This window comes from Corynebacterium sp. 51B, assembly GCF_008930785.1.
Taxonomy (GTDB): domain Bacteria; phylum Actinomycetota; class Actinomycetes; order Mycobacteriales; family Mycobacteriaceae; genus Corynebacterium; species Corynebacterium megadyptis.
The window spans coordinates 55,406-170,748 of sequence record NZ_PQMK01000003.1 but is presented as its reverse complement, the minus strand read 5'-3'; the positions used below and the strand labels follow the sequence as shown (position 1 = coordinate 170,748).

Genomic DNA, 115,343 nt, shown 5'->3' with positions numbered 1-115,343 from the left:
TGTTGATTAACAGCGCACTTAACCCAATCGCGCAAGCGGTGTAGGCAGCTCCCCAGCGGGTGCAGAGTCGGGAGAGACGGTACTGCTTCGCAGAGGTGTGCACGCGCAGGGCTGGGGCGAAACACAACGCTCCGACACCGAGGGCGAAAGCGGGAAGCACTAGGGCTAGGTAGATGAATAGCGGCCAAATGCCTGCGGTATGCAGCACATACTGCACCGTATTGGGGATGCTCATCATCACCACGAACATCGGCAGAGCCACCAGTGTTGCGCAAGTAACCATGGAGAGCGCAGCGGGGGTGCGAATCAGCGAGTTCATAGGCGTCTCATTCTACTGCCGGTTGGTGTAGGAACCTGGGCACGGCTAGCAATTTAGCGGCGGTCCCAGCGCATTACTCTCGGTACAAGTAGCACGAGCAACACACACCACGCCACGAGTTTCAGTGCGACCATGCTGCCGGAGTTGAAGGTTTCGCTCATGCTTAGGGTGGTGGCGTGTGTGGCCAGTGGGTCGCTTTGACCCGTCCATCCTAGGTGGATGAGGTCCAGCAATACGCCGAAGGGGTTGCGAGCCGCGATGGCGGCGAGAGTATCAGGCAGCAGATCACGCAGCGCGGGAAGCGAGATCATGCTTAGGGCAATTAGAGGTAAAGAGGTCACCTGCGCGGCCTCGGCGTTGAAAGTATAGGCGGAGGTGATCAGTGCGAGGGAGGCGGCAACTACCGTTCCTCCGACAATCGCCAGTAGGTAGAACACAATATTGATCGGTAGTGCGGAGCCCAGTGCCACGCTCAGAATTGCGCCGAGCATACTACCCAGCAATGCGAATAGCGAGGACGGGATGCAGATCGCCAAAAGAATCTCGCGGTCGCTGGCTTCCCCCGTGCGCAGTCGGGTGAGTACGCCCTCGTCTCTGCGGGTGGTGGCCATAGACAGCACAGAGTAGTAGACCACAAACGTCTCTGCCATGAGCACCAGCATCTGCAGCGCCATGGAGGCGGCCGTACGGGAGGCCTCTGGTGATTCGGCGCCTGAGATGTCGCGCAGGAATAGCACAGGGATGAGGAGCAGAACGAAGACGGACATAAAGAGAATTACTTTGTTGCGGCGAAATTGTATCCACTCAGCGCGGGCGAGTGAGAGCACACGGCGAGGGGAACGAGATCTGGATGAGATTGTGGTCACTGAGTTTCTTCCTTCTTGGTGATCTGCTGCAAGGGGGCTGTGTCATCCGTGAGCTGTGTAAATACTTGGTTCAGGCTGGCAGGTTTAGCGCTGAACTCTTGCACGGGGATCTGTTGCTGATGGGCATGAGAAAGCACTGTGTAGGCGTCGTATTGGAGATAGCTGGTGTTGATGTGTACTTGTGGGCCGTGTGCGTTGACGGTGCCGCGGATTCCGTCAACAAGCGCGGGCGTGTACTGGGGTTCACAGGTGAAACTGATGGTGGCGGGCAATGTGGAGATCAGCTCGTGGAGGGTGCCGTGGAGGTGAATCTTGCCGTGATGCATGATGGCGATGCGATCACACAGGGCCTCGGCTTCGTCGAGATAGTGGGTGGTGAGCACTATGGATATGCCGCGGGCGGTGAGTTCCCGCAGTAACTGCCAGGTAGCCTGCCGCGATTCGGGGTCTAGCCCAGTGGTAGGTTCATCGAGAAAAAGCAGCAGCGGGTCGCCGATGAGGGCGCAGGCGAGATCAAGACGGCGCTGCTCGCCGCCGGAGAGCGATGCGACGCGGGTTTCGGCGCGGTGTTGTAGATCGACATCAGTGAGTACCTGAGTTGCAGGGCGGGGTGTAGAGCAGGTGCCGCGCCACATGTGCAGCGTCTCTGCGACAGTGAGCTCGCGCGGCAGCCCACCGGATTGCAGCATGATACCCACACGAGGGCGCACCTGAGCTCGATCAGTATGAGGATCGAGTCCGAACACTCGGACGGTGCCAGCCGTGGGGCTACTCAGCCCCTCCAGCATGGAGAGGGTGGTCGTTTTTCCTGCGCCATTAGTGCCGAGAAGCCCAAAAATCTGCCCACTGTGCACATCGAAGCTCACATCACGCACCGCCTCAAAGCTCGAGTGTCGTGTTAGCAGTGTGCGAGAACCGGTGCGATAGCTGTGCCGCAGGCCGCGGGCGCGAACTATCGGATCAACAGTGGGGGCGTGGTGCGTAGTCATGACATCCACTATGGGTGGCAGAGTAGGGGTGGATGTAGTGTGTTTTGCCACCGGTGTACATGACATCTGTCATGAGCAGGCTTATCGACGCCGCCCAGCAGCCGCCCTGGGTGCAGTGATCCGCTAGCCTTAGAAGCCATGACATGGTTGATGGCCCTGCACCCGGGCGTGACAGATGAGCAGATCCGCGCCCGCGTAGAGCAGGCAGTGCAGGAGGGCGCTGCTGCGGTGGTGATTCCCCCGCACAAGCTGCACGTGGCACAGCACGCGAGTGTGCCGGTGCTCTCCACGGCTGGCTGGCCGAGCGGCAACCACGCGCCGTTGATCAAAGCCTCCGAGGCGCGCCTCGCCGTACAGACCGGGGCGGAGGGAGTGCTGGCGATGCTCGACCAAGCCGGCGAAGAATCCCATTTCTTCTCCGAAGTCGCCCTGCTCACGGAGGCAGTTCCCGAGCCCGCTGGGCTGTGGATCGTGCTCGGCCCAGACTCTGACCCGGCACAGCACGAAGCCCGTGCCGAGCAGGCACGGGCCATGGGGGTGCGGGGAGTCATCAGCGCCGTCGCAGCGCGCGGCTGCGGGCGACTCTACCCGGACAGGGTCGAGATTTAGAGCTGCTCCTGTAGGCTGTTGAGATCCACATTATCGCCCACCGCGACCACGCGCAGGCCAGTATCGACGACCTCCACCTCGGTGATCGTCAGATCCACCGTGGCTTCGGCGACCGCTACCTGAAGGGCGCGGCTAATTTCCTCGGAGAAGGCGTCGGGAAGCCGCACGGTGCCCACCTCGACGCTATCCACCTGAAATTCCAGCTGATTGGAGCCGACACGTGGGGTGAGAGTGAGGGTGGCGAGGCCGTCATTGATGAGCACCCGCACCTTCTGGCCGGCGGTGTCGATATCGGTGACCTCGATGAGGCTGGCGAAGAAGTTGCCATCGCTGCGCTCCGCCTTGGTGCGCTGCGCCATGGCCAAGAGATACTCATCGGGCAGGATGGCGTCGGCGGCGAAGTGACCGGCCATGAGGCGCTTGCCGCGAATATCGAGGTTCTCGATGTCCACGGTGGCCTTCGGAGTGCCGGTGACGGTCGGTTCCGTGGGATGCGCCTCGGTGGAGACAATCTCCAGGGTGTTCTCCGTGTCGACGGTGAGGTGATTGACGGTGCCCGTGGCGGCACCCAGCAGCAGCGGGGAGGCGCCGAAGCTCACCGAGGAGCCGGGCACTTCCTCAGTGATGCGCTTACCCACATAGAAGCGGGTACCTACCTCGGCCACCACCGCGATCACCAGCAGGGCGAGGAGCAGGCCAATAAGAATTTTCATAGGGGACTTCGAGGACCCGTGAGAAGCAGACATCTCTAACAGTGTGCTCGAAAACGGGGGAGTGGGCAACTATGGCCGGCGGCGGGCGCTAGCGCGGCGCCACGGCGGCGAAGTCCACGGTCACCACATTATCCCGCACCCCGCGGCGCCAGCCGTGCAGCGGATACTGGGTGGCGAGGGTCTCCAGTGCGTGCCGCCAGCGGATGCGCGGGCCAAAACTCGACCAGCCGGCCGCCTGATCCCAGGCGGCGTCGGCGGCGCGCAGAAAATCATAGATTCGCTCCCCGGCCACATTGCGGTGGATGAGGATCTTCGGCAGCCGCTCGGCCACCAGCGAAGGGCGCGGCGTATGGTGCGGGTCCCAGGCTAGGGTGAGAGTGCGCGGACCGTGGTGATCCAGTAGTACCCACGAGCTACGCCGCCCCAGCTCATCGCAGGTGCCGTCGATAAACATGCCGCCGTCGGCGAGGCGTTCGCCCACCGCCTGCCATACCTCGGGCACATGGGCAGCGTCGTATTGGCGCAGCACATTAAAGGCCCGCAGCAGATGCGGGTGATAGCCGGCGAGTTCGAAACCGCCCAGCTCAAAGCGCACCCCATCCCGCGGCGGCAGCACCCTGCTGGGCTCGATTTCGAGACCGACCACCGCAATATCGGGGCGGGTGCGGCGCAGCCAGTAGGCCCACTCGCAGGTGGTACGAAACGAGGCCCCGTAGCCGAGGTCGATGGCGAGGGGCGCGTCCACGGAACGCAGCAGCCTGCGCACCTCGGGCTGGTAGTGCAACCAGCGATCGAGTTTGCGCAGGCGGTGTGCTCCGGTGGTTCCTCGCGTCACCACGCCCACAGGTCCACTCGTCGGGCGGCTGAGGGCGTGGGAAGAAAAGGCGAGGTTATGCGCGTGATCGGCCATGATATTACAGCGCCTCGACGCGCAGCGAGAGTCGCGACACGAGCGGCCTAGGAGTGAGAGGAAATCCACTCTTCGGTGAGCTTCGCCTCGTTAGCGAGCAGCTCACCCACTGCATCGGCCACCTTGGGCTCGATGGCCGGGCCCATGAAGGGGATGTCCACGGTAATGACGTTGTTGTAGGTGAGGGTGGTGGAGGAGTCATCGCCACTCAGGGCGATCTCGCCCTCGAAGTCCACCGGGGCGCCCTTCACATCGGCGGTATAAGAGCCCTCGGTGGAGGTGCCCTCGAGAGCCGTGTAGTTAACCACGCGCTTGATCTTGAGTGCCTGGCTGATCATGGCGCTCACGGCTTCGGGCAGCATGTCGGTGGGCATGACCTCGAAGAGCACAGCCTTGGCGCCGTTATCGTCGGCAGTGAACTCGTGCACCTCGCCCGGCTCGGGGGAGAGGGTGGCGGTGTTGTGATCCCAATACGCCTTGTTTGCAAACGCAGCGTAGACGTCTGCGGGCGGGAAATTAATGGTCACGGTGGTAGTTGTACGAGTAGCCATGGCAATAAGACTACCGTTAGAAGGGTGGACGACTCGACTTTCACCCCTAATTACTCCCAGTTGGCATCGAAACTTGCTGCGTGTGAGGGCCTTTCGCTCCAAGACATAGCGTTGGCGGATCTCACTACGCTCCGACTCGGCGGGCAGCCGCGCCTCACCGCCGTGGCGGATACTCCCACGGCCGCGATAGAAGCACTGCGGCTCTGCGACGCCGCCAGCGCGCCCGTGCTGCCCATCGGCGGCGGCTCTAACCTCGTGGTGGCAGACGGCCCCCTCGAGTTGGTGTCCCTGGTGCTGAATTTCCGCGCGATCACGGTGGACGCCGACAGCGGCCTGCTCCGGGCCGAGGCCGGCGCGGTATGGGACGATGTGGTCGCCGCCAGCGTCGAGGCCGGCCTGGGCGGCATCGAGTGCCTGTCCGGCATTCCCGGCTCGGCAGGTGCCACGCCGGTGCAAAATGTGGGCGCCTATGGCGTGGAGATCGCCGATGTGCTCACCCGCGTGCACCTCTACGACCGCAGCACCGACACCGAGCAGTGGGTAGACGCCAGTGCCCTCGAGATGTCCTATCGCTACTCCAACCTGAAGTTCACCCAGCGCGGCCTCGTGCTGGCCGTAGAATTCCAGCTCCGCACCGATGGTCTGTCGGCGCCGCTGCGCTTCGGGCAGCTGGCCCGCGAGCTCGGGGTATCCGCGGAGGAAGACACCCCGCGTCGCGCCGCCGCCACCGTGCGTCAGACCGTGCTCGCGCTGCGACGCGGCAAGGGCATGGTGCTTGACGACGCCGACCCCGACACCTACTCCGCCGGATCCTTCTTCACCAACCCCATCATCGACGCTGCCGATGTGGACACGGTACGCGCCAATGTGGCGGCGCTCGTGGGTGAGGAGGAGGCCGCCGCGATGCCGGTATTCCCCAGCGGCGAGGGGCGGGCCAAGCTTTCCGCGGCTTGGCTGATTGAGCGTGCCGGCTTCCACCGCGGCCACCCCGGCCCAGACGCGCCCGCGCGGCTGTCGACGAAGCACACCCTGGCGCTGACCAATCGTGGTGCGGCCACCTCGGCGGACCTAGTGGCACTGGCCCGCGAGGTGCGTGACGGGGTGAGCGAGCGCCTCGGGGTGACCCTCGAACCGGAACCGATCTGGGTGGGCGTGAGCCTCGATTAAGGCGGAACCACCCCTATTGTCTGGGTGGAACCTTAGAATGGCGAACAAGCCCCGACAATCTACGCCGCGGCGTGTACGGCCGTGACACAAGAAGTGAGTGAGCAACGATGACGAACACTGGCAACCCTGGCAACCAGTCCGGCCCTTTCCGCGACCCCAATGAGCCTCAGTGGCAAGCGAGGCAGGGGCAGACGGATCCGCCCACTCAGAACATGCAGCCTATTCAGCAGCCTTACTCGCCTGATGCGGATTTCGCCGCCCCCGCCGGCGCGGCCGCTGGCTATGGTCAGCCGCAGAATTATGGCCCGCCACCGCAGCAGCAGCCGAAGAAATCCGGGGGAAAGACCGCCGCCATTATCGCGGGCGTGATCGTGCTCTGCCTGTGTGTCGTCGGCGCTGCCATGGTGCTCGCCCGGGTGCTGAGCGGCGGTGGCGGGGACGATACCCCCACTCAAGCGGTCGGGAGCAGCTCTGAGGAGGAATCCGTGGTGGAAACCGTGGTGGAGACGGTGACCGAGGAGGAAAGCACCCCTGCGGAGACCAGCAGCTCGAGTCCGTCCTCCTCCACCTCATCGTCTGAGAGCTCATCTCCCTCCACTCCCTCCACCACGACTGAGCCGCGGGATCATTTCCGCCCCAATGGCACCTATGCGGGCTCGACGAACACCTTCGAGTACTACACCGGTAGCTCCGTGACCACGAAGCCCTTTGCGAAGGCTGTGGCCAAGGAGATGGTGCCCCACGCCAATGCCACCGATGTGTTCACGATTCACGCCACCTCGCCGGTGACGAATAAGGAATACGAGATGAAGTGCGTGCCGCAGAAGGCTGATGGTTTCACCTGCAGCGGCGGCGATAATGCGGTGGTTCACCTCGTGCGGAAGTAGACCGGATCGCTCAGCCGCGCGAGCCGCCCAGCGGCCTCGCGTGAGGTCCGAAAAGAAGAGCCCGCCCCATACTATGGGGCGGGCTCTAGTTGTGTGTCCGGGTGGGGACTAATACTCGTTTTCGCTGCCGTAGCGCTCGACGAGGAGCTGTTGCACGTCGCGGCGGCGGATCTTGCCCAGCTGGTCGCGGGGGAGTTCTTCGAAGTGGTAGAACACGCGGGGCACCTTGTAGCGGGTGAGGTTCTCGCGGCAGAAGCTCTTGAGGGACTCCGGATCCAGGGTTGCTCCCGCAGAGAGAGTGATGGCGGCGGTGACCGTCTCAGAACCGTCGCCGCGGGGCATGCCCACCACGGTGCAGTCGGTGATATCCGGGTGCTTCTGGAGTACGTCCTCGACTTCCGCCGGGTAGACGTTGAACCCGCCGGTGATGATCATTTCCTTCAAACGAGAAACGAGCTTGACGAAGCCGTCTTCTTCCATGAGCCCCACGTCGCCGGTGCGGAGCCAGCCATTGTGGAAGGAGGCGTCGGTGGCCTCTTGGTTTTTCAGATAGCCGGGGAAGATTTGGGGGCCGCGCGCCAGCACCTCGCCCTCGACACCATAGGGCTGCGTCTCATCCAAGTTATCGGGGTTGGCGATGCGAATCTCGGTGTCGGGGAAGGGGATGCCCACATAGCCGGGACGGCGGTCGCTGGTCATCGGATTACCGATGAGAATCGGCGAGCACTCGGTCAGCCCATAGCCCTCGACGAGACGGCCATTGGTGTGTTCCTCCCAGCCCTGCACCACAGACACGGGCAGGGTGGAGGCGCCAGAGAAGGCGTTGCGGAAGCAGCTGATATCGATACCGGTTTCCTGCGAGGCCTCCACGATCCGCTCATAGAGGGTGGGAACACCCGGCAGCCAGGTGGGCTTCTTCTTCTTCACTACCTCCATGATCAGCTTGAGATCCGGGGAGGGCAGCAGCAGCACCTGGGCGCCCACGAAGAAGGCGAGGGTGGCGACCATCGTCATGCCATAGGCGTGGAACATCGGCAGGGCGGCGAGCATGCGCTCCTCGCGATCGCCGAGGCCCTCCACCCAGTGCTTGCCCATCAGCAGGTTAGAGAAGAGATTGCCGTGGGTGAGCTGCGCCCCCTTGGGGCGGCCCGTGGTGCCCGAGGTGTAGAGAATCAAGGCCACGGTGTCGCGGGTGACGTCTGGGCAGGATGTGATGTCGGTGCCATCGCCGCCGATCACAGGATCCAGCAGGGTCTCCCACGGAATCGAGTTGCGTGCCGGCTCGGAGAGCTTCTTGCGGGTCTTGATGAGCGAGGGCAGCGGGACGCGCAACGCCACGCGCTTGACCATCGGCATGGCGTTTATCATGTTCACCGAGACGATCGTCTCCAGCGACGTGGAGGCCCGCAGCGATTCCAGCACATGGGCCGACTTATCCCAGCAGATTGCCACCCGGGCGCCATGATCAGCGAAGGGCGGCTCCAGCTCGTGCGAGGTGTAGAGCGGATTGTGCTCCACCACGGTGGCGCCGAGCTTGAGTACCGCGTAGAAGGCGATGAGATGCTGCGGACAGTTCGGCAGCATGATGCCGACGCAGTCACCCTGACGCACGCCGAGGGCGCGCAGACCAGCGGCGCAGGCCCGAACCTGGGTGTCGAACTCGCTGAAGGTCAGTGACTTACCAAAGAAGTAGGTGGCGGGGCGGCCACCATTGATCTGGAGGTTATTGTCGTAGACATCCAGCAGGGTGGTCTCGCCATAGTCCAAGGCGTGGGGAGTCCACTCGGCGTAATACTGCAGCCACGGCTTTGAACCGGGTTCCGGTGTGGTGGTGTTTTCAGGATTGTCGGTCATGGTGGAGATGAACTCGCCTTTCGATCAGCGTGGCGTCGAAGCGTATGAGGATCCGGACGTCTTTTCTGGGGCGTGTAAGGGTCAGTTTGCCAACAGTATAACGATGAATTCCTCATGTTTTTGCGCCGAGGCTCATCGTCCGTTCTTATCCAAACCTTAACTGTGGGGTTATGTGCGACGCACATGAGGACCTACTGCTGCACTAGGTGCCGCAGTGTCAAGGTAATAGTCGCTGGTGGGCGCCGCAGGCGAGAAATTGTGTCATGAGCAGCATGTCCGCAGCGCCGCTGAATGCTGTTCAGTCACTGTCCTGCCCGCCCACGGCGGCCAGACACGAACAGCGCTGCGATTCTGGCTGCTGAGCACGCCGTTGCCGCAGAGTAGGGAGTTGTGGCTCGGGGACGTGAAAAAGAGCACATGTGGCCTGGCCGACTGGCGGCGACTGAGGCCCGCCCGCTCTGGGCAGGAGCGCTCTAGAATAAACAGCTATGCGTATCGCGATGATTTCTATGCATACCTCTCCGTTGCAGCAGCCTGGGCAGGGCGATGCCGGCGGCATGAACGTCTACGTGCTGGCCACGGCCCAAGCGCTCGCGGATCAAGGCATGGAAGTTGATATCTTCACCCGTGCCCACCGTCCGAGTCAGGGCGAGATCGTCCAGGTTGGCCCGCGGATTCGAGTAATCAACATCGTCGCCGGCCCCTATGAGGGCCTTGCTAAAGAGCAGTTGCCGATGCAGCTCGCGGCCTTTGCCGGCGGGATGTTGGCTTTTGTGCGCTGCCACAAGCTCTCCTATGACCTCATTCATTCGCACTATTGGCTCTCGGGGCAGGTGGGCTGGCTGCTTCGGGATCTCTGGGAGGTGCCGCTGGTCCACACGGCGCACACCCTCGCCGCGGTGAAGAATGCGCACCGCACCGCCGATGACACCGAGGAATCCGAGGCGCGGCGCATCTGCGAGCAGCAGATCGTGGATAACGCCGATAAGCTGGTGGTCAATACCCTCGAGGAGGAGGACAACCTCGTCTCCTACTATGACGCGGAGCGGGACAAAATTGAGATCGTGTATCCGGGGGCGGACACGCAGCTATTTACACCGGGCAATGATCGAGCTACCGAGCGGGCGCGCCGGGAACTGGGATTGCCTTTTAATGCCAAGGTGATTGCCTTTGTGGGCAGGCTGCAACGCTTCAAGGGCCCGCACATTCTGCTGCAGGCTGTGGCCCAGATGCTCGAGCGCGATCCGGAGCTGAATGTGCGCGTGGTGGTGTGTGGTGGGGCCTCGGGGCCGAATGCCACCGGCGAGGAGTACTACCGCCTGGCCGATAGCCTAGGGATTGGTCGGGTGGTGCGTTTTCTCGAGCCACGCCCGCCCTCCGAGCTGGTCGCGGTGTTTCAGGCCGCGGATGTGGTGGCTGTGCCAAGCTATAACGAGTCCTTCGGGCTGGTGGCGATGGAGGCCCAGGCCACGGGCACCCCAGTGGTGGCGGCCCGCGTAGGTGGTCTACCGATTGCGGTGCGGCACGGGGAGACGGGGCTGCTCACCGATAGTCACGAAGTAGCGGAATGGGCAGCGGCCCTCACCGCGATGGTTAGCGACGATGTCACCCGCATCCAGATGGGAGAGAATGCGCGTGAGCACGCCCTGAACTTCTCCTGGGCGGCCTCGGCGGAGCGGCTACTGACCGTGTATTCCGAGGCGTTGAACTCCCCAGTGGATCAGTGCGCGCCGCGCAAGGCGCATGGCTAGCCGGTGGTCCCGCTCCTTGCGGAGTCCACAGCGAGATGTGTGAATGTGGGGCACTCAATAGCCTGAGGGCGAGACGATGATGCCTGAGCGTGGCACAATGGTGGTTATGACTGGAAAGCTAATTCTTCTCCGCCATGGCCAGAGTGAATGGAACGCATCCAACCAGTTCACCGGCTGGATGGATGTCAATCTCACCGATAAGGGCCGCGAAGAGGCGCAGCGCGGTGGACAGCTGCTCAAGGAGCAGGGTGTTCTGCCGGATCTGCTCTACACCTCGCTGCTGCGTCGCGCGATCAACACCGCCAATATCGCCCTCAATGTCGCTGACCGCCACTGGATCCCGGTAGTCCGCGATTGGCGTCTCAACGAGCGCCACTACGGTGCGCTGCAGGGCCTGAACAAGGCTGAGACCAAGGACAAGTACGGTGACGAGCAGTTCATGGCATGGCGTCGTTCTTATGACACGCCGCCGCCGGAGCTGGACGATGATTCCGAGTTCTCGCAGGCTGGGGATCCGCGCTACGCTGATCTGCCCGCCGTGCCGAAGACGGAGTGCCTGAAGGACGTCGTCGAGCGCTTCGTGCCCTACTTCGAGGAAGAGATCCTGCCGAAGGCTAAGGAAGGCAAGACCGTCATGCTCGCCGCGCACGGTAACTCCCTGCGCGCCCTGGTCAAGCACCTGGACAAGATCTCCGATGAGGAGATCGCTGGGCTGAATATCCCCACCGGTATCCCGCTGGTCTACGAGCTCGATGCCGATGGCACGGTGCTCAACCCAGGTGGCACCTACTTGGATCCGGAGGCCGCTGCTGCCGGTGCCGCCGCCGTGGCTGCCCAGGGTGGCAAATAACCTTTTATGCTCACAGTGAGCTCACTGTGCTGTATGCCTATAACGCGGTGAGTGAAGAGGCCCGCAGTGCGTCCCGTGCGCACTGCGGGCTTTTCCGTGTGCTGAGCAGGGATAGGCGGTGCGTGTGACACCCACGGGTGTGCTCGCGTAGCGGCATCGCCCAAACTGTGCTTGGGTGGGACACAGAACTATCACATTATTCGCAGTGATACCGTGGCCGGCCCCGTTACTTCGGTCGGTGTCAGTGAGTTATCCATGCCGCCGGCTTGGTCGGCGGCATCGGCGAGAGAAGGCCAGAGACATGTTCTTAGTCGGAATCATCGTGGGAGCCATGGGGGCTCTCGTGATGATGCCGCTTGCGCGTTTTCTGCGGCGCTGGGCGCAGCGACGTCGCGAGGCCGAAACGATCACGGATAACCGCATTACCACGATCTCCCAGGTACTGCACCTGACGGTGCAGGGATCGCCGACGGGTGTGGCGGTGATTGATCGAAGTGGCTCGGTTGTGCTCTCTAATATGCCCGCACACGATATGGGCATTGTGCACGAGCACAGCGTGAACAAGCAGATCTGGGCCTCCGCGCTGGAGGTATTCGCCGATCAAGACTCCCGGGTAGTCTCGCTAGAGTTGCCCCGCCGGCTCGCCAGCCGCGTCTCCGCGGTAGATGCTACGGTGGCGCCGCTGACTCTCACGGATGAGCGCTTCGTCGTGGTTTATTCCACCGATGAGTCAGAGCATGTGCGCATGGAATCGGCGCGCCGCGATTTCGTGGCCAATGTCTCTCATGAGCTCAAAACCCCGGTGGGGGGTATGGCCCTGTTGGCGGAGGTGCTGCTGAACTCGGCGGATGATCCCGAGTCCGTGATGCACTTCGGCGAGCGGCTGCTCAACGAGGCGCACCGCATGTCCTCGTTGATTAATGAGCTGATCGCTTTGTCGAAGCTGCAGGGCGCAGAGAAGCTGCCCGCGATGAAGCCAGTCTCGGTGGATGAGGTGATTGACGAGGCGGTCAGTCGCAATAAGTTGACGGCCGAGACCGCCGGCATCGAGATCATTCGCGATACGCCCTCTGGGGTGCAGGTGCGCGGCGATAGCACGCTGTTGATCACCGCTATTACCAATCTGATTATCAACGCCATCAACTATTCGCCGGAGTCCACTCCCGTGACCATCTCCCAAAAGTTGGTGTATTCCCCCAGTGGAGAGAAGACCGTGCAGGTGCGGGTGACTGATCGCGGCATTGGTATTTCGGAGGAAGATCAGCAACGCGTGTTCGAGCGTTTCTTCCGCGTGGATAAGGCGCGGTCGCGCCAGACGGGAGGTACCGGTTTGGGACTAGCGATTGTTAAACATGTCACCGCAAACCACGGTGGATCGATTAAACTGTGGTCACAGCCCAATATTGGCTCGACGTTCACCCTTGAGCTTCCCGTTTTCGATGTTCAAGAAGCGAATGAGGCTCAGCCGCTGACGTCTGAGGCCCCAGAACTTCCCGCCGATACCTCGGTCGCGGCGCCGAAGCGCGCCAGACGTGCCCTCCGCCCCCTCGGCGGGGGACGTGGGCACCGCAATGCCGAGAAGCATCCGGCTGTGCGGCAGGAAAGCTTGATGGATCGTGTGGGAATTACGAGCGCATCCCCGCGTGTGGGTATGCGCAATGAAGCCAGCAGGCGGAAGGATGGCACAGACTAACCATGACGCGAATTCTGATTGTTGAGGACGAGGAATCCCTCGCGGAACCGCTGGCATTTCTGCTGGCGAAGGAGGGCTTCGAGGTAAGTACCGCCGTCGATGGTCCCTCGGCGCTGGTGGAGTTTCATAAGAAAGACATCGATATCGTCCTGCTGGACCTCATGCTTCCTGGAATGTCCGGCACCGATGTGTGTAAGCAGATTCGCCAAAGCTCCCAGGTGCCGGTGATCATGGTCACCGCCCGGGACTCGGAAATCGATAAGGTTGTGGGCCTCGAGCTCGGCGCCGATGACTATGTGACCAAGCCTTATTCTTCTCGGGAGCTCATCGCCCGAATTCGCGCGGTGCTGCGCCGCAGCAAGGAACGCGCGGTGGAGGAGGAGTTCGACGAGCAGGTGCTCAAGGGCGGCCGGGTGCGTATGGACGTGGAATCCCATACCGTCACCGTCGACGGCGAAGAGATCGCCCTGCCCTTGAAGGAATTCGATCTGCTTGAGTACCTGCTGCGCAATTCGGGCCGCGTGCTCACCCGCTCCCAGCTCATCGACCGAGTGTGGGGCGCGGACTATGTGGGCGATACCAAAACCCTTGACGTGCATGTCAAGCGTTTGCGCTCCAAGATCGAGGAGCAGCCCTCCCGGCCCCAATATCTCGTGACCGTCCGCGGCCTCGGGTATAAGTTCGAGGCCTGAGGCGCTTATCGACGCTCACTCGCCGCCACCGTGGCTGGGTGCTGCAGCGACGATCCTGCTACCTGGGTGATCAGCTCCACGAGACGCTCATAGGCGGCATCGCCCATCACCTTCCGCAGCTCCGTCTCATAGCTTTGCCACATGGGTATCTCGCTGGTGTGGCAAGAGGAGGCGGAGGTGCACCACCAATCGAAGTCCTCGCCACCATTTCCCCATGCTCGCCGCTCATACTCGGAAATGGTGGTTTTCAAAATATCGGCGCCATCGGCGCGCACGGTCCATTCCTCTTCGCGGCGCAAAGGCACCAGCCAACACACCTCCGGCTTGATCTCGGTGATGTCCTGGCCGCTGGCCACCGCATATTGGTGAAGAGCACAACCGGGGCCCGTGCCGTGTCCGTTGCGGTTGGCAAAGATGCAGGCGCCGTCGACAAGCTTCGTCTTCAGCGCCGGCTCCATCTCCCCGTCCTCGTTTTCTAGCTCATCCCATTCCAGCCAGGGTTCGGTCTCGGTGGCATCGGCGGCGGCGATGTAGTCATCGACCTCCATGGGGCGTAGCTGCCAAAAATGCGCGGGCATCTCGGCCACGGAATTGTAGAGCAGATCCTGATCGGACTCGTCTGTGAGAAAAGCCCCATGATTGCAACAGCCCACTACTCGGTTGTTTTCGTCAATCCCGAGGCATTCGGGTTGACCGAAATGGCAGCGCCAGCGGGAAGTCAGCCACGTGATGTCCACGCTGAACAGGTGATTCGGGTCCTCAGGATTGTGAAATTCCAGCCATTGCCGCGGAAAGTCAGGGGGCAATTCGCGGCCCGCGCGAATGGATCGGCCGGCGGGGGATGTCGCGGGAAAGCCAAGAAATGTCGACGTCTCATGCGGGGTGTTCACACTTTTCCAACTTAGACCCGCTACCCTAAAGTTGTGCGATTAGGTGTATTGGACGTTGGCAGCAACACTGTCCATTTGGTGGCAGTCGATGCGCGCTCGGGTGGGCATCCCACCCCCATGAGCGATTGGAAGACCACGATGAAACTCGTGGAATTCCTGGACGCAGACGGCGCCCTCAATGACAAGGGACAGTCGAAGCTGATCAAGAATGTGGCAGAGGCGAGAGATCTCGCCGACACACTACGGTGTGATGAGGTGATGGCTTTCGCCACCTCTGCGGTGCGTTCCGCCACGAACCAAAAGAAGGTTCTGGATCGCGTTGAGAAAGAATCGGGCATCAAGCTCGAGGTTCTCACCGGCGAAGAGGAAGCAGTATTGACCTTCCTTGCGGTACGACGCTGGTACGGTTGGTCTGCCGGCCGCATCATCAATCTTGATATTGGCGGTGGCTCCCTCGAGCTCTCCACCGGTACCGACGAGCATCCGGAGAAAGCATTTTCGCTTGATCTCGGTGCGGGCCGGCTCACTCATAAGTGGTTCGACACGGATCCGCCCTCGCGAAAGAAGATCAATATTCTTCGCGATTACATCGACGCCGAACTTGCGGAACCCGCTCAGCAGTTGAAGAACTGCGGCCACGCCGACTTGGCTGTGGGCACGAGCAAAACGTTCCGCACCTTGGCTCGTCTCACCGGTGCTGCACCCTCCTCGGCGGGGCCGCGCGTCAAGCGCACCCTCACCGCGCCGGGCTTGCGCCAGCTGATCGCATTTATTTCCCGCATGACAGCTAGTGACCGAGCGGAGCTCGAAGGAGTAAGCTCGGACCGTTCCCATCAAATCGTCGCCGGTGCCCTCGTTGCAGAGGCAAGCATGCGCGCCCTGGGACTCGAAAAAATCGAGATTTGCCCATGGGCGCTGCGTGAAGGGGTTATCCTTAGACGAATTGATAAGGGATTGGACTAGGAAAGGAAGCGAGTATGAGCGACCAACAGCTGACAGTCGCAGAGCTCTTAGCCCGCGCATCCAAGGAGAACGGCGATCAGGCTCCGCGTAAGCGTCGCCGGCGCCGCCGCAGCCTCGAAGAGGGCGGTGTGTCCGTTGCCGAGCTCACCGGTTCGATCCCGAAGGTAGATAAAACCCCCGAGCAGCCCAAACACACCTCTCAGCCGATCGACGCGGAAAACACCGCCCGCATGGCCGAGCCCGCCCCCGAGGCAGCGCCGGCTGCTCCGGAGCAGCCGGCTGCGCAGCAGCAGGAGAGCGTCGATAAGCCTGCGAGCACCCCGGTTGAGGAGCAGAAACCCGAGGGCTTTAGTCCGAAGCTCAACCGCGTGCCGCGTGGCGCTGCGGCGAAGGACAAGGACGAGACCATGGTGCTCGACGTGGTCCACGAGGGCGAAGAGCCGCGTCTGACCACCGACACCTTCAAGGCCGTGAGTCCCGAGCAGGCGCAGCAGGCCGCTGTACCGCAGCCCGAGACCGCTCCGAAGCCGGTGGAATCCATCGAGCGTTCGCCGGAATCCGAGGGCCGCAACCCCGATGAGCCGCCGACCGCTACCCTCGACGCGGTACGCGATGAGCACACCGGCGAGCAGAAGCAGCGCGTGGCCCCCTATATGGCTGGTCCGGAGCAGCCGGCCGCGCACCCCGACGCGGAAGCCGCAGAGGCCCCCGAGGCGGCTGCGGAGGAAGAATCCGAGCGCTCCGTGTCCATCCCCGCCACCATCGGTATGACCGTGGTGGCTGTGGTGATTGGTATCGCCATCTTCAAGGGCTTCGAATTGCTGTGGGCCAACTTCAGCAGCCTCATCACCGGCGTGCTGGCGCTGGCCGTCACCGGCGGCATCGTCGGTATCGTGCACGCGATGCGCACTGATCGCGACAAGCTCACCATGCTGCTTGCCGCGGTGGTCGGACTGGTCCTCACCTTCGGCCCCTCGCTCATCGCTGGGCTCTAAGCGCCACCGGCTAGGAAACACCCCCGCTATGGAGATGATCCGGCGGGGGTTCTTTCTTGCGCTGCCAGCTACATCTGGCACAGTGGTGATATGACCAAGATTGCAGTGATTGGTGGCGGAAACATCGGTGAGGCCCTCATTTCTGGGCTTATTGCCGGTGGTATCCGCCCGCAGGATATCAACGTGTCCAACCGCCGTGAGGAGCGCGGACGCGAACTTGCGGAGCGCTTCGAGATCAACGACTACGTCGATAACTACCAGGCCGTTGAGGGCGTGGACGTGGTGTTCTTGGCGGTCAAGCCCTACATGATCGTGGATGTGCTCGAGGAAATCTCCGATTCTCTCAATGAGAACACCGAGGACGCGATCGTGGTGTCCATGGCCGCAGGCATCTCCCTGGCGGCCATGGAAGAGGTGGTCTCCGCCGGCACGCCGCTGGTGCGCGTGATGCCCAATACGCCCATGTTCGTGGGCAAGGGCGTCTCTGCCATGGCGGCGGGGCGTTTCGCCGGTGATGCCGAGATGGACACCGTCGCCGAGCTCCTGTCCGCCGTGGGCGAGGTGGTGCGGGTGCGCGAGTCCGATATCGACGTCGTCACGGCGATGTCTGGATCCTCGCCGGCCTATGTGTTCCTCATGGCCGAGGCCATGACCGACGCCGGGGTGCAGCTGGGCCTGAAACGGGAGCTTGCGGAGCAGCTGGCCGTGAACGCCATCGATGGCGCCGCCGCCATGCTCAAGGAAGGCAGCAAATCTCCTGTGGAGCTGCGTGCCTCCGTCTCCTCCCCGGCCGGCACCACTGCCGCTGCCATCCGTTCCCTCGAGGAATCCGGATTCCGGGGCGCGTTTTATCGGGCGATGGAAGCCTGCGCGAAGCGCTCCGCAGAGCTGTCCTAAACCGGCTCGCAACAAACCCTTAAGTAGCACTTCACCCCGCCGATGGGTGGGGTGCTTCTTTTCTGTAGGCCCGGCTCACGTGCCACTGATAGTGGCGGCGAACAATGGTGGGAGAGCTGCCGCGAGCCGCACCAAAGACCGGAACACGGGGTTTCAACTGGGCAAATGAGAAATCCAGTGGGGAGGGGGTGGAGCGATGTAACTCACGTGCATGTATTTTCCCACCTGACTCATGTGACAGCTGAGATAAACTCCATCCCACCAGCTCGCATTCGTAACAACATTAACGCTAAGCTGTTCTCGAACACGATCGTGTCTCCATCTGCAGGAGGGGAAGCCTGCAGCGCGTTCGCGTTATGAAGGGTTTAACACTATGGCACACGAGGACAATGGCACCTTCTTGACCGTCGCAGAGGTCGCTGACATCATGCGCGTATCCAAGATGACGGTGTATCGACTCATTCACTCCAGCGAACTGCCCGCCGTGCGGGTTGGACGCTCCTTTCGAGTTCATGAGAAGGCCGTGAATGAGTACCTCGAGGCGTCGTTCTACGACGCCGGCTAAAATATGCTCCCGCGCCGCAGTCGATAGACTAGGGCGCACATGTGCGGGCTGGTTATCGCGCTAGGGTGCTCTGCAGGGTGTAGCGAGGGGGAATTTTATCCTCGCTCACCCTCTAGGTATGATTGCTAGCATTCGTGTGGCATCACACCCACTCCCATTACGGGGTGGCGGCACTCTCTTGCCGGGCGGTGCGTCCGACGATGTCCGTCCGCCTCGGCAGCGGCCTGCTGCTGCACGGCCGTCGCAGATGCGCACACTATGTATATATACGCACAACGATCTTAAGTAAGTGAGGATGCCCTATGGGTTCTGTTATTAAGAAGCGCCGCAAGCGCATGTCCAAGAAGAAGCACCGCAAGATGCTGCGCCGTACCCGCGTTCAGCGTCGTAAGCTCGGCAAGTAAGCCGCATGCGCGCGGCCCTTTGCATCACTCTAGGGCCTGCTCGCACACCGCCGCAGTAGAGAAGATCTACCGCTCGGCGGTGTGTTTTTTATTCTCTGGGCGCTGCCTAGCTCTTTTTCTTGGACTTGCCCAAGTAGCGCCAGGCACCGGTGGAGAACGCGGCGGTGATGATGGCGGGCAGGCCAAACTTGCGCACGGCCTTGCGCACATTGCGATAGTCGCGCACTTCCCAGCCGCGCTGGAGGGCAGTCTTGCGGAGTTTGGCGTCGGGGTTCACGGCCACTGCAGTGCCCACCATGGACAGCATGGGCAGATCATTAATGGAATCGGAATAGGCCGTGCAGCGCTGCAAGTCGAGCTGCTCCACGGCGGCCAGCGCGGCCACCGCGTGGCGCTTGCCAGAGCCGTGCAAGATATCACCCACGAGGCGGCCAGTGAACTTGCCGTCCTTGACCTCGGCCACGGTGCCTAAGGCTCCCGTGAAGCCGAATTGGCGCGCCAAGATCTGCGCCAGCTGCACGGGAGTGGCGGAGACCAGCCACACCTGCTGGCCGGCGTTGAGGTGCATCTCAGCGAGCTCCTTGGTGCCGGGCCAGATCTTCTCCGACATGTGGGTCTCTACGATGTCCTCGCAGAGCTCTACGAGCTCATTGACATCGCGGCCCTTAATAAACTCCAATGCCTGCTGGCGACCCTCGGCCACATCATTGGCGTTCTCGGAGCCGCTGAGGCGGAACTTCAACTGCTTATAGGCCACCGGTGCGATCTCGGAGAATTTAAAATACTTCTTCCTCGCCAGTCCCATGGCGAGCACGATGATGGAGGCGCCCTGGATCAGGGTGTTGTCCACGTCGAAAAAGGCGGCCGCCGTATGGTCCTGCGGGATCTCCGGATCCGGGGTTGTGACCGACCGAGCGGATGCTGCCTCAAAGGCGCCGGAGACGCTGGTCATGCCCGAGTCAAAGTCGGCGGGGTCGAGGCCAAAGACCTCGGCCACCGCAGCCTCGCCGGCGGCACGCTGGGACTGCTCATCAATCGGCGGGAGGGCGCGATCTTCAAAGAAGTGGCGCAGGTTCCCGCGCGAGGTGGACCACGCCGCCAGAAATTCCGAGGGCGAGCTAGGCCCATCGAAGGGACCAAGGGGAACGTTATTGGAGTTCACGGCGATTGTTCAGTGGCTTTCCGGGTAGGGGCTAGAGCTGATAGGCACGCCCGAAAGTGGGACCCTTGCCATCGTATAAGGTTAGGGCGCAGCTCGCCGTCTTAATAATCACTCCGAGGATTGGAGGCACTGATTCTCTATGTCCACCCACAGCGTTGAACTTATGGTCCGTGCCGGTTGTGGATCCTGTGTGCGCGTCGCCAAGCAAATCGAGCCCATTGTGCGCGCCGCCGGAGCGACATGGCAGGTGCGAGATGTGGACGAGGACCCCGAGCTCGCCATGGAGTTTGGCGACCGTGTGCCGGTGGTTGTGGTAGACGATGAGGAGTTCGCGTGCTGGGAAGTAGACAGCTCCGAGTTAGCCAACACTTTGTTGGCTTGAAGGTGAAAGCAGACTAGCGTTCTTATCAGCCTTTAATGTGACTGATGAGGAAGCGGTGAGCTATTTCAATGAGCGTGCTAGTTGTGGGAATGTCCCACCGGTCGGCACCTGTGTCGTTGCTTGAACAGCTCAGCATGGATGATGACGCAGCGATTCGCGTTGCGTCTACTCTGATTACCCGCCCCTCGCTCACCGAGGCCCTCATTGTCTCTACCTGTAACCGGGTAGAGGTGTACTGTGTCACCTCCTCCTTCCACGCCGGCGTCCACGAAGTGGTGGATGTCCTGCACGAATACAGCGGGGTAGACATCGATACGCTGCGCGCCAAGCTCTATGTGCGCTATGCCGACGCCGCCGCCGAGCACATGCTCATGGTCACCGCCGGACTGGATTCCATGGTGGTGGGAGAGCAGCAGATCATCGGCCAGGTGCGTCACGCCTACCAGCTCGCCTCGAAGTCAGCCACTGCCGGCCCGGCGCTGCACTCTCTCACCCAGACAGCCCTGCACACTGGCAAGCGAGTTCACACCGAGACCGCCATTGATGAGGCGGGGGCATCCATGGTCTCCTTCGCCCTGCAGCAGGCCATCTCCGAGATGGGCCGCGAAGGCGAGGACCTCCCCCTGAAGGGGGTTAGTGTTCTTGTGCTCGGCGCGGGGGCAATGGCCTCCCTGGCCTCCACTCATGTGGGCCGTATGGGGGTAGAGCGCCTCATCGTGAGCAACCGCACCTACGAGCGGGCGCAGAATCTCGTGGCGCACGCCCTCGAGGCAGGGGTGAACGCCCAGGCGATCCAGTACGAGGATCGCACCTCAGTGCTCAACGAGGTGTCCATGGTGGTCTCTGCCACCGGCGCCGATGGCTTCACCATCAACGCCAGCGACATCCCCGCCGATCATCCTGGTCTAGTGGCCGTGGATCTCTCCCTGCCACGCGACCTTGACGATGCGATCGAGGAGCGCACCGGCTGCCACCTGATCAATATCGAGAAGCTGCACGAGCACGCCGATGGCGAGACCTCGCAGGTGCACGCCGAGTCGCTGCGCATTGTGCGCGATGCCCTCGAGCAGTTCACCTCCCAGCAGCGCGTGCGCGAGGTAGCACCCGCGGTCTCGGCGCTGCGCAAGCACGCTGCCGAACTGGTGGAGGCCGAGATGGGGCAGCTCATGCGGCGCACCCCGGGCATGGAGGATGCTGACCGCAATGAGGTCAACCGCACCGTGCGACGCATCGTCGATAAGCTGCTGCATCAGCCCACCGTGCGGGTGAAGCAGCTGGCAGCCCGCTCGGGCACCGTCACCTATGAAACCGTGATTCAGGAGCTCTTCGGGCTGCAGGATCCGGTGCCGGGGCGCTCCATTGCTGTGGCGATGGATGAGCTGCCCGGAAATATGGGGCATATGCCGGTGCGGGCCGAGTCCGTAGCGGAGACCTACCCCTCCTCGCTGAGCGTCAGCGAGTAGTCTTAATGGGCATGTTTCGGATTGGTACTCGCGGATCTCAACTTGCCACTACACAAACCGGCCATGTGCGCGATGCACTGGCCGAGCTCGGCCACGACGCCGAATTAACGATCATCACCACCCCAGGTGATAAGAACATGTCGCCGGTGGAGCGCATCGGCGTCGGTGTGTTCACCCAGGCGCTGCGCGAGGCCATGGCCCGCGGCGAATGTGATCTGGCGGTGCACTCCTTCAAGGATCTGCCCACCGCCCCCGATGATCGTTTCGTGCTCGTCACCCCAGCCCGTGAGGATCGCCGTGAGGCCCTCATCGCCCGCGATGGGCTCACTCTCGATGAACTCCCCGAGAACGCCACCGTGGGCACCTCCGCGCCGCGTCGTATTGCCCAGCTGCGGGCGCTGCGCCCCGATCTGGATATCCGGCCCCTGCGCGGCAATATCGACACCCGTATGGGCAAGGTGCTGCACGGCGAGCTCGACGCCGTGGTGCTGGCGGCAGCGGGGCTGACTCGCGTCGGGCAGCTCGATCGCGCCACGGAGCTTTTCGACGCCACCCGCCTGATGCCCGCCCCCGCCCAAGGCGCCCTCGCTATCGAATGCCGAGCCGAGGACACCCACGCCGTCGAGGCGATCCGGGCCCTGGCGGATACCTCGGCCGAGCTCTGTGCCGCCGCCGAGCGTGCCGTATTGGCTACCCTAGAAGCCGGCTGTACCGCGCCGGTGGCCGCCCATGCGGAGTTTAGCGAGGGGCAGCTGAGCCTCACCGCCGGCGCCTTTGCGCTCGACGGCAGCGCCCAGCTGGTGCACAGCGCCAGCGGTGCGGCCGAGAACAAGGAGCAGGCCCGCGCGCTGGGTGCTGCGGTGGCCCGCGAGTTGCTCTCGCAGGGCGCCTCCGCACTGGTGGCCGTCTCCTAAACTCACGCGCTTTATCGTCGTTGTGCGCGTCCTAGCGGCGCCCCGGAGAGCACGCTGTTGCTCTCTGCGGGCGCCGCTTCTGTCTCTTCCTAGCCTGTGTGAGCTGGGAAAATAAAAAAGTTGAGCGAATCGGGAACAACTTTGCGGGATGTGCCGTTGTATGAGGTGAAAAGTTGAGTTAGCTTCACTCAAGAAGGTTGGCGATTATGACGAGAGTTTGTTAGCGTGGTCGCAGACGTTGAGTGAGCATTACTCAACTCGATGAATTCAAACGAGCCCCGTCCGAGTGGGCGGGCACAAACGTACAAACGTACACAGGAGGACAACACAACTATGGGACGTGCAGTAGGCATTGACTTGGGTACCACCAACTCGGTCGTATCCGTGCTTGAGGGTGGCGAGGCAACCGTTATCGCCAACTCCGAAGGCTCCCGGACCACCCCTTCGGTGGTCGCATTCGCAAAGAACGGCGAGGTTCTGGTCGGTCAGTCCGCGAAGAACCAGGCCGTCACCAACGTCGATCGCACCGTGCGCTCCGTCAAGCGCCACATGGGCAGCGACTGGACCGTTGAGGTCGACGATAAGAAGTACACCCCGCAGGAGATCTCCGCTCGCACGCTGATGAAGCTCAAGCGCGACGCTGAGTCTTACCTGGGCGATGATGTCACCGACGCCGTGATCACTGTTCCCGCTTACTTCGAGGATGCACAGCGCCAAGCCACCAAGGAAGCCGGTCAGATCGCAGGCCTGAACGTGCTGCGTATCGTGAACGAGCCCACCGCAGCTGCTCTGGCCTATGGCCTGGAGAAGGGCGACAAGGAGCAGACCATTCTGGTCTTCGACCTCGGTGGCGGCACCTTCGACGTCTCCCTGCTGGAGATCGGCGATGGCGTGGTCGAGGTTATGGCCACCGCTGGCGACAACGAGCTGGGCGGCGATGACTGGGATCAGCGCATCGTGGATTGGTTGGCTGAGAAGTTCAAGAGCTCCCACGGTATCGACCTGACCAAGGACAAGATGGCTCTGCAGCGTCTGCGTGAGGCTGCCGAGAAGGCCAAGATTGAGCTGTCTTCTTCGCAGCAGGCATCCATCAACCTGCCCTACATCACCGTGGACTCCGAGAAGAACCCGCTCTTCCTGGACGAGACCCTCACCCGCACCGAGTTCCAGCGCATCACCCAGGATCTGCTGGATCGCACCAAGGCTCCCTTCAACCAGGTAGTCAAGGACGCAGAGATCTCCGTCTCCGAGATCGACCACGTGGTGCTCGTCGGTGGCTCCACCCGTATGCCGGCCGTCTCCGAGATGGTCAAGGAGCTCTCCGGCAAGGAGCCGAACAAGGGCGTGAACCCGGACGAGGTTGTGGCCATGGGTGCTGCTCTGCAGGCCGGTGTGCTGCGCGGCGAGGTCAAGGACGTGCTGCTGCTCGACGTCACCCCGCTCTCCCTCGGTATTGAGACCAAGGGTGGCGTGATGACCAAGCTCATCGAGCGCAACACCACCATTCCGACCAAGAAGTCCGAGACCTTCACCACCGCAGAGGACAACCAACCCTCCGTGCAGATCCAGGTATTCCAGGGTGAGCGCGAGATGGCCTCCGCCAATAAGCTGCTCGGCTCCTTCGAGCTCGGTGGCATTGCCCCGGCGCCGCGTGGCGTGCCGCAGATCGAGGTCACCTTCGACATCGACGCCAACGGCATCGTGCACGTGACCGCGAAGGACAAGGGCACCGGCAAGGAAAACACCATCAAGATCCAGGACGGCTCCAGCCTGTCTCAGGAAGACATCGACCGCATGGTCAAGGATGCTGAGACCCACGCCGAAGAGGACAAGAAGCGCCGCGAGGAGCAGGAGGTGCGCAACTCTGCAGAGTCCATGGCGTACCAGACCCGCAAGTTCCTCGAGGAGAACTCCGAGAAGGTCTCCGAGGACATCAAGAAGAAGGTCGAAGACGCCGCCAACGGTGTGGACGAGGCCCTGAAGGGCGATGACCTCGATGCCATCAAGGACGCCGTGGACACCCTGTCCAAGGAGTCCCAGGAGATGGGCAAGGCCCTCTACGAGGCCGAGGCAGCCCAGGGCGCTACCCAGGCTGAGGGCGCCGACCAGGCCGCTGATGACAATGTTGTCGACGCTGAGGTTGTCGACGAGGAGGATGAGAAGAAGTGACCCACCCAGGCGAGATGCCCGATAACCCGGGCGATCCCGACGCCACGGATGAGGCCAACTACTCTCCGAACGAGGCCGAAGCCGCCGCTGCCGAAGCGGCGGCCGACGCCGAGGCCAATGCAACAGGCGGCGAGGAGGTAGTGGATCCCCTCGACGAGGAGATCAACGAACTGCTCGACGAAGAGGCCGCGCTCGCCGACGCCGAAGCCACCGAGGCTGAGGAAGAGGCAGCGGCCGAGGCTGAGGCCGAGGATCCGGCCGCGGCACAGATCGCGGAGCTCACCGAGGATCTCAAGCGCGTGTCCGCCGAGTACGCCAACTATCGTCGGCGCACCGAGCGGGAACGCGAGGGCGTGATCTCCACCGCCACGGTGAAGGTGCTCAAGGAACTGCTCCCTATCCTCGATGATCTCGACATGGCTGAACAGCATGGCGATCTCGAGCAGGGCCCCTTGAAGCCCTTCGCGGAGAAGCTCCGCAGCACCGTGAGCGGTGTGGGGCTCAAGCGCTTCGGCGAGACCGGCGACGAGTTCAACCCGGAGATCCACGAGGCCATCCAAGATGCCTCGACCGGAGAAGACAAGGCCCTCGGCACCGTGGTGCGCCCCGGCTACCAGTACAAGGACACAGTCGTGCGCGCCGCCATGGTGATCATCGACGACCCAGTAGAGGATCAAGAATAAAAAGCCCACGATATCGTGTAGCGGAAGGAGGGGACTGTACGTCTCATGGCACAGCGTGAATGGGCAGAAAAAGACTATTACGCGGACCTCGGGGTCTCCTCGTCCGCTTCCCAGGCCGACATCAAGCGCGCCTACCGGAAACTGGCACGAGACAACCACCCCGACACCCATCCAGGTGACACCCAGGCGGAAACCCGCTTCAAAAAAGTCGCCGAGGCGTATGACGTCATCGGCGATGAGCAGAAGCGCAAAGAATATGACGAGATGAAGGCCATGCTCTCCTCGGGCATGGGCGGATTCGGTCGAGGTTTCGGCCAGAGAGGAGGCGCCGGATTTCCCGGCGGGTTTCGCTCGACGTCGACGGAGGACTTCGACATCTCGGACCTCTTCGGCCAAACGGGCGGAGGACCCAGTGGAGGCTTTTCTAGTGAAGGCGGTCTGGGGGATATCTTCGGTGGCATTTTCAACCGCGGCGGTGGTGCTCGCCACGCAACTCGGCCGACGCGGGGATCGGACGTAGAAACCCAGATCACTCTGGATTTCCGCGAAGCCACCAAGGGCACCACTATCCCGCTCCGGCTCACCGGCGATGCCCCTTGCAATAAGTGTCATGGCTCGGGCTCCGCCTCGGCGAAGCCCGCCACCTGCGGGGTGTGCAATGGCACCGGCTATGAGTCGGAGAGCAAGGGCACCTTCGGGTTCTCTAAGCCCTGCAGCAACTGCAATGGCTCCGGCACGAAGATCACCGATCCCTGCTCGGCCTGCAGCGGCACCGGCACCGTCAACCGCACCCGCTCGATCACCGTGAAGGTGCCTGCGGGCGTGATCGACGGTCAGCGGGTACGCCTGGCCGGCCAGGGCGAGGCCGGGCCGAATGGATTGCCCTCGGGCGATCTCTTCGTCACCGTCCACGTCCGCCCAGATCCGGTATTCACCCGTTCCGGCGACGATCTCGAGCTGACCGTACCGATCTCCTTCGCGGAGGCGGTCTTGGACAGCACGGTGACAGTGCCCACCCTCGACGGCCCCGTCACGGTGCGTTTGCGGGAAAACACCCCCAATGGCCGCACCCTGCGGGTGCGCGGCAGGGGAGTGCCGAAGCGTGATGGCACCAAGGGCGATCTGCTGGTCACCGTCGAGGTGGTGGTTCCGGATCATCTCGATGCCGGCGCTACCTCGGCGTTGCGCAGCTACGCCCAGGCCGAGAAAGACTCCGGCTTCGACCCGCGGAAGGACTGGGCCGGACAGGACTAAACCCGTTACGCCCACCCGGCCAGCGCTGGGTGGGCCTTCACCCCAGGGGCGCCATCGCAAACGCGCGGCGGCGTGCCAACGACCACCGGATGTAAGTGAGGAGGTGTCTACCTAGCGTCATGACTCAACAGAACGACCACTCTGAGCACACGGAAGTCTATGTGATCTCCGTGGCAGCGGAACTGGCGGGCATGCACGCCCAGACGCTTCGCACGTACGACCGCATCGGGTTGGTGACGCCGCAACGCACCCGCGGCGGTGGGCGACGCTATTCGCCCAGCGACGTCGAATTGCTCCGAAAGATTCAGAAGCTCAGCCAAGAAGACGGCGTGAATCTCGCCGGAATCAAGGCGATCATCGAACTCAGCCATGAGAACGATCGCCTGCGCCAGGCTAATGAGGAGCTCAACGAGGATCTCACGGCGCTCGAGCGAGAGGTGCACGAATTGCGCCGCAGCGCCGGGCGCAAGCGCGGCGAGATCGTGCATGTGCCCCGCTCCACCGCGGTGGTGGCGTGGGAGCCGCGCCGCTCCCGCAGCCGCCCCCAGCACTAACAACCTCCAGCCACCCACGACGCCCCGACCGGGCTCGTGGGTGGTGGTGTATCTACGGCCATAACGCCGGTGATGCGTCGGCATAGGCGGTGCGCAGCAGGAATGCGAGTGCGCTAGTGAAAAACGTTATCGGCAATGATTGAAAATCTGGGTACACTGAAGGGTTGGACAATGACCCCTCTATAACCCTGAAGGAGTGGCACGTTAATGACAGCCACCGTTACTGGAATCATCGCCCGTGAAAAGGGTGCACCCGTAGAAAAAGCGCAGATAATTATCCCCGATCCTGGTCCCACCGATGTGGTGGTGGATATCAAGGCCTGCGGGGTGTGCCATACCGATCTGGCTTATCGCGATGGCGATATCGAGGACGCCTACCCCTTCTTGCTCGGCCACGAGGCGGCCGGCGTGGTCTCCCAGGTGGGCGAGGATGTCACCTTCGTTGCCGAGGGCGACTTCGTGGTGCTCAACTGGCGTGCCGTGTGTGGCGAGTGCCGTGCCTGTAAGCGCGGCGAGCCCAAGTACTGCTTTAGCACCCACAATGCCTCGCAGCCCATGACTCTCGAGGACGGCACCGCGCTCAGTCCCGCACTGGGCATCGGCGCCTTCGCGGAGAAAACTCTGGTGCACGAAAAGCAGTGCACCAAGGTGAATCCGGCGGAGGATCCGGCTGCGGCCGGGTTGCTCGGCTGCGGCGTGATGGCTGGGCTGGGCGCGGCGGTCAATACCGCCGATATCGCCCGCGGCGAGTCCGTGGCCGTGTTTGGCTGCGGCGGCGTCGGCATGGCGGCCATCGCTGGGGCGGTGGTGAACCAGGCCCGCACCGTGATCGCCGTGGATGTGGACCAGCGCAAGCTGGATGCCGCCACCGACTTCGGTGCTACCCACACCATTAATTCCTCCGAGCTATCGGAGGAGCAGGTGATCGAGCGCGTCCGCGAGATCACCGATGGCTTCGGCGCAGATGTGACCATCGACGCCGTGGGGATCATGCCCACCTGGCGCCAAGCCTTCTATTCCCGCGATCATGCAGGCCGCATGGTGATGGTGGGTGTACCGAACCTGAGCGATCATATCGACATCCCAGCCATCGACTTCTACTCCCGCGGCGGCAGCCTGAAGCCGGCGTGGTACGGCGATTGCCTGCCGGAGCGCGATTTCCCCGCCTTCGTGGACCTGCACCTCCAGGGGCGTTTCCCGCTGGACAAGTTCGTCTCCGAGCGCATCGAGCTGGGAGCGGTGGAAGAGGCCTTCGCCACCATGAAGGCCGGAGACGTTCTGCGTAGCGTGGTGGTGATCTAATTATGTTCCGAGTTGATCATGTAGAAACCAGTGGCACCTTCGCCCTTGATGGGGGCGAATGGGATGTGGACAACAATATTTGGATCGTCGGAGACGACTCCGAGGTTTACATCATCGATGCTGCCCACCAGGCCCAGCCGATTATCGACGCCGTCGCAGGTCGTCGTGTCCGCGGCATCCTGTGCACCCACGCCCACAATGACCACATCACCGTGGCCCCAGAGCTGTCCACCCGCCTCGATGCACCGATCTATGTGCACCCCGGTGATGAGATGCTGTGGCAGCAGACCCACCCCGATATCGCCCACGAGGCGCTGCGCGAGGACATGCTTTTCGACGTCGGCGGCGCGGAGATGCGCGTGCTGAACACCCCCGGCCACTCGCCGGGATCGTGCTGCTTCTACGTGCCGGAGGCCGCAGAGCTCTTCAGTGGCGACACCCTCTTCCAAGGCGGGCCGGGCGCCACGGGCCGGAGCTATAGCAGCTTCGACACCATCATTCACTCGCTGCGCACCTCCGTGCTGGAGCTGCCTGCCGAGACGATCGTGCGCACCGGACACGGCGATCACACCACCATTGGTAGCGAGGCGCCCCACTTGGAGGAGTGGATTAAGCGCGGCTACTAGGGCTGATATGGCTGCAGACAGAGCGCGGACGGTTTCAGTGACATGCTGGCACCGTCCGCACAGGTGTGTCGTGGGTCATATGCGCCACGGCGGGAATGTGCGTAGGCTGTGTGGCACGTCACTACCCGCTGGGTGGTGGTGCAGAAAGTCCCCACACACTGCGGTGCCATGGATATGGTCCGACGAGAGATACGGAGAACACAGCATGACTGTCTACGCACATCCCAATTCCGAGGGCTCGATTGTGTCCTTCCGCGAACGCTATGACAACTTCATCAACGGCGAGTGGACCCCACCGGCCAGCGGCGAGTACCTAGACAACATCACGCCGGTCACCGGCGAGGTGTTCTGTCAGTTCGCTCGCGGCAAGGAAGAAGACATCAACCTGGCCCTCGACGCGGCGCACGCCGCCAAGGATGAGTGGGGCCACACCGCCCCGGCAGAGCGCGCGATGGTGCTGAACAAGATCGCTGAGCGCATCGAAGAAAATGTGGAAAAGCTCGCAGTAGCTGAGACCTGGGAGAATGGTAAGCCGGTGCGCGAGGCCCTGGCTGCCGACATCCCGCTGGCTGCCGACCATTTCCGCTACTTTGCTGGTGTCACCCGCACTCTCGAAGGCCATACCTCCCAGATCGATCGCAACACCGTGGCCTATCACTTCAAGGAGCCACTCGGTGTGGTCGGGCAGATCATTCCGTGGAACTTCCCCATCCTCATGGCTGCGTGGAAGCTCGCCCCAGCCCTGGCCGCTGGCAACTGTGTGGTGCTCAAGCCCGCAGAGCAGACCCCGGTATCGGTGCTCTATCTCATGGAGCTCATCGCTGATCTGCTGCCCAAGGGTGTGGTGAACATCGTCAATGGCCTCGGCAAAGAGGCCGGCGCGGCGCTGACCTCCTCCCGTCGTATCGCCAAGGTGGCCTTCACTGGTTCCACCGAGGTGGGCAAGATGATCAACAAGGCAGTGGCCGATCAGGTGATCCCGGTGACCTTGGAGCTCGGCGGCAAGTCTCCCTCGGTGTTCTTCAGCGACATCATGAGCAAGGACGATGAGTTCCTGGACAAGTGCGTCGAGGGCGTGGTCATGTTCGCCCTGAACTCCGGCGAGGTGTGCACCTGTCCCTCGCGCGCCCTCATCCAAGAGGACATCGCCGATGAGTTCATCGCCCGCGTGGTGGAGCGCACCAAGAAGATCAAGGTGGGCAACCCCCTCGATTCCGAGGTGATGCTGGGCGCCCAGGCCTCGCAGGAGCAGCTGGACAAGATTTCCGGCTACCTTACCTCCGGCCCGGCCGAGGGCGCCGAGGTGCTCACCGGCGGCAACGTGGCCAAGCTCGAGGGCAGCCTCGACGGCGGCTTCTATGTGGAGCCCACCATCATGCGGGGCGAAAACTCGATGCAGATCTTCCGCGAGGAGGTCTTCGGCCCCGTGCTGGTGGTCACCACCTTCAAGGACTTTGATGAGGCCATCGAGATCGCCAATGACACCAACTACGGCCTCGGTGCCGGTGTGTGGACCCGCGATCAAAACACCGCCTACCGTGCCTCCCGCGCCATTCACGCTGGTCGCGTGTGGGTGAACCACTACCACAGCTACCCGGCCGGTGCTGCCTTCGGTGGTTTCAAGGAGTCCGGTATTGGCCGCGAGAACCACGCCATGATGCTCGATCACTACACCGAGACCAAGTGCGTGCTCACCTCCTATGACCCCAAGCCCACTGGGCTGTTCTAAACACCCTCCCGCGTGACGATTACGGCGCCGTGGCCCCCAGTACTGGGAGCGCGGCGCCGGTGGCGTTTAGCGGTGGGCGAGCCTGCCCAGGCGGGCAAGGAGCTCGGGATCATCCCAGTAGCTGGTGTGGGTGTGCCTACCGTGCCAGACCTCCGCGCCGAAGCTGGAGGAACTGGGATCCGGACCGTGCACCCCGAAGTGAGGATCGGGGGCGAGAGTGATGACATCCGCGCTGCCGGTCAGAGCTACTACATCCGTCTCCTCGTTATCAAAGACCAGCTCCTCGCGGTGGTGTGCGCCCACCCCGGGCGAGCCGAGCAGCACCAACGCATCGGTGGCCAGCCCCTCCTCGCGGGCGGCCATGCCCGCCACAGTGGAGCCATAGGAATGGCCGAGGGTAAGCAGCCGCGGCTCTGCCACCCGCTCCTCGCCGGGGCTGTCGCCGGCGGTGATGGCGCGGCGGCGCTCGCGTAGCGATTGCTGGAATGTGCGCAATTCCTCGCTGCCGCGCTGGGCACTGTCACGGGAGAGCGCTTGGCCGAGGTTGCTGGGGGCGCTATAGCCCATCCACATCACCGCGGCCCCGCCGGTGGCGCTGGCTATCGAGCGGGTGCGCTCAAGATAGGTGCCCCAGCCGGAAATATCGGAGGATCCCACCCCGGCGACCACGGTGGTGATCGACTCGGCCGCATCAATATCGCCCACCGCCACCACGAGCCGTCCATCCGAGGCCTCCAGCACGGTGACATCGGCGTTGTCCGCCAGCAGCGGCTGAATCTCCTGTGGCGCCTGGGCGCGCTGCAGCACATCGATATCGCGAGCCGGAAGCTCGGCATAGTCCGCCAATCGTGAGGTCGGGGGCGGCAGTTCCGCGCTGCAGACACGGGCAATCTCGGCGCCACAGAGCGCGTCGAGCCCGCGGCCGGTGGCGAGGAGAAACATCCGCATCCGCTGGTGCAGCTGCAACACCGGTGCCCCAGCGGCCGCGGCGAAGGGCGCGGTGGCGCGCAGCCCCTCCCAGAGGGTCTCAAGCTGCCGTTGGAAGGGGAGTGCGGCCTCTAACACCGAGGCAATCTGCTGCATCTGTGCAGCCGAGCGCGCCGCAGGGACCTGCATCTGCTCCTCATGCTGGGCGGCAGCATTGAATGCCGCGCCGCGTACACCTTCGCTCACAGCCTGCTGCCAGCGGCGAATATTGCTGTCGATCTGTCGCGATACCTCCACCGCGAGGGCCACATAGCGTTCGGCGATCGCCGCCATCTCCCCGGAATCAAGGGGAAGCTGCTTGGCGGGAGTGATCAGGCGCGTCATCGCAGCGCTCCTCCGATCCGCTGGGCGAGGTTGTTTGCGAGATGCTCATTGCAGCTGAGACAGCGGTGGACGAACTCCTCGACGCTGCGGGTGTGCTGGGTGAGGGCGGCGTCGACAAGCGACAGCCGGTGGGTGAGACGGCCACTGGCGGCACGCAGGGCGAGGCTGGTGAAGGCCGGCATGGCTGGCTCGGGTGGGCGCACGCTCACCGTGGCGGCGCGAAAGAGTGGGGAGACACTGTGGGGGCTAAAGCTGAGTTCATTCATGGCGCTCACTATGCGCCAGCCGCAGCGCCTGGGCGAGGGCGCGGCGCCGTGGCGTGTGGATAACCCAGGGTTATGCACATACGCTGGTGTTATGAAAGCAGCAGTAGTGCAAATTCTGAGTAGCGATGATAAAGAGGCCAATCTCGAGCAGGTGCTTGGCAAGGCCCGGGAGGCGGCCACCCAGGGCGCGGAGCTGATCGTGTTCCCCGAGGCCAGCTCGCAGGCCTTTGGTACAGGTCGGCTGGATCAGCAGGCGGAGCCGCTCGATGGCCCCTTCGCCACCGCCGTCGCCGAGCTAGCCACCGAGCTCGACGTGGTGCTCGTGGTGGGCATGTTCTGCACCGCCGACACCATTGAGCGCGAGGGGAAAGAAGTCCATCGCGTCGATAATGTGGCGCTGGTGACAGGGCGCGGGCTGCACGCCGGCTATACCAAGATTCACTGCTATGACGCCTTCGGATTCCGCGAATCAGACACCGTTCGCGCCGGGAATGAGCTGCTGGTAGTGGATGTGCCGGGCAGTAGCGGTGAGTCGTGGAGGCTGGGCTGTGCCATCTGCTTCGATGTGCGTTTCCCCGAGCAATTCAAAGATCTCGCGCGACAGAAGGGGGCTGAGGTGATCGCGGTGCCCACCTCTTGGCAGGACGGCGAGGGCAAGCGGGAACAGTGGCGCGCCCTCACTACCGCCCGCGCCCTGGACTCCACCTGCTACATTCTGGCCGCGGCCCAGGCGCGCCCCGGCGGAGTAACGAAAGCCGGGGAGGACGATGGCCCCACCGGCATTGGGCATTCCCGCGTGGTGGGCCCGGCGGGGCAGGTGCTCGCCGAGGCCGGCTATGAGCCGGAGATCCTCTACGTGGAGCTCGAGCGCGAGCAGCTGGATGCGGCACGACGCTCTATTCCTGTCCTGCTCAACGAGGCGGAATACAGCTAGCGCCGCCCGCCTGCTCTCCGTGCTACCCGAGCGGGATGGTGTGAATCCGCGCCGGATCGATTCCGGTATCGAGCAGCCGCGTGCGCGCCGGGAGGATGAAGTTGCCGCCGCCGTGGATGAAGATGTCGTGGTTGCGCCACGCGCGCAGCGCCGAGTGTGACCCAGCGTGCACGGGCGGGGTGGTGCGCATGGCCACCTCGGTGGGGGAGCCGATATTGAGATTCAGCCCTGTCGGCAGCTGGGAGTAGGTGGTGTCGTGGGCCCAGTAGGGGTTGTCGGGGGAGTCCACGCAAGGGTAGACCCGCAGCCATGGCTGGGTGGCGGAGAGCTGCATGAGCGTGGAGAGGTCGTAGAGCTCGGCGGGGAACTCGGCGCCATAGAACAGCGTCACATTAGGTGGGGTGTGCACGGTGGTGGCGGCGGTGCTATCGCCTGCTCTGAGTACAGAGTTGGCGTGCATGCGCATCTGTTTCTCGGCCAGATCGAAGATCATCGAGCGCAGCAGCGCGAGGCCGTGAGTGTGGGCGAGCATGAGCACGTCACGGTCGCCGGGGATGGCGAGGGTGCCGAGGGGGTTGCCGATCCACCACACATCGCCGGGCCGGGCAAGGCCGAACATTGGCGAGCATCGTCCTCGCTGGTTGATGCGTACGTGGAATTCGATGAAGCCTTGGGCGTTGCTGGGGTTGGCGGGGGAGAGGAAGCGCCATTCGCCGGGGATGAGATTGGCATTGCAGGGCACAAACTGCCCGGCGCGGTAGGGGATGGGCCGGTCGGTGACCACGCGCACCACGCTGACGCGCTTGGTGCGGCGCTCCACCTCCACTACTTCCGCCCGATACAGTGCGGGGATGCCGCGATGTTCCTCGGTGATCATCGCCGAGGCCATGATGTCGCAGGCCTTACTCACCGCTTCTTGGGCGCCGAGGACGTGGCCGACGGACATATCGGCGCAGTTTTCTAGAATGCCGCGGTTGATGATGCGGCCGAACTCGGGCAGGACGTGCACCGGCACTCGGAATTTGCGGTGATCGCGCCCAAGCTGGGCGATGATGCGCTGCATGCGCGGGGTGAGCTCGCCGCTGGCGGGGGTGTTGCGCAGCAGCTGCTCGAGCACGGGCACGAGAAAATAGTGGCGTTGCTGCGGCGTGGCGGAGAAGAGGATGGCGACATCGGGGAGAGCGGTGATGAGTCGCTCATAGGTGGTGGTTCGAAACGCCTCTGCACGGGAGACAAGGCGCTCTGCGATATCACTCAGATCCTCTGTGGCCATGGACCTATTCTGCACCATTTCGCAGTGAGCTGGGAACTGAAGCCAGAGTTGAGGGTGGGTTGCTCAACTTTTTCTGAAAATATTTCTGCTTGAGTGGAACAGACTCAAGTTTTGGTGCGTTATAGAGAGTGAATCCCCCACGAGGCAATGGCGCACGGCGCTTATCGACGCCACCTACGGCGCTCCCGCCGCGTGGGAAAGATATAACGACACTGATTAATGAGAGGAAAGAACGACCATGGCAGGGTTTAACCCCACAACAAAGACCTCTGAGGCGCTACAGGAAGCCCTGAAGCTCGCCAGCGCTGAGGGGAATCCTGATATCCGTCCCGCCCACATCTTGGTGGCCATCTTGGAACAAGAGGAGGGCATTGCCTCCCCGGTGCTCAAGGCATCGGGTGCCGATCCGAAGGCTATTGCTGCCAAGGCGCGGGATCTGGTGACGTCCTATCCCAGTGCCGAGGGGCAGGGGATGGCGAATCCGCAATTTAACCGCGATGGGCTCAATGCTCTCACCGCCGCCCAGGAACTGGCCGGCGAGTTGGGCGATGAGTTTGTCTCTACCGAGGTGCTGCTGGCTGCGATTGCTCGCGGCAAGGATGACGCCGCCCAGCTCTTGCAGGGTGCTGGTGCCACCTATGATGTGATTAAAAACGCCTTTCCTTCGGTGCGCGGTGGGCACAAGGTGACCACCGAGGATCCCGAAGGCCAGTTCCAGGCGCTAGAAAAGTACTCCACGGATCTTACGGCCCGCGCCCGCGAGGGCAAGATTGATCCCGTGATCGGCCGTGACGCCGAGATTCGCCGTGTGGTTCAGGTGCTCTCGCGCCGCACGAAGAATAACCCCGTGCTCATTGGTGAACCCGGTGTGGGTAAAACCGCCATTGTGGAGGGGCTTGCGCGACGCATTGTGGCCGGCGATGTGCCGGAGTCGCTGCGCGGCAAGACCCTCATCAGCCTGGATTTGGGCTCGATGGTGGCCGGCGCGAAATATCGCGGCGAGTTCGAGGAGCGGCTCAAGGCGGTGCTCGATGAGATCAAGGGCGCCGAGGGCGAGATTGTCACCTTTATTGATGAGCTCCACACCATTGTCGGCGCGGGTGCCACGGGCGATTCCGCCATGGATGCCGGCAACATGATTAAGCCCATGCTGGCGCGCGGCGAGCTGCGTCTCGTTGGTGCCACCACCTTGGAGGAGTACCGCAAGTACATTGAAAAGGATGCCGCGCTCGAGCGCCGCTTCCAGCAGGTGTATGTGGGCGAGCCCTCGGTGGATGATGCCGTGGGTATTCTGCGCGGGCTGAAGGAGCGCTATGAGGTGCACCATGGTGTGCGCATCCAGGACTCCGCCTTGGTGGCCGCCTCCGAGTTGTCCAACCGCTACATCACCAACCGTTTCTTGCCCGATAAGGCGATCGACTTGGTAGACGAGGCGGCCTCGCGGCTGCGCATGGAGATCGACTCCTCCCCGCAGGAGATTGATGAGCTCGAGCGCATCGTCCGGCGCCTAGAAATCGAAGAGATGGCACTGGCGAAGGAAAGCGATGCGGCCTCGCAGCAGCGTCTGGCGAAGCTGCGCGAGGAGCTGGCCGATGAGCGCGAAAAGCTCGGCGAGCTGAAGGCGCGCTGGTCCAATGAGAAGAGCGCGATCGATGAGATGCGCGATGCCAAGGAAGAGCTCGAGCGGCTGCGTTCTGAGTCCGAGATCGCGGAGCGCGACGGCGACTATGGCAAGGTGGCCGAGCTGCGCTACGGCAAGATCCCAGAGGTGGAGAAGAAGGTTGCCGCCGCCGAGTCGCAGGTGAAGGATGGCCAGAACAACGCCATGGTGGCCGAGGAGGTCACTCCCGATGTGATCGCCGAGGTGGTCAGCTCGTGGACGGGTATTCCCGCCGGCAAGATGATGCAGGGCGAAACCGAGAAGCTCCTGCACATGGAAGATGTGCTGGGCAAGCGAGTGGTCGGCCAGCTGGACGCGGTGCGGGCAGTCTCCGACGCCACGCGCCGGGCCCGCGCCGGGGTGGCCGACCCGAACCGGCCCACGGGTAGCTTCCTCTTCCTCGGTCCCACCGGTGTGGGTAAGACCGAGCTGGCGAAGGCCCTGGCCGAGTTCCTCTTCGACGATGAGCGCGCCATGGTGCGCATCGATATGTCCGAGTATGGGGAGAAGCACTCCGTGGCTCGCCTGGTGGGTGCCCCTCCCGGATACGTCGGCTACGATGCCGGCGGCCAGCTCACCGAGGCTGTGCGCCGCCGCCCCTACACCGTCGTTCTCTTCGACGAGGTAGAAAAGGCGCATCCGGATGTGTTCGACATTCTGCTCCAGGTGCTTGACGACGGCCGCCTCACCGATGGTCAGGGCCGTACGGTGGACTTCCGTAATACCCTGCTGATTCTGACCTCGAACCTGGGCGCTGGTGGTAGCCACGAGCAGATGATGGACGCCGTGAAGCGCACCTTCAAGCCGGAGTTCGTCAACCGCCTCGACGATGTGGTGATCTTCGATAGCCTCACCCAGGAGCAGCTGACCCACATCGTGGAGATCCAGGTGAACCAGCTGGCGGAGCGGCTCGCCGCCCGACAGCTCACCCTGCAGGTCTCCGATGCCGCCAAGCACTGGTTGGCCGATCGCGGCTACGATCCCGCCTATGGTGCCCGGCCGCTGCGCCGACTCATCCAGAAATCCATCGGCGACCAGCTCGCCCGCAAGCTATTGGCGGGAGAGATCCACGATGGCAACACCGTGCACGCGGATGTCGCCGAAGGCGGCGAGGACCTCGAGCTGAGCTCCTAAGAGCCGTGGTTGAGGCAGCTGCCCCCTCGCCGGCTGGCGCGCACCCGCGGTCGCCGGTGGCATAGAATAGCGCGCATGCATCGAATCTTCTCCGGCCCTGTCTACCGCCTCTGCGCCGGTATTGCTCTGGCGCCCCTACTGCTGAGCGTGGCAGCGTGCTCGACGGATGAGCAGGACGGACAGCAGCCGGAGGAGACGACGTCGACAAGCGCAGTGCAGCAGGTGGAACCCGTGGATATCGCTGCCGCCACCCTGCAGGAAGGGGAGATGCTGCCGCATCTGCGCTACGCCAACTATGGACAGGACTATGCCGCGCTCAGCGATGAGGAGCGCACGGAGCTGGCGCGCAGCCAGAAGTACCAAGAGGAACAACTACGCACAGAGCCGGCAGAATGCGCCGAGGTGGCACTAGGCGAGAGCTTCATTACCGCGCTCGTGGCCGAGAAACCCGAGGCCGCGAATGTGGTGATGTGGCAGCCCAAGCCCGAGGACTACACGGATAATGCCGATCTCGAGGCCTATTCGGTGCTGATCGCGGACGCCGAGGCCCTGGGTGAGCACGGTGCCCTTGAGGAGAACTGCCTCGACTACAGCGCCACGCTTCCCGTGGGTGGGGTCGATGTCGGCTATAGCGTGACGCAGCACTTTAAGCACACCGCCATCGACGATGTGACGCTGAGCGGGGCCGAGGATGTGCAGGCCTATTCCACAGTGACGTGGGTCGATGGTTCCTCGGCCGAAGAAGGACACCGAACCTATATTGTGCGGGGGCGCACTGGGAATGTGGTTGTGCTGGCCCGCGGTATCGAGCTCAACAGCGTCAAGACCCTAGCGCAGGCACAGCTCGATCGCATCGCCGCGACCCGCGGCTAGCGCGGGGACCTGCGGGCTCGTGCCCACGAGACTGTGATCTGGAATCCCAGAACAAATTACATTCACACTTTTTAGACGTGGAATGTACCGCATGACGCGCCGATTTCCCCTCCTGATAGGGGGGAGGTCTGACGAGGAGCGCCTGTTGGGGGATACCAGGGGACAGTCCTAACAGCCGCAAAAGTACAAAACTTCTGCCCGTTGATCTTTCTGAAAACCGCCTCAACCTGCATAAAGGCGTGGTGTGGCTTAGGCTGGCAGCTATGAATCTCACCATCACCCCTGATGAGTTGGCAGACCGCATCCGCTTTGGCCGCAAGACCACCCTCCTTGCATCCTTCTGGCGGGCAGGCGAAAAAGAAGGCCTGTACAAATTCAATTCCGAACACATCCCCACCTCCCTCTACTGCGATACCGCGCACGCGCTGGCCGGTGTTCCCTCCCGCGCGGAGGGGCGCAACCCGCTTCCGGACGCCGCTCAGCTGGCTAGGTGGTTCGTGCGGTGGGGCATTAATACCGATCAAAAAGTTGTGGTCTACGACGAAGGTAATGGGCTTTTCGCGGCCCGCGCCTGGTGGGTGCTGACCTGGGCGGGCGTGCAGGATGTGCGCGTGCTCGACGGCGGCATGGCCGCATGGGAAGCAGACGGGCACCAGGTCATCGGCGGCCCGGGCAACCTGCCCATGTTTTCTAATATCCGCCCGCACCTGGGCAACCTGGCCGTCGCCGACTATGAGGACGTGCAGCGCGCCGCCACCACCGGCGACGCAGTGCTCATTGACTGTCGCTCCCGCAACCGCTTCGCGGGCCGCAAGGAATTCCTCGATCTCAAGGCCGGCCATATCCCCGGCTCGGTGAACATTCCCGTTACCGACTTCCTCACCGAGGACAATCGTTATCGCAGCCCCGAGGACATTCGGGAGATCTTTGACAAGGCGGGCATCACGCCGGGCATGAAGACCATCATGATCTCCGGTTCGGGCGTGCACAGCTCCCAAGCGATCTTCGCCATGCACCTCGCCGGACTCGATGGCGCGGCTCTCTATCCCGGTGGCTGGTCTCAGTGGTGCGCCGATGCCAGCAACCCCGTGGAGCGTGGCGACGTCGCCAGTGTGTCGGAGTGTGTGCGAAATTAGTTTCACCGCCGCTCAGCACAGATTAAGCTAGGTGAGCGATGAACCTAGTTATCTTTATCGTTGCGGCACTCCTCTTCCTCGTCGGCCTCTGGCTGCTCGTTGTAGATCGCAAACGCCGCACCCGCACTGCCCCGCGCGAGATATCCCGCACCAGCGACGCCGCCCGTCCCGTCGAGGACGAGCAGGCGCCTGAGCGCCCCGTGGCGGATGACGCTGCCGCCGCGCCGCTGCCGGTCGCTGACACCGCGCCCGCCCCGGCCGAGCACTCGGAGCCGCAGCCCGCAGCGGAGGAGGGGCCACACGAGCCTGCCGAGCCTGTCGAGCCTGCGGCTGCCGAGCCTAGCGAGCCTGCAGCCGCCCCCGACGGCGCCACGGCCATCTACGCCGAGGAAGAAACCGAGGTGGATGTGGACACCGAGGACGCCCTCTACGATCTCCCGCACCCCGACTCGGAGGCGGAGGCAAAGCCAGCGCCGCACGCGTCCATCGCCGAGTCCATAGAGCCCGTGGACCCCGCAGATCCCGACGCTCCCGAGGAGAACGAAGCGAACGAGGAACACGAGGAGCAGTCTGGCGCCGATATGGCACCGGCCGCCGCGGCTTCGAAGCGGCGTTTCTCCCTGCCCGGGTTTATGAACTCCGCGCGCCGTGAGCGGCGCGATTGGGCCAAGGAGCATGACTACTTCTTCGCTAAAAGCGATGAGTTCCTCAGCGATGAGTGGTCGCGTGGCGCGGCCGCCATGGGCGCGGTAGCGCGCAACGTGGTCAGCGGCACCGCCTGCGGTCACGAGATGCACCTGGTGGATCTCGGTGGGGTGTGCGTGATGGCGATGCGTCGCGGCTCGGTCTCTGATGTGGTGATCGATGCCCGTCGCGCCAGCGCGGATGATGCCCCCGGCGCCGGTGAGGATTTGCTGCCCGTCGGCGAGCTACACGAGCTGCGCGTGGTGGCCAGTGAAGTCGATGTGGCCGAGCGCTTCCTCGATGAGCGCGTACACGCCGCCCTCGAGGCCCTGCCGCCGGCCGTTGATGCCGTGTGGTGCGAGGGCAACTGGGTGCTCGCCCAATTCCAGCCCCACTCGCAGTCGCCTGATTGGGATGCGGTGTGCCAGCCGCTCTCTATGCTTGCCGACGCCGCCCGCGCGCTGCCGCCCCGCCGCGGCGCGCTGCTGGATCTGAAATTGGAGGACCGCGATCCTTCCCGGCCGGCGGTGGAACCCATCGAGCTGGATGAGGTGAGTGTGCCGGAGGAATTCTCCGACCCGCGTCCCGCCGTGGTCACCCGCCCCGAAGAGCCGGTGGAGCTGCCGAGCCGCGCCCAGCAGGTATCGCGCGGGGTCGTGAGCTCCCGCGGTGTGGGCACCGATGACATCGCCCCCATCGCCTCCGGCGATAGCCGCGAGCACACCGGCTTCGATGGCACTAAGGTGCTGCGCGATACGGGAATGTCCTCGTCTATCTTTAATGACATCTCCGCAGAGCTGGGCACCAGCTTCACCCCCGAGTTCGCCGCGCGTCTCAATGACTCTGCGGCCCAGGACGAGGCGGATACGCCCGTGCAGGACGAGCGCGACGCGGCCGCGGATGAGGGCGGCGACGCGGATGAGAACACCACCACTAACAACTAGGAAATGAGCGCGAGAATGGACGTTGCGGCTGCAAAGGCAGAACTGGCAGAGCTAGTGAAAGAACTGGCCGTGGTGCACGGGGAGGTCACGCTCTCCTCGGGGAAGAAGGCCAACTATTACGTGGACCTGCGCCGCGCCACGCTGCACCACCGGGCCTCCCGGCTGATTGGGGCCCTGCTGCGGGAAGAGACCAAGGACTTGGACTATGTCAGCGTCGGCGGGCTCACCCTGGGTGCTGACCCGGTGGCGACCGCCGTGATGCACGCCGAGGGCCGTGAGATTAACTCCTTCGTGGTGCGCAAGGAAGCAAAGAAGCACGGTATGCAGCGCCGTATCGAGGGCCCTGATGTGGTGGACAAGAAGGTGCTGGTGGTGGAAGATACCACCACCACCGGCAATTCCCCGCTCACCGCCGTGCAGGCGCTGCGTGAGGCTGGCGCCGAGGTCGTGGCGGTAGCGACGGTGGTGGATCGCGCCACCGGTGCCGCCGATGTGATCGCCGCAGAGGGCCTCGACTACCGCTACCTGCTGGGCTTGGAGGATCTTGGTCTTGCCTAAGCAGCAGACACCGGAACCGGAGGGTTCCTCGGGGCGCGGGCCCACCGAGTGGTTCGAGGCGCCCCGCGGGGTCGGGCCGTGGGCGCAGGAGTATCCCGATACACCGCTGCCCACGGACTCCCGCTATGATCCTCGGCTGCTGGCGGAGGGCGATCGCCGCAATGTGGTGGACGCCTACCGCTATTGGACGATGGAGGCCATCGTCGCCGATATCGATTCCCGGCGGCACCAGCTGCACATCGCTATCGAGAACTTCGAGAATGACTCGAATATCGGCACGGTGGTGCGCACCGCCAATGCTTTTGCCGTGGACACGGTGCATATCGTGGGTCGGCGGCGGTGGAATCGCCGCGGTGCCATGGTGACCGACCGCTACCAGCACCTGCGCCATCACTCCAGCGTGGCCGAGGTGCTAGCCTTTGCCCGCGAGCAGGATCTCAGCGTGGTGGCCATCGATAATGTGCCCGGTTCCGTGCCGCTGGAAACCGCCGAGCTGCCCGAGCGCTGCTTATTGCTCTTCGGACAGGAAGGCCCCGGGGTCAGCCCCCAAGCCCAAGAGGGGGCGATCATGACCTGCTCGATCGCCCAATTTGGGTCGACGCGCTCGATCAACGCCGGGGTAGCAGCCGGCATCGCCATGCATACCTGGATTCGCCAACACGCCGATCTGCGCCATTCTTGGTAGCCGCGCCCAGCGGCGCATACTCACCCGTAGCTTATGTTCCCGAAGAATAGCGTTAGCGCAGGCCACCGCGGGTATGTGTCGTTTCTGTTACCGTTTCAATTAGAGAAAGTGTAGAACGTGAGTTGAAGCCACCGCGCTCTGGCAGTGGCTTGCACACGCTGCGCCCTAGTCCCTGTACGGGCCATGGGCGTATCCACCAGTTTCCGCCCCCGTGGGCGGTCGCTGCTCGTGACCTTGATGGAATGAGGACAACTACCGTGCCCGAGAAGTGGATTCACCGCGCTGACCTAGCCGAGGCAGCGATTGAGGATCGTCATGCCACTGGGCTGTGGGCGTTGCCGCGCACCAACCTGGCCGAAGTGGCCTGGCCTGGGGGTGTGAAGGAAAAGCTCATGCTGCATTGGCACTACTGGTGGCAGGCGCACTATCTGGACTGCCAGATTGATGCGGCGCTGCGTACCTCCACTCGGCCCCGCCGGAAACGCATCCAGCACACGGTGCGCGGCATCAGGGTGCGCAATATCTACAAGCTGAGCCGCAATAAGTACTACGACGATAAAGCGTGGCTGGCCCTTGCCTTGCGCCGCATGGATACAGTGCATTCCCTCTCCGCGCCCGCCTATGCGGCGGAGCTGGAGGAGGACCTGCGCGCCAATGTGGACCTCGGTCTCGGCGTGCTGCCCTGGCGGGAGGGGGAGAACTTCTTCAACGTGCCCACCAACGGCCCCGCCGCGATCATGCTGGCCCGCACCGGCTATGTGGACGAGGCCCGCACCATGACCGATTGGGTCTTTGACAACCTGATGAATGAAAAGGGTTTGATCATGGATGGGGTGCGTATGCGCATGCACGGCCCCGAAATCGTCAAGCCCATTCACCCCTACTGCCAGGGCGTGGTCATGGGCGCCTGCATGGCCATTATCGAACAATTGCGCAACCAAGCAGGGCTGGAGCCCCATGCGCGTATCGAGACTCTCGAGGACGCCGACCGCGCCGAGGACATCATGGATTATGTGGCCCGCGTGCGGCAGCTTGTGCACGCCGTGGCCAAAGAACTGGCTAATGATCGCGGCGCGATCACCACGGTGAACCGCGGCGGCGATGGCGGGCTGTTCAAGGGCATTCTTGCCCGCTACCTCGCCGAGGTGGCCGTGAATCTACCGAATGATGGCGGGCGCAATACCTCCACCAAGAAGATCGCTGCGCGGCTGGTCTTGGCATCCGCCGAGGCCGCCTGGGGATATCGCCTCGAAATCGATGGCCTGCCGGTGTTCCCAGCGGAGTGGACCGAGGATGCCCAGCTGCCACGCAATGCCGGTGTGGTCTCTGCCAAGGTGGGCGGAGCGCTCACCAGTTCCGGCATCCCAGAGCGGGATCTTTCGGTTCAGCTCAGCGGCTGGATGCTCATGGAAGCCGCCGCGCGCGTGAGCACCCAAGTGGGCGCGGAGCTCGACCTCAACGGTTAAAGGCGCGGTATCGAGCGCACACGCAGTATCCTCGCAGCTCGAGGTCGCCCCAAGCCCTACGCGCGAGCATCGCAGCGCGGCAGCCTCACCCTCACCCCTTATATGTTGAGATGCGTTGAGTGGGTGGGGCGCCACTGGCAAAAAGCCTCTATCTGGAGGTCGTAGTGAAGCAGCTGGAGCTGGTGGCCAGCAAGAAATCCCCTCGGCATGGTGGTGGAACCGGTGGCTGCCTCCACGAAGGAGCGCTACACCAAGCACTATGAGCAGCCGCTCTACGTGGAGATGAAGCAGATGGCGCCCACCCCCACCAGCACCCAGGAGGACGCCTATCAGCGGGATCCTTTCATTTTCTCTCTCGGCACGTGGCTCGATAGGGGCGGCGTTGAGCGTCCCAATTATGTGGTGCTTTGCGACGTCGCCGGCGAGGATGTGGAAAACCCTAGCGTGGATCGGGACGCGCTGAGCTTCTTCCGCTATGCCGATTTGGTGATTATGCTCTTTGACCCGCTGCTGGTGCCCTCGGCTCAGGCCTATGTGCAGGGTCTTGTACCGAGCCAAGACGAGCTGGGAGGCAACCCCGAGGATGTGTTCACCAATCTCATGCGCATCCTGGGCGACGCTCGGCCAACGCTGGCGCCCGCGATGTCTAAGTTCGACTCGCTGCAGATTCTGGAGCGCATGCCCGAAGGGGAATGGACGGCCATCATGGGCAACCGTGGCGTGGCCTTCCGCCGCGACAATGGTTGGGACTACAACCCAGAAACCCAGCGGGTACTGAACCTCGAAGTGAAGTCGCTGCTGAGCTACATAAACGCTGGGGTATTGCTGAGCAAGGTGGAAGCAGCCTATGCGGACAGCCTGCACTTCTATTGTGCGGTGTACTCGCTCGGCGATTCCCCGAGCTTCACCGCCACCTCGATGCGCACCGCGCCACTGCCCCTGTGAGGTGCCGCGGCGCTGTATGTGGGGTTGTTGGTGGGCTGGCTGCCCTCAATAGCGCCTAGTGTGGCTATCGCCGCCGCGGATAGTTCACCTGGTAGTCGGCGAAGACCCGACGTTGTACGGCGTCGAGGGTGAGCTGCCCGCCATAGGGGAGGATCCATTGCGGCCGCGTATGCCCAAAAGGCACCCCGAACACGGCAGGCAGCTCGGGGTTATAGTGCGCAAGCTGCTCGAAGATCACATCGCACTGGGCCTGCCAGGCAGCATCCTGCTGCATCTTTGAGGGAATAACCTCCTGCGAGCTCACCGGCGGGGAGGCGACCATGAGCCCCGAGGCGACGTCGAAAAGCCCCCACTCGCCGAGCGCGCGCACCCACCGCATGATCTGATCCGGTGGGGTGAGGTGCTCGCAGGCTTCGAGCAGAATGATGTGACCCCGCAGCTTGTCCAGCGTCGGCATACGCCCCGCCATGGCTAGCTGATCAATCACCTCAATGCAGCCGCCCCAAGTGGCACCGCTGACGCGATCGCGCGCCCCGCGCCACTGCCACGGGCGCGCCGGGCGGCGCTCACCGAAGCTGCGCAATGCCGCAGGCTGGGTCCAGTCCACCCCAACATCTTCCGAGGCGTCCACTGGGGTGATCTCGAGGTGGCCGCCATCGCGCAGAGCGGCGAGGAAGGAGGCGCGGTGCTCGGGATCGATATACGGCCCGGACCCGAGGTGCACATGGGTGGAACCGCCATAGAAGCTCTGAATCCCCAGCTGCCAGAGATGGTTGTGCAGGTTGGTGTTATCGGAGTAGCCGAGGAAGGGCTTGGGGTTGTGCCGAATCACCTCATCATCCAGATGCGGGATCACCTGGAGCTGATCGTCGCCGCCAATGACGGCGAGTATCCCAGCGACCGTGGGGTCGGCGAAGGCCGCGGTGATATCGCGGGCACGATCCTCGGCGGGGGCACCGACGGTGCGGGTGCTGGGAAACTCCACTGGCTCGAATCCGAGCTCCCGCAGGCGCGTAAGCGCTTGAGCATAGACCTCAGGGAAAGCGCCGGCGGCAGCGAAAGAGGGCGAGATAACAGCGAGTTTCATAGCCTCTTACTCTAGCGGCGGCAGCGGCGGCAGACACGGGGACGTCTTAGCGGCCCGTGGTGAAACGTGTTTTCACGCGGTGGGCGTCCTCATCCATTCCCAGCGTGAGGCAAGGAGTGCAGCGTCTTCTTCAACAGCGGCGCTGGGGCTTGCGGGCCGCGCAGCTGATGCAGCAGTGCGGCGTGCAGCTCATAGAGATAAGCGAGCTGCGTGGCCGCTGAAGCCGAAAGCTGGTCGATATCGAAGATCCCGCCTGCTCTTCCGCGCCCTGTGTTACCGTGCGCTCGAGCTCGGTGAGCAGCTGATCCAAGGTGAGGCCCGTGGTAGTGATGATTGAGGAAACAGCTGCGACATTGTCTGCCAAACACTCGGTCATACATTCGGAAGGAGCCACACGATGGCATCCGGATTTTTGTTTAGACACATTCTCTGCCCAGAAAGGCTCCCGCTCATGCCCGAATGTGTGGTTTTTCACGTGGTGTGGGGCGGTTTAGGTACTGCGATAGTGCGCTAAAGCTGGCATAATAAAAACCAAAGCGCACATATCGGATCGGCTATCCGCAGCCTCGCTGCCTCCGTGGTTGGGCTGCGGCAGTCGCCTCGAGAAGATGCGTCGCCAACCACACTCTATGGAGGGATTTTCTTCATGCCAATTGCAACCCCCGAGGTCTACAACGAGATGCTGAACAAGGCCAAGGAGGGCGGCTTCGCCTATCCGGCTATCAACTGCACCTCTTCCGAGACCATCAACGCCGCGCTCAAGGGCTTCGCTGACGCTGAGTCTGATGGCATCATTCAGTTCTCCACTGGCGGCGCTGAGTTCGGTTCCGGTCTCAATGTGAAGAACAAGGTTGCTGGCGCGTGCGCACTGGCCGCTTTCGCGCACGAGGCAGCCAAGCACTACGGCATCAACGTTGCCCTGCACACCGATCACTGCCAGAAGGAAGTTCTGGACGAGTACGTGCGTCCGCTGATCGCGATCTCTCAGGAGCGCGTGGATCGCGGTGAGTTGCCGTTGTTCCAGTCCCACATGTGGGATGGTTCCGCTGTGCCGATCGACGAGAACCTTGAGATCGCCCAGGAACTGCTGGAAAAGGCCCGTAACGCCAATATCGTTCTCGAGGTAGAGATCGGTGTCGTCGGCGGCGAGGAGGACGGCGTGGAGGCCAAGGCTGGCGCTAACCTCTACACCTCTGAGGAAGACTTCGCTAAGACCATTGATGCTCTCGGTACCGGTGAGAACGGCCGCTACCTGCTGGCCGCTACCTTCGGTAATGTTCACGGCGTGTACAAGCCGGGCAACGTCAAGCTGCGCCCCGAGGTTTTGGACATGGGCCAGAAGGTGGCAGAAAAGAAGCTCGGCCTGGATGCCGGTTCTAACCCCTTCGACTTCGTCTTCCACGGTGGTTCCGGCTCCGAGAAGGAAAAGATCGAGGAGTCCCTGCGCTACGGCGTGATCAAGATGAATGTGGACACCGACACCCAGTACGCGTTCACCAACCCGGTCGCCCGCCACATGTTCGCTAACTACGATGGCGTGTTCAAGATCGACGGCGAGGTCGGAAACAAGAAGGTCTACGATCCCCGCTCCTACATGAAAAAGGCCGAGACCGGCATGGCCGAGCGCATCGTGGAGGCCTGCCAGGACCTCCACTCCGCTGGCACCTCCGTATCCAAGTAACACCCCCCTTCACACCCTCCCCACAGCACACCACGCAACGGGGAGGGTGTTCGCATGTCTGGGGGTCTTCCTTCGACGTCCGCTCAGTGCGCTGCTCACTCGCCGCTTCGCTCCCGGGTGCTCGGACGTCCACCCCAGCACCCGAGCTCCCGTCCCCGCGCCGCAGTATCCACCCCGCGCCGCTGCCCACCCTCACACCCCCGCGCGCAGTACTACCGCCCCCAGCCTGGCCACGAGGGCCGCGCTGGGGGCGGTAGGTGCGTGTTATGCGCTTGTTGCGAGCCGGCTAGCGGGCTAGCGGGCTAGCGAACGAGCACGAGCGATCTAGCGATCTAGCGGCGGGTGAGCCACGAGATCAGGCTGCGGCGCTCAGAGCGCTCGTAGTCGGTGGTGTCGGTGGTGATCCGCTCGTAGATCTCGGTCTGCTCGGAGACGATCTCCAGGGTGGAGTTGACTTCCTCCAGCTCGCGCTCGAGCTCGGCACGCTCATTGAGCTTGTCCTCGGAATCGATCTGCTCCTCCGGAGTGGTGTTCTCCAGCTTTTCCTCGATGTCCTTCTTGCGGCCTTCCAGCTCGTTCTTGGCGGTGCGGGCGCGGCGCAGGTCTTCCTCAAGCGTCTCGCCGCGGCGGTGACGCTCCACGCGCTCCCGCTCCTTGGCGTCGCGCTCCCGCTTCTCGTTCATGATGCGATCAGCGTCGGCGGTGCTCGTCACGGGCTGGCTGCGCACTAGGTTGAAGTCCGGCTCATAGCCTTCCACTGGCTGGTGCAGGTTCAGCGGGCGGGCGAGATCGTTGTTGCCGACCTGGCGGAACACGGTGGTGGTGATCTTGCCCTGATCGGAGCGCCAGATCCAGTCGGCGCCGAGCAGCTGGCCGAAGTAGCCCTTGCCCTCGATCCAAGCGGGTCCGCCAGAGTCGCCGTGATCGCTGCCCACGTCAGCGGTGATGGCCACCGGGCCGGTCAGGTACAGGATCGGGGAGCAGGCGATGCGCTGGGTGCGGTTGCCGTAGGTGCACAGCTTGTCGCCAACCTCCGGCTGGGCGATGGTGTCGCCAGAGAAGTAGTTCTGGCCGATGTACTTGGAGTCGTAGAACTCGATGTAGGCCACGTCGGCCATGCGGCTCACCGGCCCCCAGCGGGAGTCGTTGCTGTTTTGTACGGCGGCGAACACGTCGGGGTAGATGTGGTGCAGGCGGCCGATGGGGGTGTAGAAGGCGTCGTAGACCTCGGTGCCGTTGGCGCCGCAGTGGGCGTCGGTCCAGGCGCGGCCATTGGCCTCGTCCACGTAGCCGATGGTGCAGGAGCTGACTTGGCCATTGCCGGCGTCGGTGAGCAGTACGTCACCTTGATCGACCAGCGCGGGGGCGGGTTCGGCGACGGCCACGGGGGCGCTGAGCAGGGGAAGTGTCACTGCTGCAGCAGCGACCGCTATCGAGCGTAGGGCTCGAGTTAGGGACATGTGTCATCCTCTCACGAATGTGGGATAGGGGGTGACGAAATCCTAAGCCGTAAAGTAACGAATCTACAACAGATGAAAAGCGCTGCGAACTGATTATAAAACATCCCACCTGTGAGTAATATGCCTTCTTTTTGCTTATCGACGCCACCCTCAGTCACCCTCATGTGGGGGCGAATCGGCCCCAGCCTCGTCTATGTGTCCTCTCAGGATCGGCTGCAAGGGGCGCGTTTAACTGGGGATATGTCAGCAACTGCCCATCAGGGGCCGGCATATAACCGCCCCTCCCAGCAGGAAGCAAAAAATTCACCTACCCGCATAACGGTGCTACCACCAAGCCACGTGCTCAGCCTTGACTGGGTAGAGAAAAGGGCGCCCGAACCCTATGGTTCGAACGCCCTGAATCTGGCGCTAACTAGGACTGTGCGCGGTGTCCTTCGCGATAGACCTCACGCACCTGCATCTGCTCGTCCCACACCACGAGATTGGCGGGGCCCTCGCTCACGCTGGCGCGGTGGGCGAGGTTCAGCAGCCCGTGGCCGGAGGTGGCGGAGCGCAGTACCTGCGGCAGCGGCAGGCCGACGGAGCTTTGGAGACGCACCTGGTCGCTGACCCGCGAGGTGCCGCCGGCGATGGAGCCTTCGCTGCCATCCTCGGTGCGCAGCCGGGCGACGCCATCGCGGACGGTGACGGCGAGTGCGCCGAGCACATAGTCGCCATCGGCCTTGCCGGCCGCCCCCATCGCATCGGAGACGAAGGTGGCCGCGGGATAGCCCACGGTGTTGAGCACCATCTGCACGGTGTGGTTATCCAGATGCACGCCATCGGCGATGAGCTCCACGGAGACGTCCTCGCGCTGGGAGGCGGCGTCGAGAAGCGCAGCGATGGGCCCGGGATTGCGGTGGTGCAGCGAGGGCATGGCATTGAACAGGTGCGTGGCTGTTACCTGCGCGCCCTGGCCGGTGGCATAGTCCACGATCGCGGCGGTCTCGTCGAAGTTCGCATCCGTGTGCCCCAAGGAGACGATGATGTCATGCTGCACACACAGATCCACCAGCTCTCGGGCGTGATCGGTTTCTGGGGCGAAGGTGATCGAGCGCAGCTGGCCGCGCGCGGCCTCGATCATCTCGCGGAAGAACTCGGGGTCGCCGGGGATGATGGCGGCTGGGTCCTGGGCGCCGCAGCGGCAGGTGTTGACGAAGGGCCCTTCGGCGTGGATGCCATCGAGGCTGCCTTCCTCCACCAGGCTGGCGAGGATGCCGAGCTGGGGCAGTAGCACCTCTCGGGTCTGCGAGACTGTGGAGGCCAAAAGCGTTGTGGTGCCAAATCGCCGGTGGTGCAGCGCGGCCTCGCGGCATTCCTCCAGCGAGGAGGTGGGAAAGGAGAAGCCCGCGCCGCCGTGGTTGTGCAGGTCCGCCAGTCCAGGGGTGATGACAAGCCCGGTGTCCACGGGCTTATCGAGGCGTTCGATGGCGGCGCTGCCGGAGCTATCGATGCTCACTCGGGCTGGATAGCCGGGCTGGCCTGGTTGGATGAGAGTGCCAATGTACTCAGTCATGATCCACTCCTTCGCGAGCGCGAGCTGCCTCGACGAAGCGGGCGGTCACCCACGCGGTATCTGTGATGGCGGTGCCCACGATAATGGCGTCGGCACCGGCCTCCAAGCCGGCGCTGACGGCCTCGGGGCTGTGATAGCGGCCCTCACCGATGAGGAAGACTTCTGGGCCGATGGCGGCGCGAACCTCGCGCACCAGCTCGAGGTCGGGGCCGGTGGTGGCGGCGCGGTGCTCGGTGTAGCCGGCCAGGGTGGTGGAGACAATATCGGCGCCGGCGGCCACCGCCGCAGTGGCCTCGGAGACGGTGGCGATATCGGCCATAGCCAAGGCGCCGGCCTCGTGCACGGCGCGCACCTGCTCGGCGAAGCTCGAGCCATCTTGGCGGGGCCGCTGGGTGGCGTCGATGGCCACCACCTGCGCGCCCGCCTCGGCCACGGCCACGGCGGAGGCCACGGTGGGGGTGATGTAGACGCCCGTATCGCCTTCCTTGGTTAGCCCGATCACTGGCACGGATACGGCTGCGGCCACGGCGCGGATATCGGCCAGCCCGCCATAGCCGCCGCAGCGGATAGCGGTGGAGCCGCCGTGCTCGGCGGCGGCCGCTAACCGAGCGATGGTGTGGGTATCGCGGAGCGGATGCCCATCGGGGGCTTGGGCGGAGACGATGAGGCTACCGCGAACCTGGGTGCTGAAGTCGGTGAGGGATAGAGACAAGGGAATTCTCCTCAAGTGACGAATGCGTAAAAGACGGGGAAGGAAGCTCAGGCAGGAACCAGTGCGGCCGCGCCGATGAGCGGGGCGTCGTGGCCGAGCTGGGCGGGCAGGATGTCAATGGTGTCCAGTGGCTGCAGGGAATAGGTGCGGAATGCCCGCTTGAAGGGGCAGAGCACCACATCGCCAAGATTGCCCACACCGCCGCCGAGGATGATGGCATCGACGTCGATGGCGCTGGCCAGCCCGGCGATGGCTTCTCCCAGGTTGAGCATGCAGCGTTTAATCACGCGCTGGGCGAGTTCGTCCTGCTCATAGCGGGCCATGATGGCGCGCAGATCCAGCGCCTCTGCCTCTTTGTACCCGGCCGCGCGGTTATAGGTGGCGGCCAGTCCCGTCCCGGAGGCGAAATCCTCGATGGGGGCGGCCATGCCCTCGAAGTCGCGGCCGATGATCCGGCGCAGCTCCCCTGCGGTGAAGTGGGGGGATTCGGCGAGTGTGCCGTGGAAGACGAATGCCCCGCCCACCCCGGTGCCGAGGCTGAGAAAGAGCGTGCGCTGATAGCGGGCACCGGCGCCATAGCGGGATTCCCCGAGGCCCAGCACGCGCACGTCATTGGCTACGTGCACCTCTAGGCCGGTGGCGGCGCTGAGATCTGTGCGGATATCGGTGCCGGCCCAGCCAGGCATGGTGGGCCCGGCGGAGACCACCACCCCGCGGGCGGGGTCGATCACGCCCGGGGCGCCGATGCCGAGGGCGTGTGGCGGCTGCGGGGCGGCGTCGATAAGCGGACGGATGAGCTCGGCGATGCTGGGGATGATCTGGCTGGCCGCGGGGGTGGCAGTGCGTACCTGCTGGATCACCTCGGTGGGGCGTTCGGTGTCGATGAGGCCGGCGGCGATTTTTGTGCCGCCGAGGTCGATGCCGATGACATACCGGCTCACTGCTCGCACCCCTCGGCGGCCAATTGCTCGGAGATGACGCGCCGCAGCGGCCGATAGTGCTGCTCGATGACGTCCTTATAGGCCTGCATATCGCCGGCTTCGAGGGCGTCGATCATCAGCTCGTGGGCGTTGATGGTGTCTTCCATGTCCTTCGGGGTGGTCACGCCGATGATGGGAATGGCGCGGGTGTGGACCTCCCACATGGCCATGGTGAGCTCACGCAGCAGGGGATTGGATTGCTGGTCGATGAGCTCCTGGTGAAAGGCGCGATCGTGCTCGGCGAAGGACTGCCCCTTATCCCAGGCGGCGCGCATATCGGCCACATGCTGGCGCAGGGTGGCGGTGGAGGTGGCGCGATAATGTGCCATGAGGTCCTCGGCGGCGGCGAGATCGAAGGCGATGCGGGTATCCACCACGTGCTTGAGCTGTTGGAGTGCGACCTTCTCATTGAGGCTCATGCGCAGCACCATGCCGTTAATCAATGGTGCCAGCGACATCTGCCCCACATAGGTGCCGTAGCCGTGGCGAACCTCCACCACATCCAATGTGGAGAGGGTGCGCATTGCTTCGCGCACGGAGGAGCGAGAGACGTTGAGGAGTTCACAGAGCGCGGCCTCGGAGGGCAGCACGTCCCCGGGGGTGAGCTTATGTTCGCGGATATAGTCCTCGATCGCCGTGGCAGTGGGACTAATGCCGTGGGAGTTCTTGCGGACGGGCATGACATTTTCAGCTTTCTTGGGTGGTGGGGGTGGCCACTGGGCGGCAGGTGGCTATCGACGCTTATCGACGTTGCCCGCCTGGTGTGCTGCCACCGTCGTGTGCACCTATATGGGGGTAGGGGCGGGCCGTTTTCGGGCTCTACGGCGGGGAAGTGGCCGGATGTAGTTGTCTTTAGGGGCAAGTTTAACAGAAGCGCTTTACCTCATCAGATGTCTGACGTACTATTGAGGTAGGCAGTGATCTGGACCTCTTTCTTTCTAAGCCTTATGGTTCAATCACATCCTCACTGACACAATGAATACATAGGGTCTACGCCCCGCGCCAGCGTGGCCGGTGCAATGTCCCGCTCTCAATTTCATATTCCGCATCAGGCACCTCCCGTCGAGACGCCACGCGTCGCTCCACCGCCGGGACCGAGTAGGAACAAAGGAAGCAGCCATTATGACTGATTCAATGCACCGCCCATTTAGCCGTCGTGATTTTTTCCGCATCACCGGCGCTCTCGGTGCCGCCGCTGGCCTCACCGCCACTCTGGCGGCCTGTGGGTCCGGTAATGGCGACGGCGGGGTGCAGCAAGAGCCCGCCAAGGCCGAGGATGCCAAGGACGATGGCACCATCAACGCCGCCATCTCCTATGAGCTGGGCACCAACGGCTATGACCCGATGACCACCACCTCCGCGCTCACCTTGGCCGCCAACTGGCACACCCTCGAGGGCCTCACGGAAATGGACCCCGTCACCGGCGAGTCCTATGCGGCCCTGGCCAAGGAGATGCCGGAACTCGACGGCACCACCTCCGAAATTCAGCTGCGCGATGGCGCCGTCTTCCATGACGGCACCCCCGTCACCGCCGATGACGTCGTGTTCTCCTATGAGCGCGTGATGGACGATGCCAATAAGTCCCTCTACGCCTCCTTCGTCCCCTTCATCGACAAGGTGGAAAAGAAGGATGACTCCACCGTCATCATCACCACCAAGCACGAGACCGGCGTGTTCGCTGATCGCCTCTCGGTCATCAAGATCGTGCCCAAGGCCCTAGTGGAGTCCGATCCCGAGGGCTTCGACGCCAACCCCACCGGCACCGGCGCCTACCGCATGACCGATAACGGCGGCACCTCCAAGAAGGTGCAGTTCGAGCGCTTCGATGACTACACCGGCCCCAAGCCGGCCCGCGCCGCCGCCATGACCTGGCAGATCATCCCCGATGCCTCCACCCGCACGAACGCCATGCAGTCCGCCGAGGTGCAGGCCATCGACTCGGTGCCCTACCTCTCCGTGGAGCAGCTCAAGGCCGTGTCCACCGTGGAGTCCGTGCAGGGCTTCGGATTGCTCTTTGCCATGTTCAACAACACCAAGGACAATCCCTTCTCGGATGTGAAGAACCGCCAGGCCTTCCTCTACGGCATTGATATGGAGAAGATTATCTCTACCGCAATGCTCGACCAGGCTGCCCCGGCCACCTCCTTCCTGCAGAAGGAGCACCCGAACTACCACGAAGCCTCCACCGTCTACAGCTATGAGCCGGACAAGGCCAAGAGCCTGTTCAAGGAGACCGGCCTGACCAAGCTGCGGATGCTGTGCACCGACCACGACTGGGTGAAGAAATGCACCCCGCTCATCGAGCAGTCCATCTCCGGTCTGGGCATCGAGGTGGAGTTCATCGAGAAGAAGTCCTCCGATGTCTACAACACCATCGACGGCAAGCCCGATGCCTATGACGTGGTGATCGCCCCCGGCGACCCGAGCGTCTTCGGCAATGACCCCGATCTGCTCATGCGCTGGTGGTACGCCGGCGACACCTGGACCGATTCCCGCATGCACTGGAAGGGCACCGAGTCCTATGACAAGGTGCAGGAGTTGCTGGATAAGGGCCAGCGCGCCACCGATCCCACCGACCAGCAAAACGCTTGGAATGAGCTCTATGACGTTCTGTCTGAGAATGTTCCTCTCTATCCGCTCTTCCACCGCAAGGCACCCACAGCCTATGACGCCACCACCTTGGTGGACTTCCAGCCAATTTCTCTCACTGGCTTGAGCTTCGTGGGTGTGGGCACCACCCAATAAAACGGGGCCGATCCGCGGGGCGCCGCGCAGCCTGCTGCGCGCCCGTGGACGCCGGCACCCCTGACCGCCGCGGCCCACATCGCCGCATCACTCCTAGGCCGCCGTGGGGCGGATTGCACCCCCACCTGCCCGACGGCGGCCTTGTGTATGCACGAAATGAGAAGAAGAATCTATGTCTAACCTGATCCGACTGATCGGCCGGCGCCTGGTGGCGCTGCCCATCATGGTCCTTGGTGTGACGTTCTTGGTGTTCTTCATCATGTCCTTTAGCCCTGCCGATCCTGCCCGCCTCGCGCTGGGCGAAGCGGCCTCGCTAGAAGCGCTGGAGAACTACCGCGAAACGCACGGCCTCAATGATCCGCTCCTCGTCCGCTATGGCAGCTTCCTCGTGAACATGGTGCAGGGCGATCTGGGCACCACCACCGGTAATACTCCCGTGGTGGACGTGATCGCTCAAGCCTTCCCCATCACCCTGCAGCTCACCTTCCTCGGCCTCATCATCGCCGCTGTCCTCTCGCTCATCTTCGGCGTGGTGGCAGCCCTCTACCGCGACCGCTGGCCGGACCAGGTCATCCGCGTGTTCTCCATCGCGGCGCTGGCCACCCCCTCCTTCTGGTTGGCCATCCTGCTGATCCAGTGGCTGGGCACTATCCCCGGCGGCGCCGGAGTATTCCCCGCGCTCATCACCAGCTGGGTGCCCTTCTCCGAGGATCCCGCGACCTATGTGAATAACATGTTCCTGCCCGCAGTGGCCTTGGCGCTGCCCGTCGCCGGCTCGCTCACCCGCGTGGTTCGTACCGCGATGGTGGAGGAGCTGGATAAGGATTATGTGCGCACCGCCATCGGCTCCGGTATTCCGAAGCGGGAAGTGATTTCCCGCAATGTGCTGCGCAATGCACTGATCACCCCGATCACTGTGCTGGGCCTGCGCGTCGGCTATCTCATGGGTGGCGCAGTGATCATCGAGATCATCTTCAATATCCAAGCCATGGGCCAGCTCATTCTGGACGGCGTGACCCGCAACGATGTGTACCTGGTGCAAGGCGTGACGCTCACCGTGGCCATCGCCTTCATCATCATCAACATCATCGTGGACATGTTGTACGTTCTCGTTAACCCGCGGATCAGGAGCATCTAATGCGTAAAAAACTGACTGCTCAACTCGAATCCAACGCCGGTGCGCGCTTCCAAGGTCTGCGTGCATTGCCCCTGATCTCCAAAGTCGCACTCGGCTTTGTGCTGCTCGTGGCACTCATGGCGATTCTCGCGCCGCTGATTGCCCCCTATGATCGTCTCGCCACCACCGGCGCCCCGATCGAACCGCCCAGCAGTGCCCACTGGTTTGGTACTGATTCCATCGGCCGCGACATCTTCTCCCGCGTGGCCTATGGTGCCCAGTCCTCCCTGATTATCGGCCTCTGCGCCACCGCCGCTGCCCTCGCCGTGGCCGCCGTGCTCGGCTCCATCGCCGCGACCGCCGGCAAGGTGGTCTCCGAGGTGCTCATGCGCGTGCTGGACATCATCATGTCCTTTCCCGGTATCGCGCTGGCCGCCGTATTCGTGGCCGTATTCGGCAACTCCATCCCCGTGCTGGTCTTTGCCATTGGCTTCCTCTACGTGCCGCAGCTCTCCCGCGTGGTGCGCGCTAATGTGCTCGCCGAGTTCGGCGAGGACTATGTCTCCGCCGCCAAGGTGATGGGCTCTGGGGTGCCGCATATCCTGTTCAAGCACGTGGCTCGCAATACCATCGCCCCCATCGCGGTGTTCGCCACCGTGCTCGTGGCCGATGCCATCGTTTTCGAGGCCTCGCTGTCCTTCATTAACGCCGGCGTGAATCCGCCCGAGCCCTCCTGGGGCAATATCCTGGCCGATGGCAAGCAGGTACTGCTCAACGGCGCGTGGTGGCCCACCTTTTTCCCCGGCCTGATGATTCTGCTCACCGTGCTGGCGCTGAATATTCTCTCCGAGGGGCTTACCGACGCCATGGCCTCCCCGCGGATCAAGCCCACCGCCGCTACGACGGACGAGGGCGAGACCGTGCAGGGCCGCGACACCCTCGGTGTGGTCTCCGCTGAAGAGGCCCGCGCCTCCCTGCAGACCTCGCTGGCTACCCTCCGCGAGGCCGAGTCCAAGGAAAATCGTCGCCTCGACTACACCTTGGGCAAGGAGCCGCTGATCGAGGTCAAGAACCTCTCCATCGCCTTCCCCGCCGCGCACGGCGATGTGAACATTGTGGATAACATCAGCTTCACCGTCGCTCCAGGCCAAACCATGGGGCTGGTGGGCGAGTCCGGCTGCGGTAAATCCATCGTGTCCATGGCGATCATGGGGCTGCTTCCGAGTACCGCCCGCATCACCGGCGAGATCCTCTTCGATGGCAAGAATGTTCTCGAGCTCTCGCCCGAGGAGCACAATGCCCTGCGTGGCCACGATATGGCCATGATCTACCAGGATGCGCTCAGCTCGCTGAACCCCTCCATGCTGATTAAGTCCCAGCTGCATCAGCTGATTCGCCGCGGTGGCAAGCGCTCCGCGGAGGAGCTGCTGGAGCTGGTGGGACTCGACCCCGAGCGCACCCTCAAGTCCTATCCGCACGAGCTCTCGGGTGGTCAGCGCCAGCGCGTGCTGATCGCCATGGCCCTGACGCGCAACCCGCGACTGCTCATCGCCGATGAGCCCACCACGGCCCTGGACGTCACCGTCCAACACCAAGTGGTGGACCTGCTCAATGAGCTGCGCGACAAGCTCGGCTTCTCCATGATCTTCGTCAGCCACGACCTCGCGCTTGTGGCCAAGCTGGCCCACAAGATCACCGTGATGTACGCCGGCCAGGTGGTGGAGCAGGGCAATACCCGCGAACTGCTCGCCGATCCGCGACACGAGTACACCCGCGGCCTGCTCGGCGCCGTGCTGTCCATCGAAGCCGGTGCTGACCGGCTCTACCAGGTGCCCGGTACCGTGCCCAGTCCGCGCGAGTTCGTGGAGGGCGACCGCTTTGCCCCCCGTTCCTCCTATCCGGAGATCGGCTTGAACGAAAAGCCCGAGCTGCGCCCAGTGGATGGTTCCCCCAGCCACTCCTACGCTGCCACCGACCAGCTACTGAATAGCTTGAAGGGAGCCTAGATCACGATGGCTAAGAAGAAAGCTGCAGCTGCCGCAGAGCCGCTGATTCAGCTCAATGACATCAACGTTATTCACAAGACCCGCACGGGTAAGCTCTTCCGCCCCGATAAGGTGCACGCCAATAAGGACGTGAATCTGAGCATTCGCCGCGGCGAGGTCGTGGGTATCGTGGGCGAGTCCGGCTGCGGTAAGTCCACGCTCGCCAGGGTGATGGTGGGGCTGCAAAAGCCCACCTCCGGGGATGTGTTCTTCAAGGGGCGACCGATGAAGAACAACGCCAAGATGCGCAAGGAGCTCGGCCGCTCAGTATCGGTGGTGTTCCAGGACCCGGCGACCGCACTCAATCCGCGCATGAGTGTGCGCGATCAGCTGCTGGACCCGCTGCGCGTGCACAAGATTGGTAGCGAAAACGCCCGTCTGAAGCGGGTGAAGAAGCTGCTGGATCTCGTGGGCCTGCCGCAATCGGCCCTCGAAGTGCTGCCGCGCCAGATCTCCGGCGGACAGCGCCAGCGCGTGGCGATCGCCCGCGCCCTGGCCCTCGAACCCGATCTGATCATCGCCGATGAGCCCACCTCCGCGCTCGACGTCTCGGTGCGCGCCCAGGTGCTCAACCTGCTCACCGATCTCCGCAATGAGCTAGGCCTCGGCTTGGTGTTTATCTCCCACGACATCAACACTGTCCGCTATGTCTCTGATCGTATGTGCGTGATGTACAAGGGCGAGATTATCGAGGAGCAGCCTACCGACGATCTTTTCGACTCCCCGAAGCAGGACTACACCCGGACTCTGCTCGCCGCAACCCCCTCGCTGCTCTAATTCTGTAGCGTCTAGAAAGGTAATAATGACTGCTATGTCGCGAATTTCCCACGGCATTATTCCGCCGCTGTTGACTCCGCTGAGTGCAACGGGCGACATTGATATTCCGGCGCTGAAAAAGCTGATCGATCGGCTCATCGAGGCGGGCGTGGATGCCATCTTCGCTCTCGGTTCCTCCGGTGAGGTGGCTTTTCTTAGCGACGCCGACCGCACTCATATGCTCCGCACGGCCGTCGAGCACGTCGCTGGCCGGGTTCCCGTGTACGCCGGTTGCATTGATACTCAAACTAATCGCGTGATCGAGCACGTGCGCCAGGCCGAGTCCTGCGGCGTGGACGCCGTGGTGGTCACCGCCCCCTTCTACGCCATTACTGGCCCGGAGGAGATCACCCAGCACTTCCGCTTAGTGGCGCAGTCCACCGAGCTGCCGGTGGTCGCCTATGACATCCCGGTGTGCGTGCACACCAAGCTCGCCCCGGAGCTGCTCGTGGCCCTTGGCACGGAAGGCGTGCTTGCGGGAGTGAAGGATTCTTCCGGCGACGATGTGTCCTTCCGCCGTCTCGTCCAGCTCAACGAGGCCGCTGGCCACCCGCTGGTGGTGCTCACCGGCCACGAGGCCGTGGTGGATGGCGCCTTCGCCGCGGGCGCCGATGGCTGCGTGCCGGGCTTGGGCAATGTGGACCCCGCCGGCTATGTGCGGATGTGGCAGGCCTACCAGGCCGGCGATTTCCCCACGGTGATTGCCGAGCAGAATCGCTTGGCCGCGCTCTTCGAAATCGTATTCCAGCCGGTGGGCAAGGTAGGCCCAGCTGCGGGAGTGGGAGCATTTAAAACCGCCCTCGAGCTGATGGGCGTGTTCTCCTCCAACCTCATGTCCCCGCCGCTGCCGCAGATCACGGATGAGCCCTCGCGCGAGGCAATCCGCTCCATCGTGGAACGCGCCGGTCTGCTGTAGCAGCACACCGCTTGTCGACGCACCCCCTCCCGTTGCTCATGCTCGGGAGGGGGTGTGCAGGGTATGCGGGGCCGACCTAAAATAATGAGCCATGCCCCAGCCACCCCGCACGTCATCCACCACCGGCCGGGTTCTCCGCCGGCTCCGCGTCCCCAGCAGCCTCTCCGGCCGGGTGAAACGCGCCATCACTCACGGCACCCACCGCCTGAACGATTCCTGGCTGAGTATCGTTCAATCCGCGCTCGGTGCCGGTCTCGCGTTCTTCATCGCGCTGCACATCACCCACCACAACGTTCCCTTCTTTGCCCCTATGGCGGCCGTAATCGTCACCGGTATCTCCGGGGTAGGGCGCATGCGCCGCGCCATCGAGCTAATGGTGGGCGTGGTCATCGGCGTCGGTATCGGAGATCTTCTCATCGTGCAAGTGGGCTCGGGTCCCGTGCAGATCGCGGCCGCGGTGATCATCACCCAGGCGGTGGCCCGCTTTATGGACAAATCCCCGCTGGTCTCTAACCAGGCGGCGATTGGTGCGGTCCTGGTGGCCACCCTGCTCCCGCCGGGCGACGCCGGTGGCTTCGACCGCATGATTGACGCGGTGATCGGTGGGCTGGTCGCTATCCTCATGATGGCGCTGATCCCTGCCTCCCCGCTCAAAGCGGGGCGGCGGGAAATTGCCAAAGTACTCGGTATTGCCTCCGATGTCCTGGCCGATGTGGCGGCGGCCTTGCGCAGCAATGATGCCCACGCCATCGCGGAAGCGTTGGACGAGGTGCGTGGCACCCAAGGATATATCAACACCATGATCGCCGCCGCCAAGGAAGGCAAGGCCTCGGTCGAAGTATCGCCCTTCCTCTGGGGCGACGCTTCCCGCCGCGTCAATACTCTGCTAACCACTTTGGAACAGGTAGATAACGCGGTGCGCACCACCCGCGTGCTGGCGCGCCGCGCCCAAGTGCTCATTGAAGATGGGGATACGGTCAGCGATGAACAGCTTGCCCTCATTGATGAGCTCTCGGATATTACCCTGCAGCTCTCCGAGCTTTTCGACCGCGGCGAGAAAAACGTTCGGTCTCAGCAAATCCCACAGGTGGTACGACGGCTTCGTCGCCTCGGTGCTCGCATGGGCCTCGCTGTGGCCGAGGGGCGTGTGCTCTCGGCGCATATGATGCTCGGGCAGTCCCGTTCGCTGGTGGTCGATCTGCTGCAAGTATGCGGCTTGTCGCGTGATTCGGCGCAGGCGGTACTCAAGCCCACCTCCGATACCCCGCATGTGCCGCCCGAGCTCTGGGAAGACTAGGCCGCCTAAGCGCCCGCGGCCACGCTAGAGGCGAATAATCTGCGCATCGCGTAAGTGCCGGTAGAAAGTCACAGCCTCCACCGGCTTCGGGCGGGCCACCCCATCAATACTCACCCGCAGCTGCGGCCCACCGGCCTGCACGGCGCGACCCGTGAGTAGAGAGGAGGCATCGCGTTCACAGGCAGTGCTGCGGCGGAACCACCAGCGCCCTCGTGCGGGAGCAAGGGAAGTACTCAGCCGTACCGCCGCAATCCCAGGCGCATCCACCATGGGAACCACGCGGGCACCAAAAAGCCCGCGACGGGCGGGGGAGTGGTTCTCGTTATGGTGCAGGCGAGCATCATCCACGATGATCTCTCCCACGAGTTGTAGATCCTCAGGGTCGCTGATCGTCGCGTGCCCGGCCACCACGGCGCCTTTATCGTCGCGGATGAGACAGCTCGGCCGCGACGAGCCATAGCACGCCAGCCGCCAAGCAGCCGTTGGCTCGGTGGGAATCCCGAAATTCCGGGCCGCTACTGAGCCCGGATCCGTGGGCACAAAACCGATCTCAGCCCACAGCGCATCGATCTTCATCAACCGGCTGAGCACCGCCGACAGGGCGGCATCGCTGCCTACCACGATGATCCGCCACGGCTCCGCTGGCTGCTGCGGGGCAGGTTGGGGCTGGCCAAGGTGCTCCACATCGGGGCGTGCCTGGATCTCGGCCAGGCTCGGGGTGGGATCCTCGGGCAGAATATCCCGCGCCCGCGCGCCGAGAAACATCAGGTCACGCCGTTGCGGCAGCGCCGGAAGCTGCATGAGCTCGCCGGCGTCGAGGGGGCAAGAGTGAGCACCACAATTAAGCACAAGGGTGGACATGACTGCCATAGTATCTGGCTACACTGGGGGATTATGATTTTGGTGTGGTACCGCGATGACCTGCGCACAATCGATCACGCCCCGCTGGAATGGGCAAGAGAGCAGGACGAGGACATCTGCGCGGTCTACATCTGGGAAACCCCGCCACTGGGGCTGCGGCCGCTCGGGGAGGCGAGCCGCTGGTGGCTAGCCTATTCGCTGCAGGCACATCGCCGCCGCCTCGCAGATCTCGGCATTCCTTTACATATTGTGTCTGGCGATCCCGCCCAGCTGCTACCGCAGCTCGCGGCAGAGTGCGGTGCGCACACGGTTGTATGGCAGCGCCGCTACATGCCACAACTCGCGGAGCGCGATAGAGCCATCAAATCCGAGCTCTCCACCACTTATACTGTGCGCAGTTTTCCCGGCTATCTGCTGTCTGAGCCCTGGGAAGTAAAAACTAATAAGGGCACCGCCTATGCGGTCTATTCCCCCTATGCTCGTAAAGCGGGGGAGCTGCTCGAGGACCAGGGCGGTGTCGCTGACGTGCAGCCGCCAGCGCCGCAGGAGCCGTCGTGGGAGCTTGATGAGGATATTCGTGCGCTCGGCTTGGTGAGTGAGATCGATTGGGCGGCGGAGTTTCGCGAGCAGTGGCAGCCCGGCGAGGTGGGTGCGTGGGCGGCGCTGCACCGCTTTGCGCAGCGCTGTGAATCCTATGGCGACTACGCAGACAAGCGCGACTTCCCGGCCGTGCCCGCCACCTCGCGGCTCTCACCCCATTTGCGTTTCGGCGAGATCAGCCCCGCAATCCTGTGGCAGCGCGTGTCCGATCCGACGTTCCGTTCCGAGTTATTATGGCGCGAGTTCGCTTGGACTCGCCTGTGGGCGCATCCGGACCTCGCCACAACGAATGTGCGGCGACAATTCGATTCCTTCCCGTGGGCGTGGAACGGCGACGCCAGCGCCTTCCCGCTGACCCCGCCCCACGAGGAGTATGCGGAGGAGCTCACCCAGTGGCAGCGTGGCACCACCGGCGTTCCGCTCGTCGATGCCGGCATGCGCGAGCTCTGGGCCGCCGGCACAATGCATAATCGCGTGCGGATGGTGGTGGGATCGTGGCTGACAAAAAACTTGGGGATTCATTGGCGTCATGGCGAGGAGTGGTTCTGGAATTGCCTTGTCGACGCCGACTATGCCGCCAACCCTTTCAATTGGCAGTGGGTAGCGGGCTGCGGGGATGACGCTGCCCCGTACTTCCGTATTTTCAACCCCCTCACTCAGGAAAAGAAGTTCGATGCCGAGCACCGCTATATCCAACATTGGGTGCCGGAGTGGGGAACACCGCTGTATCCCGAGCCACATGTGGATGTGAAGGAGTCACGCGCCCGCGCCCTGGCCGCCTACAAAGACACCACACAACGCTGAGATAGTGGTGATGTAGACTGATTCCGGCTCTTCAGGGGGCTAGGACACTCCATACCTCTCAATAGACATAAAGGGAAGTGACACACCATGGCGGTTGTGGTCATCGTCGGCGCCCAATGGGGCGATGAAGGCAAGGGAAAAGCCACCGATATCCTCGGCGGACAAGTAGATTATGTGGTCAAGCCCAATGGCGGAAATAACGCTGGGCACACCGTGGTGGTGGGCGGTGACAAGTACGAGCTCAAGTTGCTTCCGGCGGGCGTACTGTCAGAGAACGCCACCCCTGTGTTGGGTAACGGCGTGGTTATCAACCTTGAGGCGCTTTTCGACGAGATTGATGGCCTTGAGGCCCGCGGCGCCAATGCCTCGCGGCTGCGTATCTCCGCGAACGCCCATGTGGTGGCTCCCTACCACCAGATCATTGATCGAGTGGGAGAGCGCTTCCTCGGTAAACGGGCCATTGGTACGACCGGCCGCGGCATTGGCCCCACCTATGCGGACAAGGTCTCCCGCGTGGGCGTGCGCGTGCAGGACATCTTTGATGAGTCCATCCTGCGTCAGAAGGTGGAGTCTGCCCTCGACCAGAAGAATCAAATTCTGGTGAAGATGTACAACCGTAAAGCCGTGGATCCGGAAGAGGTTGTGCAGTACTTCCTCTCCTATGCCGAACGCTTGAAGCCGATGGTGATCGAGTCCGAGTTGGAACTCAATCGCGCTATCGACGAAGGCAAGCATGTGCTCATGGAGGGTGGCCAGGCCACCATGCTGGACGTGGATCACGGCACCTATCCCTTCGTTACCTCATCGAATCCTTCAGCGGGCGGCGCCTGTGTGGGATCCGGAATCGGCCCCACCAAGGTCACCTCCTCGCTGGGCATCATTAAGGCCTATACCACGCGCGTGGGCGCCGGACCGTTCCCCACCGAGCTTTTCGATAAATGGGGCGAATTCCTGCAGACCACCGGTGGGGAAGTGGGAGTGAATACCGGCCGGAAGCGGCGCTGTGGTTGGTACGACTCCGTGGTGGCCCGCTACGCCTCCCGCGTGAATGGCTTCACTGATCTCTTCCTCACCAAACTCGATGTGCTTACGGGCATAGGAGAGATCCCCATTTGCGTTGCCTATGACGTAGACGGCACGCGCTTCGACGAGATGCCGATGACGCAATCTGACTTCCATCACGCCACGCCTATTTACGAGACCATGCCGGCGTGGGAGGAAGATATCACCGGCTGCCGTAGCTTTGAGGATCTCCCTCCCAAGGCCCAGGACTATGTGCGCCGACTGGAGGAACTGTCCGGGTGCCGTATTTCCTATATCGGTGTGGGCCCTGGGCGCGACCAAACCATCACGCGCCATCATGTGATAGAGCAAGCATAAAATTAGCCTAACCAGCCTCCTCCCGTCCCCAAACGGGGGGAGGCTTTGTGCTGCCTAAAGTGGGACGAGGGGAGTGGATCGAATATGATTCGAAAGCTCCTATGGTTGAGAAGACGCAGGTGATAGCCCTATGTGTAGTGTTTTGTTAGCAGACTCTTAAGAAACTTGTCAGCAACATGAAACGAAACCGCACGCCTGCACGATCTACCCAGTAGATACGCCGTCGCTGTACCTTAAGGAAAGATAAATTTTCTATCTTGTGGCTTCGTGTTGGGTGCTATAGCATGAGTGCCAACGCTGATTATTACAGCTACGAACTGCAGGAACGCTTAGTTCACCCAAGAATGTTTCATTCTTGGTGCTTTTTCGTGTTAATCCTCTAGCTTTCCGAGGTCAATAAATTGAATCCTTCACAACCCTCCAGGCAGCGGCTCATGAGCGCCATGGCGGTACTCATGGTGCTCATGCTTGTGGTCGGCGTAGTTACGTATGGTGCCGGTACTGCAGCTTATGCTGAGGATATTGAAGATACCTCCATAGCAACGGCCTCGGAGACCGAGAGTGACAACTCTGAGGCGGCTCAAGAAACAAAGCCCAGTAGCTCACCTGCGCCCGCTCCTTCCGTGACTAAGGCGCCCTCCACTACCTCCCAAGCTCCTCAAACTAAGCCCAAGGAGACGCGAGTAGAAGAGGGATCCACAAGCGACGAGGAAACTGTAGAGACCACGTCGAAAGAAACGGACGCCGTCGAGGATGAAGCTGACTCTGAGGATGAGCCCGTTGACATGCCACCCCTGAGGACCCTGAACCGCAAGCCGCGTGCGGCAGGTGATCCCTACCAGAAGCTGTGTGGCCAGAGAGTCGGCATTCTTGTCGATGTCTCCGGTTCGACACGCGACCATGTGAGCGAGTATCAGGAGGCACTTAGGGCTGTGCGAGACAATCTCGCAGGTACCGGCACGGAAGTGGGTGTGCGTCCCTTCGCTACCAAATCACCCGCCATATCTGGAAGAGGGTTCGCGCCGCGGGAGCTGAATGACGCTGGTGTAGCCGAATTCAATTCGTTTATCGATAACCTTGGCAGTGAATGGCCGCTGCAAGAGGTTGACAGTGCCTCAAACTACGATCTAGCCCTTAAGAGTGCCCTCGGTACGGGCTATGACCAAATCATTCTCATTGGTGATGGAGCCATCGAAAGCGGTAGTACTACTGGCAAACGGGCAGGAGTCTACAGCCATCGCGTCTACGACTCCTTCACCTATGCTGACCAGCTACGCGCTCAGGGGACCCGCCTCGTGGCCCTGAAAATGGGTAACGCCGTCACCGACGGAAACGCCGTATACTGGTCTGAAAGCCCTTTTGAACTGAACACCTACTTCCGCGACTCGGAGACTCCCCCGCCCGGTTTTGAACGTGGAACCCAAGGCGCGGTCAGAGGTGGAAATGTAAATCGACCTGAGCTTAAGAAGCTTGGAGATGCCCAGTGGAAAAAGATTGAAGGCGCAGTTGGTAGCCGAACTTACGATGGTAAAGAGCTCTTCGTCACGTGGGTATTTAAGAGTACGGCCAAATATCTCGAGCGCTTGACTGACCGTGTGGTGGAGAGCGATTATCGCGAGTTGACTGAGGATCTAGACGAACTCACTTCCGGTTGTGTCGGAACTATCAACGTGCACAAGAAGATCGTTGATGCCAATGGCAAGGTTGATAATCAAGCCGATACCGGCGGTTTCACCTTCCGCGCGGACCGTGCCCTTGTTAACGACAGGGAACAGCGCAACGTGCAGCAGTCTACCGGTAATGACGGTATGACCGAGTTCAAATACCCAGTCGCCAAAAATGGAACGGCCACCATCACGATCCAAGAGATCCTAGGTGAAGGCTCTTCCTATAAGCTGCGCCCCCAGGATGTCTCCGGTAACAAGAAAGCTGTTGCTACCTGCAAAGTGATCAACGCCGGAGCCAACGTCCCCGTCAGCTATGGCAGTGGCTCCGGTCGCGTGGTGACGTCCGATGTGTCCAACAATAGCTTTAGCATTAGCGGGCTGAAGGAAAAGGATATCGTCGACTGTACAGTCCATAACACTCACGGGGACCCTGAGCTGAGCATTGCTAAGTCGGCAAGCAGTGAACCTCGAGTGATCACCGGTGACGGCCAAGAATTTAAAGCCGAATACCAAGTAGATGTGAAGAATGACGGCACCGCGGAGGGAACGCCCGACAGCATTCGGGAAGTCCCCACCGCACCGCAGGGGCTTCGCATCCTTAAGGTAGAGGTGGATCATCCCGACAATGCGGATAGCTCCTTGATCAAGAAGCCTATTGAGCTCAATAAAGACGGAGCTGCGTGGGTTCTGCCGAAGAGCGCCATGAAGAACGTCCCCGCGAAGCAGACGCGCTCGACCAAGGTCAATGTGACCTACCGGGTGGACAATGTCAATGACCTGAAGGGAAATTTGGAATGCCCGGCTGGTGGACTGACTAACCGAGTGGAGTTGGACCGCGACAATAACGCCGAAGCCTGCGTTGGTCTCTCCATTCCCAGCGTCGCGATAGGGAAGTTCCTCAACGGTGAAGATGCAGACACCCGCGAAGACGCAGCCACCACGACTGGCGGCGGCGACACAACTATTCGCTACGACATCCGTAATGACGGAACTGCTCCGCTGGAAAAGTTCACCATTGCTGATGCGCAATTGGACCCGGATACAACAACGCCCAACGGAAAAATTGTGCCTGAAGGGCTCGAATGTAATCGCGGCGCACAAGTAGAAAAACAAGAGAATACGGTCCGCATTGTGCCCAACCGGCCTTTGGCTCCGAACGATGTCCTCACCTGTACGTGGACATCTCAGTCACTTGCCGCAGAACCGGGGCAGTATCACGCTAACCGTGCGACAGTGATGGCTAGCTTTAATGTGCCAAAGGGGCAAATGGTAAATGGAGACCCCATTAGTTCGGTCACCGATACCAATGATGCGTGGATGTTCACCCTGCCTATCTTGACGGGAAACATGCCACTTACCGGTGGCAAAGGAGTGTGGCTGTTGCTTCTTGCAGGCGTAGCTCTCACTCTCGGTGGAAGCCTAGCTCTTCGCCGTACAACCTAGAACGCAGCTGCTAATCGCGGTGGCAACACTGTTAGCTTGATTAATTGAGGAGTGACAATGGGAATCGACCGTCCTCGGTGCAATAGCGAATGATAAGGGGCACCGCCTTGCCTGTATCCCTACATTCACCTCGTGGCCGTGGGGAACAGCTGGAACCATCCCGTCGGGATTCTTCGGCGGGGCCACCCATCGCCAAATTACTAGGTGTTTACAACCGGTAGCGCCTAGTACTATCTCCAACTTTCGAAGGAATATTTATGAATAAGTTTGCACGCAGCGCCTTCGCTGTCGCAGCCTCCGGTGTGCTCGTTTTGGGCTCCGCTGGGATCGCCGCCGCACAAGGGGCCCCAGGACCCGGAGGTCCTGGAACAGGCTTCGGACCGACTCCGCCTGCTGACGAGTGTAACGGCGTCATCTGTGACACCATGGAAGCAGCTCAGACCGAGGGCATGCAGCTCCACGTCCACAAGTACGACAACGCCACCCCCGGCGAGGCCGGTAACGGTACCAAGATTGGTGATACCTCCAACCTCGGCCAGCCGCTCGATGGCGCAACCTTCAAGGTAGAGAAGGTCACCGGCGTTGATCTGACCACCAACGAGGGCCAGAAGAAGGCCGAGAAGATCGCTAAGGGCACCGAAGAGGCCCCAGGTTTCTCCGACGCTGTCAGCAAGACCACTGCTGATGGTCAGGCTGTGTTCGAAATTGCAGAGATCGGCCTCTATCGCGTCACTGAGACCGCTGCACCGGCCGGCTACGAGGCCACCCAAGCCGAGCCCTTCTACGTGGCTATGCCGCTGACCGATCCGGATAACCGTCAGGGCTTCCTGCGCGAGGTACACGTCTACCCGAAGAACAAGAAGCAGGAAGACGTCGTCACCAAGTCCGTGACCGACGCCAACGCTATCAAGGAAGGCGGCATCATCACCTATGATGTCGCTGCCAAGGTTCCTTCCGGTTCCGAGTTCGCCAAGATCACCCTGACCGATAAGTACCCCTCCGCCCGTTTGGAGAATCCTGATGTTAAGCAGGTCTCCCTCGGTGACGGCACCGTACTTGATAAGGGTACCCACTACACCGTCAACGCCGACACCGACGGTGAGGTTGTTATCGACCTGACTTCGGAAGGCATCAGCCAAGTCGTAGCCAAGACTGGCGACAACCGCAAGGTGCAGGCACAGATTGACTTCACGGTCAAAGCTAACGGCGATAACGAGACCGCTCCGATCAAGAACAACGCCTCGATCACTACCTCTACCGGTGACGATGATCCGGGCACCGAGGTTGAGATTCCGGACGAGGATCAGCCGGAGACCTACTTCGGCAATGTGAAGATCAACAAGACCAACACCGCTGGTGATGGTATTGCTGCAACCTTTGACCTCTACACCTGCAACTCTGCCGATGCTATCGAGGAGAGTAACAAGGTTACCGAGGGTATCGAGGTGGAAGCCGCAGGCACCACCATCAAGGGCCTGCACGTGAACGACTACGTGAACGGCGAGGTTAAGGAAACCACCCCGACCGGCTACTGCCTCGTTGAGACTGAGTCTGCCGACGGCTACGAGCTGCTCCCTGAGCCGGTGTACTTCACCGTCGAGAAGGGCCAAGACGAGACCATCGACCTCACCACCGTCAACATCGAGAACGTCGAGTCCAACGCTGGCTTCGACCTTCCGCTCACCGGTGGTCGCGGTGTCACCATGCTGCTGGTTCTCGGTGGCGTGCTGATCGTGGGTGGTGGCGCTTACGCCTTCTACTCCAACCGTCGCCAGAACGCTGCTTCCTAATAGGAGCTAGCCACAACGGCTGACATCTCTTTCGGGGTCAGAGACTAAACAGACCCCACCTAAACCTAGAAATTCCTAATTTCATAGCCCAGTACCAATAACTAGTTAAGTATTAAGGAGGCGCCGTGACTACTACCGTTAATTCGGACGCGCCGAGGCCGACACAGGCACGTGCGGGGTCGCTCCGGCGCCGCCTCGTTCCTCTGATCATTATTCTTCTTGGGCTGGCAATCCTCAGCTACCCCGTGGTGGCCACGTATCTGGCGAACTCGCAGCAGAGCTCAGCAGCACAGGCATACTCTCGGTCGATTGTGGATAACACCACCCAAGAAGAACGGGACGACGCCATTCGTCGAGCACACGAGTGGAACGAGCAGCACGCAAACGGCCCAGTGCTCGATCCGTGGCTCGCGCGAGTCGACAAGTCGAATTCTCAATACCAGGAGTATTTGAAGCAGCTCGACCTCGCCGAAGTCATGGGGCGTATCGTCATCCCGAAGATTGAATCCGACCTCCCGATCTACCACGGAACCGATGAGGAAACACTCAATCGTGGTATCGGGCACCTCTATGGCAGTTCCCTCCCCGTAGGCGGAGAATCCACGCACACCGTACTCACCGGTCACACCGGCCTTTCCCACGCAACACTGTGGGATAACCTCACCGACGTGGAAAAGGGCGACGGTATTTATCTCAGCGTCTCCGGCCAGAAAATGAAGTATGTGGTGAGCGATATTAACGTCGTTCTTCCGGACGAAACCGATCTCCTCAAGCCAGAAATTGGCGCAGACAAGATCACCCTCATCACCTGCACACCCTACGGTGTGAACTCCCATAGGTTGCTGGTAACCGGTCAACGGGCACCGTTGGACGATGAAGAAGCCAGCCAAACATTGGACAAGACCTACACACCGTGGCAATGGTGGATGTCGCTGGTCGTGGCAATCATCGTGGCCGTGCTCATCGCAATGTTTGTGTGGATCATGAAACAGCGCCGGCGCGCCGCCGGACAAGGAGAGTAAGAGTATGCCCACCACTGCTCAACACCGCCTGCACAGTATCTGCGGCTGGATCATCGGAGCACTGCTTCTCGTAGTCATGTGCGCACCACAAGCGTGGGCCGCCGACACACCGCGACCCTCCTCTGTCGATCCCTACGCCCGTGGCGAACTCACCATCCACAAGGCGCTCGGCGATCCGCTCACCCAATTCGGCGATCCCACCAACCCCGATGCGGACCTCAGCAGGGAACCGATCCCAGGCCTGCAATTCCAGATCCAACGGGTCATGGATATAGACGAGGTGGATATAGACCTCACGACGAACGCCGGTTGGTACAAACTCAGAAAAAGCAACATTGCTGATTACTTCGAAGGCAGCGGGAGAGACGTAAGCTTGGGCCAAGTTTACACCGCAGTCACCGATGACAACGGTGTGGCACATTTCAGCGAACTGCCCATCGGTGCCTACCTCGTCCAGGAAGAGCCGAGCGCTGCACAAAAGGACTCCCTCTCTTTGGTGAGCCCCTTTATCGTCACCATCCCGACGACGAATCCCGACAATCGCAGCGAATGGACCTATAGCGTCGAAGTTAACGCCAAGGACCAGCGCATCAAGGCGAATAAGAGTGTTTCCGCAACGTGTATCGAAGCTGGAGACACCATCACCTATGGTATTTCCTCCACCACTCCGGCTCCCGATCACAACGGTGTGATCCACCGCTTCGAGATCGCCGACCCGATCTCCCCAGAACTGGAGTTCATCAAGCTGAAGTCGAAGGTAAGCATTCAGCAGCCCGGCCCGGATGGCAAGAACATCGCCTTACACACCGATGAAGACTTCTCGGTCGTGCTCACCGGCGGTGTGGCAGTGCTGAAACTCCAGGACAAGGGTCTGGAGAAGCTGGCCAAGCTCCGCAGCGGCAATCCTGAAACCACTGTCTCGTGGACCTTCGAAGCTACGGGCCCCGCCGAGGCCACGGGCCAGAAGATTCACAACCGGGGCTATGTCCTCGTCGAGGGATACCCGCAGTTCGATCCCCTCACCACTCCGGGTGTACGCACCAACCGCGTCACCACCCAAGTGGGGAACTGCACGCCCACCACCTCGGATGTACAGACCCCAGTCACCGACCCCGAGATGCCCGGTGACACGGACGAGACCACCACCCCGGCCCAGACCGGTGAACCTGGCTCGGATTCCCCCGGTAGTAGCGGCGGCGGATCCTCCCAAAGCAGCGGCGGCAGCTCCGGCCCGCTCGCCAGCACGGGTGCTAGCGTGATCGGCCTCGTGATCGCTGGTGCACTCCTCGTGGCCATCGGTACCTGGCTCACCACCCGCCGCGGACGCTCTGAATAAGAGCGAATAAACGGATACTCGCACTGCGGCCGCTTCCCCTCAGAAGGAAGCGGCCGCAGTCTTATGTTCAGCGTTCCTCCCGCAACGGCGAGAGCCGAACCCCGCCCGAGAGGCGGTGTTTAGGCATCATCGGTAATAGGTGTGACGGCCTTGGCGGCCCGGCGTGCATGGGTGCGAGCCTCCTCCACCGTTTCAGCGGTGGCCAGCGCGACTCCAAGGCGACGCCCAGGATAGCTATCCGCCTTACCAAAAAGACGAAGATCCACCTCAGGGATACTCATGGCCTCAGAAATGCCGGTATAGCGCACGGCATGGCCATCCTCAGCACCATTAATCACCGCGGCGGCACCAGGCGAGGTGAGCGTGACATCGACGAAAAAGCCCATCACGGCCCGAGCATGCAATTCGAATTCCGAGAAACGCTGCGTGGCCATGGTGACCATTCCGGTATCGTGCGGCCGCGGCGCCACCTCTGAGAAGTACACATCGTCGCCTTTAACGAAGAGCTCGACACCAAATACCCCGCGCCCCGACAGCGCATTGGTAATGCGGGCGGCGATAGAGCGCGCCAGATCACGGGTGGATTCCGACATCGGGGCCGGCTGCCAACTCTCCAGGAAATCACCGCTCGATTCGGCGTTATCGCTCGCGCGTCCAGCACTCATGCCACCTAATTCTGCGACTTCTCCCAGCCGGGTATGGCCGATGGGTTCACAGAACCACGTGGCCTCAGAATCCGAGTAGGGGTCCTTGGAACGCACGGTGAGGATCGTCACCTCGTAGTCGAAATCCACGAATTCCTCGGCGATCACCTGCGCTGGGCCGCCATCGATGGCATCCAGCGCGTTCTCCCACGCCTGCTCCACATCCGCCATGTCCCGTACCAGAGTCTGGCCGCGGGCGGCAGTGCCCTGATTGGGCTTCACCACACAGGGCAGTCCTACGTTGAGTACCGCCTGTTTCAGCTCTTCTAGAGAAGTAGCAAAGGCGAAACGACAGGTAGGCACCCCCAGCTCATAGGCGGCGAGCTGTTTGAGTGTTTCCCGCGAATTCGTCATCTTCGTGGCGTGAGTAGACGGCACCACAGTCGAGAGACCCTCGGCCTCAATACGCTCGAGAGTGGTGGAATCCACCTGCTCGGTTTCGGGCACGAGATAGTCGGGGCGCACCCTATTCACGAGCTCGTAGAGCGCCTCGCCATCGCGCACATCGAGCACATAGGCGGCGTGGGCCACTTGGTGGGCGGGGGCGTTTTCATAGCGGTCCACGGCGTGTACTTCTACTCCGAGCCTTTGGAAGGCGATGGCCACCTCCTTGCACAGTTCGCCGGCTCCGAGCAGCATCACTTTCGTGGCGGTATCGGAAAGGGCGGTACCGATCCAGTCTTGGGAATACACGCAGTGCCTCTTTTCCACACGGGTCGTAGGAATTAATGAGCTCTATTCTAGTGGGCGGTGAAGCAATAGGAAGAAGGCACCGACACATAACGTAGGCAGAAATTGGTCGGCGCGGTAGAGTTTAAACATGGCTTATCACGCAGATTCAGCGGATCTACCCGAGAAAGAAATCCTCACCTGGGACGGTTTCGGCCGCGCTTCCCGCGAGCTCGCCCAGACGGTTGTCAATGACGGTTTCACACCAGACATCATTGTGGCCGTCGCCCGCGGCGGCCTCGTGCCGGCTGGAGCGCTGTCCTATTCCATGGGCGTCAAGCTGTCTGACGCCATCAACGTGGAATTCTATACCGATGTGCACGAGACCTTGCCGGATCCGGTGCTGCTGGAGCCGCTGCTGGATATCGAGGCGATTAGCGATAAGAAGCTGCTCGTAGTCGATGATGTCGCTGATTCCGGCCGTACTCTTTCCTTGGTGCTCAAGCTTTTGGCCACCCACGGCGCCGATGTGCGCTCCGCGGTGCTCTACGCCAAGCCGACCAGCGAAGTAGATCCCACCTATGTGTGGAAACGCACAGCCGAGTGGATCGTGTTCCCCTGGTCCGCGGAACCGCCGGTGGAAGCCGAGTAAACGGCCGCGTCACTCTTGTCCCGATTGCGCCCTGCACCCTTATACTGCGGTGCGGGGCGCGCTGCGTTGCACCTCTGAGGCGCGAACGGGCGGATAAGAGTGCCCCGCATCTTCCACGAGGGGGATACGTGGATTGGTGCTTGCGCGAGCGCTCTCTACTAGGCGCTAGCGGCGGCCTAGGCCGGCGAGGGAAAAGAGCTTCGCTACGGCGTATACCAGCGCGGCCGTCAATCCGATACAGCCGCCGGCGGAGAGCTCGAACATCACAGCTACCGCCAGACCACTCAAGCCCATGACTATGCCCATCACTGGCGCAATGAGCAGCAAGGTACTGGGCCGGGTGGCAAATATGGCTACCGTGGCAGCGGGTGCGGCCAGCAAGGCGATGGACAAAATGGTGCCCACTGCCGGAATCAGCGCCACCAAGGTGAGCACGATGAGAGCGCTGATCAGCGCTTGGGTGAGGCTGCGTCGATGCGCCACTCCAAAACCGGCTGGGTCGAAAGCAAAGAACACCAGCCGCCGCCATCCTCCAGCGAGCACGAGGAGAACGCTGGCGAGCAGGATCAGCGCGAGCGTCACATCGGTTCGGGTCACGGTGAGCACGCTGCCCACGAGGAAGCTCTCCACTTTAATCGGTAGCGGCGCGAAGAGCTTATTGAGGAAATAACCTAGGGCGAAACCGGTGGTAAGTACTATTCCCGCCGCAGACTGGGACGTGCCCACCCGCGAGAGCGAAAAGAGGGCACCAATGGGCCAACACATCACCAGCGCGCCGATAAAGAGCGCGAGTGACAGCTGAGATTGGTTCAAGCCTAGGGCGGCACCGATAATCACGCCCACGACCGCACCGGGAAAGGTGGCGTGGGTGATGGCCTCTGCAAAAAAGATTTGCTTATTCAATAGGGCGAGGCTGCCGACCAGACCAGCGAGCGCACCTACGACAATGAGCTCCACAATGGGAAGCATGAGAATACCGAGCATGAGTGGCTCACCTCCTTGTCGCGGTGCGGCTGCGACGATCCTGCAGCAAACGAATGAGCAGAAACACAAAGTACATCGCCACCACAGACAGTGCTACGACTGCCTGGGGCGAGATTGGTCCTAGCGGAACCAGGCTCAACCCGACGACGCCGGAGACCACCGAGATGCCGATGGCAAGGGGAATCATGTGCTGGACGCGGTGCACCACCAGCCGCGCTGCGGCGCCGGGAACGATGATGAAGCCGATCACCAGCAGCACGCCGATGGCGGCGGCGGAGGCCACTACCACGGCAGCGATTGCAGCGTTGATCGTGAGGTCCACGATTAACAGATTCACCCCAGCGGCTTGGGCGCCATCGCGGTCAAAGGCGGTAAATACCTGGGTGGACCAGGTGGCAATCAGCAACACGAGGGCCACAGCGAATACTGCGAGCGCCGTGGTGAGCCGACTATCGGTGATTTCGAGGAGACGGCCGAACATCAGTGCCTCTAACTGCCCAGAGCGATCTCCCTTGTAGAGGGAGATGATCACGCCGAGCGAAAAGAAACCGGTAAGCACAATGGCCACTCCGGATTCCCCGACCTGGGCGCGGGACACAAGGGCGAGCACAATGGCTACCACCACCGCCACGGCCGAGGCGGCGGGCATGATCATATCGATCCCACCAAACACCGCCCCAGCCACCACTCCGGGGAAGATGGCGTGCACGCTGGCCTCGGCATTGAACTCGAGGCTGCGGAGGTTCACAATAACCCCCAGCACGCCACTCACTACGCCGAGGGCGAGCAACAAAATGAGGGGGCGGAACATGAAAGGGGTCATGCCCACTTGGTGAGCCAGCTCAGTCCACATAGGCCGCAACCACCTCACTCACCGGTCCGAACTGCGGGGGATTCAACAGCGCCAGAACGCTATCGCACGCCCCCTCCGCCAGTTCATAGTCATGGGTGGAGGCGATCAGGGCCGTTCCCTTGCTCTTGAGATCGTTGAGCAGATCCAACAGGATCTCACGATTGGCCGTATCAAGGCCATTGAAGGGCTCATCGAGTAGCACCAGATCGGGTTGGGTCACGATGGCCCGTGCGAGAAGCACGCGCTGTTGCTGGCCTCCCGAGAGGCTGCCGAAGTGGGAGCCGGCGCGGTCGCCGAGGCCCACCTTCTCTAAAGCCTCCCGCACCCGGCGCTTATGTTTACCCAGAGGCTGGAAGAAGCGCAGCTGGGCGAGCACTCCCATGGCCACTACGTCGAAAGCAGTGACGGGGAAGGTGCGATCAATATCAGCCACCTGTGGCACATAGGAGATGCGGGGGGCGTGTACCTCTACCTCGCCAGAGCACAGCCGAGCAGTGCCCACGATACCGCGCAGTACCGTGGTTTTACCGCAGCCATTGGGGCCGATAAGCGCCAAGCCCTCGCCGGTGTTGACATGGGCGGTGACAGAATCGACAACGGTAGGGCCGCCATAGCTGAAGGAGGCGTCGCGAAGCGACACTATCATCGCAGCTGCTCCGGTAGCTCGGCGACCTGACCATCCCATGCATTCACCACGGTGTTCACGTTGTGTTTGATGGAGCCGATGTAGGTCTCGCCCTCAGTGCCAGCCGGGCCGAGCGAATCGCCATAGAGGGCGTCATCGCCCACCACCGCCTTCACGCCAGCGGCCTTGGCGACAGCCTCGATGGACTTAGAGTTATTGGAGTTCTCCGCGAACAGTACGGTGGCGCCCGACTCCCTCACCGTCTCTGCGGCTTCGTTGATGTGGCTGGCAGTGGCGTCTTGCTGATCGGAGAAGTCGCTCAGCGCGGCGCCAATGAAGTCCACGCCGTACTCCTTGGAGAAGTAGCCAAAGGCATCGTGGCTGGTGAAGAGCACTGGGTTGTGTACGGTGCTGATGGACTCGCGGGTCCACTGATCCAGCTGCTTGAGCTTGGCGGTGTAGTCCTCCACCTTCTGGTGGATTTCGTCCTTCAGCTCAGTGTTGCCGCGCTCATCAGCTTCTTTTTCGAGAGCGTAGCCGATGTTTTCCACCTGAATCTGGGCGTTCTTTGGTGAGGTCCACACGTGTGGATCGTAGGTGAAATCTGCCACCTCGCCGGGATCTGGGGCGAAGGGCCATGGGGCGACGTCCACTTGAGCAATGCCGCGGTCAATGTCATAACGGCCGCTTTCAGACTTCTCCAGCTCCGACTTCTTGTCGGTGGGTGCCTCATCCACATCGCTGGCGGTGAGCACACCGGTGGTAACCAGCATGGTTCCGGAGAACCCGCTGGAATCGAAGGCCGAATCAAGGAAGTGCTCGAGGTCAACACCGTTGACCATGACCAGATCGGCCTCGGAGGTCTTGACGAGCTGCTCGTGGGTCATCTCCAACTGATGTGCGGTGGCATTGGGTGCCAGCAGGCAGGTGAGATCCACCTGGGCGAGATCGAGCTGTTTCACGTAGTCACAAATTTGGGTGGTGGAGGCCACCACCTTGATGTCGTCATCTGAAGATTCAGAGTCGGAGCTGCAGGCGGCCAGGCCGCTGCCAAGAAGGGCAGTGGAGGCCACAGCTGCGAGTACGCGCCTAGAGTAGATGTTCATTGTTGTCCCATCGAGTGGAAGAAATCAGTCAAATTCGTGCCGATGTCGCCCTGAGAGACAACAAGGCGGATCTATCATCGACCTTTAAAGTTTTGCATATTGATAGCCTAAGTTCAATGCGTTGAATATTTGTGTGCAGGTGTGTTTGCTCACGTGGAAAAACCCCGTCCCTCCGAGTGGAGGAACGGGGTCACACGCGGTGAGTGTATTAGGAGTCGAGCGGCTGCGGCTCGATCTTCCATACCTCTTCTGCGTAGTCGCGAATGGTGCGGTCAGAGGAGAAACGGCCGGAGGAGGTGATGTTGATCCATGCCTTCTCGGACCACGCCTGCTGATCGGCATAGTCGGCGGCCATGCGGTCGCGGGTGGCGCGGTAATCGGCGAAATCGCCCAGCAGGTAGTAGACATCCGCCGGTTCCCAGTTGTTGGAGTTCAACAGGGACCAGTGGAGATCGTGGAACCAGCCGGAGCCGGAATCGTCCAGAGTGCCGTCGACAAGCGCATCGAGTACCCGCTTCAGCCCAGGAACAGTTTCATACTCGTGCCGCGGGTCATAGCTCTTGCGTAGTTCGGGAAGCTCCTCTTCCGTTGCGCCAAAGATATAGGCATTCTCATCACCCACCGAGTCGAGGATCTCCACATTGGCGCCGTCGAGGGTGCCCAAGGTGAGCGCGCCGTTCATCATGAACTTCATGTTGGAGGTACCCGAGGCCTCCTTACCGGCGGTGGAGATCTGCTCGGACACATCGGCGGCAGGAATGATCTTCTCGGCGGGGGAGACGTTGTAGTTCTCCACGAACACCACCTTGATGGTGTCATTCACCGCGGGATCATTGTTCACCATACGGCCCACCTCGTTGATGAGCTTGATGATGGCCTTGGCGCGAACATAGCCAGGGGCGGCCTTCGCACCGAAGATGAAGACGCGCTTCGGCACCTCCAGCGCTGGGTTGTCCTTGATGCGGAAGTACAGATCCAGCACATAGAAGATATTGAGCAGCTGGCGCTTGTACTCGTGGAGGCGCTTGATCTGCACATCGAAAATGGCGTCCGGGTCGATCTCCATGCCGCTGCGGTTGCGGATCCACTCCGCAAACTCCACCTTGTTGGCGTGCTTGATCTCACTCAGGCGCTGGTAGATCTCCGGGGTGCCCTTCTCGCGATAGTCGGCGAGAACATCCAGCTGTCGCACCCACTCATCAGAGCCGGTGACCTCGGTGAGCAGCTCCGCCAGGCGCGGGTTGCACTGGTTGAGCCAGCGGCGCGGGGTGACACCATTGGTCTTATTGTTGAACTTCTCCGGCCAGATGTCGTGCCACTCGCCCAGGGTTTCGCGCTTGATGATCTCGGTGTGCAGTGCGGCCACGCCGTTGATGGAGTAGGCGGCATAGCAGGCGATCCACGCCATGTGCACCGAGTTATTGGATACCGGCGCCATGTAGTCGATGGTGTCCTGGGGCAGACCGCGCTCCGCCATGTCGATGCGGAAGCGGCGATCGATCTCGCGCACGATCTCCATGATGCGCGGGAAGAGACGATCAAAGATCGAGCACTCCCACGTCTCCAGGGCTTCGGCCAGCACCGTGTGGTTGGTGTAGGCGAAAGTCTCGGACACGATATCCCAGGCCTTCTCCCAGCCCATGCCGTGCACGTCCATGAGCAGGCGCATGAGCTCCGGGATGCCGAGCACCGGGTGGGTGTCATTGAGCTGCACCGAGTTGTACTTAGCGAAGGTGGAAAGATCGCCGTGTTGGGCCAGGTGGTTCTCCACGATCTCCTGCAGGGAGGCGGAGACAAAGAAGTACTGTTGGCGCACGCGCAGCACCTTGCCCTCGAAGGTGGTGTCGTTGGGGTAGAGCACGCGCGAGATGTCCATCACGGCTTCGCGGCCCACGATGGCGTCGGTGAAGCGCTGGGAGTTGAAGGCATCGTAGTCGAACTCCTGCATCGGCTCGGCTTTCCACAGCCGCAGGGTGCCCACATTGTCGGTGCCATAGCCGGTGATCGGCATGTCATAGGGCACGGCCCGTACCTGCATGTCGTTGTAGCTAATGATGCGCTGTTCGTGGATGCGGCGAATGATGAAGGGGTAGCGCTCCTCCATCCAGGAATCGGGGTGCTCGGTCTGGAATCCATTATCGAACTCCTGCTTGAACAAGCCATAGCGGTAGAGGATGCCATAGCCCACCACGGGCAGGTCTTGGGTGGCGCAGGAATCCAAGAAACATGCGGCAAGACGCCCCAAGCCGCCATTGCCCAGTGCGGCGTCCGGCTCCTCTTCCAGCACCTCAGAGAGGTTCAAGCCATAGTTCTTGGCGGTGGCGGCGGCCTCATCGAACAACCCCAGGTTAAGCAGGTTATTCAGCAGGGCGCGGCCCATGAGGAACTCGGCAGACAGGTAGTGCTGCCGGCGGCCCTTCTTATACAGCTCGGTGGTGGCCGCCCAGTTTTCGGCCAGGGCGTCCATTGCCGTGGCGGACAGCCCCTGCCAGAACTCCATGGTGGTGGAATCCGTGGGGGTGCGGCCAGATACCGAGCGGATATGCCCGCCGGCTGCCTCGTGGAATGTCTGCGTCATCTCTATAAACCTTCTCTCACACTATGGGTAAATCAACGCAGACCACCTTAGCTGAGAGCCAGCAACTTGTAGAGTTGTCCCGAGCCGCAGGCACATGGATATTACCCAGCTCACAACCTGCGACGCCGCATACACGAAAGCAGCGCCCGCCGCGGCCCCGTATGGGCGGCGACGGGCGTGAATCCGGTCGTGGCTTATGACTAGATTTCGTATTCGGGGTGGGCATGGCGCACCATGTCATCCCACTCCACAATCTTCTTGCGTTCGCGGCCCTCGGCCTCACCGGCAGCGCGCTCGGCGGCATCAAGGTTATGCCAGCCCGCCCAGGTGGTATAGGGCACCTTGCGCTCCTCGAGCAGCTCAATAATGGCATTCTCGTCCGGGTGGGCGGGGGCCTCGAGGGTGCCGGCCTCATAGTCCTTAAGCAGCATAGCGGTAGTTTCCTTGGCGTCGGACTTGGTATTGCCGATCAGCCCCACGGGACCGCGCTTGATCCAGCCGGTGGTGTACAGCTTCGGCAGGGGCTCGCCGGTCTCGGAGTCCAGTACGTGGCCGCCATCGTTGGGGATCACCGCGCGCTGGGAGTCGAAGGGCACATCCTTCACCTCATCGGAGCGATAGCCGATGGCGTGGTACACGGCCTGGGCCGGCCACACGGTGTACTCGCCGGTGCCGGTGACCCCACCATTGCCGTCGAGCTGCATGCGCTCGGTCTTGAGGCCGCTCACGTGCCCATCCTCGCCGAGGATTTCTACGGGGGACTCGAAGAAGTGGATGTAGAGCTTGTGTGGCGCATCTTGGGGATCACGGATGGCGTATTGCTCCAAGGTGGAGCACACGAGATCCTGCGACTTGGAGGTGCGGCGGGCATCGATGGAGGCTTCGTCGTAGTCAATATCCTCCGGGTTCACCACGACCTCGATGGTGGGGGAGTGATCCAGCTCCTTCAGCTCCAGCGGGGTGAACTTGGCCTGGGCGGGGCCGCGACGGCCAAAAATGTGCACCTCGCGAGCCCGGTTGGCCTTGAGGTTGTCATAGACATTGTCTGGAATCTCGGTCACGTGCAGCTCATCGCCGGTCTTTGCCAAGATGCGGGCGATATCGAGGGCCACATTGCCCACACCGATCACGGCTACCTGCTCGGCGTCGAGGTTCCAATTGCGCTCGAAGTCCGGGTTGCCGTCATAAAAGCCCACGAACTCGCCGGCGCCATAGGCCTCGGGCAGATCCGCCCCGGGCACCTCGAGGGCGCGGTCGCCGGTAGCGCCGGTGGAGAAAATGATGGCGTCATAGAAATCGCGGAGCTCATCGACGGTGATGGTGCTGCCCACCTCGATATTGCCGAGCAGGCGCAGCTGCGGCTTATCCAGCACGCGGTGCAGCGATTGGACGATGCCCTTAATACGGGGATGGTCTGGAGCCACGCCATAGCGGATCAGGCCGAAGGGGGCGGGCATCCGCTCGAAGAGGTCGATGGAGACCTCGTGACCGGACTTCATGAGCAGGTCAGAGGCGTAAATGCCGGCGGGGCCGGCGCCAACTACGGCGACGCGAATCGGGCGAGACATCGTATCCTTCACTTGTGCTGGTTGGGGGCATTATCTGCAGCGTCGCCGGCGCAGGAGGATGATGCGGCGGCGACGCTAATCCGAATTTACCTTACGCTGGGCAAACACAAACTGCCAGTGGCCTGCGTCGGGGCGTGTCAGGCAAGCCTCACTCTCCCGAGGTGTGTGTTTTGCCACAAATATAGTGTGGGTAGGTGTGCCTACTCGGCTGATATGTCCAGCGCGCACCGGTATTCTGTGTCCCAGTAAGGTTTAGTGGCCATATCGATAGATGTACTACGTTACCGCTACACTTATGCGGTGAATCACATACAACGAATCAGTAGCGATGTGCCAGAAGGAAAGGTTCGATTATGACCGCCGTACTGTTGAGTGCTCTTGGTGTCAATCTCGCCACCTATGATCCCACTCTTCTTGCCCAGCATCTCAACCTTAAGCCCCAATCGCTTATCGACGGCGCCCCGCAGCTGTCCACCGTGCTCGGTAGCAGCTATCCCGAGGACGCCCTGCTGTGCGGCACCGGCGATCTCGATTTTGATGCCCGCGCCGCCGCCGGCCTCGGCGTACCGCTGGTGTTGCTCGCCGACGCCTCCGCCGCCACCATCGAGCTGGCCACCCAGAAAGCAGCCGACCATCACGCGCCTGCCGCCGCGGTGTTCGCGCCGGGCGAGGAGGCCTCTATTAATAAGGAGGAGTTGGTTGCCACGGAGCCGGTGATGAGCCCCGAGCTCTTCGAGCACTCCCTGCTGCAGCAGGCCCGCGCCATCGGCGCGCGGATCGTGCTGCCCGAGGGCGATGATGATCGCGTGTTGCAGGCCGCCGCGCAGCTGCTCGCCGCCGAGGTGTGCGAGCTGACCATTCTGGGCGATCCGGAAGATATTTCTTCCCGCGCCGCCGCGGCAGGACTGGATCTCTCCCGTGCCGAGCTGGTGAATCCTCTCACCACCTCCCGCGCCGAGGACTATGCCGCCGAGTTCGCACGGCTGCGGGAAAAGAAGGGCGTAACTATCGAGCGGGCCCGCGAGCAGATGAAGGACGTCTCCTATTTCGCCACCATGATGGTGCACTGCGGCGACGCCGATGGCATGGTCTCGGGGGCGGCCCACACCACTGCCGAGACCATCCGCCCCGCCCTGCAGATCATTAAAACCACCCCAGATGCCTCCGTGGTGTCCTCCGTGTTTTTCATGGTGCTGCCCGGACGGATCTGGGCGGTGGGCGATTGCGCGGTGAACCTGAACCCCACCGCCGAGCAGCTGGGTGAGATCGCCGCGATTTCTGCTCGCACCGCCCGCCAGTTCGGCCTCGATCCCAAGGTGGCCGTGCTGTCCTATTCCACCGGCTCCTCCGGCGCCGGCCCCGATGTAGATCGCGCCGTTGCTGCCGTGGAGGCCGCCCGGGGTATCGACCCAGAGCTGCGCATCGATGGTCCGCTGCAGTTCGACGCCGCCGTTACCGCCTCCGTCGCTGCCAAGAAGGCCCCAGATTCCCCGGTGGCCGGCGCGGCGAATGTGTTGATATTCCCTGATCTTGAGGCGGGCAATATCAGCTACAAGGCTATCCAACGCACCGCTGGCGCCCTGGCCGTGGGGCCGGTGCTCCAGGGGCTGAACGCGCCCGTCAATGATCTTTCCCGCGGCGCGACGGTGCCCGATATCGTCAATACCGTGGCCATTACCGCCATCCAGACCGGAGGACACCGCTAACTATGAGCTACTCTCTCGTTCTTAACTCTGGCTCCTCCTCCATCAAGTTCCAGCTGGTGGATCCCGCCTCCCACGCCCAGGATGAGCCTTTTGCCTCTGGGCTGGTGGAGCAGATCGGGGAGGACTCCGGCCGCGTCACCCTCAAACATCAGGGGAACAAGCACGTGGTGGAGGCACCGATTCCCGATCACTCGGTGGGGCTGAAGCTGGCCTTTGACCTCATGCGCGAGCATGGGTGCGGCATCGAAGATGTGGACATCTCCGCGGTGGGGCACCGCGTGGTACACGGCGGGCTGGTGTTCTCCCAGCCGGTGATCCTCACCGATGAGGTCATCAACATGGTGCGCGATCTCATCCCGCTCGCTCCGCTGCATAACCCGGCCAATATCGACGGCATCGAGGTGGCGCAGTCGCTGCTGCCGGACATCCCGCACGTGGGCGTGTTCGACACCGGTTTCTTCCATTCGCTGCCGCCCGCAGCTGCCCTCTATGCCATCAACAACGAGGTGGCTGGCGAGTACGGGGTGCGCCGCTATGGCTTCCACGGCACCAGTCACGAATACGTGTCGCAGCATGTGCCGGCGTTGCTCGATAAGCCCGCCGATATGGTCAATCAGATCACCCTGCACCTGGGCAATGGTGCCTCCTGTGCGGCTATTCGTGGCGGGCTGGCCATCGACACCTCCATGGGGCTGACCCCGCTGGCCGGTCTGGTGATGGGTACCCGCTCCGGCGATATTGATCCCGGCATCGTCTTCCACCTGGCCCGCCAGGCGAATATGAGCATCGATGAGATCGATGAGCTGCTCAACCGCAAGTCCGGTGTGAAGGGCATCGCCGGGGTAAATGATTTCCGCGTGCTGCGCGAGCGCATCGAAGAAGGCGATGATGACGCCTGGCTGGCCTACAACATCTACATCCACCAGCTGCGCCGCTATATCGGCTCCTACATGGTGGCCTTGGGCCGCGTGGACGCCATTACCTTCACTGCCGGTGTGGGAGAAAACGACAAATTCGTCCGCGCCGATGCGCTGGAGAACCTTGAGTGGTTCGGCATCAAGATCGATCCCGAGCGCAATGAGCTGCCGAATGACGGCCCGCGTGAGATCTCTGCCGATGATTCTCAGGTGAAGGTTTTTGTGGTTCCCACTAACGAGGAACTCGCCATCGCCCGCTACGCAGATCAATTGGCGCAGAACAGCTAGCACAAAGAAAAGCACTGTGGCGGTACCGAAAGGGTGCCGCCACAGTCGTGTATTTAGCTGTGCTCCGTGGTGTGTAGCGTGAATAGTCCATTGGCTCAGAACGTGCAGGAGAGGGCAAGCATGATGCCCAGTACTCCCACCATGTTGAAGAGATCAGTGACCACGATAAACCACACGGAGCAGACCACCGCCCACAGTGCAGAATATCTCACTGCCATACGCACTGCCCACAAGAACCGCGTAGTAGACCACCACGGTGTGCCTAGAGCCAAGTGGTGGGGCGCACTTTGTTGGCCATGTCGATGAGCTCGTAGCGGTGCAGGGTGTGGTGGGCGCTGCGGGCCAGGCCACGGAGCCAGCGAGCAAGGCCGTAGCGCAGACCGGTTTGGGTGAAGGGGTCGTCGAAAAGCTCATTGGGCGAGCATGCCTCACTGAGGTCATTGCTGCGCAGCCAGTAGAGCCCGGCGGCCGTGACTGCGGCCTGGAGCTGTAGGTAACGGGGCTCGTTGGTGGGGATCTGTTCCAAGCGGCGGGCGGCGCGGCGGATGGCGGATTCGGTGGACTCCCCAGAAATGAGCATCATGATGGTGCTCAGCTGCGCCATACGCTGATGCCGTGAGGCCTGCGGTACCCGATCGAGCGCCGCCACCGCCAAGTTGGTCTGGCCCTCGGCATAGAGCTGCCTGGCCAGGCCGAAGGCCGAACTCACCGTGGTGGGGTTGGTGGCCCACACCAGCTGATAGAGCTGAATAGTGTGAAAGCGCAGCTTCGCCGGCACGCTCGTGACATAGTTCCAGTCATCGCTGATGGAGCTCATCTGCTCCGGTGTCACCTCCGCCGCATCGGGACCGAGGAGCGCGGCCTTCAGCGCGGTGTCGCCGAGCAGGGCCACATGGTCGTGGGAGCTTTCCTGCAGCAGCATGTCATTGACCGCCGCCAGCGCCAGCTTCGGCGCCGGCTCCCCGGGCAGGATGTGCAGCACCTGATTGAAATGCCGTTGGGCGGCCAAGAGATCCCCGGTGAGCATGGTGGTCACCCCAGAAAACCACTGGTGGCGCCAATCGTTGCCGAGTCGTTCTTCCAGCGACTCCAGCCAGGATTTCGCCTCGTCCCGGAAACCCAAGTCCAAAAGCGCGCGCACCACGCCGAGGGGGATCTCGGTGGAGTGTTCATACTCGCTGGACTGCATGGCTTGGTGCAGGGTCTCCAGGGTCTCTGTGGGCTCGGAATAGGAGCTACCCGAGAGCAGGGCGGCCCCAGGATCGGAGCTATCAATCAGCGGCACCGGTAGCGCCGAGATCACTTCGTCTGGGGTGATGCGCACTGTACGGTCCACGCCATCAATGAGCTGATCGGTTTGGAACACTAGGTGCTTGGTGCCGAAGGTTGTACGCTGTGGTGAAAAGGCCGAATGGTGCGAGGGGTATTGGATGTCATCGCGAATGGCGAGGATTTCCCGCAGCACACCAAAGAGCTGGATTTCCAACTGGGACACATCCGTGAAGCGCTGGGCAGGGTCCTCGTGGGTGCAGCGCAGCAGCAGACGGTAGAAGCTCAAGTAGCGGCGCAGCAAGGGCTCAGAGGTAGGGGAGGGGATCCCTGGCTCGTACACGCCCTCGCTCATTGGCAGAGGCAGTGTGAGCGCGGCGAGGGTGCGCCCGATGGTGTAGATGTCCGAGGCCACCGATGGCCCCTCGGTGGCGACCTCGGGGGCCTGGAAGCCCTTGGTGCCATAGATATAGCCGAAGGCCCCGATGCCGGAGACCGCGCCGAGATCAATGAGCTTGACTTGGTCCTCGGTGACGATAATGTTGTCCGGCTTGAGATCGTTGTACACCACGCCGCGGGAGTGCAGATAGGCCAGCGCCGGCAGCACTTCGAGGATATAGCCGATGGCCACGTCGATATCGATGGTGCCGCCGGAGCGCTTCGCCCGGTCCCGCAGCGAGGGCCCGCCCACGAACTCCATCACGATGAAGCCGCCATCCACCCGGGGATCGTCAATGAAATTGAAGATCTTCACGATCGCCGGGTGGGTGATATCCGCAAGGAATTCACGCTCGGCCTCGGCCACGCCTTGGGAGGGGTGTGAGGTCTCCGCCATCATGCCCTTGAGCACCACCCAGCGGCCCGAGACGTTGCTGTCCTCGGCGAGATACACCCAGCCCATGCCGCCGTGGGCGATCACGCCCAGCACAGTGTACTGGTTGGCCACCACATCGCCGGGGCTGAGCGCGGGAGGCTCGGTGCCGGCGGCGATGTCCTCGCTGGGGTCAATGAGGGCCCGTTCGGGATCGTGCAGGGGCACGAAGGGAAGCTGCACCATGCCCTCGGCCACCAGCCGGCCCACGCGGGTATGCGTGCGCCGCTCGCGGAAGGTGGACAGCGCCTCGCGGCGACTGCGCTCGGAGGGATCGTCCTGCACCTTGGTGGGGGCGGTGGGCTGATTCGGCCCATCGCGCAGCGCTCCGAGGTCCGCGAGCAGCGCCTGGATGGAGCTATCGGAATCGAGCTCCTGCTCCTCGTCGCCATCCTCCGCGAAGGGGTCAAAGGGCACGGCCTCGGTGCCCATGACGGGATGTTCCTCATCGCTCATCAGTGTTCTCCCTCCTCATCCACATAGTGGGGCTTGGGTGGAGACACCGAGGTTTGGTAGGGGCCGAGGGTCTGCGCATACATGTCTTGCCACGTGCCATCGCTGATAATGCGCTCGATTGTGGAATTGACTTGCCGCACCAGCCCCGTGGTGTCGTGGCCCCTCTCAGCCGGCGGGATACCCACCCCATAGCTTTCCTTATCAATGGGCCGGCCCACGATCTCCGTGGTGGGGTCTTGGGCGGCGATGCCGGCGAGAATCGAATCATCACCCACCACGGCATCCACCTGGTCCTGTTGTAGGGCCACGAGGCAATCCGCCCAGTTCCGCACGCGCAGAATATCAGCATTGGGCGCATAGGTGCGGGTATGCTGCAGCGCCGTGGACTGATCCACCACGCAGACGCTGCGTCCGTGGAGTGAGTTCACCCCAGTGGTGCCGGAGCCCTTGTGCGCCAGCACCCGGGTTTGGGAGGTGAAATAGGGCGCCGAGAACTCCACCTGCCCCTGGCGTTCGGGGGTGATCGTCATGGTACGGATCACCATGTCCACGGTGCCGCTATCCAGCGCCGAGACCCGGTCAGAGGCGTCGATGAAGCGAAAATCTACGGCATCGGGGTCGTCGAAGATATCTCGGGCGATTTCCCGCGCGAGCTCGATCTCGAAGCCGGAGAGTTCACCTGTGGCGGGATCGCGGTAGGAGAGCAGATTCTGGGATTGGTCCACGCCCACGATCAGGTAGCCGCGCTGCACAATGTCCGGAATACGCTCCTCGGGGGTTCGCTTATCGGGGCGCAGGGAGGCAGAGTTCTCGGACTCGTCCACCTGCACCGGCGGCTGGCTACCTGCCTTCTCCCACTGCGCGCCGGCGGGAAAGGAGCGCTGTTGATGCGCTAGCTCCTGCACCCACGTGGGGGCTGGGTCGCGCTCGGGTTCCACCTCGGAGCACCCAGCGATCCCAGTGCTCAGGGCAAGACCTAGTGCCACAAGGCAGCGGTGCGGTGTGGGCGGGCGCATCAGAGGAACTCCAAGAGTCGAGGGCGAATACCTATCCACACCAGTACCACAGAGAACACGGAGCAGATACTCACCATGATGGCGAGCAGGCGGGTGGCGCGCAGGCCATCGGCAATATAGTCGCGCATGGTGGCGCGGGCATCGCTGATGAGCGTGGAGAGGTTCGCATCGAGCTCATCGAAGGCAGTGGCCGCAGAGCGGGGATGATTACCGAGGGTCACATCGAGGGCGGTGTCATAGTTGCCGGAGGACTGGGCGTCGCGCAGCCGCTCGTGATACACCCGCCACTGCTCCACGGACTGCTCGGCGCGGTTGGTGGCCATCTGATCTTGCGCGGAGTCCAGCAGGGGAGAGGAGCGATAGCTGTCGATCGCGTTATCGATGCGGTCCATGCTGGCATAGAACAGAGTGGCATTATCGGCCACGGATTGGCGCCGCACCAATGCCAAGGTTTCTTTGGTGCGGGCCTGCTGCGCGGCGATACGCGCATTGGTTAATTCACTCATCGGCCCGGCCGCTTTACTAAAGCCCTGCTGCCCGGCATTCCACGTGGCCCAATTGGCCGATCCCACCCATAGCAGTGCGGCGAGCATGACTACGGTGGCGGCGGCGAAACCTCGGTTGAGGATGCGGCGGGTCCGGTTATAAAGCCACGCCTGCGCCAGCACCAGCAGCACAAACGCAGCCACCAGCCCAGAGATCGGCACCCACTGGGGGCGGGTGAGGTCCTGCTGCTGCTCGGCTACCGTGGCCGAGGTGAGCTCGTAGAGCCGCGAGGCATTGGGCAGGATCTCGCTGCGCATGAGGCTCGAGGCCTCGGCCAGATAGGCCGTGCCCACCGGGTTGCCCATGTTGTAGTTCGCCCGGGCGGTCTCGATCAGCCCGGTGTAGACCGGCAGTTTTTGATTGATGGAGGCCAGCAGCCGCATTTCCTCGCTATTGCTATCGCGGACCTCCCCCATGGTCTGCGCCGCGGCGATACTGGCCCGCGAAATCGCATCATTGTAGCGCTCCCGCACCCGCGGCGAGCCGGCGCGATTTTCCACAAAGCCGGTGGTGGCGGAGGTATCGGCGATGGAGAGCGAGGTATAGAGATTCAGCGCCGAATAGCTCATGGGCTCTACATGGTCGAGCAGCTGATTCAGATCGCGCTCTTGATCCTCGGAGGAGCGTGCGATCGACAGCCCCGCCGCCAGCAGCGCCACGCTGAGGATGACGCACATCAGTGTCATAAGCCCAGGCGGGGTGCCCACGAAGCGAATAAAGCGCCGCAGGTGCAGCAGGGGCACATCCACCAATTCGCGGGTGACGTCGGCGAATCGCCGTTCGGCGGGTTCTGGCTGATCGAGCCAGGCATCGCCTTCGCTTGTCGACGCCGCCCTCAACTCCGTGACAGCCTCTGCCACGCTGTCACCCGTGGGGCCGGCTTTCTGGCCCGTACCGGAAAGAGTCATGTCCACAAGTCTAGCGAGGATATCTCGCCATACCCAGTACTCGAACTACACTCGCGAACATGGATGGAGACGGAAACGGTTGGAGCCTTGCCCCCGATGGCTCGCGGCGCTGGGGCCTCTTTGGCGCGGCGGGGCTTTTTCTCATCGCCTCGCCCCACACCGCGCCCCGGGTATTGCTGCAGCACCGCGCTCAGTGGACGGCCGAGGGCGGAACCTGGGCCCTGCCGGGCGGGGCGCGGGATTCCCACGAAACCGCGGTGGCGGCCGCGTTGCGTGAGGCGCGCGAGGAAACCAGTATCGACACCGCGCAGGTGCAGGTGGTCGACGCCATCACCACGGCGGGACCGTATGTGTCTGGCTGGAGCTACACCCAGGTGCTGGCCACCTGCCTGCAGCCGCTGCCCACCGCCGGCAATGAGGAATCCGTGGAGCTGCGCTGGGTGCCCTTGGCCGCGCTGGAGTCCTATCCGCTCATGTCGGCTTTCGCGGAGTCGCTTCCGCTGATGCGTTCGGTGATCGCTGCCGGCGGGGTGGCGTCGACAAGCTAAGAGTAGCCCTAGCACTGCGGGCGGGGCTGTGCCACACTGTGCTACATGATTGAAGTTACTGGGCTGAGCAAACGCTATGGCTCCACGCTGGCGGTGGATAATCTCACGTTCAGCGTGAAGCCTGGCGTCGTTACCGGATTCCTAGGGCCAAATGGTGCCGGCAAATCCACCACCCTGCGCATGATTCTGGGGCTGGATAGCCCCAGCTCTGGGCAGGCCACGATCAATGGGCGCACCTACGCCGAGCTGGAGAATCCGCTGCACACGGTGGGCTCGCTGCTGGATGCGAAGGCGGTGCATCCCAAGCGCAGCGCGGCCAATCACCTGCGCTGGATGGCGGCCTCCAATGGCATCGATACCCGCCGCGTCGACGAGGTATTGGGGCTCGTGGGGCTGAGCGATGTTGCGGGCCGCAAGGCGGGGGGCTTTTCCCTCGGTATGGCTCAGCGCCTGGGTCTCGCCGGCGCGCTGCTGGGCGATCCGGAGTATCTCCTGCTCGATGAGCCGGTCAATGGCTTGGATCCGGAAGGTATCCGCTGGGTGCGCACCTTCCTGCGCTCCCTAGCCGAGGAGGGCCGTACCATCCTCGTCAGCTCCCACCTGCTCTCCGAGATGTCCCAGACCGCCGATCACCTGCTGGTGATCGGTCGCGGCCGGCTCGTCTCGGATTCCCCCACCGAGGACTTCATCCGCCAATCCGCGCAGTCGACGGTGCTGGTGCGCACCGATCACCCGCAGGAATTGGCCGCCGCGCTGCAGGAGGAGAACTTCCACGCCGAGCGCTCCCACGACCCCCACGGCCGAGAGATCCTAGTGGTGCAGGAGACCACCACCGATGTGGTGGGCGGGCTGGCCTACTCCATTGGGGTGGCCGTGCACGAACTCACCGAGCAGCGAGGCTCCCTCGAGGATGCCTTCATGCGCAGCACCGGCGACTCCGTGCAATACCAATCCCACACCACCACCGCTGCGCTGCAGCGTCCGGAAGGGGAGATCTAAACCATGTGGAATGCCATTCGTGCAGAGTTCATCAAGCTCACCACCACTAAGTCCTTCTACATCACCTCGCTGCTCTATGTGCTCATCGCCGTCGGTTTGGCCGGTATGTCGGCCTATGGCACACGGCAACTAGCGCAGAATCCCGAATTTGCTGGATCCGAGGTCGAGTTCATCGTCGAGCCCCGCGGCTTGATCTTCACTCTCGATGTCGTTGCCGCCATCGTGATGGTCCAAGCGGTACTCATGGTGACCTCCGAGTACAGCCGCAATCAGTCCACTGCCACCTTCACCGCCATGCCGCGCCGCTGGAGGGTGGCCGCAGCCAAATGTGTGCTCTACGCCGTGGTGGTGGCGATCCTCTCTTTCCTCACCCTGATCCTCGTCCTCTACGTGGGCAAAATAATGGGCGGCGAGGCCGCCAGCTCCATGCAGATCTGGGGCGATGACTATGTCCAGCACGCCCTCTGGGCCAAGCCGGTGGCGCTCGTGTTGAGCATCGTTTTTGCCATGGGTTTCGCCTGGTTGCTGCGCAACACCGCCGGCGCCCTGTTGGTGGTGCTGGTGTGGAGCCTCGGACTCGAGCTCATCCTCGGAAATATGCTGCCGCGGGTGGGTACCTATATCAGCGGCTACGGTCCCTTCAACCATCTCACCGCCTTCCAGACCACCCAGCCCGTCGTTGAGGGCCCAGACTGGGATCCGATTCTCAGCGGCCTCTACTTCGCTGTCTGGGCCGCCGTGATCTTCGCGGCAGGGCTGCTGGCAATGAAGAAGCGCGACGCCTAGTTCAGCAGCACATACAGCGCCACCACCGCGCCGGGCAGCGCCAGATAATAGGCCAGCACCGCCGCGGTGCTCAGCGCCGGGTGCGGCTGGGTCACCCCGGCCAGCCAGATGGCGAGACGAATGATGCCGTCCGTGGCCGGCGGGATGAGCATCACCAGCAGCACCCCGACGAGGTTGAAGAGCACATGCACCAAGGCCACCTCGAGGCCCGTGGCCCCCGCCGGTCCCTGTACCGCGAGCGTGGCCATGAGCGTGGTGAGCGTGGTGCCGATATTCGCCCCGAGGGTCAGCGATAGCGCCTCCCGGGTGGTGATCGAGCGCACTGCGGCGAAGGGCACAATCGAGCTGGTCACCGTGGACGAGGAATGAATCAGCGCCGTCAGCGCCGCCCCGGCCGCTACCCCGGTGGCTTGGGAATCGCCCAAGGCTCGTTCCATGAGTGTGCGGGTGGCCTGGGCCATCAGCACATGCAGCTGCCGCGTAATCAAATAGACGGCGCTGAGCAGCAGCGCCGCCCCCAGCACAAGCACCACCCACGGGGCGGCCTGCGCGCCGACAAGCGCCCCAGCGGCACCGCGGGTGCCCACCAATTCCACGAGGGGATCGCTGAGCCGGCGCACAAACTCCGCGGTGGGGATTTCCTGGTGGGAGCTCTCGTGGAGGATCTGGGTGCTCAGCCAGTGGCTGCTGCGCTCTAAGGGATGAAAGAGCAGCTCGAGGGGGAAGAGCACCGCCACACTGGCGCTATTAAAAATGCCCTGCACAGTGGCGGCGGCGAAGGCGCTGCGAAACTCCACCGGCGAGCGCACAAAACTCAAAGCCACGATCGCGGAGGTCATCGAGGTGCCGATATTGGCGCCCATGGTGATCGCGATCGCCAAAGGCAAAGGCACTGCCCCAGTGGCCACCGCGGCCACGGTCACCGTGGTGATGGTGGTGGAGGATTGCACGACCGCCGTGGCAGCGATACCCAGGCACAGCCCCACCACGGGGTGTGCGGCCGCCGCGACCAGGGTAGCGATGGTGTCGCGGGAGAGCATCGAGGTGGCGTCGCCAAGCAAGGCGAGCGCAAAAAGGAGCAACACCACAGCCCCCGCCACGCCCGACCAGCGCACCGCCATGCCCAAGAGGGAGGGCGCGAGAACATCGGAATCGGAGGTGGTGATCCGCGGATTGCGGGGATGAGTGGTGCCCGGCAGCCGGGTGGGTGAGTCAGCTGCCACCTCGTGAATCCTCCTCCTGCGCTGCCGGTTGCTGTGACCTCAACATTAATGGGGGCTGGTGGGAAGCCCTAATTTCCTCCCCCTATGCCAAACCTGAGGTGAGCTTGCAGGCATTATCCAGATACTTGCGCCAGAAACCGCGGGTAGACCACTCCTCGAGCTCAATCTGCGAGGAACTGGCGATGTAGCTATCGGCCAGCTCGCTGAGCCGGGTTGTGAGCGAGCCGCGCGCCACCATCAGCGAGATCTCGTAGTTGAGGTTGAAGCTGCGCATATCCATATTGGACGAGCCCATCACCCCGATGGCATCGCGGTTGGAGGAGGCGGGATCGGCCACCATGAACTTCGAGTGCAGTACATAGGGCTTGGGATAGGTGTGGATGTGCACCCCAGCCTCCAGCAGAGCCTGGTAGTAGCTGGACTGGGCGTGGTGGACGATGAAGTTATCGGCGCGCTCGCTGACCAACAGATCCACCTGCACGCCGCGGTAGCAGGCGCTGGTAATGGACTCAAAGAGGGACTCGTCGGGGATGAAATAGGGCGAACACAGGATCAGCCGCTGCTTAGCGTGGTGGGCGATAGAGTTAAAGAGGCGCAGATTCGGCGAGGTGGGAATACCTGGGCCGGAGGGCACCAGCTGCAAAATATTGATATCCGAATCCGGTTCCTCCGGTAGCTCCGGGCTGGGTTTTTCCTCTAGCACGTTCAGCGCCTCGCCGGTTTCGAAGTACCAGTCCATGGCGAACACAGCGCGCAGCGAGTTCACCACCGGCCCTTCGAGCTCCACCATGAGATCGATCCAATGGCGATCGGCCTCAATATTGGCGTTCAGCAGATAGCTGGTATCGATGAGGTTTTGCGAGCCCATGAAGGCCACCTCGGAATCCACGATCACCATCTTGCGGTGATTGCGCAGATCCGGGCGACGCCAGCGACCAAACCAGGGTCGCAGCGGAAGCATCACGTGCCACTCCACCCCGATGGAATCCAGCCGTTTGCCCAGCCGCATATAGCTGGGGTACTTCCACGAGCCCACGTGATCAAAGAGCAGCCGTACCTTCACCCCGCGCTGGACGGCGCGTTCGCAGGCGCGGAAGAACGGATCGGTGGTGTCATCCCAGGCAATGATGTAGATCTCGATATGCACATACTCGCTGGCATTATCGATGGCTTCGGCCATGCGGCGCAGGCTGTTGTAATAATCCGGCAGCAGCCCCTTGGTGGTGCCGGTGACAGCGGGGATATTGGTGAGCCGGCGATTGAGCTTGACTATGGATTCCAGCTCCGGGCTGAGCGTGGTGTGCTGCGGATAGTCGGGGGCCTCGGACTGCACGGCCTCAATCGATTGATTGGCCTCCTGCTGCAGCCGGTGGCGGCGGCGGTTGATATAGGCCGAGCCCATGAGCAGAAACAGCGGCAGGCCCACGATGGGCAGCACCAGAATGATCAGCAGCCACGCTGTCGATGCGGCGGGACGACGCCCTTCCGGCACGATGCCGATGGCCAAGATACGGATGGAGTAGTCGATGATCAGGCCCACCGTCTGCCACCACTCCAAGTGCACGCTAATCACACTCTGCGCCCCCGCTAGTCATAATCCACCACCACGGGCACATGGTCCGAGGCGCCTTTACCAGCGCGCTCCTCGCGATCAACAAAACCGCTGCGGGCGCGGGCCGCCAGCGCGGCGGTGGCCACCTGAAAGTCAATGCGCATGCCCTCGTTCTTGGGGAAACGCATGGCCGTATAGTCCCAGTAGCTATAGTTGCCCTCGCTAAAACGGCGGGAGGTTTCTTCCACCCCCTCGCTGCACAGGAACTCGAAGGCGTGGCGCTCTGGTTCGGTGAGATGGGTTTTGCCCGCGAAGAAGGAAGGATCCCACACATCGCTATCGCGGGGAGCGATATTGTAATCGCCCACGAATACCGCCGGGGTGTCCAGACTGTGGGCATAGGCGCCGAGGGTATAGAGGAAGCGCAGCTTGTAGTCATAGTGCGGGTGGGCGATCTCGCGCCCATTGGGCACATAGAGGCTCCACACCTCCACACCGCCGCAGCTGGCGCCGATCGCGCGGGCCTCGATGTCCTGCGGCTGCGCGGGATCATTGTGATAGCCGGGCTGCTGCGGGAAGTGGGTGCGCACATCCGCAATGCCCACGCGGGAGATCAGTGCCACGCCGTTCCACTGATTGAGCCCATAGTGCGCCACCTCGTAGCCGGCCTCGGTGAAGGGGTCGGTGGGGAAGGCCTCGTCTTTGACCTTCGTCTCTTGCAGCGCGAGCACGTCCACGTCGTGGCGCTGCAGAAAATCCACGGCACGCTCAATGCGCGTGCGCACGGAGTTAATGTTCCACGTGGCAATTCGCATGCCCACTACAGTAGTCGTTGGAACAACTGGGGGTAATCCGACGTTTCAAGGGATAAGAACGGAGATTCGTGCCGTCTTCGGCGGCGCCTCAACCAAGGAGTGATGTGGTGTTCATGGAGGATGAGTACCTGCGTATTCAGCAGCTGCAGCAGCCGCGGCGGGGCTTTCCTTTCGCGGGGGTTCTCGATGCCATGAGCCCGCCGGTGGCCTATTCCGAGATGGAGCGCTACCAGGCCTTCGGCCCGGGCCGGAATCGCGGCCGCCGCGATACCTACTGCGCCCCGGTGCTGCGGCGCATGGCCGCGCACGCACTCGATGCCGCCGGTGTCACCCTGGCGCTGCTGGCCATGCTCCTTGTCGTCTCCACCGGCAGTGTCAGCACCGTCGCCCTCCTGAGCGTCCTGCTCGGCTGGCCGGCCGCCTATTACCTCTATCAGGTAGCCGGCGATGTCTGCGGCGGCAGCGTGGGCAAGCGGCTACTCGGCCTGCGGGTGGTGGCCCCGGCCGCCCTGCCGGTGAGTATCACTTCCGCTTCTCGACGCAACCTGTGGATCTTGCTCAACTACATCCCCATCGCCGGCCCAGTGGCGGCGCTCGGCGTGGCGGGATGGCTCGGCGCCGATGCCGCCACCGATGCCTTCGGCATGGGCCCGCACGATCGCAGCGCCGAGCTGCGCGTCATCCGCCCCGACTAGCCCCTAGCCTCCTAGCTCTGTGGCATAGCGGTGGCGGTGATGTTCGATGAAACCGAGCCGCTCATAGAGCCCGATACCGGCGGTATTGGAGGCGATCACCTGCAAATAGGCGTCTGTGGCCCCGTTCTCCGCGCCCCAGTGCAGCACCGCCTGCCCGAGCTGGGTGCCTAGCCCGCGGCGGCGCCACGCATCCTTGACCTCCACGGCGGAATAGCCGAGCCAGCGCCGCCCATCCGGGGACTCGGTGATGGTGGCGCGGGTAATTGCCACCGTCTGCTCGCCCACGCGGATCCGGGCGAATCCCATGCGCCCCTCGATCTCGCGCATGAGCAGCTCCAGGGCGTGCACCGGCAGCGCCTGGCCGCGGAAGTGATATTGCTTCAGCCACGCCGCATCGGGCTGCTCCTCCACGCTCACCGTCATACCCTCTGGCAGTGTCGGCGGCGTGTCGTCATCGCTGAGCGAGCGGCTCATCACAATAATGTCCGGCCCCAGCTCCCAGCTGGGCGGCCGGCAGAGCCTTTCGGCATTGCGGGCGATACGCTCCGGCAGGTGCACCCGCACCGGCAGCTCGTGGCGGGCATAAAACTCGCGCATCTCCGCCAGCGGCGGCAGGCTAAACCCGGCCGACGGGCCCAGCGGGGTGGCGGAATTAGAGCGCTCGGTAATGCCATCGCCGGCGCGCATCAGCCACTGCCCGTCCTCGCTCCAGGCGTGCTCGATGCCTGGGAAAGCGAGGGCGGTGGCGTGCTCGATGGCGCGGATATCGGAGTTCATCACCCGGCGCGGGCTGAGCACTTTCAGGATTTTCACCAGGGAAGCGTCGATAAGCACTGTCGGCGCAGAAGAAGGCAGCCCGCCCACTGACTGGGGCCGCAGGATCAGCGGCTCTAGGCTCACCACGTGCCCGATCACATCCGTCAGATGCCCGGGTGTGTTGGGGATGCGGCGGCGCACAATCACCCGATCGCCCACTGTGGGGGCGCGGCCACTAAAGGGGAAACTCAGCATTAGTTGTCGAAACCGAAGGGGTCGGGGTCGGTGCCGGGCAGCCAGGTGCGGCCGGCTTCCGTCCAGCCATTGCGCTTCACCATCTTCTTCGCGGCGCGCTTATTCCGGCCGATGAGCATATCGGTATAGACATAGCCATCGAGATGGCCCACCTCGTGCTGCAGCAGGCGGGCGAAGAAGCCATAGCCTTCTACCGCGATCTCCTCGCCATTCTCATCGAGGCCGGTGACCCGCGCCCAATCGGCGCGGCCGGTGGGGAAACCCTCGCCCGGCAGGGAGAGACAGCCCTCATCCTCGGAGCCATCCTCGGCGGGCATGGTCTCCGGGATATCGGAGGTTTCCAATACCGGGTTGATCACGCAGCCCACCCGAATCCGGCCGCCATCGCGGGCAATATCCGCCGCGGACTTATCGCTGCCCTCAGGACCGTCGATATCGGGGCAGCGGTAGACAAAAAGTCGCTTGTTCACGCCCACCTGATTCGCCGCCAAGCCCACCCCATTGGAGGCCACGAGGGTCTCGTGCATGTCGGCAATGAGCTCGGCGAGCTCGCTCGCCGGCTCGGTCACGGGCTCAGTGGGGGTGTGCAGGACGGGGTCTCCGTAAATCACAATCGGGCGAATCGTCATGCAATAGAGTGTAGACCCATGAGTCAGTTGAGTGAGCACGACAAAGCGATCCTGGAGCTGGAAAAGAAGCGCTTCGTGCAGGCCGGGCGAAAAGAGGAGGCCATTCGCTCGCTCGGCACCACCCCAGTGCGCTATTACCAGCGCCTGAATGAACTGATCGATCTGCCGCTTGCAGCCGAGCGCGAGCCACTGCTCATCGCCCGCCTGCGGCGGCTGCGGGAGCGGCGATCTTAAAACACTTTCAGCTTCACCAACTAGTTCACGTTAAGATGGCAAGCGTGTCTGAGATGAACTACTCCCCCCACGAGTCCACTGAGCACGATTCCGTACTTGACGAGCGTGCCGCCGCCTCCGCCGCAGCCGGTTCTTCGCGCGGTTCCGAGGCACCCATCCGCGGTTTAGCGATGATCCTCATCAGCGTGGCAGTATTGCTGGCGCTATGGGGAGTATTTACCCTCATCGATTCCGATGATCCCAATGACACCGTGGTGGCCGATCCCGGCTCCTCCAGCTCCGCCGCGCCATCCCCCGCGCCGAGCAGCGCCGCCGAGCGTCCCGAGGGCGCCGAGCAGGCCCCGCCCGCTCGCCCCGAGGGTGAGAAGCCGGCCCGCCCGGCAGAGCAGGGTGCCGCGGTGGATCCGAAGACCGTGCCGGTGACCACCCTGAATAACTCCACCATCACCGGCCTGGCCGATAGCGTGGCCACCAAGCTGCGCGATACGGGCTGGAATGTGCGCGAGGTGGGCAACTTTGCCGATACCCCGCTGCCGGAAACCACCGTGTTCTTCACCCCCGATAATGCCGATGAGGAGCGCGCCGCCCGCGCGCTCGCCGAGGAGCTGGGCGTGCAGGCCCAGCCGCGCTCGGAGGCTGTCGCCACCGCCCCGCAGGGCGTCGTCCTCATTCTCACCAAGGACCTCCGCACTCCTTAAAGTCGGCGATCTTTTCACCCTGTGGGCGCGCCCGCCTGCTGGAATCGAGTAGTACTTCACCATGACTCAGTCTTCGTCAACCTCGCTGTCTGCCGGTGAGAAGCGCCGTTCTGTCTCCCACCACCAGAGCTTTAAACGCGGCGGCCCCCACACTCTCGGGGTGGAATGGGAGATCGGCTTGATTGATCCCGTGACCCGCGATCTGGTGCCCCGCGCCCATGAGGTGGTGGACTATATCCACGAGCACTATCCAGAGGTGCACGTGGAGCGGGAGTTTTTGGCCAATACCGTGGAGCTGATTACCGGGGTCGGTTCCACCGTGCCCGAGGTAGTAGAGGAGCTGCGCCACGGGCTGGCCGCCTTGCAGGAGGCCGCCGAGCACCTGGGCGTGAAGCTCTGGTCGGCCGGCTCCCACCCCTTCGCAGACTGGCGGGAACAGCCCGTGTCGGAGAAGGGGCCCTATTCGGAGATCATCGAGCGCACCCAGTACTGGGGGCGGCAGATGCTCATCTGGGGCCTGCACGTGCACGTCTCCGTGGAACACGAGGACAAGGTCTGGCCGCTGATTAACGCGCTCATGACCACCTTCCCGCATCTTCTGGCCCTCTCGGCCTCCTCCCCAGGTTGGAATGGGCTCGACACCGGCTATGCCTCCAATCGCACGATGCTCTATCAGCAGCTGCCCACCGCGGGGCTGCCCTTCGTCTTTGACACCTGGGAGCAGTGGTCGGAGTACATGGAGGATCAAGACACCTCCGGGGTGATTAGCCACACCGGCTCGATGCATCTCGATATCCGCCCCGCCGGCAAGTGGGGCACCATCGAGGTGCGCGCCTGCGATGCCCCCTCCACGATCACCGAGCTCGCCGCCCTCGTGGCGCTCACGCACACCCTAGTGGTCTACTTCGACCGCCAGCTCGATGCGGGCGCGGAGCTGCCGCAGCTGCCGCTCTGGCACAACGCGGAAAATAAGTGGCGGGCCGCCCGCTATGGCATGGATGCGCTGGTGATCACCGGCCGCAACACCGAAGAGGAATGGGTGCGCGACTCGCTGCGCGGAATTATCGCCACCCTCCGCCCGCTGGCCGCGGAGCTGGGCTGTGCTGAGGAGTTCACCGAGCTCGAGCGCATGGTGGATCGCCCGGCCGCCTATGCCCGGCAGCGGGCCGTCTTTGAAGCCAGCGGCGATTGGAAGGACGTGGTGGACCTCAGCATCGAGGAGCTCTACCGCGGCCGCCCCTAGTCTTCTAGCTGCTCCTAGTCTTCTGGCCGCCCCCGCTGCTCTTTGCGGCGGCGCTGCTCTTCCTTCTGCCGCTGCTGTTCCTTCTCCCGCTCCTTGCGCTGCTTCTCGACGGGCTCGTCGCTGGTCAAGAGCTCGGCGTCGTAAAGCTTTTCCTGCCTTGCGATCCTGCCGAAGCGCTGCGCCACCACTGGTGCGGTGAGCAGGGCGAAGAAGATCACCAGCACCATGGCGGTGATATCGCCGCGCTCTGCGGAGCCGAAATCCTCAATAGCGATCACCCGCAGAATCGCTCCGAGCATCACCAGGATCAACCCGAGGGTTTGGGGTTTGGTGATGGCGTGCAGCCGCTGCATGGTGTCGCGGAAGCGGGCAAGCCCGAGGCTCGCCGAGAGCGAGAGCAGGGCGCCGAAGGTGAGGCACACAAAAGAGGCGATCAACAAAGCGGAGGTCATCGGCGGGCGTCTCGCTTCCGGAATCGGGTGACGGCCACGGTGGAGATGAAGCCGAGCAGCGCCAGCACCATCATGGCGTTCGACACGGTGGTATCGAGGGTATAGCAGATATACAGCGCCAGGGCCGCCTGGGACATGGCCACGATCGCATCGAAGCTGAGCAGCCGGTCCAGAGAGTTCGGCCCCACGAGGATCCGCCCCAGCGCGATGAGCGCCGAGACCGAGAGCATGATTGAGGGGATGATGAGCAGGGCGGTGTAGAGATCATTATCCACGAGGGCTCACCTTCTCTTTGTGTGTCCCGTTTTTCTGCATATCGCTTTCGAAGATGGCGATCAACCGCTTCTCCAAGGCACGCACGCTTTCTTTGGCGGCGGCGATAGCGGCGGGGGAGCGGCCATCGAGCACGTGATAGATCATGCGGCGATTGGCCACATCGAGATCACAGACCGAGCCACCCGGGGTGAGGTTCAAGACGGTGGCGGCGAGGGCAAAAACGAACTCGTCTTGGACGCGCATGGGCACATAGACGATGGCGGAGCGCGGCGGCTGCCCAGGGCGCAGTGCGATCCACGCCACCCGGGCGGAGGAGACCACCAGATCCCCCACGAAGGCCCCGGCCAGCCGGAGGAGCTGCCACCAGGCGATGCGGGACCACGTCATGGGCACGCTCGGTAGCGGCAGCAGCACCGTCACTGCCACGCCGATGCCGAGGCCGGCGAGAATATTGCCGGGGGTGATCTCGCCATAGAGCATCACCCAGATGATGGCTAGCAGCACCACGGAGAGCGGCCGGAAGCGGCGTTTGAATCCTTCAATCATCACTGGTCTCCTCGGAGTGCGGGCTGGCGGCCCGGCTCATCGTTGCCTCTGTCATGGCCGAGCACGGCGCTGCGATAGTTCGCCAGATCCTGGGTGGACTCCGCGGCGCGGGTGGTCACCTCGGACAGCGGCCCGGCGAGCACCGTGATGGCCAGTGAGGCGGCCACCAGCAGGGAGGTGGAGGCCACCATGCCGCTGGGCATCCGGCCCACATCGGAGCGCTCGGTGATCTCGATGGTGTCCGTGCTTTCGATCAGCGTGGTGGGGCGGGCAAAAGCCTGGTTGCCCTCGGGGGCATCGGAGCGGTCGCGCCAGAAGGCCTTGGACCACACCACGGCCATGGTGTAGAGCGTGAGCAGGCTGGTGAGCACCGTGCCGCCGATGAGCAGCCACACCAGCGCCCCAGAGCGGGTGGCGCCGGCCTCGATGAGCAGCACCTTGCCCAAGAATCCGGAGAAAGGCGGGATGCCACCCAAGTTGAGGGCGGGGATGAGAAAGAGCGTGGCGAGTACCGGCGAGGTCCAGGCCAGCGAGCCGAGCCGCCGCAGCGAGGAGGAACCCGCCTGGCGCTCGATCAGCCCCACCACCAAAAACAGGGCGGTTTGCACCAAAATGTGGTGCACGGCGTAGAAGATCGCGCCGCTCAAGCCCTCCGCGGTGCCGAGGGCGATGCCGAAGATCATGAAGCCGATGTGGCTGACCAGGGTGAAGGAGAGCAAACGCTTGATGTCGTTTTGGGCCATCGCGCCGAGGATGCCGAAGAGCATGGTCAATAGCGCCGCCCACATCAGCACGGTATCGAGGCTGCCGTCGGGAAACACCACGGAGCGCATCCGAATAATGGAGTACACGCCCACCTTGGTCAGCAGCCCCGCGAACACCGCGGTCACCAAGGCTGGGGCGGTGGGGTAGGAGTCCGGCAGCCAGGAGTAGAGGGGAAAGACTGCGGCTTTGACTCCGAAGGCCACGAGCAGCACCGCGAAAATGGCGGTGCGCACCCCGGAGGGCACCTCCTCCATGCGGATGGAGATATGCGCCAGGTTCAACGTGCCCACGGCGGCATAGGTGAGGGCGATGCCGATGAGGAAGATCACCGAGGAGAGCATATTCACCATCACATAGGCGATACCGGCGCGGATACGCTCCCGCGCCGCGCCGAGGGTGAGCAGCACATAGGAGGCCACGAGCAGTACCTCGAAGCCCACATAGAGATTGAAGAGATCCCCGGCGAGGAAGGCGATATTCACGCCCATGCTCAACAGCAGATAGGCGGGTAGGAACACGCTCACGGGGTCTTTCTCCGAGCCATCGCGCATGCCCTGGGCAATGGCAAACCACATCACCGCCAGCAGCACCAGCGAGGAGACGGTGAGCATCAGCGTGGAGATGCGATCGGCCACGAGGGTGATACCGATGGGTGCATCCCAGCCGCCGATTTGCAGGCTCTGCACCCCGGCCTGGTCCACGTAGACCACCATGAGGGTGCACAGCGCCAGCAGCAGAATGAAGGTGCCCATGGCCACCACGTGCTGCACCCGCCGGCTGGAGAGCAGGTGGATGAGCGCGGTGGCGATCACCGGTAGCAGAATCGGGCCTGGGATTAGATAAGGAAACAGCGGCGCGAGGGTATCCATCACTGCTCGTCTCCTTCTTTTTTGCCTTGGCCGTGCACCGGTGCCTCGAAGCTGGAGGGTCCGAAGAGATCGCCGCGCTCCGTCGGCTCGCCGGTGAGCGGATCATCGGAGGCGTCGTGGTCCGGCGCGGCCGAGGCGGCCAGCGGCCGGGTGGCCACGGCGGTGTCCTCGGTGTCATCCTCCACCAGGTCGGCGGTGCCATAGCGATACTGCCGGTAGGCGAGGCCGAGAATGAAGGCGGTCATCGCCATGGAAATCACGATGGCGGTGAGGATCATCCCTTGGGCGAGGGGATCGGAGTCGGCGTCGTCAAGCGCCGAGCTGCGCCCCATAATCGGCGGCGCTCCCGCGGGGCCGCCGGCGAGCAAAATCAGCAGATTCACGCCATTGCCCATGAGAATCAGGCCCATGAGCATTTTGGTCATGGCGCGCTCGAGCAGCAGGAAGGTGCCCGCCGCCACCAACACCCCAGCGGCGAGGACGAGTGAGAGATTAACTACCATGGCGCGCCATCTCCTTCCTAGCGGTCTCCTTCTTCACGGCCTTGCGGCGGCGGCTGCGCTCATCGCGATCCAGCTGCCCGCCCAGCGATTGCAGAATGTAGAGCACCAGCCCCACCACGATGAGATACACCCCGAGATCAAAGATCAGCGGGCTCACCAGGTGCATCTCGCCGATCAGCGGCACATGCAGATCCAGCACATAGCTGCGCAGCGGGGCATCGCCGAGCAGCAGCGGGGCCACGGCGCTTATCGACGCCAACCCCAAGCCACTACCGATGATCTTGCCCGGATCCACCGGCATGGTCTGCTCCAGCTCCTCCGGGCCGCCGGCCAGGTAGCGCAAGGCAAAGGCCAGCCCCGCCACCAGGCCGCCGGCGAAACCGCCGCCCGGGGCATTATGCCCGGCGAAGAAAAAGAACACGCTGAGCACAATCATCGCCGGGAAACTCAGCCGGGTCGCCGCCTCCACCACTAGGGCGCGGTTGCGTTCGCGCTCATGCGCGCCGGGGGCGGACAGCCACTGCCCGCCGAAGGTGCTCTCGTGGAGCACCGGCCGCCGCGAGACGCGAGAGAAGCTGCGGGTGCGATAGACCAGCGAGGCCACGCCGGTGGCCACAATCACGATCACGGAGATCTCGCCCAGGGTATCCCAGGCGCGAATATCCACCAGCAGTACGTTCACCGCATTGGCGCCGTGGGCGATGTCCTTGGCTAGGGCGGGGATCGCCTCGGAAATCGGGGCCACGCTGCGGGCGTTCATGGCGAAGACCCCCAGGACCACAGTGGTCATGCCCACCGCGGCGGCCAGCCACGCCCGGCCGCGCAGATAGCCGGTGCGGGTGCGCGCCGAGGTTTCCGCCGGCAGCTTCCGCAGCACCAGCATGAACACCACCATGGACACGGTTTCTACGAGCAGCTGGGTGAGCGCGAGGTCCGGGGCGCCATAGGTGGCGAAGATCAGCGCCAGCCCATAGCCGGTCACCCCCAGCAGCACCACCGCGGAGAGGCGGTTGTCCATCCGGGTGGTGGCGATGGCCACCACAATGATGATCAGCGCCAGCACTCCCTGCACCGGGGTGTCCCAGAGCGTCATGCGCACATTGGTGCGTTCGCCCAGCAGGATCGCCACCATGGGCAGCACACAGAAGGTCAAAAGAATCACGGCCTCGTTGATGGGCAGCGAGCCGCGCTGCGTATTCGCGGTGATGCGCAGCGACAGCCGCCGCAGCGTATCCAGGGTGGAATCATAGGCGGCATCCGCCGAGCCCAGCGCGGGTTTGTCGAAGTGGAAGCGCTCGAGGGTTTTGCGCTGCCAGTGCATGATCGCACCGGCGGCGATAATCACTGCGGTGAGCAGCAGCGGGATGCCGAAGCCATGCCACAGCGCCAGCTCGCCGGAGGGGGCGACGGCGCGCATCTCGGCGTCATCGTAGACGGTGCCCGCGTGAATGCTGATCGCCTGATCCAGCAGCTCGGGGCGCAGCCCGAAAAACAGTCCCGCCAAAGCCAGCACCAGGGGCGGGGCCCATTGGGTGAAGCTCAGCGTATCCATGGTGGCCACCGCCGGGGAGATGCCGCCACCGCTGGGATGATCGGGGCGTTTGCGAAAGAAAGCGGCGTGGAAGAAATACAGGGTATAGGCCACAGTGAGCACCGAGCCCACCACCAAGCCCAGCAGGGTGGCCTGGCCGGGTAGCCCCACCAAGAGTGGTTCGTGCAGCAGGGTCTCAAATACCGCCTCTTTGGCCACGAAGCCGAAGAAGGGCGGGAGCCCGGCCATGGAGGCCCCGGCGAGGGCGGCGATCAGCGCCAGCCCGGGCTTCTTCCGGCCCAGCCCGGAGAGCTTATTTTTATTGCGGGTGCCGGTGCAGTGGTCGATGGCGCCCACCACCATAAACAGGGTGGCCTTGAACATCGAGTGCGCCAGCATCAGTGCTAGGCCGGCGATGAGCGCTGCTTTCGCGCCCACGCCCATCACGGTGATGATGAAGCCCAGCTGGGAGACGGTGCCATAGGCCAGAATCAGTTTCAGATCCTTTTGCCGCAGCGCCATCCAGCCGCCGAGCAGCATGGTGAAAATGCCGAGCGGCAGCACAATCAGATGCCAGGCGGTGATGCCATTGAGCGTGGGCGAGAGCCGCGCCACTAGGTAGATGCCGGCCTTCACCATCGCCGCCGAGTGCAGATAGGCCGATACTGGGGTGGGGGCGGCCATGGCACCGGGCAGCCAGAAATGGGCGGGGGCGATCGCGGATTTACTGAGCGCCCCAGCGAGAACGAGGGCCACGGCCGCACCCATCCACGCCGCATCCGGCCCGATACCGTGACTAACCAGACCAGAGAGCGTCCATTGCCCCGAGCGGGTGCCGAAGACCACGATGCCCACCAGCATCGCCAGGCCGCCGAGGGAGGTGACCATCAGCGCCTGCCCGGCGGAGCGGCGGGAGGAGGCGCGCTCGCCGTAGTAGCCCACCAAAAGGAAGGACAGCACGGAGGTGATCTCCCAGAACACGTACATGAGCAGCAGGTTGTCGGAGATCACCAGCCCGTACATGGCCATACAAAAGGCCACCATGCAGCCGCCGAAGGTGGCGAGCCGGCGCGGGTTGGCGTTGAAATAGCCCCAGCAATAGAGCAGCACGAGGGCGCCGACGCCCAAGATGATGAGCGCAAAGAGCGCGGAGAGGCTATCGAGGCGGAAATCGAGGTCCAGGTGCGCGCCGCTCATCCACGGAATCTCGGCGGTGCGGGTGGTGGGTTCCGGGGTGGTGAAGTAGGTGGTGAGCACCCACCAGAACCCGGCGGCGGGAACCAGTGCGACCACACCGAATGCCGCGCGCCCTATCACCCGCAGGAGTACGGGTGCGAGCAGCGACGCGGCAATTAAGCAGAGGAGCAGAAGAAGCACACATCCACCTCATCTAGTAGAGGAAGCAACGTGTCTCATTCTAAACGAGGCCTCGGGCACCAACCGCAGCCTTAGGGGGCGTTGAAGAACAGCACAAACATCAGCAGCACCATGAGTGGCCACAGTATGGCCACCACCACGCCCCACGCGAGCGCGGTATTTCGCAGCCATGCCGCACACCCCACCGCCGCGGAAATGAAGATCCACGGCCACGCCTGCCCCAGCATGGATATCGAACCGATCGTCTGGATCGCAATTGAGATCACGATGGCAGCCCAGCCGAGGATGAGAATCAGCTTGTCCATTGCGCCGGCATTCATTAGTGCCACGTACAACTCTTGTGGTCAAGCCAGAAAATAATCACTTCGGCTGCGATCTGACCTTTTTTACCTACCCCTAGGGCGTAGTGGTCACGGTCCACTTCGTTCCGGAGATTCCGGTCGTAACCGCAGTCCCCGAATCCATGCCTTGCATAGCGCCAATCATGCCGCTGGCATGCTGCATCGATAGCATCAATCGGCGCCCCTGGGCCGCGATGTCCCTTGCCACACCAGTTGCCGTACCGCGGCCACGTGGATGGATCGAACCAGCTCCGATAGCCTATGTCTCTCTCCCGGTAGAGCTCGTTGAGTGCTTCTGCCACGTCCAAAGCTTCATCAGATACCCCCGCACTACGCGCCCTAGAAGTATCTATATGGATACTGTCACTAGGTCCGGGTTCGACAAATGGTTGCAATTCCTGCTCAATCTTGGTGGGCGTCACGCCCGGATTGATGTCCACCGAGCAGCTTTTTTAGTAAAGCTGTTCACCATAGTAGCCCTCCTCGGTAGCCAAGCTCCTAGTTCTAGTGTAATTTCTCAACTGATTCCACGCAGCCATTGGGGGATTTTTGCCTTGTGCATTTCAGGCATGTGACGGCTTGGCTACCTAGCCGGCGGTGTGGAGTAGAGACGCGGCAGGAAGCCTTCGAGGGCCGCAAGAGGGAAGCCGCCAATCAACCCATGTGACACCCTCGGCTCCCGGGGAGGATTGTGACAGTGCCGTGCCTCTGGACAGTGAGAAAGTAATCGGCGGCAAGTTCGATCTGCTGCGGAGAGCACGTGTGGCTTCGCAGAACAAGATAAACACACCCTCAAACAAGAGGAACCGCGTGCCGAATGCTTTTAGCCGTGCAGGCGAGCAGCAGCTGTGCTCAGTGCTGCGGCAACGGAAGCCTCCGAGGTCGGGCCGAACCCCATGGCCCATGCCCGCTTGTTGTTCTCGCAGGTGTAGATGAAGGTGACGGTGGCTTCGAAGATGTCGAACTGGTGAAAGCTGAGGATTTCCACGCGGCGGCCCATATCGGCCAGCAGGTTGGTGACAGCAGAGCAGGGGCCGGTGGCGATGATTTCCCGAGTGGATTCGTGGCGTGTGCCCGTGGTGGTGTCGGTGATGTGGGCGGTGTAGCGGTAGCGGCCGCCGCGCAGGTTCTCACTCTCCAGGTGAGTGATGCGCATATCGCCCAGAGGGGCGTAGGTGGCGGCGAAGGTGCGCCATTCCATGCCGCGTGCTTCCTCCCGCAGGCCGCGGGGCAGGCGGTGGCCGAAGCGGGCGCGGAAGGGGTCCTCGGCAAAAGTGCGGGAGGTGGTGCGCTCGGCGGGGATCGGAGTGTGCGTGCTCGCCGGGGTAGGACGGCGGTGGTACTCGATGATGGTGGAGCGCTGAGACTGGGGAGCGTAGGTGGTGGTGGGCATGATGCCGGATCACATTCCTTTACAACGGAGCGAAAAACAACGGTGTGAAGGACTGAAAATTTCTTCGCCTGCGATGAGGCGGTTCTGGGGGTCTAACGACTACTGCCTTGTGCGGAGGTTTCAGTCCTCGCTGTGCGCTCCTCCGCCAAGGTACGTAGCCTTCAGTACTCGTACGCCCTTGAGTCCGGCGGCTCGAAGGGCCACGCTCTCATGGGGTGCGCGTGCGTTCGCGGCTAGGGCGCGAAGGCTGTGTGCTTGGCGGGTGATCATGTGGGGCATAGTAAGCCGTGTCACATGGCGGTGGCAAATGTTAGTCAGACGTAGAATGGGATGGGGGTACCCACAGGGTGGGATGGCAAGTGGGGTGAGGTGCATCAGTCGTTGGGTGCGGCTCGCAACGACGCCGCTGGGAATGCGTGTCTATAGGCGCAGGGGAGGGCGAGCCAGCCCTGCTACGGCTTCACCGCCATAGCGTGCGGCCTGTAAGTCCCACATGATTATTCATGGCAGTAACTCCTAAGGAGGAACCCCCATGGCCACCGATACAGGCGCCATCAGTGAAGAGGTAGAAGAGGTGGTATCCAAGGCGGGCTATGAGCCCCATGGATACTTCATTGAAGGCCTTGCCTCTTTCCTTCTTGCCTCGAACGGCCAAGCCCCTGAGGAGTTGAGCTTTGATAGCGAGGCCGGCATGTTCAGCGTCATCGGCAGTGAGGACGTCTTGGAGCCGTTGAAGCAACAGCTGAGCGAGCTATTCGCTAATCCTTCCGAACTGAAGAAGACCATTGACCGGGCCGTCGCTGCGGGCGTGGAGCTCGAAGACTAGCGCTTCAACAGCGAGCGCGCCGGCACTCATCGGCGTCGTGCAGTGAGCTGACGCTGCTCCCAGGGTGGGCATGAGGAGACGAAGCCATGCCTTTATGGAAAAGCCTGCGAAAGCAATATACGCCCTCCTAGCTGGCTGGGAGGGCGTATGTGTGAACAGGCGTCCCTACTTTGCGTAGTTCTGTAGGAAGATCGTCTCTGCAACGGCGATGGAGAGGATCTCTTCCGGATCGACCGACTCATTGGGGGAGTGGATGGTGCAGGAGGGTTCCTCTACGCCGAAGAGGGCGATCTCGGCCTCGGGGAACTTCTCCTGCAGCTTCGAGGTGAGCGGAATCGATCCGCCGGAGCCGATGACCACGGTCTCCTTGCCCTCATAGGCTGCAGAGAGGGCCTCGCCGAGCACGCTGAGCGTGGTGCTTTCCGGGGCGGTGGAGAAGGGTGAATTCACGTCAAAGACGCTGATGTCCACGTGCGCGCCCCAGGGGGTGTGGTTGATCAGGTGCTGCTTCAGTGCCTCGGCAACCTCCGCGGAGTCCAGTCCGGCCGGCACACGCAGGTTCAGCTGCGCCTCGGCGGTGGCGGGCACGGCATTGACGGCCTCGCTCACCGGGGTGGAGGTGAAGCCGATGATGCTCACGGCGGGACGCGCCCACAGCATATCTGCGGGGCTATCCTCCTCGGTGCCCATGATGTGGGTGCCCTCAAGCATGCCGGCGTCGGTGCGGAAGGTCTCGCGGTCATAGTCCATGCCCTGCCACTTCGCGGTGCAGTCCACGCCCTCGATCACGGTGCGGCCATGCTCATCGCGGAGCGAGTCCAGCATGCGCATGAGCGCGGCCACCGCATCCGGTGCGGCGCCGCCGAAGGAGCCGGAGTGCACGGCCGTGGCGAGGGTGTCGACCTTCACGTTCAGCAGTGCCCCGCCGCGCAGCGAGGTGGTGAGGGTGGGCACGCCCACGCCGGCGTTACCCGAGTCCGCGATGAGAATAGCATCGGCGGCGAAAAGCTCGGGGCGTTCGTCGATAAGCGCATCAAGGCCGGCGCCACCGCGCTCCTCGGATCCTTCAATAACCACCTTGATATTGCAGGACAGTCCGCCAATTTCCGCGAGGGTGCGCAGCACGGCGAGGTGCATCACGAGGTTGCCCTTACAGTCCGCGGCGCCGCGGGCGTACCAGCGGCCATCGCGCTCGGTGAGGGTGAACGCATTCGAGGTCCAGGCGCTCGGGTCGCCGGCGGGCACCACATCATAATGGGAATAGAGCAGCACCGTGGGCGCGGAATCATCGATCACCTTGGTGCCGATGAAGGTGCGGGTGCCGTCGATGGTGTCATAGGCGGTCACGTCCAGCCCGTGCTCGCGCAGGGCGGCCAGCACCCAGTCGCCGGCAGCGGTGTGCTCCTCCTTGAGCTCCTCCACGCTGTGTACAGAGTTAAAGGAGCAGAGCTCGGAGAGATCGGAAAAAATACGGCTTTTTTGCTTCTCGACGCTTGCTCGCGCCGCAGTAGGTGTAGTCATGGTGACCAGCGTACGCGGCACCCCGGTGCTCTTGCACTCAATAGGGTAGAGTGCTAGAACAGGTCTTAGCACTTGGACATTTCGAGTGCCAGCCTAGAACAAAGAGACAACGATAAACGCGGGTGAAGTTGGCATAATCAACACTCACCAACTGCAGCCGTCGCGGGCGCCCGCCGATATCGACGCTTGAGTGTCGTCCCTTAACTTGTATATAAGGAGCACTAAAACAACATGGCAAAGATCATCGCTTTTGATGAGGAAGCACGCCGTGGCCTAGAAAAGGGCCTGAACACCTTGGCTGACGCCGTGAAGGTGACCCTCGGCCCCAAGGGTCGCAACGTGGTTCTGGAGAAGAGCTGGGGTGCGCCGACCATCACCAATGACGGCGTGTCCATCGCGCGCGAGATCGAGCTCGAAGAGCCTTATGAGAAGATCGGCGCCGAGCTGGTCAAGGAAGTTGCGAAGAAGACTGACGATGTCGCCGGTGACGGTACCACCACCGCTACCGTGCTGGCCCAGGCTCTCGTCTCCGAGGGTCTGCGTAACGTCGCCGCTGGTTCCAACCCCATGGGCATCAAGCGCGGTATTGAGAGCGCCGTGAAGGCCGTGACCGAGAAGCTGCTCGAGGGTGCGAAGGAAGTCGAAACCCAGGAGCAGATCGCCGCGACCGCCGGCATCTCCGCTGCGGACCCCGCTATTGGCGCCAAGATCGCCGAGGCTATGTACGCCGTGGGCGGCGGCAAGCTGAACAAGGAATCCGTCATCACCGTCGAGGAGTCCAACACCTTCGGTGTGGATCTCGACGTCACCGAGGGTATGCGCTTTGATAAGGGCTACATCTCCGGCTACTTCGCTACCGACATGGAGCGTCAGGAAGCCGTCCTCGAGGATCCCTACATCTTGCTGGTTTCCGGCAAGATCTCCAATATCAAGGATCTGCTGCCGCTGCTGGAGAAGGTCATGCAGTCCGGCAAGCCGCTGCTCATCATCTCCGAGGATGTCGAGGGCGAGGCCCTGTCCACCCTCGTGGTGAACAAGATCCGCGGCACTTTCAAGTCCGTCGCCGTGAAGGCCCCGGGCTTCGGCGATCGCCGCAAGGCCATGCTGCAGGATATGGCTATCCTCACCGGCGGCCAGGTCATCTCCGAGGAGGTCGGCCTCTCCCTCGAGACCGCCGACATCCCGCTGCTGGGTACCGCCCGCAAGGTTGTGGTGACCAAGGACGAGACCACCATCGTTGAGGGTGCCGGTTCCGCCGAGCAGATCGAGGGTCGCGTCAACCAGATTCGCGCCGAGATCGAGAACTCCGACTCCGAGTACGACCGCGAGAAGCTGCAGGAGCGCCTGGCTAAGCTGGCCGGTGGCGTGGCAGTGATCAAGGTCGGCGCCGCCACCGAGGTGGAGCTGAAGGAGCGCAAGCACCGCATCGAGGATGCCGTGCGCAACGCCAAAGCTGCCGTGGAAGAGGGCATCGTTGCCGGCGGTGGCGTGGCCCTGCTGCAGGCCGCCCACGTGCTGGACTCCGATCTGGACCTCACCGGCGACGAGGCTATCGGCGTGAAGATCGTGCGCGCCGCACTCTCCTCTCCGCTGAAGCAGATCGCCGAGAACGCCGGCCTGGAGCCGGGCGTGGTGGCCGATAAGGTCTCCAACCTGCCCGTCGGCGAGGGCCTGAACGCCGCTACCGGCGAGTACCAGAACCTCATGGAGGCCGGCATCAATGACCCGGTGAAGGTCACCCGCTCTGCGCTGCAGAACGCTGCCTCCATCGCGGCTCTGTTCCTCACCACCGAGGCCGTCGTGGCCGACAAGCCGCAGCCCGCTGGCTCCGGTATGCCGGACGCCGACGCCATGGGTGGCATGGGCGGCATGATGTAAGCATCACCGCTCACACGCACTAACAAGCCTCAGATCCCGCACGGGTCTGAGGCTTGTGTGCTGTGCGCTAGCATCGGCAATCATGAACGCACCACGCATGAGGGTATCCATCGTGTCCGCGGGAGCAGTGGGCACAGCCATCGGGGAGAAGCTCGCCGCCGTCGGCCACCGCATCGATTACACGGACGCACCCGCCACGGCGGCGCCAGACACTGCCCAGCTGCTGGTGCTCGACGTTGCCGATAGCGACCTAGAGGCGGCGGTGGCCGAGCTCCTGCCACACGTGCAGCCGCGACAGATCGTTCTGCACACCGCCGCCAGCCACGGGGTAGGGGTGCTGCAGCCGCTGGCCGAGCGCGGGGCGCTCACTATCGCCGCCCATCCCGCCATGATCGCCGCCGATGCGGCGCGCCTCGATGGCTGCGGCTGGGGCGTGACTACGCGCGATGAGCTCGCCGCCACCGTTGCGGAACTGCTCATCACCGAGATGAACGGCCATGCCATCGCCATCGCCGAGCAGCAGCGGGATCTCTACGCCGCCGCCATGGCCCACGGCTCCCACCATGCGGCGGCGATCGCTGCCCAGACCGCCGAGCTGGTCGAGCAGTGTATGGATGCCCCCTCGATGCGGGGCGCGCAGCTGCTCAGCGAGCCGCTTGTGCAACAGAGCATGAGCCTCGCGCTCACCGGAGAGTTCACCCCCGCCGCCCCGGCCGATGCCGCCACCGTAGAGCGCCAGTTGGCTGCCATCGGCGCTGGTCCAGCCCGTGACAGCTATGTGGCCTTAACCCGGGCGCTCGCGGCGCACAGCGGTGAGGCAACGGTGTGGGAGGTGCTCGAGGCGGCGTCGACAAGCGAAGAAAAGGATTTCCGCTTTTGTCCAACGCAGCCGCGATCTCGGGACTAGACTGATTGGTATGGCTGACAAGAAAAAGAAGGATGAAGAGCTGCCCGTCATCGACCTTGCGGCAACCGAGGGTTATTACGTTGATGACTCGGATGAGGATGATCCGGTACTCGTTAAGCCCGATGGCAGCCCGGTGGATACGTGGTTTGAGAACTATCCCTATGACGACCGGATGAGCCGCGATGAGTACGAGCACGTCAAGCGCGCCCTCCAGATCGAGCTCTTGAAGTGGCAGAACTGGACCAAGGACACCGGCCAGGCGCACATCATTCTTTTCGAAGGCCGCGACGCCGCCGGTAAGGGCGGCACGATTAAGCGTTTTAATGAGCACCTCAACCCCCGCGGTGCCCGCACCGTGGCCTTAGAGAAGCCCTCGCCGCGCGAGTCCACCTCCTGGTATTTCCAGCGCTATATCGAGCACTTCCCGTGCGCCGGCGAGATCGTGTTCTTCGACCGCTCTTGGTACAACCGCTCCGGCGTGGAGCGCGTGATGGGCTTCTGCACCGAGGCGCAGCACGCCGAGTTCCTCCGCGAGGTGCCCATGCTGGAGAACATGATCATGGGCTCCGGTATTTCGCTGACCAAGCTGTGGTTCTCCGTGACGCAGAAGGAGCAGCGCACCCGCTTCGCGATTCGCCAGGTCGATCCCGTGCGCCAGTGGAAGCTCTCGCCGATGGACCTCGCATCCTTGGATAAGTGGGATGATTACACCCGCGCCAAGGAGGAGCAATTCCGCTATACGGACACCGATGAGTCGCCGTGGATCACCATTAAGTCCAATGACAAAAAGCGCGCCCGCATCAACGCCATGCGCTATGTGCTGAGCAAGTTCGAATACACCGGCAAGGATCACGAGCTGGTGGGCGAGCCCGATCCGCTGATTGTGCGTCGCGGCCGCGACCAGATCGGGGACTAGCCCTCTTCACGACACCAGGCGCCACCTATCGGTGGCGCCTGTGGCGTTTCTCGAGTGTTTCTCGCGGGCCGGCTCAGCGGGTCTGCGGTTCGATCGGGTTGCCCTGCCAGCGAGAATGGGGCGGTACCTGATCGCCGCGCATCACCAGCGAGGCCGGGCCCACGGTGGTGCCTTCGCCAATGGTGCTGGCGGGCAGCGCCACGGAGTGCGCCCCCAAGGTGGCCCCATCGCCAATGCTGACGGTATCGAGGCTCATCACACGGTCTTGGAAGAGGTGGGTCTGCACCACGGTGCCCGGGCCCACAGTGGCCCCGGCCCCTACATGGCAGAGATCCGCCTCGGGGAACCAATAGGACTCGATCCACGCGCCGCGGCCAATATCCGCGCCGAGGCTGCGCAGGCACATAGAGAGCGTTCCCGTGCCGAGAACGTGGGTGAGAATCCACGGCGCCGCCACTGTTTCCACGAAGGCGTCTTGCAGCTCGTTGAGCCACACAAAGCGGCTCCACAGGGGATGATCCTCGGCGCGGATGGCGCGCACGCACAGCCACTTCATCGCCGCGGTTACCGCCATGGCCACCGCCCCGGCGGCCATGAGTAGCAGCCCGCCGCAGAGAACCAGCACCACCGCAGCGCCTGGGCCCAGCGCGAGCAGCAGGGCCTGCAGCGCCGCCGCCACTGCCACCGCGAGTGTCGCCGAGGTCATCGGCGCTAAGAGTCGCAGGGTTTCCACGATGCCGCGGCGCGCTTTGAGTGAGGTGGGCGGATCATAGGTCACGGTCGTGCCCCCTCCGGCGCAGGCCTCGACGCGGCGCATGCGCTCGGGCGGGGAGCCCCACCAATTGGATCCCGCCTTCGGCTTCTTCGGCGTCGAGGACAGCACCGCCACTAGGGAGTTCTTGCTCAGCTTCCGGCCGGGCCCGGTCACACTGGAGTTGCCGAGGAAGCTCCTCTTGCCCACTTTGCAGCGATCCACATACAGCCAGCCGCGGCCGAGTTCATAGCTGGCGATGGAGGTGTCATCGGCGAGGAAGGCACCAGCGCGCACCTCGGTGAGGGCGGGGATCATTACGGCGGTGGATACCTCGGCATCGGCGCCGATGCGGG

The 115,343-nt window shown here is 62.8% G+C and carries 103 protein-coding genes (2 of these 103 running past the window's edge); 58 read left to right on the top strand and 45 right to left on the bottom strand.

The window, feature by feature from the left end:
• The 3 genes in view from GBB14_RS05180 to GBB14_RS05170 are tightly spaced (at most 53 nt apart) and all read right to left on the bottom strand, a layout consistent with a single transcriptional unit that may run on beyond the window.
• On the bottom strand, window positions 1–319 hold the 5' end (the start) of the coding sequence (locus tag GBB14_RS05180) for a sensor histidine kinase (protein ID WP_151529306.1). Its footprint begins 848 nt before the window's first position; 319 of the gene's 1,167 nt are visible here — the first part of the coding sequence; the start codon lies at window positions 317–319; its stop codon lies beyond the left edge, outside the window.
• Between the two features lie 53 nt (window positions 320–372).
• A complete protein-coding gene (locus GBB14_RS05175; RefSeq protein WP_192796179.1) occupies window positions 373–1,146 on the bottom strand; it encodes an ABC transporter permease in 774 nt (257 codons plus the stop codon).
• A 35-nt stretch (window positions 1,147–1,181) separates the two neighbouring features.
• A complete protein-coding gene (locus tag GBB14_RS05170) occupies window positions 1,182–2,174 on the bottom strand; it encodes an ABC transporter ATP-binding protein (RefSeq protein WP_151529304.1) in 993 nt (330 codons plus the stop codon).
• 138 nt (window positions 2,175–2,312) lie between these two features.
• Between GBB14_RS05170 and GBB14_RS05165 the strand changes: the two genes are divergently transcribed.
• Complete coding sequence (locus GBB14_RS05165) at window positions 2,313–2,783, top strand: hypothetical protein (protein ID WP_151529303.1); 471 nt, start codon at window positions 2,313–2,315, stop codon at window positions 2,781–2,783.
• On the opposite strand, the gene GBB14_RS05160 is transcribed toward GBB14_RS05165, so the two are convergent.
• The 3 genes from GBB14_RS05160 to GBB14_RS05150 are packed head-to-tail and all read right to left on the bottom strand — an operon-like array spanning window position 2,780 to window position 4,957.
• Window positions 2,780–3,529 (bottom strand): DUF2993 domain-containing protein, encoded by a 750-nt coding sequence (locus tag GBB14_RS05160; RefSeq protein ID WP_151529302.1) that lies wholly within the window; start codon window positions 3,527–3,529, stop codon window positions 2,780–2,782. The genes GBB14_RS05165 and GBB14_RS05160 overlap by 4 nt on opposite strands.
• Window positions 3,530–3,584: 55 nt before the next feature.
• Complete coding sequence (locus GBB14_RS05155) at window positions 3,585–4,406, bottom strand: class I SAM-dependent methyltransferase (RefSeq protein WP_151529301.1); 822 nt, start codon at window positions 4,404–4,406, stop codon at window positions 3,585–3,587.
• Between the two features lie 47 nt (window positions 4,407–4,453).
• Window positions 4,454–4,957 (bottom strand): DUF2505 domain-containing protein, encoded by a 504-nt coding sequence (locus GBB14_RS05150; RefSeq protein ID WP_151529300.1) that lies wholly within the window; start codon window positions 4,955–4,957, stop codon window positions 4,454–4,456.
• 24 nt (window positions 4,958–4,981) lie between these two features.
• On the opposite strand from GBB14_RS05150, the gene GBB14_RS05145 reads away from it, so the two are divergent.
• Window positions 4,982–6,124 (top strand): UDP-N-acetylmuramate dehydrogenase, encoded by a 1,143-nt coding sequence (locus GBB14_RS05145; protein ID WP_192796178.1) that lies wholly within the window; start codon window positions 4,982–4,984, stop codon window positions 6,122–6,124.
• Between the two features lie 107 nt (window positions 6,125–6,231).
• Window positions 6,232–7,011 (top strand): hypothetical protein, encoded by a 780-nt coding sequence (locus GBB14_RS05140; protein WP_151529299.1) that lies wholly within the window; start codon window positions 6,232–6,234, stop codon window positions 7,009–7,011.
• A gap of 108 nt (window positions 7,012–7,119) precedes the next feature.
• Here the strand turns inward: GBB14_RS05140 and GBB14_RS05135 are convergent, their stop codons facing one another.
• Window positions 7,120–8,865 carry a long-chain-fatty-acid--CoA ligase gene (locus tag GBB14_RS05135; RefSeq protein WP_151529298.1) on the bottom strand — a complete coding sequence of 582 codons (1,746 nt, stop codon included), beginning with the start codon at window positions 8,863–8,865 and terminating at the stop codon, window positions 7,120–7,122.
• A 488-nt stretch (window positions 8,866–9,353) separates the two neighbouring features.
• Between GBB14_RS05135 and mshA the strand changes: the two genes are divergently transcribed.
• From mshA to GBB14_RS05115, 4 genes are all read left to right on the top strand, one after another.
• On the top strand, window positions 9,354–10,616 hold the full coding sequence (gene mshA / locus GBB14_RS05130) for a D-inositol-3-phosphate glycosyltransferase (protein WP_151529297.1): 1,263 nt from the start codon (window positions 9,354–9,356) through the stop codon (window positions 10,614–10,616).
• 106 nt (window positions 10,617–10,722) lie between these two features.
• Window positions 10,723–11,466, top strand: coding sequence for a phosphoglyceromutase (locus tag GBB14_RS05125; RefSeq protein ID WP_370451578.1), 744 nt, complete (start codon window positions 10,723–10,725; stop codon window positions 11,464–11,466).
• Between the two features lie 301 nt (window positions 11,467–11,767).
• Window positions 11,768–13,159 carry an ATP-binding protein gene (locus GBB14_RS05120; RefSeq protein ID WP_151529295.1) on the top strand — a complete coding sequence of 464 codons (1,392 nt, stop codon included), beginning with the start codon at window positions 11,768–11,770 and terminating at the stop codon, window positions 13,157–13,159.
• Between the two features lie 2 nt (window positions 13,160–13,161).
• Window positions 13,162–13,851, top strand: coding sequence for a response regulator transcription factor (locus GBB14_RS05115; protein ID WP_151529294.1), 690 nt, complete (start codon window positions 13,162–13,164; stop codon window positions 13,849–13,851).
• A 5-nt stretch (window positions 13,852–13,856) separates the two neighbouring features.
• Here the strand turns inward: GBB14_RS05115 and GBB14_RS05110 are convergent, their stop codons facing one another.
• Window positions 13,857–14,741, bottom strand: a complete 885-nt coding sequence (locus GBB14_RS05110) for a hypothetical protein (RefSeq protein WP_151529293.1) — start codon at window positions 14,739–14,741, stop codon at window positions 13,857–13,859.
• 33 nt (window positions 14,742–14,774) lie between these two features.
• Between GBB14_RS05110 and GBB14_RS05105 the strand changes: the two genes are divergently transcribed.
• From GBB14_RS05105 to GBB14_RS05085, 5 genes are all read left to right on the top strand, one after another.
• The gene (locus GBB14_RS05105) at window positions 14,775–15,704 is read left to right on the top strand and encodes a Ppx/GppA phosphatase family protein (protein WP_151529292.1); all 930 of its coding nucleotides are present in this window, start codon (window positions 14,775–14,777) and stop codon (window positions 15,702–15,704) included.
• Window positions 15,705–15,718: 14 nt separating this feature from the next.
• Window positions 15,719–16,699: a hypothetical protein gene (locus GBB14_RS05100; RefSeq protein WP_151529291.1), complete on the top strand. Its 981-nt coding sequence runs from the start codon at window positions 15,719–15,721 to the stop codon at window positions 16,697–16,699.
• A gap of 90 nt (window positions 16,700–16,789) precedes the next feature.
• Window positions 16,790–17,596 carry a pyrroline-5-carboxylate reductase gene (gene proC / locus GBB14_RS05095; RefSeq protein ID WP_151529290.1) on the top strand — a complete coding sequence of 269 codons (807 nt, stop codon included), beginning with the start codon at window positions 16,790–16,792 and terminating at the stop codon, window positions 17,594–17,596.
• Window positions 17,597–17,969: 373 nt separating this feature from the next.
• Entirely contained in the window at window positions 17,970–18,161 is a 192-nt protein-coding gene (locus GBB14_RS05090) for a helix-turn-helix domain-containing protein (protein WP_018019464.1), read from the top strand.
• Between the two features lie 302 nt (window positions 18,162–18,463).
• Window positions 18,464–18,565: a 30S ribosomal protein bS22 gene (locus GBB14_RS05085; protein ID WP_003855542.1), complete on the top strand. Its 102-nt coding sequence runs from the start codon at window positions 18,464–18,466 to the stop codon at window positions 18,563–18,565.
• A 106-nt stretch (window positions 18,566–18,671) separates the two neighbouring features.
• Here GBB14_RS05085 and GBB14_RS05080 read toward each other — a convergent pair whose 3' ends face one another.
• Complete coding sequence (locus tag GBB14_RS05080) at window positions 18,672–19,727, bottom strand: HAD family phosphatase (RefSeq protein WP_151529289.1); 1,056 nt, start codon at window positions 19,725–19,727, stop codon at window positions 18,672–18,674.
• 139 nt (window positions 19,728–19,866) lie between these two features.
• Here GBB14_RS05080 and GBB14_RS05075 point away from each other — a divergent pair, with 139 nt between their 5' ends.
• The 10 genes from GBB14_RS05075 to GBB14_RS05030 all read left to right on the top strand — a co-directional run bounded on the left by GBB14_RS05075 (window position 19,867) and on the right by GBB14_RS05030 (window position 30,803).
• On the top strand, window positions 19,867–20,109 hold the full coding sequence (locus tag GBB14_RS05075) for a glutaredoxin family protein (RefSeq protein WP_151529288.1): 243 nt from the start codon (window positions 19,867–19,869) through the stop codon (window positions 20,107–20,109).
• A gap of 68 nt (window positions 20,110–20,177) precedes the next feature.
• The gene (locus GBB14_RS05070; RefSeq protein WP_151529287.1) at window positions 20,178–21,572 is read left to right on the top strand and encodes a glutamyl-tRNA reductase; all 1,395 of its coding nucleotides are present in this window, start codon (window positions 20,178–20,180) and stop codon (window positions 21,570–21,572) included.
• 11 nt (window positions 21,573–21,583) lie between these two features.
• Window positions 21,584–22,486 carry a hydroxymethylbilane synthase gene (gene hemC, locus GBB14_RS05065; RefSeq protein WP_151530481.1) on the top strand — a complete coding sequence of 301 codons (903 nt, stop codon included), beginning with the start codon at window positions 21,584–21,586 and terminating at the stop codon, window positions 22,484–22,486.
• Between the two features lie 333 nt (window positions 22,487–22,819).
• On the top strand, window positions 22,820–24,655 hold the full coding sequence (dnaK, locus tag GBB14_RS05060) for a molecular chaperone DnaK (RefSeq protein ID WP_151529285.1): 1,836 nt from the start codon (window positions 22,820–22,822) through the stop codon (window positions 24,653–24,655).
• Window positions 24,652–25,338, top strand: coding sequence for a nucleotide exchange factor GrpE (grpE, locus tag GBB14_RS05055; protein ID WP_151529284.1), 687 nt, complete (start codon window positions 24,652–24,654; stop codon window positions 25,336–25,338). The genes dnaK and grpE overlap by 4 nt, the downstream gene beginning before the upstream one ends.
• Window positions 25,339–25,383: 45 nt before the next feature.
• Window positions 25,384–26,592: a molecular chaperone DnaJ gene (gene dnaJ / locus GBB14_RS05050; RefSeq protein ID WP_151529283.1), complete on the top strand. Its 1,209-nt coding sequence runs from the start codon at window positions 25,384–25,386 to the stop codon at window positions 26,590–26,592.
• A gap of 119 nt (window positions 26,593–26,711) precedes the next feature.
• A complete protein-coding gene (locus tag GBB14_RS05045) occupies window positions 26,712–27,146 on the top strand; it encodes a heat shock protein transcriptional repressor HspR (protein ID WP_151529282.1) in 435 nt (144 codons plus the stop codon).
• A gap of 207 nt (window positions 27,147–27,353) precedes the next feature.
• On the top strand, window positions 27,354–28,448 hold the full coding sequence (locus GBB14_RS05040; RefSeq protein ID WP_151529281.1) for an S-(hydroxymethyl)mycothiol dehydrogenase: 1,095 nt from the start codon (window positions 27,354–27,356) through the stop codon (window positions 28,446–28,448).
• A gap of 2 nt (window positions 28,449–28,450) precedes the next feature.
• Window positions 28,451–29,074 (top strand): MBL fold metallo-hydrolase, encoded by a 624-nt coding sequence (locus tag GBB14_RS05035; RefSeq protein ID WP_151529280.1) that lies wholly within the window; start codon window positions 28,451–28,453, stop codon window positions 29,072–29,074.
• A 205-nt stretch (window positions 29,075–29,279) separates the two neighbouring features.
• Entirely contained in the window at window positions 29,280–30,803 is a 1,524-nt protein-coding gene (locus tag GBB14_RS05030; RefSeq protein WP_151529279.1) for an aldehyde dehydrogenase family protein, read from the top strand.
• Window positions 30,804–30,869: 66 nt separating this feature from the next.
• On the opposite strand, the gene GBB14_RS05025 is transcribed toward GBB14_RS05030, so the two are convergent.
• Both GBB14_RS05025 and GBB14_RS05020 read right to left on the bottom strand, forming a co-directional pair.
• Window positions 30,870–32,114: an alpha/beta hydrolase gene (locus GBB14_RS05025; protein ID WP_151529278.1), complete on the bottom strand. Its 1,245-nt coding sequence runs from the start codon at window positions 32,112–32,114 to the stop codon at window positions 30,870–30,872.
• Window positions 32,111–32,380, bottom strand: a complete 270-nt coding sequence (locus GBB14_RS05020; RefSeq protein ID WP_151529277.1) for a hypothetical protein — start codon at window positions 32,378–32,380, stop codon at window positions 32,111–32,113. Before GBB14_RS05020 ends, GBB14_RS05025 begins: the two co-directional genes overlap by 4 nt.
• A 91-nt stretch (window positions 32,381–32,471) precedes the next feature.
• Here GBB14_RS05020 and GBB14_RS05015 point away from each other — a divergent pair, with 91 nt between their 5' ends.
• Window positions 32,472–33,314, top strand: a complete 843-nt coding sequence (locus GBB14_RS05015; RefSeq protein ID WP_151529276.1) for a carbon-nitrogen hydrolase family protein — start codon at window positions 32,472–32,474, stop codon at window positions 33,312–33,314.
• Window positions 33,315–33,336: 22 nt separating this feature from the next.
• Here the strand turns inward: GBB14_RS05015 and GBB14_RS05010 are convergent, their stop codons facing one another.
• Window positions 33,337–34,587 (bottom strand): FAD-binding oxidoreductase, encoded by a 1,251-nt coding sequence (locus GBB14_RS05010; protein ID WP_192796177.1) that lies wholly within the window; start codon window positions 34,585–34,587, stop codon window positions 33,337–33,339.
• A gap of 238 nt (window positions 34,588–34,825) precedes the next feature.
• Between GBB14_RS05010 and clpB the strand changes: the two genes are divergently transcribed.
• The 8 genes from clpB to GBB14_RS04970 all read left to right on the top strand — a co-directional run bounded on the left by clpB (window position 34,826) and on the right by GBB14_RS04970 (window position 44,672).
• Complete coding sequence (clpB, locus tag GBB14_RS05005; RefSeq protein ID WP_151529274.1) at window positions 34,826–37,381, top strand: ATP-dependent chaperone ClpB; 2,556 nt, start codon at window positions 34,826–34,828, stop codon at window positions 37,379–37,381.
• A gap of 75 nt (window positions 37,382–37,456) precedes the next feature.
• A complete protein-coding gene (locus tag GBB14_RS05000) occupies window positions 37,457–38,254 on the top strand; it encodes a hypothetical protein (protein WP_151529273.1) in 798 nt (265 codons plus the stop codon).
• Between the two features lie 263 nt (window positions 38,255–38,517).
• Entirely contained in the window at window positions 38,518–39,390 is an 873-nt protein-coding gene (locus GBB14_RS04995) for a sulfurtransferase (RefSeq protein WP_151529272.1), read from the top strand.
• A gap of 38 nt (window positions 39,391–39,428) precedes the next feature.
• A complete protein-coding gene (locus tag GBB14_RS04990) occupies window positions 39,429–41,018 on the top strand; it encodes a hypothetical protein (RefSeq protein ID WP_151529271.1) in 1,590 nt (529 codons plus the stop codon).
• Between the two features lie 3 nt (window positions 41,019–41,021).
• Entirely contained in the window at window positions 41,022–41,576 is a 555-nt protein-coding gene (gene pyrE, locus GBB14_RS04985; RefSeq protein WP_370451575.1) for an orotate phosphoribosyltransferase, read from the top strand.
• Window positions 41,569–42,261 (top strand): RNA methyltransferase, encoded by a 693-nt coding sequence (locus GBB14_RS04980; RefSeq protein WP_151529270.1) that lies wholly within the window; start codon window positions 41,569–41,571, stop codon window positions 42,259–42,261. The genes pyrE and GBB14_RS04980 overlap by 8 nt, the downstream gene beginning before the upstream one ends.
• Window positions 42,262–42,518: 257 nt before the next feature.
• On the top strand, window positions 42,519–43,727 hold the full coding sequence (locus GBB14_RS04975) for a glycoside hydrolase family 76 protein (protein ID WP_151529269.1): 1,209 nt from the start codon (window positions 42,519–42,521) through the stop codon (window positions 43,725–43,727).
• Between the two features lie 207 nt (window positions 43,728–43,934).
• Window positions 43,935–44,672: a hypothetical protein gene (locus GBB14_RS04970; protein WP_151529268.1), complete on the top strand. Its 738-nt coding sequence runs from the start codon at window positions 43,935–43,937 to the stop codon at window positions 44,670–44,672.
• A gap of 64 nt (window positions 44,673–44,736) precedes the next feature.
• On the opposite strand, the gene GBB14_RS04965 is transcribed toward GBB14_RS04970, so the two are convergent.
• Window positions 44,737–45,759: a S66 peptidase family protein gene (locus GBB14_RS04965; protein WP_151529267.1), complete on the bottom strand. Its 1,023-nt coding sequence runs from the start codon at window positions 45,757–45,759 to the stop codon at window positions 44,737–44,739.
• 646 nt (window positions 45,760–46,405) lie between these two features.
• Between GBB14_RS04965 and fbaA the strand changes: the two genes are divergently transcribed.
• Window positions 46,406–47,440 carry a class II fructose-bisphosphate aldolase gene (gene fbaA / locus GBB14_RS04960; protein WP_151530480.1) on the top strand — a complete coding sequence of 345 codons (1,035 nt, stop codon included), beginning with the start codon at window positions 46,406–46,408 and terminating at the stop codon, window positions 47,438–47,440.
• Between the two features lie 332 nt (window positions 47,441–47,772).
• Here fbaA and GBB14_RS04955 read toward each other — a convergent pair whose 3' ends face one another.
• The 5 genes from GBB14_RS04955 to GBB14_RS04935 all read right to left on the bottom strand — a co-directional run bounded on the left by GBB14_RS04955 (window position 47,773) and on the right by GBB14_RS04935 (window position 52,827).
• Complete coding sequence (locus GBB14_RS04955; protein WP_151530135.1) at window positions 47,773–48,900, bottom strand: hypothetical protein; 1,128 nt, start codon at window positions 48,898–48,900, stop codon at window positions 47,773–47,775.
• A 412-nt stretch (window positions 48,901–49,312) separates the two neighbouring features.
• Window positions 49,313–50,455: an N-acetylglucosamine-6-phosphate deacetylase gene (locus GBB14_RS04950; RefSeq protein ID WP_151530136.1), complete on the bottom strand. Its 1,143-nt coding sequence runs from the start codon at window positions 50,453–50,455 to the stop codon at window positions 49,313–49,315.
• A complete protein-coding gene (locus GBB14_RS04945; protein WP_151530137.1) occupies window positions 50,448–51,167 on the bottom strand; it encodes a putative N-acetylmannosamine-6-phosphate 2-epimerase in 720 nt (239 codons plus the stop codon). Before GBB14_RS04945 ends, GBB14_RS04950 begins: the two co-directional genes overlap by 8 nt.
• A 47-nt stretch (window positions 51,168–51,214) precedes the next feature.
• Window positions 51,215–52,108: an ROK family protein gene (locus tag GBB14_RS04940; RefSeq protein ID WP_192796219.1), complete on the bottom strand. Its 894-nt coding sequence runs from the start codon at window positions 52,106–52,108 to the stop codon at window positions 51,215–51,217.
• Window positions 52,105–52,827 carry a FadR/GntR family transcriptional regulator gene (locus GBB14_RS04935; RefSeq protein ID WP_151530139.1) on the bottom strand — a complete coding sequence of 241 codons (723 nt, stop codon included), beginning with the start codon at window positions 52,825–52,827 and terminating at the stop codon, window positions 52,105–52,107. The genes GBB14_RS04940 and GBB14_RS04935 overlap by 4 nt, the downstream gene beginning before the upstream one ends.
• A gap of 454 nt (window positions 52,828–53,281) precedes the next feature.
• On the opposite strand from GBB14_RS04935, the gene GBB14_RS04930 reads away from it, so the two are divergent.
• The 6 genes from GBB14_RS04930 to GBB14_RS04905 all read left to right on the top strand — a co-directional run bounded on the left by GBB14_RS04930 (window position 53,282) and on the right by GBB14_RS04905 (window position 61,083).
• Window positions 53,282–54,892, top strand: a complete 1,611-nt coding sequence (locus tag GBB14_RS04930) for an ABC transporter substrate-binding protein (protein WP_151530241.1) — start codon at window positions 53,282–53,284, stop codon at window positions 54,890–54,892.
• Window positions 54,893–55,064: 172 nt separating this feature from the next.
• A complete protein-coding gene (locus tag GBB14_RS04925; protein WP_151530479.1) occupies window positions 55,065–56,030 on the top strand; it encodes an ABC transporter permease in 966 nt (321 codons plus the stop codon).
• Window positions 56,030–58,015, top strand: coding sequence for a dipeptide/oligopeptide/nickel ABC transporter permease/ATP-binding protein (locus GBB14_RS04920; protein ID WP_151530141.1), 1,986 nt, complete (start codon window positions 56,030–56,032; stop codon window positions 58,013–58,015). Before GBB14_RS04925 ends, GBB14_RS04920 begins: the two co-directional genes overlap by 1 nt.
• A 6-nt stretch (window positions 58,016–58,021) precedes the next feature.
• The gene (locus GBB14_RS04915) at window positions 58,022–58,831 is read left to right on the top strand and encodes an ABC transporter ATP-binding protein (protein ID WP_151530142.1); all 810 of its coding nucleotides are present in this window, start codon (window positions 58,022–58,024) and stop codon (window positions 58,829–58,831) included.
• A 34-nt stretch (window positions 58,832–58,865) separates the two neighbouring features.
• The gene (locus GBB14_RS04910; RefSeq protein ID WP_151530143.1) at window positions 58,866–59,786 is read left to right on the top strand and encodes a dihydrodipicolinate synthase family protein; all 921 of its coding nucleotides are present in this window, start codon (window positions 58,866–58,868) and stop codon (window positions 59,784–59,786) included.
• 91 nt (window positions 59,787–59,877) lie between these two features.
• A complete protein-coding gene (locus GBB14_RS04905; RefSeq protein WP_151530144.1) occupies window positions 59,878–61,083 on the top strand; it encodes an aromatic acid exporter family protein in 1,206 nt (401 codons plus the stop codon).
• A 24-nt stretch (window positions 61,084–61,107) separates the two neighbouring features.
• Here the strand turns inward: GBB14_RS04905 and GBB14_RS04900 are convergent, their stop codons facing one another.
• A complete protein-coding gene (locus tag GBB14_RS04900; RefSeq protein ID WP_192796217.1) occupies window positions 61,108–61,944 on the bottom strand; it encodes a hypothetical protein in 837 nt (278 codons plus the stop codon).
• Between the two features lie 33 nt (window positions 61,945–61,977).
• On the opposite strand from GBB14_RS04900, the gene GBB14_RS04895 reads away from it, so the two are divergent.
• The 6 genes from GBB14_RS04895 to GBB14_RS04870 all read left to right on the top strand — a co-directional run bounded on the left by GBB14_RS04895 (window position 61,978) and on the right by GBB14_RS04870 (window position 71,986).
• Entirely contained in the window at window positions 61,978–63,348 is a 1,371-nt protein-coding gene (locus GBB14_RS04895; RefSeq protein ID WP_151530145.1) for a deoxyribodipyrimidine photo-lyase, read from the top strand.
• 87 nt (window positions 63,349–63,435) lie between these two features.
• A complete protein-coding gene (locus GBB14_RS04890) occupies window positions 63,436–64,728 on the top strand; it encodes an adenylosuccinate synthase (protein WP_151530146.1) in 1,293 nt (430 codons plus the stop codon).
• 434 nt (window positions 64,729–65,162) lie between these two features.
• A complete protein-coding gene (locus tag GBB14_RS04885; protein ID WP_151530147.1) occupies window positions 65,163–67,838 on the top strand; it encodes a hypothetical protein in 2,676 nt (891 codons plus the stop codon).
• Window positions 67,839–68,095: 257 nt separating this feature from the next.
• Window positions 68,096–69,628: a SpaH/EbpB family LPXTG-anchored major pilin gene (locus GBB14_RS04880; protein WP_151530148.1), complete on the top strand. Its 1,533-nt coding sequence runs from the start codon at window positions 68,096–68,098 to the stop codon at window positions 69,626–69,628.
• A gap of 125 nt (window positions 69,629–69,753) precedes the next feature.
• Window positions 69,754–70,650 (top strand): class C sortase, encoded by an 897-nt coding sequence (locus GBB14_RS04875; protein ID WP_151530149.1) that lies wholly within the window; start codon window positions 69,754–69,756, stop codon window positions 70,648–70,650.
• 4 nt (window positions 70,651–70,654) lie between these two features.
• On the top strand, window positions 70,655–71,986 hold the full coding sequence (locus GBB14_RS04870) for a SpaH/EbpB family LPXTG-anchored major pilin (RefSeq protein WP_151530150.1): 1,332 nt from the start codon (window positions 70,655–70,657) through the stop codon (window positions 71,984–71,986).
• A gap of 119 nt (window positions 71,987–72,105) precedes the next feature.
• Here GBB14_RS04870 and GBB14_RS04865 read toward each other — a convergent pair whose 3' ends face one another.
• Complete coding sequence (locus GBB14_RS04865) at window positions 72,106–73,383, bottom strand: phosphoribosylglycinamide formyltransferase 2 (protein ID WP_151530151.1); 1,278 nt, start codon at window positions 73,381–73,383, stop codon at window positions 72,106–72,108.
• A 127-nt stretch (window positions 73,384–73,510) separates the two neighbouring features.
• Between GBB14_RS04865 and GBB14_RS04860 the strand changes: the two genes are divergently transcribed.
• Window positions 73,511–74,011 carry a phosphoribosyltransferase gene (locus GBB14_RS04860; protein ID WP_151530152.1) on the top strand — a complete coding sequence of 167 codons (501 nt, stop codon included), beginning with the start codon at window positions 73,511–73,513 and terminating at the stop codon, window positions 74,009–74,011.
• A 165-nt stretch (window positions 74,012–74,176) separates the two neighbouring features.
• On the opposite strand, the gene GBB14_RS04855 is transcribed toward GBB14_RS04860, so the two are convergent.
• From GBB14_RS04855 to GBB14_RS04830, 6 genes are all read right to left on the bottom strand, one after another.
• Window positions 74,177–74,995, bottom strand: a complete 819-nt coding sequence (locus GBB14_RS04855; protein ID WP_151530153.1) for a metal ABC transporter permease — start codon at window positions 74,993–74,995, stop codon at window positions 74,177–74,179.
• A 7-nt stretch (window positions 74,996–75,002) separates the two neighbouring features.
• Window positions 75,003–75,848: a metal ABC transporter permease gene (locus GBB14_RS04850; protein WP_151530154.1), complete on the bottom strand. Its 846-nt coding sequence runs from the start codon at window positions 75,846–75,848 to the stop codon at window positions 75,003–75,005.
• On the bottom strand, window positions 75,838–76,494 hold the full coding sequence (locus GBB14_RS04845; protein ID WP_151530155.1) for a metal ABC transporter ATP-binding protein: 657 nt from the start codon (window positions 76,492–76,494) through the stop codon (window positions 75,838–75,840). Before GBB14_RS04845 ends, GBB14_RS04850 begins: the two co-directional genes overlap by 11 nt.
• On the bottom strand, window positions 76,491–77,579 hold the full coding sequence (locus GBB14_RS04840; protein WP_151530156.1) for a metal ABC transporter substrate-binding protein: 1,089 nt from the start codon (window positions 77,577–77,579) through the stop codon (window positions 76,491–76,493). Before GBB14_RS04840 ends, GBB14_RS04845 begins: the two co-directional genes overlap by 4 nt.
• Before the next feature lie 208 nt (window positions 77,580–77,787).
• Entirely contained in the window at window positions 77,788–80,157 is a 2,370-nt protein-coding gene (locus GBB14_RS04835) for a glycogen/starch/alpha-glucan phosphorylase (RefSeq protein WP_151530157.1), read from the bottom strand.
• A gap of 200 nt (window positions 80,158–80,357) precedes the next feature.
• Window positions 80,358–81,725: an FAD-dependent oxidoreductase gene (locus GBB14_RS04830; RefSeq protein WP_151530158.1), complete on the bottom strand. Its 1,368-nt coding sequence runs from the start codon at window positions 81,723–81,725 to the stop codon at window positions 80,358–80,360.
• A gap of 350 nt (window positions 81,726–82,075) precedes the next feature.
• Here GBB14_RS04830 and pta point away from each other — a divergent pair, with 350 nt between their 5' ends.
• Entirely contained in the window at window positions 82,076–83,431 is a 1,356-nt protein-coding gene (gene pta / locus GBB14_RS04825; protein ID WP_370451592.1) for a phosphate acetyltransferase, read from the top strand.
• A 2-nt stretch (window positions 83,432–83,433) separates the two neighbouring features.
• Entirely contained in the window at window positions 83,434–84,636 is a 1,203-nt protein-coding gene (locus tag GBB14_RS04820) for an acetate kinase (RefSeq protein ID WP_151530160.1), read from the top strand.
• A gap of 95 nt (window positions 84,637–84,731) precedes the next feature.
• On the opposite strand, the gene GBB14_RS10740 is transcribed toward GBB14_RS04820, so the two are convergent.
• From GBB14_RS10740 to GBB14_RS04805, 4 genes are read right to left on the bottom strand one after another with little or no spacing between them, the layout of a single operon-like run.
• On the bottom strand, window positions 84,732–84,854 hold the full coding sequence (locus tag GBB14_RS10740; RefSeq protein ID WP_255443829.1) for a hypothetical protein: 123 nt from the start codon (window positions 84,852–84,854) through the stop codon (window positions 84,732–84,734).
• 44 nt (window positions 84,855–84,898) lie between these two features.
• On the bottom strand, window positions 84,899–87,232 hold the full coding sequence (locus GBB14_RS04815; protein ID WP_151530161.1) for a serine/threonine protein kinase: 2,334 nt from the start codon (window positions 87,230–87,232) through the stop codon (window positions 84,899–84,901).
• Window positions 87,232–88,248: a glutamate ABC transporter substrate-binding protein gene (locus tag GBB14_RS04810; RefSeq protein WP_151530162.1), complete on the bottom strand. Its 1,017-nt coding sequence runs from the start codon at window positions 88,246–88,248 to the stop codon at window positions 87,232–87,234. The genes GBB14_RS04815 and GBB14_RS04810 overlap by 1 nt, the downstream gene beginning before the upstream one ends.
• On the bottom strand, window positions 88,248–89,702 hold the full coding sequence (locus GBB14_RS04805; RefSeq protein WP_151530163.1) for a hypothetical protein: 1,455 nt from the start codon (window positions 89,700–89,702) through the stop codon (window positions 88,248–88,250). Before GBB14_RS04805 ends, GBB14_RS04810 begins: the two co-directional genes overlap by 1 nt.
• A 59-nt stretch (window positions 89,703–89,761) precedes the next feature.
• Between GBB14_RS04805 and GBB14_RS04800 the strand changes: the two genes are divergently transcribed.
• From GBB14_RS04800 to GBB14_RS04790, 3 genes are read left to right on the top strand one after another with little or no spacing between them, the layout of a single operon-like run.
• Window positions 89,762–90,250: an NUDIX hydrolase gene (locus GBB14_RS04800; RefSeq protein WP_151530164.1), complete on the top strand. Its 489-nt coding sequence runs from the start codon at window positions 89,762–89,764 to the stop codon at window positions 90,248–90,250.
• Between the two features lie 45 nt (window positions 90,251–90,295).
• A complete protein-coding gene (locus GBB14_RS04795; RefSeq protein WP_151530165.1) occupies window positions 90,296–91,249 on the top strand; it encodes an ABC transporter ATP-binding protein in 954 nt (317 codons plus the stop codon).
• Window positions 91,250–91,252: 3 nt separating this feature from the next.
• Window positions 91,253–92,035 carry a multidrug ABC transporter permease gene (locus GBB14_RS04790; RefSeq protein ID WP_151530166.1) on the top strand — a complete coding sequence of 261 codons (783 nt, stop codon included), beginning with the start codon at window positions 91,253–91,255 and terminating at the stop codon, window positions 92,033–92,035.
• On the opposite strand, the gene GBB14_RS04785 is transcribed toward GBB14_RS04790, so the two are convergent.
• The 3 genes from GBB14_RS04785 to GBB14_RS04775 form a co-directional block, all read right to left on the bottom strand.
• On the bottom strand, window positions 92,032–93,258 hold the full coding sequence (locus GBB14_RS04785) for a Na/Pi symporter (protein ID WP_151530167.1): 1,227 nt from the start codon (window positions 93,256–93,258) through the stop codon (window positions 92,032–92,034). The two genes, GBB14_RS04790 and GBB14_RS04785, sit on opposite strands and share 4 nt — an antisense overlap.
• 82 nt (window positions 93,259–93,340) lie before the next feature.
• Entirely contained in the window at window positions 93,341–94,831 is a 1,491-nt protein-coding gene (gene cls, locus GBB14_RS04780; RefSeq protein WP_151530168.1) for a cardiolipin synthase, read from the bottom strand.
• Window positions 94,832–94,845: 14 nt separating this feature from the next.
• Window positions 94,846–95,625 (bottom strand): exodeoxyribonuclease III, encoded by a 780-nt coding sequence (locus GBB14_RS04775; RefSeq protein ID WP_151530169.1) that lies wholly within the window; start codon window positions 95,623–95,625, stop codon window positions 94,846–94,848.
• Between the two features lie 113 nt (window positions 95,626–95,738).
• On the opposite strand from GBB14_RS04775, the gene GBB14_RS04770 reads away from it, so the two are divergent.
• Window positions 95,739–96,320, top strand: coding sequence for an RDD family protein (locus GBB14_RS04770; protein ID WP_151530170.1), 582 nt, complete (start codon window positions 95,739–95,741; stop codon window positions 96,318–96,320).
• Window positions 96,321–96,323: 3 nt separating this feature from the next.
• Here the strand turns inward: GBB14_RS04770 and GBB14_RS04765 are convergent, their stop codons facing one another.
• Both GBB14_RS04765 and GBB14_RS04760 read right to left on the bottom strand, forming a co-directional pair.
• The gene (locus tag GBB14_RS04765) at window positions 96,324–97,331 is read right to left on the bottom strand and encodes a GNAT family N-acetyltransferase (protein ID WP_151530171.1); all 1,008 of its coding nucleotides are present in this window, start codon (window positions 97,329–97,331) and stop codon (window positions 96,324–96,326) included.
• Complete coding sequence (locus GBB14_RS04760; RefSeq protein WP_151530172.1) at window positions 97,331–97,960, bottom strand: peptide deformylase; 630 nt, start codon at window positions 97,958–97,960, stop codon at window positions 97,331–97,333. Before GBB14_RS04760 ends, GBB14_RS04765 begins: the two co-directional genes overlap by 1 nt.
• 18 nt (window positions 97,961–97,978) lie before the next feature.
• Between GBB14_RS04760 and GBB14_RS04755 the strand changes: the two genes are divergently transcribed.
• From GBB14_RS04755 to GBB14_RS04745, 3 genes are all read left to right on the top strand, one after another.
• Window positions 97,979–98,194 carry a DUF3263 domain-containing protein gene (locus tag GBB14_RS04755; protein ID WP_151530173.1) on the top strand — a complete coding sequence of 72 codons (216 nt, stop codon included), beginning with the start codon at window positions 97,979–97,981 and terminating at the stop codon, window positions 98,192–98,194.
• A gap of 53 nt (window positions 98,195–98,247) precedes the next feature.
• Window positions 98,248–98,892: a LytR C-terminal domain-containing protein gene (locus GBB14_RS10770; protein WP_151530174.1), complete on the top strand. Its 645-nt coding sequence runs from the start codon at window positions 98,248–98,250 to the stop codon at window positions 98,890–98,892.
• 61 nt (window positions 98,893–98,953) lie between these two features.
• The gene (locus GBB14_RS04745; protein WP_151530175.1) at window positions 98,954–100,135 is read left to right on the top strand and encodes a glutamate--cysteine ligase; all 1,182 of its coding nucleotides are present in this window, start codon (window positions 98,954–98,956) and stop codon (window positions 100,133–100,135) included.
• Window positions 100,136–100,149: 14 nt separating this feature from the next.
• Here GBB14_RS04745 and GBB14_RS04740 read toward each other — a convergent pair whose 3' ends face one another.
• The 8 genes from GBB14_RS04740 to GBB14_RS04700 form a co-directional block, all read right to left on the bottom strand.
• A complete protein-coding gene (locus GBB14_RS04740) occupies window positions 100,150–100,587 on the bottom strand; it encodes a monovalent cation/H(+) antiporter subunit G (protein WP_151530176.1) in 438 nt (145 codons plus the stop codon).
• Window positions 100,584–100,862, bottom strand: a complete 279-nt coding sequence (locus tag GBB14_RS04735) for a monovalent cation/H+ antiporter complex subunit F (protein ID WP_151530177.1) — start codon at window positions 100,860–100,862, stop codon at window positions 100,584–100,586. The genes GBB14_RS04740 and GBB14_RS04735 overlap by 4 nt, the downstream gene beginning before the upstream one ends.
• Entirely contained in the window at window positions 100,855–101,409 is a 555-nt protein-coding gene (locus tag GBB14_RS04730) for a Na+/H+ antiporter subunit E (RefSeq protein WP_151530178.1), read from the bottom strand. Before GBB14_RS04730 ends, GBB14_RS04735 begins: the two co-directional genes overlap by 8 nt.
• The gene (locus GBB14_RS04725; RefSeq protein WP_151530179.1) at window positions 101,409–103,043 is read right to left on the bottom strand and encodes a Na+/H+ antiporter subunit D; all 1,635 of its coding nucleotides are present in this window, start codon (window positions 103,041–103,043) and stop codon (window positions 101,409–101,411) included. The genes GBB14_RS04730 and GBB14_RS04725 overlap by 1 nt, the downstream gene beginning before the upstream one ends.
• Window positions 103,043–103,546 carry a Na(+)/H(+) antiporter subunit C gene (locus tag GBB14_RS04720; RefSeq protein ID WP_151530180.1) on the bottom strand — a complete coding sequence of 168 codons (504 nt, stop codon included), beginning with the start codon at window positions 103,544–103,546 and terminating at the stop codon, window positions 103,043–103,045. Before GBB14_RS04720 ends, GBB14_RS04725 begins: the two co-directional genes overlap by 1 nt.
• Window positions 103,536–106,454, bottom strand: coding sequence for a Na+/H+ antiporter subunit A (locus GBB14_RS04715; protein ID WP_151530181.1), 2,919 nt, complete (start codon window positions 106,452–106,454; stop codon window positions 103,536–103,538). Before GBB14_RS04715 ends, GBB14_RS04720 begins: the two co-directional genes overlap by 11 nt.
• A gap of 71 nt (window positions 106,455–106,525) precedes the next feature.
• Window positions 106,526–106,774, bottom strand: a complete 249-nt coding sequence (locus GBB14_RS04710; RefSeq protein ID WP_151530182.1) for a hypothetical protein — start codon at window positions 106,772–106,774, stop codon at window positions 106,526–106,528.
• 844 nt (window positions 106,775–107,618) lie between these two features.
• On the bottom strand, window positions 107,619–108,188 hold the full coding sequence (locus GBB14_RS04700) for an acetyl-CoA acetyltransferase (RefSeq protein WP_151530184.1): 570 nt from the start codon (window positions 108,186–108,188) through the stop codon (window positions 107,619–107,621).
• Between the two features lie 532 nt (window positions 108,189–108,720).
• Here GBB14_RS04700 and GBB14_RS04695 point away from each other — a divergent pair.
• On the top strand, window positions 108,721–109,014 hold the full coding sequence (locus GBB14_RS04695; RefSeq protein ID WP_151530185.1) for an Imm51 family immunity protein: 294 nt from the start codon (window positions 108,721–108,723) through the stop codon (window positions 109,012–109,014).
• Window positions 109,015–109,179: 165 nt separating this feature from the next.
• On the opposite strand, the gene GBB14_RS04690 is transcribed toward GBB14_RS04695, so the two are convergent.
• Window positions 109,180–110,535 carry a dipeptidase gene (locus GBB14_RS04690; RefSeq protein ID WP_151530186.1) on the bottom strand — a complete coding sequence of 452 codons (1,356 nt, stop codon included), beginning with the start codon at window positions 110,533–110,535 and terminating at the stop codon, window positions 109,180–109,182.
• Window positions 110,536–110,766: 231 nt separating this feature from the next.
• Here GBB14_RS04690 and groL point away from each other — a divergent pair, with 231 nt between their 5' ends.
• The 3 genes from groL to ppk2 all read left to right on the top strand — a co-directional run bounded on the left by groL (window position 110,767) and on the right by ppk2 (window position 114,236).
• Complete coding sequence (gene groL / locus GBB14_RS04685) at window positions 110,767–112,413, top strand: chaperonin GroEL (protein ID WP_151530187.1); 1,647 nt, start codon at window positions 110,767–110,769, stop codon at window positions 112,411–112,413.
• A gap of 82 nt (window positions 112,414–112,495) precedes the next feature.
• Window positions 112,496–113,320 (top strand): DUF2520 domain-containing protein, encoded by an 825-nt coding sequence (locus tag GBB14_RS04680; protein ID WP_151530188.1) that lies wholly within the window; start codon window positions 112,496–112,498, stop codon window positions 113,318–113,320.
• Window positions 113,321–113,330: 10 nt separating this feature from the next.
• Window positions 113,331–114,236 (top strand): polyphosphate kinase 2, encoded by a 906-nt coding sequence (ppk2, locus tag GBB14_RS04675; protein WP_151530189.1) that lies wholly within the window; start codon window positions 113,331–113,333, stop codon window positions 114,234–114,236.
• Between the two features lie 73 nt (window positions 114,237–114,309).
• On the opposite strand, the gene GBB14_RS04670 is transcribed toward ppk2, so the two are convergent.
• Window positions 114,310–115,343, bottom strand: partial view of a Pls/PosA family non-ribosomal peptide synthetase gene (locus GBB14_RS04670; protein WP_151530190.1) — the final stretch only. The gene runs 2,854 nt beyond the window's last position; 1,034 of the gene's 3,888 nt are visible here — the last part of the coding sequence; its start codon lies beyond the right edge, outside the window; it ends in the stop codon at window positions 114,310–114,312.

Coding starts and splice junctions, on each gene's coding strand:
- GBB14_RS05170 (WP_151529304.1), bottom strand. CDS start 2,174: ATGACTACGCACCACGCCCCCACTGTTGATCCGATAGTTCGCGCCCGC.
- GBB14_RS05165 (WP_151529303.1), top strand. CDS start 2,313: ATGACATGGTTGATGGCCCTGCACCCGGGCGTGACAGATGAGCAGATC.
- GBB14_RS05160 (WP_151529302.1), bottom strand. CDS start 3,529: ATGTCTGCTTCTCACGGGTCCTCGAAGTCCCCTATGAAAATTCTTATT.
- GBB14_RS05155 (WP_151529301.1), bottom strand. CDS start 4,406: ATGGCCGATCACGCGCATAACCTCGCCTTTTCTTCCCACGCCCTCAGC.
- GBB14_RS05150 (WP_151529300.1), bottom strand. CDS start 4,957: ATGGCTACTCGTACAACTACCACCGTGACCATTAATTTCCCGCCCGCA.
- GBB14_RS05140 (WP_151529299.1), top strand. CDS start 6,232: ATGACGAACACTGGCAACCCTGGCAACCAGTCCGGCCCTTTCCGCGAC.
- GBB14_RS05135 (WP_151529298.1), bottom strand. CDS start 8,865: ATGACCGACAATCCTGAAAACACCACCACACCGGAACCCGGTTCAAAG.
- mshA (WP_151529297.1), top strand. CDS start 9,354: ATGCGTATCGCGATGATTTCTATGCATACCTCTCCGTTGCAGCAGCCT.
- GBB14_RS05125 (WP_370451578.1), top strand. CDS start 10,723: ATGACTGGAAAGCTAATTCTTCTCCGCCATGGCCAGAGTGAATGGAAC.
- GBB14_RS05120 (WP_151529295.1), top strand. CDS start 11,768: ATGTTCTTAGTCGGAATCATCGTGGGAGCCATGGGGGCTCTCGTGATG.
- GBB14_RS05115 (WP_151529294.1), top strand. CDS start 13,162: ATGACGCGAATTCTGATTGTTGAGGACGAGGAATCCCTCGCGGAACCG.
- GBB14_RS05100 (WP_151529291.1), top strand. CDS start 15,719: ATGAGCGACCAACAGCTGACAGTCGCAGAGCTCTTAGCCCGCGCATCC.
- proC (WP_151529290.1), top strand. CDS start 16,790: ATGACCAAGATTGCAGTGATTGGTGGCGGAAACATCGGTGAGGCCCTC.
- GBB14_RS05090 (WP_018019464.1), top strand. CDS start 17,970: ATGGCACACGAGGACAATGGCACCTTCTTGACCGTCGCAGAGGTCGCT.
- GBB14_RS05085 (WP_003855542.1), top strand. CDS start 18,464: ATGGGTTCTGTTATTAAGAAGCGCCGCAAGCGCATGTCCAAGAAGAAG.
- GBB14_RS05075 (WP_151529288.1), top strand. CDS start 19,867: ATGTCCACCCACAGCGTTGAACTTATGGTCCGTGCCGGTTGTGGATCC.
- GBB14_RS05070 (WP_151529287.1), top strand. CDS start 20,178: ATGAGCGTGCTAGTTGTGGGAATGTCCCACCGGTCGGCACCTGTGTCG.
- hemC (WP_151530481.1), top strand. CDS start 21,584: ATGTTTCGGATTGGTACTCGCGGATCTCAACTTGCCACTACACAAACC.
- dnaK (WP_151529285.1), top strand. CDS start 22,820: ATGGGACGTGCAGTAGGCATTGACTTGGGTACCACCAACTCGGTCGTA.
- dnaJ (WP_151529283.1), top strand. CDS start 25,384: ATGGCACAGCGTGAATGGGCAGAAAAAGACTATTACGCGGACCTCGGG.
- GBB14_RS05045 (WP_151529282.1), top strand. CDS start 26,712: ATGACTCAACAGAACGACCACTCTGAGCACACGGAAGTCTATGTGATC.
- GBB14_RS05040 (WP_151529281.1), top strand. CDS start 27,354: ATGACAGCCACCGTTACTGGAATCATCGCCCGTGAAAAGGGTGCACCC.
- GBB14_RS05035 (WP_151529280.1), top strand. CDS start 28,451: ATGTTCCGAGTTGATCATGTAGAAACCAGTGGCACCTTCGCCCTTGAT.
- GBB14_RS05030 (WP_151529279.1), top strand. CDS start 29,280: ATGACTGTCTACGCACATCCCAATTCCGAGGGCTCGATTGTGTCCTTC.
- GBB14_RS05025 (WP_151529278.1), bottom strand. CDS start 32,114: ATGACGCGCCTGATCACTCCCGCCAAGCAGCTTCCCCTTGATTCCGGG.
- GBB14_RS05020 (WP_151529277.1), bottom strand. CDS start 32,380: ATGAATGAACTCAGCTTTAGCCCCCACAGTGTCTCCCCACTCTTTCGC.
- GBB14_RS05015 (WP_151529276.1), top strand. CDS start 32,472: ATGAAAGCAGCAGTAGTGCAAATTCTGAGTAGCGATGATAAAGAGGCC.
- GBB14_RS05010 (WP_192796177.1), bottom strand. CDS start 34,587: ATGGCCACAGAGGATCTGAGTGATATCGCAGAGCGCCTTGTCTCCCGT.
- clpB (WP_151529274.1), top strand. CDS start 34,826: ATGGCAGGGTTTAACCCCACAACAAAGACCTCTGAGGCGCTACAGGAA.
- GBB14_RS05000 (WP_151529273.1), top strand. CDS start 37,457: ATGCATCGAATCTTCTCCGGCCCTGTCTACCGCCTCTGCGCCGGTATT.
- GBB14_RS04995 (WP_151529272.1), top strand. CDS start 38,518: ATGAATCTCACCATCACCCCTGATGAGTTGGCAGACCGCATCCGCTTT.
- GBB14_RS04990 (WP_151529271.1), top strand. CDS start 39,429: ATGAACCTAGTTATCTTTATCGTTGCGGCACTCCTCTTCCTCGTCGGC.
- pyrE (WP_370451575.1), top strand. CDS start 41,022: ATGAGCGCGAGAATGGACGTTGCGGCTGCAAAGGCAGAACTGGCAGAG.
- GBB14_RS04970 (WP_151529268.1), top strand. CDS start 43,935: ATGGTGGTGGAACCGGTGGCTGCCTCCACGAAGGAGCGCTACACCAAG.
- GBB14_RS04965 (WP_151529267.1), bottom strand. CDS start 45,759: ATGAAACTCGCTGTTATCTCGCCCTCTTTCGCTGCCGCCGGCGCTTTC.
- fbaA (WP_151530480.1), top strand. CDS start 46,406: ATGCCAATTGCAACCCCCGAGGTCTACAACGAGATGCTGAACAAGGCC.
- GBB14_RS04955 (WP_151530135.1), bottom strand. CDS start 48,900: ATGTCCCTAACTCGAGCCCTACGCTCGATAGCGGTCGCTGCTGCAGCA.
- GBB14_RS04950 (WP_151530136.1), bottom strand. CDS start 50,455: ATGACTGAGTACATTGGCACTCTCATCCAACCAGGCCAGCCCGGCTAT.
- GBB14_RS04935 (WP_151530139.1), bottom strand. CDS start 52,827: ATGCCCGTCCGCAAGAACTCCCACGGCATTAGTCCCACTGCCACGGCG.
- GBB14_RS04930 (WP_151530241.1), top strand. CDS start 53,282: ATGCACCGCCCATTTAGCCGTCGTGATTTTTTCCGCATCACCGGCGCT.
- GBB14_RS04925 (WP_151530479.1), top strand. CDS start 55,065: ATGTCTAACCTGATCCGACTGATCGGCCGGCGCCTGGTGGCGCTGCCC.
- GBB14_RS04920 (WP_151530141.1), top strand. CDS start 56,030: ATGCGTAAAAAACTGACTGCTCAACTCGAATCCAACGCCGGTGCGCGC.
- GBB14_RS04915 (WP_151530142.1), top strand. CDS start 58,022: ATGGCTAAGAAGAAAGCTGCAGCTGCCGCAGAGCCGCTGATTCAGCTC.
- GBB14_RS04910 (WP_151530143.1), top strand. CDS start 58,866: ATGTCGCGAATTTCCCACGGCATTATTCCGCCGCTGTTGACTCCGCTG.
- GBB14_RS04905 (WP_151530144.1), top strand. CDS start 59,878: ATGCCCCAGCCACCCCGCACGTCATCCACCACCGGCCGGGTTCTCCGC.
- GBB14_RS04900 (WP_192796217.1), bottom strand. CDS start 61,944: ATGTCCACCCTTGTGCTTAATTGTGGTGCTCACTCTTGCCCCCTCGAC.
- GBB14_RS04895 (WP_151530145.1), top strand. CDS start 61,978: ATGATTTTGGTGTGGTACCGCGATGACCTGCGCACAATCGATCACGCC.
- GBB14_RS04890 (WP_151530146.1), top strand. CDS start 63,436: ATGGCGGTTGTGGTCATCGTCGGCGCCCAATGGGGCGATGAAGGCAAG.
- GBB14_RS04885 (WP_151530147.1), top strand. CDS start 65,163: ATGAGCGCCATGGCGGTACTCATGGTGCTCATGCTTGTGGTCGGCGTA.
- GBB14_RS04880 (WP_151530148.1), top strand. CDS start 68,096: ATGAATAAGTTTGCACGCAGCGCCTTCGCTGTCGCAGCCTCCGGTGTG.
- GBB14_RS04870 (WP_151530150.1), top strand. CDS start 70,655: ATGCCCACCACTGCTCAACACCGCCTGCACAGTATCTGCGGCTGGATC.
- GBB14_RS04860 (WP_151530152.1), top strand. CDS start 73,511: ATGGCTTATCACGCAGATTCAGCGGATCTACCCGAGAAAGAAATCCTC.
- GBB14_RS04855 (WP_151530153.1), bottom strand. CDS start 74,995: ATGCTCGGTATTCTCATGCTTCCCATTGTGGAGCTCATTGTCGTAGGT.
- GBB14_RS04850 (WP_151530154.1), bottom strand. CDS start 75,848: ATGTGGACTGAGCTGGCTCACCAAGTGGGCATGACCCCTTTCATGTTC.
- GBB14_RS04845 (WP_151530155.1), bottom strand. CDS start 76,494: ATGATAGTGTCGCTTCGCGACGCCTCCTTCAGCTATGGCGGCCCTACC.
- GBB14_RS04840 (WP_151530156.1), bottom strand. CDS start 77,579: ATGAACATCTACTCTAGGCGCGTACTCGCAGCTGTGGCCTCCACTGCC.
- GBB14_RS04835 (WP_151530157.1), bottom strand. CDS start 80,157: ATGACGCAGACATTCCACGAGGCAGCCGGCGGGCATATCCGCTCGGTA.
- GBB14_RS04830 (WP_151530158.1), bottom strand. CDS start 81,725: ATGTCTCGCCCGATTCGCGTCGCCGTAGTTGGCGCCGGCCCCGCCGGC.
- GBB14_RS04820 (WP_151530160.1), top strand. CDS start 83,434: ATGAGCTACTCTCTCGTTCTTAACTCTGGCTCCTCCTCCATCAAGTTC.
- GBB14_RS10740 (WP_255443829.1), bottom strand. CDS start 84,854: ATGGCAGTGAGATATTCTGCACTGTGGGCGGTGGTCTGCTCCGTGTGG.
- GBB14_RS04815 (WP_151530161.1), bottom strand. CDS start 87,232: ATGAGCGATGAGGAACATCCCGTCATGGGCACCGAGGCCGTGCCCTTT.
- GBB14_RS04810 (WP_151530162.1), bottom strand. CDS start 88,248: ATGCGCCCGCCCACACCGCACCGCTGCCTTGTGGCACTAGGTCTTGCC.
- GBB14_RS04805 (WP_151530163.1), bottom strand. CDS start 89,702: ATGACTCTTTCCGGTACGGGCCAGAAAGCCGGCCCCACGGGTGACAGC.
- GBB14_RS04800 (WP_151530164.1), top strand. CDS start 89,762: ATGGATGGAGACGGAAACGGTTGGAGCCTTGCCCCCGATGGCTCGCGG.
- GBB14_RS04795 (WP_151530165.1), top strand. CDS start 90,296: ATGATTGAAGTTACTGGGCTGAGCAAACGCTATGGCTCCACGCTGGCG.
- GBB14_RS04790 (WP_151530166.1), top strand. CDS start 91,253: ATGTGGAATGCCATTCGTGCAGAGTTCATCAAGCTCACCACCACTAAG.
- GBB14_RS04775 (WP_151530169.1), bottom strand. CDS start 95,625: ATGCGAATTGCCACGTGGAACATTAACTCCGTGCGCACGCGCATTGAG.
- GBB14_RS04770 (WP_151530170.1), top strand. CDS start 95,739: ATGGAGGATGAGTACCTGCGTATTCAGCAGCTGCAGCAGCCGCGGCGG.
- GBB14_RS04765 (WP_151530171.1), bottom strand. CDS start 97,331: ATGCTGAGTTTCCCCTTTAGTGGCCGCGCCCCCACAGTGGGCGATCGG.
- GBB14_RS04760 (WP_151530172.1), bottom strand. CDS start 97,960: ATGACGATTCGCCCGATTGTGATTTACGGAGACCCCGTCCTGCACACC.
- GBB14_RS04755 (WP_151530173.1), top strand. CDS start 97,979: ATGAGTCAGTTGAGTGAGCACGACAAAGCGATCCTGGAGCTGGAAAAG.
- GBB14_RS10770 (WP_151530174.1), top strand. CDS start 98,248: ATGAACTACTCCCCCCACGAGTCCACTGAGCACGATTCCGTACTTGAC.
- GBB14_RS04745 (WP_151530175.1), top strand. CDS start 98,954: ATGACTCAGTCTTCGTCAACCTCGCTGTCTGCCGGTGAGAAGCGCCGT.
- GBB14_RS04740 (WP_151530176.1), bottom strand. CDS start 100,587: ATGACCTCCGCTTTGTTGATCGCCTCTTTTGTGTGCCTCACCTTCGGC.
- GBB14_RS04730 (WP_151530178.1), bottom strand. CDS start 101,409: ATGATTGAAGGATTCAAACGCCGCTTCCGGCCGCTCTCCGTGGTGCTG.
- GBB14_RS04725 (WP_151530179.1), bottom strand. CDS start 103,043: ATGGATACCCTCGCGCCGCTGTTTCCTTATCTAATCCCAGGCCCGATT.
- GBB14_RS04720 (WP_151530180.1), bottom strand. CDS start 103,546: ATGGTAGTTAATCTCTCACTCGTCCTCGCCGCTGGGGTGTTGGTGGCG.
- GBB14_RS04710 (WP_151530182.1), bottom strand. CDS start 106,774: ATGAATGCCGGCGCAATGGACAAGCTGATTCTCATCCTCGGCTGGGCT.
- GBB14_RS04700 (WP_151530184.1), bottom strand. CDS start 108,188: ATGCCCACCACCACCTACGCTCCCCAGTCTCAGCGCTCCACCATCATC.
- GBB14_RS04695 (WP_151530185.1), top strand. CDS start 108,721: ATGGCCACCGATACAGGCGCCATCAGTGAAGAGGTAGAAGAGGTGGTA.
- GBB14_RS04690 (WP_151530186.1), bottom strand. CDS start 110,535: ATGACTACACCTACTGCGGCGCGAGCAAGCGTCGAGAAGCAAAAAAGC.
- groL (WP_151530187.1), top strand. CDS start 110,767: ATGGCAAAGATCATCGCTTTTGATGAGGAAGCACGCCGTGGCCTAGAA.
- GBB14_RS04680 (WP_151530188.1), top strand. CDS start 112,496: ATGAACGCACCACGCATGAGGGTATCCATCGTGTCCGCGGGAGCAGTG.
- ppk2 (WP_151530189.1), top strand. CDS start 113,331: ATGGCTGACAAGAAAAAGAAGGATGAAGAGCTGCCCGTCATCGACCTT.